This window comes from Streptomyces javensis (assembly GCF_039525925.1).
Lineage (GTDB): Bacteria > Actinomycetota > Actinomycetes > Streptomycetales > Streptomycetaceae > Streptomyces > Streptomyces asiaticus.
Map to the genome: position 1 here is coordinate 1 of NZ_BAAAIF010000001.1, position 115343 is coordinate 115343.

Annotated in this window: 85 protein-coding genes, 1 pseudogene and 1 riboswitch (1 of these 87 running past the window's edge); of the genes and pseudogenes, 49 read left to right on the top strand and 37 right to left on the bottom strand. The window is 71.2% G+C overall.

Features of this window, described 5'->3' with window-relative positions; all coding sequences use genetic code 11:
- The 4 genes from ABD329_RS00005 to ABD329_RS00020 form a co-directional block, all read left to right on the top strand.
- Nucleotides 1–8431: amino acid adenylation domain-containing protein (locus ABD329_RS00005; RefSeq protein ID WP_425574266.1), on the top strand; the 8431-nt coding region annotated here is incomplete at its 5' end.
- Complete coding sequence (locus tag ABD329_RS00010; RefSeq protein WP_198275394.1) at nt 8431–15669, top strand: amino acid adenylation domain-containing protein; 7239 nt, start codon at nt 8431–8433, stop codon at nt 15667–15669. The genes ABD329_RS00005 and ABD329_RS00010, both read left to right, overlap by 1 nt.
- A 54-nt stretch (nt 15670–15723) precedes the next feature.
- Complete coding sequence (locus ABD329_RS00015; RefSeq protein ID WP_198275393.1) at nt 15724–15948, top strand: MbtH family protein; 225 nt, start codon at nt 15724–15726, stop codon at nt 15946–15948.
- Nucleotides 15949–16080: 132 nt separating this feature from the next.
- On the top strand, nt 16081–16893 hold the full coding sequence (locus ABD329_RS00020; RefSeq protein ID WP_198275392.1) for an alpha/beta fold hydrolase: 813 nt from the start codon (nt 16081–16083) through the stop codon (nt 16891–16893).
- Between the two features lie 104 nt (nt 16894–16997).
- Here the strand turns inward: ABD329_RS00020 and ABD329_RS00025 are convergent, their stop codons facing one another.
- Nucleotides 16998–19265 carry an MMPL family transporter gene (locus ABD329_RS00025; protein WP_198275391.1) on the bottom strand — a complete coding sequence of 756 codons (2268 nt, stop codon included), beginning with the start codon at nt 19263–19265 and terminating at the stop codon, nt 16998–17000.
- A 305-nt stretch (nt 19266–19570) separates the two neighbouring features.
- On the opposite strand from ABD329_RS00025, the gene ABD329_RS00030 reads away from it, so the two are divergent.
- Nucleotides 19571–20599, top strand: coding sequence for an ornithine cyclodeaminase family protein (locus ABD329_RS00030; protein WP_198275390.1), 1029 nt, complete (start codon nt 19571–19573; stop codon nt 20597–20599).
- A gap of 139 nt (nt 20600–20738) precedes the next feature.
- Here ABD329_RS00030 and ABD329_RS00035 read toward each other — a convergent pair whose 3' ends face one another.
- From ABD329_RS00035 to ABD329_RS00050, 4 genes are all read right to left on the bottom strand, one after another.
- Nucleotides 20739–21383, bottom strand: coding sequence for a response regulator (locus ABD329_RS00035; RefSeq protein ID WP_164422414.1), 645 nt, complete (start codon nt 21381–21383; stop codon nt 20739–20741).
- Nucleotides 21374–22456: a sensor histidine kinase gene (locus ABD329_RS00040; protein WP_246618186.1), complete on the bottom strand. Its 1083-nt coding sequence runs from the start codon at nt 22454–22456 to the stop codon at nt 21374–21376. The genes ABD329_RS00035 and ABD329_RS00040 overlap by 10 nt, the downstream gene beginning before the upstream one ends.
- A 227-nt stretch (nt 22457–22683) precedes the next feature.
- A complete protein-coding gene (locus ABD329_RS00045; RefSeq protein ID WP_198275388.1) occupies nt 22684–23340 on the bottom strand; it encodes a DedA family protein in 657 nt (218 codons plus the stop codon).
- Nucleotides 23341–23579: 239 nt separating this feature from the next.
- Nucleotides 23580–23858 carry a hypothetical protein gene (locus ABD329_RS00050; protein WP_198275387.1) on the bottom strand — a complete coding sequence of 93 codons (279 nt, stop codon included), beginning with the start codon at nt 23856–23858 and terminating at the stop codon, nt 23580–23582.
- A gap of 61 nt (nt 23859–23919) precedes the next feature.
- On the opposite strand from ABD329_RS00050, the gene ABD329_RS00055 reads away from it, so the two are divergent.
- Nucleotides 23920–24315, top strand: coding sequence for a hypothetical protein (locus ABD329_RS00055; RefSeq protein WP_198275386.1), 396 nt, complete (start codon nt 23920–23922; stop codon nt 24313–24315).
- Here the strand turns inward: ABD329_RS00055 and ABD329_RS00060 are convergent.
- Both ABD329_RS00060 and ABD329_RS00065 read right to left on the bottom strand, forming a co-directional pair.
- Entirely contained in the window at nt 24248–25582 is a 1335-nt protein-coding gene (locus tag ABD329_RS00060; protein ID WP_198275385.1) for an MFS transporter, read from the bottom strand. The two genes, ABD329_RS00055 and ABD329_RS00060, sit on opposite strands and share 68 nt — an antisense overlap.
- Before the next feature lie 72 nt (nt 25583–25654).
- On the bottom strand, nt 25655–26851 hold the full coding sequence (locus ABD329_RS00065) for a dipeptidase (RefSeq protein ID WP_198275384.1): 1197 nt from the start codon (nt 26849–26851) through the stop codon (nt 25655–25657).
- 472 nt (nt 26852–27323) lie between these two features.
- Here ABD329_RS00065 and ABD329_RS00070 point away from each other — a divergent pair, with 472 nt between their 5' ends.
- The 3 genes from ABD329_RS00070 to ABD329_RS00080 all read left to right on the top strand — a co-directional run bounded on the left by ABD329_RS00070 (nt 27324) and on the right by ABD329_RS00080 (nt 30998).
- The gene (locus ABD329_RS00070) at nt 27324–28394 is read left to right on the top strand and encodes an oxidoreductase (RefSeq protein WP_198275383.1); all 1071 of its coding nucleotides are present in this window, start codon (nt 27324–27326) and stop codon (nt 28392–28394) included.
- Nucleotides 28395–28490: 96 nt separating this feature from the next.
- Nucleotides 28491–29306: an IclR family transcriptional regulator gene (locus tag ABD329_RS00075; protein ID WP_198275382.1), complete on the top strand. Its 816-nt coding sequence runs from the start codon at nt 28491–28493 to the stop codon at nt 29304–29306.
- Between the two features lie 261 nt (nt 29307–29567).
- Nucleotides 29568–30998 carry an amidase gene (locus tag ABD329_RS00080; RefSeq protein ID WP_198275381.1) on the top strand — a complete coding sequence of 477 codons (1431 nt, stop codon included), beginning with the start codon at nt 29568–29570 and terminating at the stop codon, nt 30996–30998.
- Between the two features lie 92 nt (nt 30999–31090).
- On the opposite strand, the gene ABD329_RS00085 is transcribed toward ABD329_RS00080, so the two are convergent.
- From ABD329_RS00085 to ABD329_RS00130, 10 genes are all read right to left on the bottom strand, one after another.
- Nucleotides 31091–31825: a YqjF family protein gene (locus tag ABD329_RS00085; RefSeq protein WP_198275380.1), complete on the bottom strand. Its 735-nt coding sequence runs from the start codon at nt 31823–31825 to the stop codon at nt 31091–31093.
- A 35-nt stretch (nt 31826–31860) separates the two neighbouring features.
- Nucleotides 31861–33036, bottom strand: coding sequence for a CaiB/BaiF CoA transferase family protein (locus ABD329_RS00090; RefSeq protein ID WP_198275379.1), 1176 nt, complete (start codon nt 33034–33036; stop codon nt 31861–31863).
- Nucleotides 33037–33157: 121 nt separating this feature from the next.
- Entirely contained in the window at nt 33158–34126 is a 969-nt protein-coding gene (locus ABD329_RS00095) for an acetylxylan esterase (protein ID WP_198275378.1), read from the bottom strand.
- A 141-nt stretch (nt 34127–34267) separates the two neighbouring features.
- Entirely contained in the window at nt 34268–35311 is a 1044-nt protein-coding gene (locus ABD329_RS00100) for a LacI family DNA-binding transcriptional regulator (RefSeq protein ID WP_198281379.1), read from the bottom strand.
- 240 nt (nt 35312–35551) lie between these two features.
- Nucleotides 35552–36388, bottom strand: a complete 837-nt coding sequence (locus ABD329_RS00105) for an amino acid ABC transporter ATP-binding protein (RefSeq protein ID WP_309142927.1) — start codon at nt 36386–36388, stop codon at nt 35552–35554.
- 5 nt (nt 36389–36393) lie between these two features.
- Nucleotides 36394–37179 (bottom strand): amino acid ABC transporter permease, encoded by a 786-nt coding sequence (locus ABD329_RS00110; protein ID WP_198281378.1) that lies wholly within the window; start codon nt 37177–37179, stop codon nt 36394–36396.
- 31 nt (nt 37180–37210) lie between these two features.
- Nucleotides 37211–38017: an ABC transporter substrate-binding protein gene (locus ABD329_RS00115; RefSeq protein ID WP_198281377.1), complete on the bottom strand. Its 807-nt coding sequence runs from the start codon at nt 38015–38017 to the stop codon at nt 37211–37213.
- A 130-nt stretch (nt 38018–38147) separates the two neighbouring features.
- Nucleotides 38148–38375 carry an SGM_3592 family protein gene (locus ABD329_RS00120; RefSeq protein ID WP_086881764.1) on the bottom strand — a complete coding sequence of 76 codons (228 nt, stop codon included), beginning with the start codon at nt 38373–38375 and terminating at the stop codon, nt 38148–38150.
- Between the two features lie 145 nt (nt 38376–38520).
- Complete coding sequence (locus ABD329_RS00125) at nt 38521–40533, bottom strand: glycoside hydrolase family 127 protein (protein WP_344315758.1); 2013 nt, start codon at nt 40531–40533, stop codon at nt 38521–38523.
- Between the two features lie 134 nt (nt 40534–40667).
- Complete coding sequence (locus tag ABD329_RS00130; protein WP_198277334.1) at nt 40668–41798, bottom strand: MerR family transcriptional regulator; 1131 nt, start codon at nt 41796–41798, stop codon at nt 40668–40670.
- 359 nt (nt 41799–42157) lie between these two features.
- Here ABD329_RS00130 and ABD329_RS00135 point away from each other — a divergent pair, with 359 nt between their 5' ends.
- The 9 genes from ABD329_RS00135 to ABD329_RS00175 all read left to right on the top strand — a co-directional run bounded on the left by ABD329_RS00135 (nt 42158) and on the right by ABD329_RS00175 (nt 57050).
- Nucleotides 42158–43189 carry a DUF8189 domain-containing protein gene (locus ABD329_RS00135; protein ID WP_198277333.1) on the top strand — a complete coding sequence of 344 codons (1032 nt, stop codon included), beginning with the start codon at nt 42158–42160 and terminating at the stop codon, nt 43187–43189.
- Between the two features lie 151 nt (nt 43190–43340).
- The gene (locus ABD329_RS00140; RefSeq protein ID WP_344315759.1) at nt 43341–45185 is read left to right on the top strand and encodes a glycoside hydrolase family 43 protein; all 1845 of its coding nucleotides are present in this window, start codon (nt 43341–43343) and stop codon (nt 45183–45185) included.
- Between the two features lie 58 nt (nt 45186–45243).
- Nucleotides 45244–47157, top strand: coding sequence for a family 43 glycosylhydrolase (locus ABD329_RS00145; RefSeq protein WP_198277331.1), 1914 nt, complete (start codon nt 45244–45246; stop codon nt 47155–47157).
- Nucleotides 47157–48656, top strand: coding sequence for an RICIN domain-containing protein (locus tag ABD329_RS00150; RefSeq protein ID WP_198277330.1), 1500 nt, complete (start codon nt 47157–47159; stop codon nt 48654–48656). The genes ABD329_RS00145 and ABD329_RS00150 overlap by 1 nt, the downstream gene beginning before the upstream one ends.
- A complete protein-coding gene (locus ABD329_RS00155; protein ID WP_198277329.1) occupies nt 48653–51202 on the top strand; it encodes a glycoside hydrolase family 127 protein in 2550 nt (849 codons plus the stop codon). The genes ABD329_RS00150 and ABD329_RS00155 overlap by 4 nt, the downstream gene beginning before the upstream one ends.
- Nucleotides 51203–51275: 73 nt before the next feature.
- Nucleotides 51276–52283: an aldo/keto reductase gene (locus ABD329_RS00160; RefSeq protein WP_198277328.1), complete on the top strand. Its 1008-nt coding sequence runs from the start codon at nt 51276–51278 to the stop codon at nt 52281–52283.
- A gap of 106 nt (nt 52284–52389) precedes the next feature.
- Nucleotides 52390–53475, top strand: coding sequence for a CobW family GTP-binding protein (locus ABD329_RS00165; RefSeq protein ID WP_198277327.1), 1086 nt, complete (start codon nt 52390–52392; stop codon nt 53473–53475).
- A 96-nt stretch (nt 53476–53571) separates the two neighbouring features.
- Nucleotides 53572–55026 (top strand): FG-GAP-like repeat-containing protein, encoded by a 1455-nt coding sequence (locus tag ABD329_RS00170; RefSeq protein ID WP_198277326.1) that lies wholly within the window; start codon nt 53572–53574, stop codon nt 55024–55026.
- 77 nt (nt 55027–55103) lie between these two features.
- Nucleotides 55104–57050 (top strand): cellulase family glycosylhydrolase, encoded by a 1947-nt coding sequence (locus ABD329_RS00175; protein ID WP_344315760.1) that lies wholly within the window; start codon nt 55104–55106, stop codon nt 57048–57050.
- 16 nt (nt 57051–57066) lie between these two features.
- On the opposite strand, the gene ABD329_RS00180 is transcribed toward ABD329_RS00175, so the two are convergent.
- Together ABD329_RS00180 and manD are read right to left on the bottom strand one after the other, a co-directional pair.
- A complete protein-coding gene (locus ABD329_RS00180) occupies nt 57067–58050 on the bottom strand; it encodes an aldo/keto reductase (RefSeq protein ID WP_198277324.1) in 984 nt (327 codons plus the stop codon).
- A 45-nt stretch (nt 58051–58095) separates the two neighbouring features.
- The gene (manD, locus tag ABD329_RS00185) at nt 58096–59337 is read right to left on the bottom strand and encodes a D-mannonate dehydratase ManD (RefSeq protein WP_344315761.1); all 1242 of its coding nucleotides are present in this window, start codon (nt 59335–59337) and stop codon (nt 58096–58098) included.
- A 224-nt stretch (nt 59338–59561) separates the two neighbouring features.
- Here manD and ABD329_RS00190 point away from each other — a divergent pair, with 224 nt between their 5' ends.
- The 3 genes from ABD329_RS00190 (at nt 59562) to ABD329_RS00200 (ending at nt 61245) form a co-directional block, all read left to right on the top strand.
- On the top strand, nt 59562–60539 hold the full coding sequence (locus ABD329_RS00190; protein ID WP_198275005.1) for a carbon-nitrogen hydrolase family protein: 978 nt from the start codon (nt 59562–59564) through the stop codon (nt 60537–60539).
- A gap of 86 nt (nt 60540–60625) precedes the next feature.
- Complete coding sequence (locus ABD329_RS00195; RefSeq protein WP_020865818.1) at nt 60626–60865, top strand: hypothetical protein; 240 nt, start codon at nt 60626–60628, stop codon at nt 60863–60865.
- A 2-nt stretch (nt 60866–60867) separates the two neighbouring features.
- The gene (locus ABD329_RS00200; RefSeq protein WP_138910419.1) at nt 60868–61245 is read left to right on the top strand and encodes a toxin Doc; all 378 of its coding nucleotides are present in this window, start codon (nt 60868–60870) and stop codon (nt 61243–61245) included.
- 125 nt (nt 61246–61370) lie between these two features.
- On the opposite strand, the gene ABD329_RS00205 is transcribed toward ABD329_RS00200, so the two are convergent.
- The 3 genes from ABD329_RS00205 to ABD329_RS00215 form a co-directional block, all read right to left on the bottom strand.
- Nucleotides 61371–62642 (bottom strand): MFS transporter, encoded by a 1272-nt coding sequence (locus ABD329_RS00205; RefSeq protein ID WP_198275006.1) that lies wholly within the window; start codon nt 62640–62642, stop codon nt 61371–61373.
- 72 nt (nt 62643–62714) lie between these two features.
- The gene (locus ABD329_RS00210) at nt 62715–63218 is read right to left on the bottom strand and encodes a MarR family transcriptional regulator (RefSeq protein WP_198275007.1); all 504 of its coding nucleotides are present in this window, start codon (nt 63216–63218) and stop codon (nt 62715–62717) included.
- A gap of 82 nt (nt 63219–63300) precedes the next feature.
- Complete coding sequence (locus ABD329_RS00215) at nt 63301–64551, bottom strand: YncE family protein (protein ID WP_198275008.1); 1251 nt, start codon at nt 64549–64551, stop codon at nt 63301–63303.
- Nucleotides 64552–64769: 218 nt separating this feature from the next.
- Between ABD329_RS00215 and ABD329_RS00220 the strand changes: the two genes are divergently transcribed.
- From ABD329_RS00220 to ABD329_RS00245, 6 genes are all read left to right on the top strand, one after another.
- On the top strand, nt 64770–65669 hold the full coding sequence (locus tag ABD329_RS00220; protein ID WP_198275009.1) for a Gfo/Idh/MocA family protein: 900 nt from the start codon (nt 64770–64772) through the stop codon (nt 65667–65669).
- A 120-nt stretch (nt 65670–65789) separates the two neighbouring features.
- The gene (locus ABD329_RS00225) at nt 65790–66533 is read left to right on the top strand and encodes an HAD family hydrolase (protein ID WP_198275010.1); all 744 of its coding nucleotides are present in this window, start codon (nt 65790–65792) and stop codon (nt 66531–66533) included.
- Nucleotides 66530–68875 carry a glycoside hydrolase family 65 protein gene (locus ABD329_RS00230; protein WP_344315762.1) on the top strand — a complete coding sequence of 782 codons (2346 nt, stop codon included), beginning with the start codon at nt 66530–66532 and terminating at the stop codon, nt 68873–68875. The genes ABD329_RS00225 and ABD329_RS00230 overlap by 4 nt, the downstream gene beginning before the upstream one ends.
- Before the next feature lie 96 nt (nt 68876–68971).
- Complete coding sequence (locus ABD329_RS00235; RefSeq protein WP_198275012.1) at nt 68972–70018, top strand: PHP domain-containing protein; 1047 nt, start codon at nt 68972–68974, stop codon at nt 70016–70018.
- Nucleotides 70019–70288: 270 nt separating this feature from the next.
- Nucleotides 70289–70573 (top strand): hypothetical protein, encoded by a 285-nt coding sequence (locus ABD329_RS00240; RefSeq protein WP_198275013.1) that lies wholly within the window; start codon nt 70289–70291, stop codon nt 70571–70573.
- 56 nt (nt 70574–70629) lie between these two features.
- A complete protein-coding gene (locus ABD329_RS00245) occupies nt 70630–70881 on the top strand; it encodes a hypothetical protein (RefSeq protein WP_198275014.1) in 252 nt (83 codons plus the stop codon).
- Between the two features lie 58 nt (nt 70882–70939).
- On the opposite strand, the gene ABD329_RS00250 is transcribed toward ABD329_RS00245, so the two are convergent.
- Nucleotides 70940–72841: a glycoside hydrolase family 97 protein gene (locus ABD329_RS00250; protein ID WP_198275015.1), complete on the bottom strand. Its 1902-nt coding sequence runs from the start codon at nt 72839–72841 to the stop codon at nt 70940–70942.
- A 192-nt stretch (nt 72842–73033) separates the two neighbouring features.
- Between ABD329_RS00250 and ABD329_RS00255 the strand changes: the two genes are divergently transcribed.
- From ABD329_RS00255 to ABD329_RS00275, 5 genes are all read left to right on the top strand, one after another.
- Entirely contained in the window at nt 73034–73210 is a 177-nt protein-coding gene (locus tag ABD329_RS00255; RefSeq protein WP_198275016.1) for a hypothetical protein, read from the top strand.
- Nucleotides 73211–73367: 157 nt separating this feature from the next.
- Nucleotides 73368–75296, top strand: coding sequence for an NAD-binding protein (locus ABD329_RS00260; protein WP_198275044.1), 1929 nt, complete (start codon nt 73368–73370; stop codon nt 75294–75296).
- Between the two features lie 49 nt (nt 75297–75345).
- A riboswitch (cobalamin riboswitch) is annotated at nt 75346–75538 on the top strand.
- Between the two features lie 40 nt (nt 75539–75578).
- Entirely contained in the window at nt 75579–75962 is a 384-nt protein-coding gene (locus ABD329_RS00265; RefSeq protein ID WP_198275017.1) for a (2Fe-2S) ferredoxin domain-containing protein, read from the top strand.
- Between the two features lie 173 nt (nt 75963–76135).
- Nucleotides 76136–77950, top strand: a complete 1815-nt coding sequence (locus ABD329_RS00270; protein ID WP_198275018.1) for an FAD-binding dehydrogenase — start codon at nt 76136–76138, stop codon at nt 77948–77950.
- Between the two features lie 223 nt (nt 77951–78173).
- Nucleotides 78174–78527 (top strand): hypothetical protein, encoded by a 354-nt coding sequence (locus ABD329_RS00275; protein ID WP_309142595.1) that lies wholly within the window; start codon nt 78174–78176, stop codon nt 78525–78527.
- Nucleotides 78528–78566: 39 nt separating this feature from the next.
- Here ABD329_RS00275 and ABD329_RS00280 read toward each other — a convergent pair whose 3' ends face one another.
- The 3 genes from ABD329_RS00280 to ABD329_RS00290 all read right to left on the bottom strand — a co-directional run bounded on the left by ABD329_RS00280 (nt 78567) and on the right by ABD329_RS00290 (nt 81414).
- Nucleotides 78567–79526, bottom strand: a complete 960-nt coding sequence (locus tag ABD329_RS00280; RefSeq protein ID WP_198275046.1) for a DMT family transporter — start codon at nt 79524–79526, stop codon at nt 78567–78569.
- A 50-nt stretch (nt 79527–79576) separates the two neighbouring features.
- Nucleotides 79577–80182 (bottom strand): TetR/AcrR family transcriptional regulator, encoded by a 606-nt coding sequence (locus ABD329_RS00285; protein ID WP_198275019.1) that lies wholly within the window; start codon nt 80180–80182, stop codon nt 79577–79579.
- An 80-nt stretch (nt 80183–80262) separates the two neighbouring features.
- Nucleotides 80263–81414: an MFS transporter gene (locus ABD329_RS00290; RefSeq protein ID WP_198275020.1), complete on the bottom strand. Its 1152-nt coding sequence runs from the start codon at nt 81412–81414 to the stop codon at nt 80263–80265.
- Nucleotides 81415–81527: 113 nt separating this feature from the next.
- Between ABD329_RS00290 and ABD329_RS00295 the strand changes: the two genes are divergently transcribed.
- Nucleotides 81528–82511, top strand: a complete 984-nt coding sequence (locus tag ABD329_RS00295) for an ArsR/SmtB family transcription factor (protein WP_198275021.1) — start codon at nt 81528–81530, stop codon at nt 82509–82511.
- 4 nt (nt 82512–82515) lie between these two features.
- On the opposite strand, the gene ABD329_RS00300 is transcribed toward ABD329_RS00295, so the two are convergent.
- Entirely contained in the window at nt 82516–83910 is a 1395-nt protein-coding gene (locus tag ABD329_RS00300) for a cytochrome P450 (protein WP_198275022.1), read from the bottom strand.
- 407 nt (nt 83911–84317) lie between these two features.
- Here ABD329_RS00300 and ABD329_RS00305 point away from each other — a divergent pair, with 407 nt between their 5' ends.
- The 11 genes from ABD329_RS00305 to ABD329_RS00355 all read left to right on the top strand — a co-directional run bounded on the left by ABD329_RS00305 (nt 84318) and on the right by ABD329_RS00355 (nt 97659).
- Entirely contained in the window at nt 84318–87077 is a 2760-nt protein-coding gene (locus tag ABD329_RS00305) for a phosphoenolpyruvate synthase (RefSeq protein ID WP_198275023.1), read from the top strand.
- A complete protein-coding gene (locus ABD329_RS00310) occupies nt 87070–88785 on the top strand; it encodes an AMP-binding protein (protein WP_198275024.1) in 1716 nt (571 codons plus the stop codon). The genes ABD329_RS00305 and ABD329_RS00310 overlap by 8 nt, the downstream gene beginning before the upstream one ends.
- On the top strand, nt 88782–90437 hold the full coding sequence (locus ABD329_RS00315; RefSeq protein WP_198275025.1) for a hypothetical protein: 1656 nt from the start codon (nt 88782–88784) through the stop codon (nt 90435–90437). The genes ABD329_RS00310 and ABD329_RS00315 overlap by 4 nt, the downstream gene beginning before the upstream one ends.
- Nucleotides 90438–90453: 16 nt before the next feature.
- Nucleotides 90454–90759: a phosphopantetheine-binding protein gene (locus tag ABD329_RS00320; RefSeq protein WP_198275026.1), complete on the top strand. Its 306-nt coding sequence runs from the start codon at nt 90454–90456 to the stop codon at nt 90757–90759.
- Entirely contained in the window at nt 90756–91910 is a 1155-nt protein-coding gene (locus tag ABD329_RS00325) for an SDR family oxidoreductase (protein ID WP_198275027.1), read from the top strand. The genes ABD329_RS00320 and ABD329_RS00325 overlap by 4 nt, the downstream gene beginning before the upstream one ends.
- Complete coding sequence (locus tag ABD329_RS00330) at nt 91907–92911, top strand: nucleoside-diphosphate kinase (RefSeq protein ID WP_198275028.1); 1005 nt, start codon at nt 91907–91909, stop codon at nt 92909–92911. The genes ABD329_RS00325 and ABD329_RS00330 overlap by 4 nt, the downstream gene beginning before the upstream one ends.
- A gap of 15 nt (nt 92912–92926) precedes the next feature.
- Nucleotides 92927–93913, top strand: coding sequence for a ScbA/BarX family gamma-butyrolactone biosynthesis protein (locus ABD329_RS00335; RefSeq protein ID WP_198275029.1), 987 nt, complete (start codon nt 92927–92929; stop codon nt 93911–93913).
- A 52-nt stretch (nt 93914–93965) separates the two neighbouring features.
- Nucleotides 93966–94874, top strand: a complete 909-nt coding sequence (locus tag ABD329_RS00340; RefSeq protein ID WP_198275030.1) for a UbiA family prenyltransferase — start codon at nt 93966–93968, stop codon at nt 94872–94874.
- 5 nt (nt 94875–94879) lie between these two features.
- Nucleotides 94880–96145 carry an amidohydrolase family protein gene (locus ABD329_RS00345; RefSeq protein WP_309142596.1) on the top strand — a complete coding sequence of 422 codons (1266 nt, stop codon included), beginning with the start codon at nt 94880–94882 and terminating at the stop codon, nt 96143–96145.
- Between the two features lie 88 nt (nt 96146–96233).
- Nucleotides 96234–97097 (top strand): SAM-dependent methyltransferase, encoded by an 864-nt coding sequence (locus ABD329_RS00350; protein WP_198275031.1) that lies wholly within the window; start codon nt 96234–96236, stop codon nt 97095–97097.
- Between the two features lie 103 nt (nt 97098–97200).
- Nucleotides 97201–97659 carry a MarR family winged helix-turn-helix transcriptional regulator gene (locus ABD329_RS00355; RefSeq protein ID WP_198275032.1) on the top strand — a complete coding sequence of 153 codons (459 nt, stop codon included), beginning with the start codon at nt 97201–97203 and terminating at the stop codon, nt 97657–97659.
- 377 nt (nt 97660–98036) lie between these two features.
- Here ABD329_RS00355 and ABD329_RS00360 read toward each other — a convergent pair whose 3' ends face one another.
- From ABD329_RS00360 to fae, 5 genes are all read right to left on the bottom strand, one after another.
- Nucleotides 98037–99206, bottom strand: a complete 1170-nt coding sequence (locus tag ABD329_RS00360; RefSeq protein WP_198275033.1) for an iron-containing alcohol dehydrogenase family protein — start codon at nt 99204–99206, stop codon at nt 98037–98039.
- Between the two features lie 46 nt (nt 99207–99252).
- Nucleotides 99253–100188: an NAD(P)-dependent oxidoreductase gene (locus ABD329_RS00365; protein ID WP_198275034.1), complete on the bottom strand. Its 936-nt coding sequence runs from the start codon at nt 100186–100188 to the stop codon at nt 99253–99255.
- 76 nt (nt 100189–100264) lie between these two features.
- Nucleotides 100265–101785 carry an aldehyde dehydrogenase gene (locus ABD329_RS00370; RefSeq protein ID WP_198275035.1) on the bottom strand — a complete coding sequence of 507 codons (1521 nt, stop codon included), beginning with the start codon at nt 101783–101785 and terminating at the stop codon, nt 100265–100267.
- Nucleotides 101782–102894, bottom strand: a complete 1113-nt coding sequence (locus tag ABD329_RS00375; protein ID WP_198275036.1) for a mandelate racemase/muconate lactonizing enzyme family protein — start codon at nt 102892–102894, stop codon at nt 101782–101784. Before ABD329_RS00375 ends, ABD329_RS00370 begins: the two co-directional genes overlap by 4 nt.
- Nucleotides 102891–103430, bottom strand: a complete 540-nt coding sequence (gene fae / locus ABD329_RS00380) for a formaldehyde-activating enzyme (protein WP_198275037.1) — start codon at nt 103428–103430, stop codon at nt 102891–102893. Before fae ends, ABD329_RS00375 begins: the two co-directional genes overlap by 4 nt.
- A 202-nt stretch (nt 103431–103632) precedes the next feature.
- On the opposite strand from fae, the gene ABD329_RS00385 reads away from it, so the two are divergent.
- The 3 genes from ABD329_RS00385 to ABD329_RS00395 all read left to right on the top strand — a co-directional run bounded on the left by ABD329_RS00385 (nt 103633) and on the right by ABD329_RS00395 (nt 107559).
- Nucleotides 103633–104514, top strand: a complete 882-nt coding sequence (locus ABD329_RS00385; RefSeq protein WP_214664488.1) for an IclR family transcriptional regulator — start codon at nt 103633–103635, stop codon at nt 104512–104514.
- Nucleotides 104515–104689: 175 nt separating this feature from the next.
- Nucleotides 104690–106168, top strand: coding sequence for an NAD-dependent succinate-semialdehyde dehydrogenase (locus ABD329_RS00390; RefSeq protein WP_198275039.1), 1479 nt, complete (start codon nt 104690–104692; stop codon nt 106166–106168).
- A 26-nt stretch (nt 106169–106194) separates the two neighbouring features.
- Entirely contained in the window at nt 106195–107559 is a 1365-nt protein-coding gene (locus tag ABD329_RS00395; RefSeq protein WP_198275040.1) for an MFS transporter, read from the top strand.
- A 78-nt stretch (nt 107560–107637) separates the two neighbouring features.
- Here ABD329_RS00395 and ABD329_RS00400 read toward each other — a convergent pair.
- The 5 genes and pseudogenes from ABD329_RS00400 to ABD329_RS00420 all read right to left on the bottom strand — a co-directional run.
- Nucleotides 107638–107829: pseudogene (locus ABD329_RS00400) on the bottom strand (TauD/TfdA dioxygenase family protein); the annotation flags it as partial.
- A 308-nt stretch (nt 107830–108137) separates the two neighbouring features.
- Entirely contained in the window at nt 108138–109094 is a 957-nt protein-coding gene (locus tag ABD329_RS00405; protein ID WP_198275041.1) for a GlxA family transcriptional regulator, read from the bottom strand.
- 59 nt (nt 109095–109153) lie between these two features.
- A complete protein-coding gene (locus ABD329_RS00410) occupies nt 109154–109801 on the bottom strand; it encodes an HD domain-containing protein (protein ID WP_198275042.1) in 648 nt (215 codons plus the stop codon).
- Between the two features lie 163 nt (nt 109802–109964).
- Nucleotides 109965–110963 carry an agmatinase gene (gene speB / locus ABD329_RS00415; RefSeq protein WP_246618121.1) on the bottom strand — a complete coding sequence of 333 codons (999 nt, stop codon included), beginning with the start codon at nt 110961–110963 and terminating at the stop codon, nt 109965–109967.
- 257 nt (nt 110964–111220) lie between these two features.
- On the bottom strand, nt 111221–112057 hold the full coding sequence (locus ABD329_RS00420) for an IclR family transcriptional regulator (RefSeq protein ID WP_198275043.1): 837 nt from the start codon (nt 112055–112057) through the stop codon (nt 111221–111223).
- 394 nt (nt 112058–112451) lie between these two features.
- Here ABD329_RS00420 and ABD329_RS00425 point away from each other — a divergent pair, with 394 nt between their 5' ends.
- Together ABD329_RS00425 and ABD329_RS00430 are read left to right on the top strand one after the other, a co-directional pair.
- Nucleotides 112452–113840, top strand: coding sequence for an MFS transporter (locus ABD329_RS00425; RefSeq protein ID WP_309142673.1), 1389 nt, complete (start codon nt 112452–112454; stop codon nt 113838–113840).
- Nucleotides 113841–114002: 162 nt separating this feature from the next.
- A protein-coding gene (locus ABD329_RS00430; protein ID WP_198276385.1) for a LamG-like jellyroll fold domain-containing protein crosses the window boundary here: on the top strand, nt 114003–115343 show its 5' portion. The gene runs 546 nt beyond the window's last position; 1341 of the gene's 1887 nt are visible here — the first part of the coding sequence; the start codon lies at nt 114003–114005; its stop codon lies beyond the right edge, outside the window.

Below are 115343 nucleotides of genomic sequence, written 5' to 3' on the forward strand. Positions count from 1 at the left end.
TGTGCTGCGTGGCCATCCCGAGGTGGCTCAGGCGGCTGTGGTCGTGCGGGAGGACCGGCCCGGGGATCAGCGCCTGGTGGCCTATGTGGTGACGGATTCCAGCGTTTCCGATGTGGTTCTGCGGGAGCATGCGGCCGGGTTGTTGCCGGACTACATGGTGCCGTCGGCGTTCGTCGCTCTCTCCGAGTTGCCGTTGACGCCGAATGGGAAGTTGGACCGGCGTGCGCTGCCCGCGCCCGACTACGGGCCCGAGACGGCTGTGGGCCGTGCCCCGCGTTCGCTGCGTGAGGAGATCCTGTGTGGTCTGTTCGCCGAGGTGCTGGGCGTGGAGTCGGTCACCATCGATGACGATTTCTTCCGTCTGGGCGGTCATTCGCTGCTGGCCACGCGGCTGGTCAGCCGGGTCCGTAGTGTCCTGGCGGCGGAGCTGCCCATCCGGCAGCTCTTCGAGACCCCGACCGTCGCGGGCATCTCCACCGCCTTGACGACCGATGCCGTTCGCCGTGGTGTGACCGTGGCCGATGCGCGTCCGGACCGCATTCCGCTCTCTTATGCCCAGCAACGGCTCTGGTTCCTCAACCAGTTCGAGGGCCCCAGCGCCACCTACAACGTTCCGATCGCGCTCAGGTTGACCGGTCCTCTGGACCGGGAGGCGCTGCGTCTGGCCCTGGGCGATGTGGTGGCCCGCCACGAGAGCCTGCGCACCGTCTTCACCGAGGACGCCGACGGGGCCTACCAGGTCATTCGTGCGCCGGGCGAGGCCGAGCCGGAGTGGACGACGGTGGAGACGGACCGGGCGAGCGTCGGACGGGAGCTGCGAGAGGCCGCGCGCCGTGGCTTCGACCTGTCGGCGGGATCGGGAGAACTGCCGCTGAGGGCGACGCTGTTCGCCCTCGAGGGCGGCGACGAACACATTCTCCTGCTGGTCCTGCACCACATCGTGAGCGACGCGTGGTCACGCGCTCCGCTGGCACGAGACCTGACGGCGGCGTACGGCGCCCGTGCCACCACCGGCCGTGCCCCCGCCTGGGAGCCGTTGCCGGTGCAGTACGCGGACTACAGCCTCTGGCAGCGCGATGTCCTCGGTGACGAGTCCGACCCCGACAGTGAGATCTCGCGTCAGCTCGGCTACTGGACCTCCGCGCTGGTGGGTCTTCCGGATCAGCTGGAGTTGCCGTACGACCGACCGCGGCCGTCCGTCGCCTCCTACCGTGGCGACCGCGTTCCGTTCGAGATCCCCGCCCCCCTCTATGACAAGGTGGTCGCGCTCGCACGGGCCACGCAGTCGAGTCCGTTCATGGTGGTCCAAGCGGGGCTCGCGGCGCTGTTGACCCGGCTCGGCGCGGGTACGGACATCCCCATCGGCACGCCGATCGCCGGCCGCACCGACTCCTCGCTCGACGATCTGGTCGGCGTCTTCATCAACACGCTGGTGCTGCGCGCCGACACGTCTGGACGTCCCACGGCCCGCGCGCTGATCGAGCGCGTCCGTACGCGGAACCTGGCCGCCTACGCCCATCAGGACCTGCCCTTCGAGCGGCTGGTCGAGGTGGTCAACCCGGAGCGCTCACTCGCCCGTCACCCGCTCTTCCAGGTGCTCCTGGCCTTCAACAACACCGACACGGCGGCCACCGACCAAGCCGTGGCCGACATCCCCGACCTCACCGTCTCACCGGTGGTGGCCGACACCGGCGTGGGCAAGTTCGACCTGTCCTTCACTTTCACCGAGCAGCCGCACCGAGCCGACGGGCTGCGAGGAGTGCTGGAGTACAGCACCGACCTGTTCGACCGGGGCACGGTCGAAACGCTGGGCAGGCGGTACCTGCGTGTGTTGCAGGGCATGGTCGATGCCCCGGACGCCCCGCTCGACCGTATCGACCTGCTGGACGAGGCCGAGGCGCGTTCGGTGGTGTGGGACTGGAATGACACGGCGTGTGAGGTGCCGGGTCGTTCGGTGGTGGAGTTGTTCGAGGAGCGGGTGGTCCGGGCGCCGGATGCGGTGGCGGTGGCTGCCGGCGGGGTGTCCCTGTCCTACGGTGAGCTGGACGCTCGGGCCGATCGTCTCGCGCGGCTGCTGGCCGATCGTGGGGTGCGGCCCGAGGCGTTCGTCGCGGTGGCGCTGCCCAGGTCGGTGGATCTGCTGGTGGCGCTGCTTGCGGTGTGGAAGGCGGGGGCGGCGTATCTTCCGCTGGACACGGAGTACCCGGCCGACCGGCTCGCCTACATGCTCCAGGACGCCACACCCCAACTCATCCTGACCACAGGAGAGTTGGCGCCCGTGCTGCCGGACGTGGCCATCCCGCACGTGCTGCTGGACGCGCCCGAGACCGCCGAGGAGCTTTCCCGGACGGCGGGGGAGCGGCGGATCGCTCCGCTTGCGCCGTCGCATGCGGCGTATGTGATCTATACGTCGGGTTCGACGGGTCGGCCGAAGGGTGTGGTGGTGCCACAGGGGGCGCTGGCGAATTTCGTGGTGGCGATGGCCGAGCGGTTCCAACTCACCGACGCGGACCGGTTGCTGGCCGTCACCACCGTCGGGTTCGACATCGCGGGCCTGGAGTTGTTCGTACCGATGCTCAGCGGTGCGGCGGTGGTGGTGGCGGAGCGGGATGTGGTGCGGGATCCGGTGACGCTGTGCGCGCTCGTCACCAATGAGCGGATCTCGGTGATGCAGGCGACCCCCAGCCTGTGGCGGGCGGTGCTGGCCGAGGACGCTTCGGTGCTGGCGGGTGTGCGGGTCCTCGTCGGTGGCGAGGCTCTGCCCGCCGATCTGGCGGTGGCATTGGCGGAGCGGGCCGAGTCGGTGACGAACATGTACGGCCCCACCGAGACCACGATCTGGTCGACGGCCTGGCCGGTCACCCCGGACACCGCGCGTGCGCCCCGTATCGGGCGGCCGATCGCCAATACCCAGGTGTACGTCCTGGACGATGGGTTGCGACCGGTCCCGGCCGGGGTGCCGGGTGAGCTGTATATCGCGGGCGAGGGTGTGGTCCGTGGCTATCACCGACGCTCGGGACTGACAGCTGAACGCTTCGTGGCCGATCCGTTCGACCGCACCGGTGGCGGTCGGATGTATCGCACGGGTGACCTGGTGCGGTGGACCGCCGTGGGGGAGCTGGAATATCTCTCCCGGGTCGATGACCAGGTCAAGCTGCGGGGCTTCCGGATCGAGCTGGGCGAGATCGAGACGGTGCTGGCCGGGCATGAGCACGTGGCGCAGGCCGCCGTTCTCGTCCGTGAGGACCGTCCCGGCGACAAGCGGCTCGTCGCCTATGTCATCCCATCCGCGGCGGGCGGAGCGGATCCCCTGGCCCTGCGTGAGCACGTGGCCGCGCGACTGCCCGGCTACATGGTGCCGTCCGCGTTCGTGACCCTGGACGCCTTCCCGCTCACCGCGAACGGCAAGCTGAACCGGCGTGCCCTGCCGGCGCCCGACTACGGCCCCGACACCGCCACTGGCCGGGCGCCGCGCTCGCCGCGCGAGGAGATCCTGTGCGGTCTGTTCGCCGAGGTCCTGGGCGTGGAGTCGGTCACCATCGATGACGACTTCTTCCATCTCGGCGGCCACTCGCTGCTGGCGACCAAGCTGGTCAGCCGGATCCGTACCGTGCTGGAGACCGAACTGGCCGTACGCCGCGTCTTCGAGGCACCCACCGTGGCCGAGCTCGCATCGGCGCTCGACGAGTCCGCCGCGGTGCGAGGCCGGGTGGTGAGCGCGAAGCGGCCCGCCCGGGTGCCGCTGTCCCACGCGCAGCAACGCCTGTGGTTCCTCCAGCACCTGGAGGGACCGAGCGACGCCTACAACATGGTCATCTCCCTCGACCTGATGGGCCCGCTCGACGAGGACGCGCTGCGCCGGGCACTGGCCGATGTGGTCGCCCGCCACGAGAGTCTGCGCACGGTCTTCGCGGACGACGCGGGTGGCGGCGCCTATCAGGTGGTCCTCGCGCCGGAACAGGCGCGGGTACCGCTGACCGTGGAGGAAGTGGCCGACGAGGCGTCCGTCGACCGGTTGTTGCGGGGCGCCGCCGGGTACGCCTTCGACCTCTCCACCGAGATGCCGATCCGTGCCTCGCTGTTCCGGCTGCCCGCCGTCGCCGGAGGCCCCGACGGTGCGGAGACCGACCGTTCGGCCCTGCTCCTGCTGACGCATCACATCGCGAGCGACGCCTGGTCGCGCGGTGTCCTGGTCCGTGACCTGACGGCGGCCTACGCGGCGCGCGCGACGACCGGCCGTGCCCCCGCCTGGGAGCCGTTGCCGGTGCAGTACGCGGACTACAGCCTCTGGCAGCGTGACCTGCTCGGCGACGAGTCCGACTCGAGCAGCGAGATCGCGCGCCAGCTCGACTACTGGACCCGGGCGCTGGAAGGGCTCCCGGAGGAGCTGGCCCTGCCCTTCGACCGGCCGCGGCCGGCCGCCGCCTCCTACCGGGGCGACCGGGTCGGCTTCGAGCTGCCGCCGGGCCTGTACGAGCGGCTGTTGGGGGTCGCCGGTGCGCATCGCGCGAGTCTGTACATGGTCCTCCAGGCGGCGCTGGCGACCCTGCTGACCCGGCTCGGGGCGGGCAGCGACATCCCCATCGGCACGCCGGTCGCGGGCCGTACCGACGACGCGCTCGACGACCTCGTCGGGTTCTTCGTCAACACACTGGTGCTGCGCACCGACACCTCCGGCAACCCCACCTTCACCGAACTGGTCGAACGGGTCCGGGCGCGGGACCTGGAGGCGTACGCGCACCAGGACCTGCCCTTCGAGCGGCTGGTCGAGGTGGTCAACCCGGAGCGCTCGCTGGCCCGGCACCCGCTCTTCCAGACCGTCCTCAACCTGAACAACGCCGCTCGGCCCCTCACCGCGCGGACGGGGCTCACCGTCACCGGGCGGCCGCTCGGGGCGCCCTCGGCGAAGTTCGACCTCTCGTTCGAGATCGCCGAGGCGGCCGGGACCACCGGGGCCGGGCTGGGCTGCGCGCTGGACTTCAGCACCGACCTGTTCGACCGGGCGACCGCGCAGAGCATCGCCGACCGCTTCGTCCGGGTGCTGGATCAGGTGGCCGCCGACCCGGCCGTCCGGATACAGGACCTCCAGATCCTCGACCCGGCCGAGCGGCGCGAGCTGACCTCGCCGCCACGGCACACCGCCGCCTCCGACGACACCTCCGAGGACACCTCCGGCGACACGATCGTGTCCAGGTTCGAGCGGCAGGCGGCGGCCACTCCGGACGCGATCGCGGTGACATACGAGACCACCTCCCTCACCTACTCCGAGGTGAACGCGCGGGCGAACCGGCTGGCCCATCTGCTCCGCGAGCGGGGAGCGGGCCCGCGGCGGTATGTGGGCTTGAGCATGCCCCGCACCGAGGAACTGGTCGTCGCGGTGCTCGGCGTGCTCAAGTCGGGCGCGGCATACGTGCCCATCGACCCCGCCTACCCGGCCGACCGCATCGCGTACGTGATCGACGACGCGCGGCCGATCCTCACGGTGACGCCCGATGTGCTCGCCGAGTCGGAGCGGTGTCCCGCGGCCGACCCGGAGGTGGCGCTCTCCCCCCTGGACTCGGCGTACGTCATCTACACCTCGGGATCCACGGGGCGGCCCAAGGGCGTCGAGGTGCCGCACGGCAACGCGATACGCCTGATGGACTCGACCGGTCACTGGTTCGGCTTCGGCCCCGACGACGTATGGACGCTGTTCCACTCCTCCGCCTTCGACTTCTCCGTCTGGGAACTGTGGGGACCGCTGCTGCACGGCGGACGCCTGGTCGTCGTCTCCTACGAGACCAGCCGGACCCCCGACCGGTTCCTGAAGCTGCTGGCGGACGAGCGGGTCACCGTACTGAACCAGACGCCGTCGGCCTTCTACCAGCTCATGGCGGCCGACCGGGACGACCCCGAGGCTTCCGCACGGCTTCGCCTGCGCCATGTCGTCTTCGGCGGCGAGGCGCTGGAGCTGGGCCGGCTGGCCGACTGGTACTCCCGGCACCCCGACGACGCCCCGTCCCTGGTGAACATGTACGGCATCACGGAGACCACCGTGCACGTCACGCATGTCGCGCTCGATAAGGCCGTCGTCGCCGCCTCGTCCGGCTCGGTGATCGGTGAACCGATCCCCGACCTCGCCGTCTACGTGCTGGACGAGCGGCTCCGGCCGGTACCCAGCGGAGTGGTCGGGGAGCTGTACGTCGTCGGAGCCGGTCTGGCCCGCGGCTATCTGGGCCGGCCCGGGCTCACCGCGCAGCGTTTCGTGGCGAACCCCTTCGGCGAGGGCCGCATGTACCGCACCGGGGACACCGGACGCCGACTGGCGGACGGGCGCCTGGAGTACCACGGCCGCGTCGACGACCAGGTCAAGCTGCGCGGCTTCCGTATTGAGCTCGGCGAGATCGAGGCCGCGCTCGAGACGCACGACTCGGTGGCCCGGGCGGCGGTGATCCTGCGCGAGGACCGGCCCGGCGACAAACGCCTCGTGGCCTATGCCGTACCGGCCGCCGGTGCCGGGTCCGCCCCCGGGCCCGACGCGCTGCGCGCCCACCTGGCCACCGCCCTGCCCGAGCACATGGTGCCGTCGGCCGTGGTCGTGCTGGACACGCTCCCGCTCACCCTGAACGGGAAGCTCGACCGGCGCGCCCTGCCCGCGCCCGTGTACGGCGGGAAGCCGGAGACGGACCGGCGGGGGCCGCGCACCGAGCGGGAGAAGACGCTGTGCGCGCTGTTCGCCGATGTGCTGGGGCTGGACGGGGTCGGGATCGACGACGGCTTCTTCGACCTCGGTGGCGACAGCATCATGTCCATCCAGCTCGTCAGCCGCGCTCGGCGGGCCGGACTCGAACTCGCGGTGCGCGACGTCTTCGAGCACCGCACGGTCGCCGCGCTCGCCGACATCGCCACGGAAACCGTCCGCGTGGCCACGGAGGAGCCGGGGGCGGACGTCGGTGACGTACCGCTGACGCCGATCGTGCGCTGGTTCCTCGAACGGGGCGGCCCGGCCGACCAGTTCAACCAGTCGCGCCTCATCCAGGTGCCCGGGGCCCTCCGCCAAGAGCATCTGCGGTCCGCCGTGCGGTCGGTGCTCGACCACCACGGCGCCCTGCGGGCCCGGCTCACCGCCGCCCCCGAACGGCGGCTGGAGATACGCCGGCCGGGCGCGGTCGACGCCGCGTCCCTGGTCCGCCACGTGGCCGCCGCCGGGCTCGACGAGCCGGCCCAGCGGGATCTCGTACGGCGGGAGACCGAAGCCGCACGGGAGCGTCTCGACCTGGACGCGGGACGGCTCGTCCAGGTGGTCTGGTTCGACCGCGGCGCGGACACACCGGGTCTGCTGCTCCTCCTCATCCACCACCTGGTGGTCGACGGGGTGTCCTGGCGGATCCTCGTACCCGACCTGGCCGAGGCGTACCGGGCCGTCAGCGCCGGGCGGGAGCCGGAGCTCCAGCCCGTGGGCACTTCGCTGCGCCGCTGGGCGCAGCGGCTGACCGAGGCGGCGGCACGGCCCGCGCGGGCGGCGGAGGCCGCCTGGTGGCAGGAGGTGCTGCGGCCGGGGGACCCGCTCCTGGGCCGACGGCCACTGAACCCGGACGGGGACACCTACGGGAGCGCGGCGCATCTGACGGTCACGCTGCCGGTCGCGGTCACCGAGAAGCTGCTCACCCGGGTGCCGTCGGTGTTCACCGCGGAGGTCAACGACGTGCTGCTGACGGCGTTCGCCCTGGCGTGGGCCCGCTGGCGCGGCGGCCGGGCCGCGGGTGGCCGGCCGGCCGGGGTGCTCCTCGACCTGGAGGGCCATGGGCGCGAGGAGGACCTGGTGGGTGCCGTGGACCTGTCCCGCACCGTGGGCTGGTTCACCAGCCTCTATCCCGTACGGATCGACCCGGGCGCCGCGGACCTCACCGACGCGTTCGCGGGGGGCCCGGCCGCGGGGGAGGCCGTCAAGCGGATCAAGGAGCAGCTGCGGGCCGTGCCCGACAAGGGCATCGGCTACGGCCTGGTCCGGCATCTCAACGCGGGCACCGCACCGGGGTTCACCGGTCTGCCCGAGCCGCAGGTGGCGTTCAACTACCTGGGACGCTTCACGGTCGCGGACGCCGGGGAGGCGGGCAGCGCCACGGTCCCGGACTGGACCGTGCTCACCAGTGCCGCCGGCATCGGCGGCGCCGACCCCCGGGTGCCGCTCGCCCACCCCCTGGAGCTCAACGCCCGCACCGACGACGGACCGCGCGGACCCGAACTGGCCGCGACCTGGACCTGGGCGGAGGGCATCCTCGACCGGGCCGAGGTCGGCACCCTCGCGGACCTGTGGTTCCAGGCCCTCACGGCCCTCACCGAGCACGCGGAACGCCCCGACGCGGGCGGGCTCACCGTCTCGGACGTTTCCCTGAGCCTGCTGAGCCAGGACGAGATCGAGTTGCTGGAAGACGACTGGAGGACCATGTGATGGCGACGCAGCCCGGATTACAGGACATCCTGCCGCTGGCCCCGCTTCAGGAAGGCCTGCTCTTCCACAGCGTCTACGACGAGGCGGCGCCGGACGTCTATGTCGTGCAGGACACCATGGATCTGGAGGGCGACCTCGACCCGGAGGCGCTGCGCGCCGCGTGCCGCACCCTGCTGCGGCGCCACGCCAATCTGCGCGCGGGTTTCCGCTACGCGGGCCTGCGGCGCCCCGTCCAGTTCATTCCGCACGAGGTGCCCCTTCCCTGGGAGGAGTTCGACCTCGCCGCGCTGTCCGAGGACGAGCGCGCCGCGGCGGCCGACCGGGTGCTGGAGGCGGACCGGCGGCGCCGTTTCGACCTCGGCAAGCCGCCGCTGATGCGGTTCACCCTGCTGCGGCTCGGCGCGGGCCGGCACCGCTTCGTCCTGACCAACCACCACATCCTGCTGGACGGGTGGTCGCGCCCGATGCTGCTGCGCGAACTGCTCGCGCTGTACGCGTCCCGGGGCGACGACGGCGGGCTGCCACGGGTCCGGCCCTTCCGGGACTATCTGCGCTGGCTCGCCGACCAGGACCGGGACGCCGCGGTGGCCGCGTGGCGCGAGGCGGTGGCCGGACTCGACGGCCCCACACTGGTCGCGCCCCGGGCCGGCGACCGGCCCGCGGTCGTGCCGGGACGGCTGGACGCCGAGCTCGAACCCGCCGTCCACGAAGCGCTCGCGGCTCTCGCCCGGGAGCGCGCGCTGACCCTCAACTCGCTGGTGCAGGGCGCTTGGGCGGTCGTACTCGGCGGGCTGACCGGCCGGGACGACGTGGTCTTCGGTGCCACCGTCTCCGGGCGGCCGCCCGAACTGGCCGGGGTCGAGACGATGGTGGGCCTGTTCATCAACACGCTGCCCGTCCGGGTGCGGCTGCGCCCCGACGAGCCGCTGGTGGACATGGTGCGCCGGGTTCAGGACGAGCAGACCCGGCTCCAGGCCCACCAGCAGATCGACCTCGCCGAGGTGCGGCGGCTCGCCGGAGCCGGTGAACTCTTCGACACCACGATGGTGTTCGAGAACTACCCCGTGGACCTCACGGCAGGGAACGACGAGTCCGGCGGGGCGAGCGGCCTGACCGTCGTCGGCGCCCGCAACCGCGACGCCGCCCACTATCCGCTGGCGCTCGTCGCGGTCGGCCGCGGCGGCACGCTGCGGCTGCGCCTGGACCACCAGCCCGACCTCGTCCCCGAGGCGTCGGCCCGCGCCGTCCTGGACCGGGTGGTGCGCGTCCTCACCGCGGTCGCCACCGACCCGCTGCGGCCCGTCGGCCGGCTCGAACTGCTCTCCCGGGACGAGCGCCGGGCCGTGGCCGCGTTCGGCCGTGGCACGGACACCGACGTCCCGGACCTCAGCCTGCCGGAGGCGTTCCGTGCCCAGGCCGCCCGCACCCCGCACGCCACCGCCGTCCGCACCGGCGCCGACGCACTCGACTACGCCGCGCTCGACGCCCGCTCCGAAGCGCTGGCGCGCCGCCTGACCGGGCTCGGAGTGGCTTCGGAGACCCCGGTGGCGCTGCTCATGGAGCGCTCGGCGAACGTCGTCGTGTCCGCGCTGGGCGTCCTCAAGGCGGGCGGCGCGTATGTGCCGCTGCGCGAGCGCGACCCGGCCGACCGGCTGCGTCTGCTCACCGGCCTCGCCGGTGTCTCCCTGGTGCTGACCGACCGGGCGAACGCCGGGCGCGCGGCGGACCTGGGACTCCCCTCGGTCGTCGTGGACGACGGCGCCGTGGAGCCCCATCCCGCGCCGGGGGAGCCCCATCCCGCGCCGGGGGAGCCGCTGCCGCGCCTCCACGCCGACCAGATCGCCTACATCTGCCACACCTCCGGCTCCACCGGAACCCCCAAGGGCGTCGCCGCCACCCACCGCCATGTGCTCGAACTCGCCCATGACCGCTCGTTCACCGGCGGCGCCCACACCCGGGTCCTGGTCCACTCGCCGCACGCCTTCGACGCCTCCACCTACGAGATGTGGGTGCCGCTGCTGTCCGGCGGCACCGCCGTCGTCGCCCCGCCCGGCGACCTCGACGCCGACCTGCTCGGCGAGCTGCTCGTCGAGCACGAGATCACCGGGCTGTTCCTGACCACCGGTCTCTTCCAACTCGTCGCCGACGAGGCACCCGAACACTTCGCGGGCCTCCACGAGGTGTGGACCGGGGGAGAGGCGGTCCCCGCCGCGTCCGTCCGCCGGGTGATGGGCGCCTGCCCCGACACGACCGTCGTCGACGTGTACGGGCCCACCGAGACGACCACGTTCGCGGTGCGGCACCGGCTTCCCCGGGGGCAGGAGGTCCCCGCCTCCGTCCCCATCGGCGGCCCCCTGGACAACACCCGGCTGATGGTCCTGGACACGGGGCTGCGCCCGGTGCCGCCCGGCACGGCGGGCGAGCTGCACATCGCCGGAGCGGGCCTGGCGCGCGGCTACTGGCGGCGGCCCGGGATCACCGCGGAACGCTTCGTCGCCGACCCGTACGGCCCGACCGGCACCCGCATGTACCGCACCGGCGACCTGGTGCGCTGGAACCACGAGGGCGCCCTCGAATACCTCGGGCGCGCGGACGAACAGGTGAAGCTGCGCGGCTTCCGCATCGAGCTCGGTGAGATCGAGGCGCGGCTGGGCAGCCACCCCGACGTCGCCCAGACCGTCGTCACCGTGCGGGAGCCACGCCCCGGCGACAAACGCCTCGTGGCCCACCTCGTCGCCGAGCGCGGCACCGCCCCCTCCCCGGAGGACCTGCGGGCGCACCTCGCCGCCGAACTCCCCGACTACATGGTGCCCGCCGCGTTCGTCGTCCTCGACGCGCTGCCGCTGACCGCCAACGGCAAAGTGGACCGCAAGGCCCTGCCCGCGCCCGACACCGGTCCGGCCGCCGCCACCGGAGCGCGCCGTGCCCCGCGCGGTCCCCGGGAGGAGATCCTGTGCGGCCTCTTCGCGGAGGTCCTCGGCCTGCCGTCGGTCGGCATCGACGACGACTTCTTCGACGCCGGAGGACACTCGCTGCTCGCCACCCGGCTCGTCGGGCGCGTCCGTTCGGTCTTCGGTGCCGAGCTGGCGGTGCGGCAGCTGTTCGACACGCCGACCGTGGCCGGGCTCGCCCGCGCCCTCGACACGGCCGGATCCGCCCGGCCGGCGCTGGTGCCCGCCGAGCCGCGCCCCGACCGCGTCCCGGCCTCCTTCGCCCAGCGCCGGCTGTGGTTCCTGCACCGCTTCGAGGGCCCCTCCCCGACGTACAACATCCCCTTCGCGCTGAGGCTCACCGGCGATCTGGACCGTACGGCGCTGCGGGATGCCCTCATGGACGTCGCGGAGCGCCATGAGTCGCTGCGCACGGTCTTCGCCGAGGACGCCGAGGGTCCGTACCAGGTCGTGCTGCGCGGCCCGGAGGCCAGGCCCGCGCTGACCGTCGTCCCCGACGTGGCGCCGGACCGCCTGGAGCGGGAGATCACCGCCGCCGTGGGGTACGCCTTCGAGCTGACCGAAGAACTCCCGCTGCGGGTCTGGCTGTTCGAGACCGGTGAGCGTGAACACGTACTGCTGCTCATGGTCCACCACATCGCGGGCGACGGCTGGTCGGTGCCGCTGCTCGCCCGCGACATCGTCTCCGCCTACGCCGCGCGGCGCGACGGCATCGCCCCCGGCTGGCGGCCGCTGCCCGTGAGCTACGCCGACTACAGCCTGTGGCAGCACGAGGTGCTCGGCTCCGAGGACGACGAGGACAGCCTGATCTCGCGTCAGCTCGCCTACTGGAAGCAGACCCTGGCCGGACTGCCGGACGAACTCGCGCTGCCCGCCGACCGGCCGCGCCCCGCCGCCTCCGCCCATCGCGGCGAACGCATCCCGTACCAGGTGCCAGGACCGCTGTACGAGCGGATCCGCTCCCTGGCGGGCGCCACCAAGGCCAGCCCCTTCATGGTGGTCCAGGCCGCGGTCGCCGCGCTGCTCACGCGGCTCGGGGCGGGCACCGACATCCCGCTGGGCACCCCGGTGGCCGGCCGCACCGACGACGCCCTGGACGATCTCGTCGGCTTCTTCGTCAACACGCTGGTGCTGCGCACCGACACCTCGGGCAACCCCACCTTCCGTGAGCTGATCGCCCGCGTCCGGGACACGGACCTGGCGGCATACGCCCACCAGGACCTGCCGTTCGAGCGGCTCGTGGAGGCGCTCAACCCCAAGCGCTCACAGTCCCGGCACCCGGTGTTCCAGACCATGCTCACCTTCAACAACACCGGGCAGCGGCAGGCGGCGGACGCGGCGGCCCCCGAGGACGGTGTGGGGGCGCCGGGCCTCGCCGTCGAGCAACTCGACTCGGACACCGGTACCGCCAAATTCGATCTGCTGCTGTCCTTCGCCGAGCGGCACGCCCCCGACGGCGGTGTGGACGGGCTGAACGCGGGCCTCGAATTCAGCACCGATCTCTTCGAACGCGACACGGCGGAGCGGATCGTCGAGCGGCTCCTGCGGCTGCTGACGGCCATGACCGCCAACCCGCAGGCGAGGCTCGGCGAGGTGCCGCTCCTCGACGAGGACGAACGGGCCACGGTGCTGAGCGGCGGGCACGGCGCGGTCCGCGCCGCGCCGGACGCCTCGCTGCCCGACCGGTTCGAGGCGGCCGTCTCCCGCGCCCCGCACGGCGTGGCGGTGGAAACCGCGGCCGGCGCGGTCGGTTACACGGAGCTGAACACGCGCGCCAACCGCCTCGCACGGCTGCTCATCGACCGCGGGGTGGGCCCCGAGGACCTCGTCGCGGTCGCCATGCCCCGGTCGGCCGACCTGGTCACCGCCCTCACCGCGGTTCTCAAGGCCGGCGCCGGCTATCTGCCCGTCGACCCCGAGTACCCGGCCGGCCGGATCGCGTTCATGCTCGAGGACGCCCGCCCCGCCCTCGTGCTGACCACCCGCGAATTGGCCGCGGCACTTCCGGAGGCGCTCACCGGCCGTACGCTCGTGATCGACGACCGGCACGCCGCCGAAGCGCTCGCCGCGTACCCCGCGACCGATGTCACCGACGATGAGCGCGCCAGGCCGCTCGACCCCGCGCACCCGGCGTACGTCATCTACACCTCGGGCTCGACCGGGCGCCCCAAGGGCGTGGTGATGTCCGCGGGCGCCCTCGCCAACCTCCTTTACTGGCACCAGGCGCAGCTGCCGGGCGGGCCGGGCACCCGGGTGGCCCAGTTCACCGCGGTCAGCTTCGACGTCTCCGTTCAGGAGATCCTCTCCGCCCTGCTGCACGGCAAGACCCTCGTGGTCTGCCCCGAGGACGTCCGCCGCGACCCGGCCCGCCTGGCGCGGTGGCTGCACGACACCGGAGTCCAGGAGCTGTACGCGCCCAACCTGGTCATCGACGCGGTATGCGAGGCCGCCACCGCCCAGGGGCTTCAACTGCCGCGCCTCACCGACCTGGTACAGGCCGGTGAGGCGCTCACCCCGCACGGCGCCATCCGCGCGTTCTGCGCCGACCGCCCGGGCGTGCGGCTGCACAACCACTACGGGCCCGCCGAGACCCATGTGGTGACGGCCTGCCCGCTTCCGGCGGACACCGACGCGTGGACGCCAGGCCCCGCCCCCATCGGGCGGCCCGTCGACAACACCGCCGTGCGGCTGCTCGACCCCTGGCTGAACCCGGTGCCGCCAGGCGTCCCCGGAGAGCTGTACATCACCGGCGCCGCCCTGGCCCGCGGCTACGTCGCCCGCCCCGACCGCACCGCGGAGCGGTTCGTCGCCGATCCCTACGGCCCGCCGGGCGCCCGGATGTACCGCACCGGCGACCTCGCCCGCCTCACCCGCGCCGGACAGCTCACCTACCTGGGGCGCACCGACACCCAGGTCAAGGTCCGCGGGTTCCGCATCGAACCGGGTGAGATCGAGGCGGTCCTCACCGCCGCACCGGAGGTGGCGCGGGCGGCCGTGGTCGTGCGGGAGGACCGGCCGGGGGACCGGCGGCTGGTCGGTTACGTGGTCGCGGCGCACGGCGGGGAGCCCGAGGCGGGCCGGTTGCGCGAACACGCCGCCCGGCACCTGCCCGACCATATGGTGCCCGCCGCGTTCGTCACCCTGGACGCGCTGCCCCTGACGCCCAACGGCAAGCTCGACCGGGCCGCTCTGCCGGCGCCCGAGTACCGGACCGGTACCGCCCCCGGCGTGCCGAGGACGCCCGAGGAGCGCGCGCTGTGCGCGCTGTTCGCCGAGGTCCTGGGCGTGGAGAAGGTCGGAACCGAGGACGAGTTCTTCGACCTCGGCGGGCATTCCTTCCTCGCCGCCCGGCTGGTCGGCCGGATCCGCGACGAGATGGGCGGCGACCTGCCGGTACGCGCGGTCTTCGACGCGCCCTCACCGGCCGCGCTCGCCCGCCTGCTGACGGGCGAGGCGGTCGTGGAGGGGGCCGCCGACCGCGGCTCGACGGGGACGCTGCTGCCCCTGCGCGCCCGCGGTACGGCCGCACCGCTGTTCTTCCTGCACCCGGGAGGCGGCTTCAGCTGGTGCTACTCGGGACTGGTCCGCCACCTCGGCGCCGATGTGCCGGTCTACGGGGTCCAGGCCCGCGGCCTCGACGGCGCCGGACCGCTCCCGGCGTCCATGGACGAGATGGTCGAGGACTATTGCGCCCGGATCCGCTCCGTGCAGCCGCACGGTCCCTACCGGCTCGCCGGCTGGTCCTTCGGCGGGCTGACCGCGCAGGCGCTGGCCGTCCGGCTGCGGGCGGAGGGCGAGGAGGTGGGGATGCTCGCGGTGCTCGACTCCTACCCGCCGGGGGAGCACAGTGACCACTCCGAGCCGGTGGAGCACGAAGTGGTCGCGAACAATCTGCGGGCCATGGGGTTCACCTTCGACATGGACGAGCTCATAGCAGACCAGGAGCGGGTTCTGCTGCGCTTCCGGGAGTTCCTGCAAGGGGGAAATCACCCCATGGCTCACCTCGACCACCTCGAGGCCCAGGACGTGCTGGCCCTCAAGGACGTCTACGTGAACAATGTCCGGATCATGCGGTCTTATGTGCCCCAGTTCTTCGACGGGGACATGCTTTTCGTGTCCGCGGACCGGAAACCCGCGGACCGGGAAACCCTGCTGAATGTCAACTTGTGGCAACCCCTGATAGGCGGGTCGATCGAGATCTGCCCCGTAGACTCGAATCACGGAGATCTGATGACCGATGCCCGTAATGCGGCCCGTATCGGACGTTTTCTCGCCGACCGGCTGTGAGCCGTGAAGGTACGTCAAGCGCAAGAGAAGAATTCTTCGAGAAGGAGCGATCTCATGAGCACCAACCCCTTCGAGGACCCCGAGGGCACCTATCTCGTGCTCGTCAACGATGAGGGGCAGCATTCTTTGTGGCCGGCGTTCGTCGAGGTTCCTCAGGGCTGGCGCACGGTCCTGGCCGACGCCACGCGGGACGCGGCGCTTGAATACGTGAACACCAACTGGACCGATATGCGCCCCAAGAGCCTGATCGCGGCCATGGAAGGCGCCGGCGCGGCCTGAGCCGCGGCGCCGCCGCACCCGCTGACCGCCGTGTGGCCCGCCCCGCCGGGACGCCTCCGACGCGTCGCATCCGACGGGCGGGCCACACCCATGCCCGCGTATCCGGAAGACCAAGGAGAAGGGAGGAGCGAGATGCCGGTCATGCGTGTCAACGGAATACAGCTCCACTACGAGGAAGCCGGCGAGGGCGAGCCGGTCGTGATGATCCAGGGGACCGGCGCCGGCCGCACCGTGTGGCAACTGCACCAGGTGCCGGCCCTCACCGCCGTCGGATTCCGCGTGATCACCTTCGACAACCGGGGCATACCGCCGACCTCGGGGTGGACCGCGGGGTTCACCCTCCAGGACATGGTCGGCGATGTGGCGGGGCTCATCGAGCACCTCGGGATCGGTCCCTGCCGGGTCGTCGGCACGTCCCTGGGCGCCTTCGTCACCCAGGAGCTCGCGCTGTCCCGGCCCGATCTCGTGCGCCAGGCCGTCCTCATCGCCACCCGGGGCCGCACCGACGCGCTGCGGGCCGCCATCACGCGTGGCGAGATCGAACTGTATGACGCGGAGGTGGAACTCCCGGTCCGGTACGCCGCCGTGGTACGAGCCCTGAAGTCGCTGTCGCCGCGCACCCTCGACAACGGGGCGGCCATGGCCGACTGGCTCGACCTGTTCGAGCTCTCGCCCGCGGGCGGTCCCGGGCATCGGGCCCAGATGGAGTTGAGCACGCTGGACCATCGGCTCGAGGCGTACCGGGGCATTCAAGTCCCCTGTCAGGTCATCGCCTTCGCGGACGACCTGATCACCCCTCCGCACCTGGCGCGCGAGGTCGCCGACGCCATCCCGGGAGCCGAGTACGAACTCATCGAGGGCTGCGGGCACTACGGCTATCTGGAAGACCCCACGACGGTGAACAAGGCGATGGTGGAGTTCCTCACCGGGACGGCCGCCAACTGACGGCCATGGGATGCCGAGCGGCGCGGGAAGGAGAAGAGGGGGGAGGCTCCCGACCGGGGGTATCGGGACGGCCCTCCCCCCTCGTCAGAGGGGCAGTTCGGCCACTACCGCCGAGGGTGGCCGGGCGACGCGCTGGGCGCCCCGTCCCTGCCCGTCTCCGGCCCGGGGGACTGCGGGCACGAGGCCGTCGGCGCATCGGCACCCCCTCCGGTCGGAGCCGATACGGAGGAGAGCCGCCGACCGGTCCTGGACGTGCCGCCGGGCCACCAGTTCCACGGGCCGAGTGCCGTCATCAGCGCCGGCAGCACGAAGATCCGGATGACCACGGCGTCCAGCGTGATCGCCGCCGCGAGTCCCACGCCCAGCTGTTTGAACTCGACCGCGTTGAGCGTGCCGAAGATCGAGAACACGGCGACCATGACGATCGCGGCACTGGTCACGACGCCCGCCGAGCGAACGATGCCCTCCCGTACCGAGTCCTTCACGGACGAGCCGGCCAGGGCCATCTCCCGGATCCGGCTGACCACGAACACGTGATAGTCCATGGACAGCCCGAAGAGCACCACGAACAGGAACAGCGGAAGCCAGGACACCACCGTGCCCGAGCTGTCGAAGTCGAGCAGCCCCTCCGCCCATGTGTGCTGGAAGACCGCCACCAGGACACCGAACGAGGCCGCCGCGGAGAGCAGGTTCAACAGCACCGCGGACAGCGCCACGGCCAGAGAGCGAAAGATCACCGCCATGGTGCCGAAGGTCAGCAGCAGCACGAAGCCCACCACCCAGGGCATGCGCTCCTCCAGATGGACCGTGAAGTCGGCGCCCTGGGCCACCGCGCCGCCGACCGCGCTCTCGGCGTCCGGGACCTCCTCCAGCGCCTGGGGCACCCATCCGCGCAGCACCTTCATCGACTCGGTGGCCTTGGGGTTCTTCGGCGGGTACGGCGTGCCCACATCGACGGTGTGCACCCGGTGGTCCCCGGACTCGCGGATCACCGGCGTCTGGTCGTGGGCGAACAGGCTGTTCCCCTCGGCGCGGGCGATCAGTCCCCGCAGGGCCGCCTCGACCTGGCCGGCCTCGTCGGCGGGAGCCCGTACCGCCACCGTGTGCACGGTTCCCTCGCTCGGGAAGGCATCGGTGAGCCGGTCCGTCGCCCGCACGATCGGGATGTCCCGTGACAGGTCGTCCTGGCCGGGCTGCTTGAGCCTCATGTCCAGGGCGGGCAGGGCGAGCAGCAGCAGCGCGCCGATGGAAACCACCAGCGTGAGAACCGGTTTGAGCAGCGCCGGGCGCAGCAGCGCCGGCCACATCCGCGACTCGCCGGAGCGCATCGTGAGCCGCCACAGGAAAGGCACCCGGGGACGGTCCACCCAGCGGCCCAGCTTGGCGAGGAGGGCGGGCAGCACGGTCACCGAGCCGAGGACCGCGACCGCCACGACGATGATGGAACCGGTGGCCAGGGAGGCGAAGGTGGCCTCCTGGGCCAGGTACAGCCCGGCCATCGCGACGATCACGGTGGTGCCGGACACCACGACCGTGTGCCCCGACGTCTCCGCCGCGATCTCGATGGCGTCGAGGTGGGACTTGCCCTTACGGCGCTCCTCCCGCTCGCGCTTGAGGTAGAAGAGGGAGTAGTCGACGCCGACGGCCATGCCCATGAGCAGGATGACATTGCTCACCGCGCTGGTCTCCGGCAGCACATGCGAGGCCAGGGACGACAGGCCCATCGCGGTGACCACACAGGACAGCGCGAGCAGCACGGGCACTCCGGCGGCGATGATCGCGCCGAAGACCACCAGCAGGATCAGCAGGGTCAGCGGAACGCTGATCAGCTCAGCCCTCCTGAAGTCCTCGCCGATGGTGTCCGACATGCCCTTCACCGTGGAACCGTCGCCCACCTGCTCGATCTTGAGCCCGTCGTGGGCGCGATCGGCCTCGGCACTCACGTCCAGCAGCGGACGGACCCGGTTCATGGCGTCGTCCTCGTCACCGGTCATGGTCACCGGTACCAGCAGGGCCTTGCCGTTCGGTGCGGGAACCGGCTCACCGACGCTCCGCACCTCGGGCAGTTCCTTCATCCGGTCGGTGATGTCCTGGGCCGCCCGCCGCGCTGCCCGCCGGTCCAGCTTCCCGCCCGTATCGGCGGTGATGAGCACGTTCTCCTCGGGCCGCTCGGTGAAATCCCCCGAAGAAACGATCTTGCCTGCCCGGCCCGACTCCCGGACCCCGGACTCCTCGGAATCGAGCTTGTCCGAACCGGTGGCGCCGCCGAGGAAGAGACACAGGGCGACGAACACGACCCACAGCCCGATCGCCGACCACGGGTGTGTGGCGCTCCATCGGGCAACCCGTAACGTCGCCGGTTTCTTTCGCACCGTCTCTATCCTCCCAATGTCGCTGAACCCTCGGGGCAGCTGACGGGTTTATGACGCTGAAAGGTTAGTTCCGTGGCCCGGACGTCGATACGGGGTAAACCGCCTCGGTAGTCATTGTTTCCCGCAACTGTCACCCTGTGGGGAACCGCAGGGTGACAGTTGCGGGAAACCGTACTCGCCCAGGCGAAAACTTGACCGGAGGAAACCGCGGCCATTAGTTTGATATCCCGGTTCGTCCTTTCCGGTGGATCAGAAAATCCATTGGCAAGTAAATGCCGCACCATTATGCGAATCAAGGGGAAACAATGGAAACCACGGTCCTCACTCGGCAGCATGTTGCCAAGATCGTCCAGGAGAAGGGTTTAGACCTTTTCATGGACCGGATGATCGACCGGCTCGATGAGGCGTTCCGTGAGGAGAGCCGGCGGGGCGTCACCCCGGCGCGGGACGGATTCCTGCGCGGTCCGGAGAACACGGCCATCCTCGAATGGATGCCCCACCACCAGCCCGGCGACTCGACCACCATCAAGACCGTGGCGTACACCCCCACGAACCCGTCCACCCATCAGCTGCCCACCATCGTGGGCACGATGGCCCGCTACGACGACGTGACCGGCAGTCTGCTGGCCATCGGCGACGGCATCCTGCCCACCGCCGTCCGCACCGGCGCCGCCTCCGCCATCGCGAGCCGCCTGCTGGCCCGCCCCGACAGCCGGGTCCTCGGCCTGGTGGGCGCCGGCGCCCAGGCGGTGACCCAGACCCACGCCCTGAGCCGGGTCTTCCCGCTGGACCGCGTCCTCGTCCACGACATCGAGCCCGCGCACGCCGAGTCCTTCGCCGAGCGCGTGGAATTCCTCGGAATCGACGTGGAGGTGGCACCGGTCACGGAGATCGAGGCGGCGTCGGACATCATCTGCACCGTCACCTCGGTCGGGGTCGGGGACGGCCCGGTCCTCCAGGGCCGGCGGCTGCGCCCGCACGTCCACATCAACGCCATAGGCGCCGATCTGATCGGCAAGTACGAGGTGCCGCGGTCCGTGCTGAAGTCCGCCTTCGTCATCCCGGACCACCGGGGGCAGGCGCTGCGCGAGGGCGAGTGCCAGCAGCTCGACGCCGGAGACCTGGGCCCCGAGCTGCCCGAGCTGTGCGCCGACCCGGCGCTCGCCGAGGCGCGGCGGGAGGGGCTGACCGTCTTCGACTCCACCGGATTCGCCCTGGAGGACCACGTCGCCTTCGACGTGCTCCTCGAACTCGCGGAGGAAGCCGGCATCGGCGACCGGGTGCAGGTGGAACACCTGCCGGAGGACGCGCTCAACCCGTACTCCTTCCAGTGACGGAACCGGGCTGTGCCCGCCCGGACATGGCCGGGCCCCGGACAGCCCGGCGGTGTGCCAGGCGCCGAGAGGTGTCCGACGGCGTGCGGGACGACGCCGTCGGACACCTCGGTACGCGTGCCGTCATCGACCGCGCGGCTCAGGACTCCAGATACCGCAGGACCGCCAGGATCCGCCGGCTGTAGCCGGCGGTGTGCGACAGCTCGAGCTTGTCGAAGATCGTGTTGAGGTTCTTCTCCACCGAGCTCAGCGAGATGTGCAGCTTCTGCGCGATGGCCGTGTTGGTGTGACCCTGCGCCAGGGTCTCCAGCACACTTCGCTCGCGCGGGGTGAGCTGGGCGAGCGGGTCACCGTGCGTGGTACGGATGACCAACTGGCGCACCACCTCCGGGTCGATGGCCGCGCCGCCCGCGTGAATTCGCTCCAGCGCGTCCAGGAACTCCTCGACCTGGGCGACGCGGTCCTTCAGCAGGTACCCGACCCGCTCCGCGTTGGCGGCCAGCAGCTGGGCCGCGTAGTTGCGCTCCACATGCTGTGACAGCACGAGCAGGCTTATCCGGGGCCAGCGCTTGCGGATCTCCAACGCGGCCCGCAACCCGTCGTCGGTGTGTGTCGGCGGCATCCGGATGTCGACGACGACCATGTCGGGCGTCTGCTCCTCGACCTCCTTCATGAGCGACACCGCGTCACCCACCGCCGCGACGACCTCATGGCCCTCCTCGACGAGCAGGCGTACCAGCCCCTCCCGTAGCAAGGTCGAGTCCTCGGCGAGGATCACGCGCATGGAAGCTCCGCGGTAATGGTCGTGGGTCCCCCGAGGGGGCTGTCGATGTGCAGCAGACCGTCGAGCGCGCCCACCCGGCTGCGCAGCCCGGTGAGGCCGCTGCCCGATGGGTCCGCCCCGCCGGTGCCATTGTCCTCCACCCGCACCAGGAGCACCGCTCCGTACGACGCGAGCCGGATGGAGATCGCCGTGGCACCGGAGTGCTTGGCGGCGTTGGTCACGCACTCCGACACCACGAAGTACGCGGCGGTCTCCACCGTCTGCGGCAGCGCACCGTCGACCTCGAAGTCCATGCGGATGGGAATGGAGCACCGCTCGGAGACCCCGCTGAGTGCTTCCTTCAGCCCCAGGCTGTCCAGGGCGGACGGATAGATCCGCCAGGTGGCCTCACGGAGTTCGGTGATGACCTCCTGGGACTCCTGGTGCGCCTGGTGCAGCAAGGCGTCCACCTGCTCGGGGTTGCGGCCACGGCTGCGGCGCGCCCGGCCGAGCAGCATGGCGAGTGCCACCAGGCGCTGCTGGATGCCGTCGTGGAGATCGCGCTCGATGCGGCGGCGCTCGGCGTCGACGGCTTGGACCACCGCGGCCCGGCTGGTGGCCAGTTCGTCGATGCGCTGCCGCAGGAACTCCTGCTCGGACGGTCCGAAGCACTCGCGGGCCAGCTTGGCGTCCAGCGCCGCCAGGGAGTAGATGCCCTGCACGTCGAGGAAGAGCAGCACTCCGCCGAGCAGCGCCTGGGTGAGGAGTTCCTGGAGGTCGAGGCGGCCTTGGACCAGCCGCAGGGCCAGTACGGCGGCGAGGATGACGCCGAACCCCAGCAGCCCCACGACGATGGTGTACAGCAGCCCCGTGTAGCTGCGGATCGCCAGATAGCGCAGGACCTTCTGGTCGGACGACTTGTAGTGCTCGGGGAAACGATCTCCGCAGAAGACGAAGCGGCGCACCCGGTCCAGCCCCGCGACCCGGCGGGCCCCGGAGGCGAGCGCGGTCAGGGCGCGGGGCCGGGTGCGCGGCCACAGCAGGAAGGCCGCCAAGGCGGTGCCGACGACCAGCAGATAGAGGAATCCGAGCATGGCCGTACAGCAGCCGAGCAGTGCTCCCGGAATCTTGCGTGGCCACGAGGGTTCCGCCGCCCCCCTGTCGTCGTGCTGACCGGGTGAGCCGAGTAGCAGGTGATGAGTGGCGGTATTCGTCGGATCCCCCTGCACGGGGGCAGAGCCTAGCCCGGCCGCACAGCCCGGGCAAGATCGCCCAAGCTGTGGCGTGAACAGAGCGGAGGGGCCGGGCCGCGCGTCATGGCTCATGAAGCGTGGTGCCGCCGGTCGCGCCCGCGGAAGCGCATGACCACATAGACCACTATGGCCACCAGAACCGCGGCCAGGACCACCTTGGAGAGCACACCGACGTAGGTCTCCACCTCGTCCCACTGATCGCCCAGCCAGTAACCGGCCATCACCAGCACCGTGTTCCAGACCAGGCTGCCCAGCGTGGTCAGCAGGGCGAAGACCGGCAGCGGCATGCGCTCGACCCCGGCCGGAATGGAGATGAGGCTACGGAAGATGGGCACCATGCGGCCGATGAACACCGCCTTGGTGCCGTGCCGCTCGAACCATTGCTCCGTACGGTCCAGATCGGACGTCTTCACCAGCGGCAGCTTCGCCCAGATGGCGTGCATGCGCTTACGGCCGACGAGCATGCCGATCCAGTACAGCACCAGCGCGCCCACCACCGAGCCGAGGGTGGTCCAGAACAGCGCGGAGGCCAGGCTGATCACACCCTGACCCGCCGCGAACCCGGTCAGGGGCAGGATCACCTCGCTGGGCAGCGGTGGGAAGAGGTTCTCCAGCGCGATGGCCAGACCGGCTCCCGGCCCGCCCATCGCGTCCACGAGGTCCGCGGCCCAGCCGGCGATGCCGTCCGAGGGCTCCTGGGGCAGAGCCAGGGTCATCAAGTGCATGCGTGGTCTCCAACATGGCGGTCCGGCGCCGTGGCGCCTCCCGCCCCGACGCCTGCCAATCTAGAAACCGCGGACCGGCGAGGACATGAGGATTGCCGCCCGACCCGGTGGTGTTCTCCGCAGCGCTGACCCTGCGGGAAACCGCAGATCAGCCAGGTTCCGGGCGGTCCAGGCACACCATGCGCGCGCGGCCCCGGGGGGACCGGCGCAGGGAATCGCCTAGACATAACGCGGAACGATCACCCCATGGCGGGGGTGCCGGGAGGCTGGGCTTCCCCGCCGTCTCCGGGCGGGCGCGCCATGCGCGCGCCATGCGTTCCGGGGACGCCGGAGGATGAGGAACCACTGAGGAAGCGTGAGCAAATGGGAATGACCAGGTCGAAGAGGAACGTCGTCGGCTGGATCGTCGGCATGTGCGTGATGGCGGCGGGGCCGGCCCTCGCGGGGTGTTCGTCGGACTCGACGAAGGCAGAGGACACGAAGGACACGAACAGCTCGACCCCGACGGCCAGGGCCACCCCATCCCCGAAGGGGCGGTCCGGTGATCAGTCCACGGTGCGGGGGGCGGTGGCCACGTGGGTGACCGCGGTCGTCGAGGACCGTCCCCAAGAGGCCTGCCTGGTCATGGCGACACCGGCCGCCAACGGGTCTCCCGCGAAGCCCGGCACCGAGGCGATGTGCGGAGGCGATGGGCCGGAGGCGCGACGGATGGAGAAGCAAATCCACCGCATGCACACCGCGTTCACGCCTGATCAGCCGAAGAATCCCCCGACGGTGAAGGTTGCCGAGGTCCCGGTCACCGGCAAGAAGGCGACAGTCGACGGTGAGCAGGTCACCGTGGACGGTCAGACATTGAAGGCCATCGTCCTGTCGCACTCCACCGGAGTGGAGGAGGGCCAGATCGGTATCAAGATCGAGGCCGGAGTCGTGGCAGGTCGCTGGTACGTGACGGACCTGGGTTTCTCCGTCGGCTGACTGTGTGCGGCCGGCGTGTGGTCGTCGTGCGGTTGCGGCTTTCGGGGAGTGCGGTGGTGGTGATGACGAGCGCGATGGCTGCGAGGATCGTGATGTAGATGCCGGGTGCCAGTTGTCCGAAGTGCTGGGTGAGGAGGGCGCCGAGGAGTGGGGCCGTGCCGCCGAATACGGCGTAGGCGGTGTTGTAGGCGAGTGCCGTGCTGGTGGTGCGGATGTGAGGTGGGACGAGTTCCACGGCCATGATGGTCGCCGGCATGCCGATGAGGGCGGCGGGGATGACGAGCAGGGCCTCCGCGGCCAGTGTGGTGAGGAGCGTTCCGCCGCCGGCGAGGACGTAGGCGGGAACGGAGCCCGTGACCGCGATGACCACTCCGGTGATCAGTAGTGGTTTGCGTCCGATGCGGTCGGTGAGAGCGCCGGTGAGGATGCACAGGCCCGTACACAGCAGGAGGGCGGTGCCGCCTGCGACGAGTACGGTGGTCTCGGTGAGGCCGCCGGTGGTCGTGAGGTAGGTGGGCAGGTAGCCCAGGAGGTTGTGGACGACGACGGCGAGGAGGGTGAAGATGGTGAACAGAATGAGGAAGAGGCGCCAGTCGCGGAAAGATTCCCTGACGGGGCTGGCCGATGTTTCGCCGTGCGCCTCCAGGTTCCGGAAAGTGCTGGTCTCCTCGAGGCTGAGACGCATGTAGAGGCCGACCAGGGCCATGAGGCCTCCGAAGAGGAAGGCGATCCGCCAGGTCCATTCCGTATAGGCGTGTGGTGACGCGGAGTGGAGGGCGAGGAGCGCGAAGGCGGCGAATGCGGAGCCGATGAAGGTGGCGCTGCCTACGGCGCTGATCCACAGTCCGCGTTTGTTCGGAGGGGCTTGTTCCATGACGTAGGACGCCGCGCTGGTGTATTCGGCTCCCATTGATATTCCTTGGGCGAGCCGGCAGCTCAGCAGCAGCAGCGGGGCGGCGATCCCGGCTGTGGTGTAACCGGGCAGCAGCGCGATCGCGGCGGTCGAGATCGCCATGATCAGGACCACAGTGGACAGCGCGGTGCGCCGGCCGAGACGGTCGCCGATGCTGCCGAAGACGGCGGCGCCGACGGGGCGTACCACGAAGGCGATGCCGTAGACGGCCAGGGTCGACAGGATCGCCAGGGTCGGGTTGCCCTCGGGGAAGAAGTGTTTGGCGATGATTGTCGCTGAGGAGCCGTAGATGACGAAGTCGTAGGACTCGACGGCGTGCCCGATCATGGCGGCGCCGAGAATTTTCTTTTGCACCACAGCTCCCTGGGAGAAGGATGGGATGTTGTGAAGATGCTTCTGGCGTGCGCTGTTGCGTGGGTCAGCGATTCACCAGATTTTCTCGAGCACCCGTAGCGCGTTGCCGCCGATGACCGCGGAGATGTCCTGGTCCGAGTACCCGTGCTTGACGAGCCAGCGGGTGATGTTGCGGAAGCATTCGCCGGGGTTTTCCAACCCGGCTACGGATTCGATGGTCTCGAATTCAGGACCGGAACGGATGGTGTCGGCGACTCCCCATTTCTGGCTCATCACGTGATGCAGGTCCAGGTGGTCTCCGAAGAAGGTGTCCGGACCGAACCCGACGTGTTCGATGCCGACCAGGTCGACGCAGTAGCGGAAGTGGTCCATGACGGACTCGATGGTGTGACGGCGGTGCCGCGGGCTGACGGTGGTGTAGGGGGCCGCTTCGATGCCGATCATGCCGCCTGCTTCGGCGCAGGCGCGGATGACCTCGTCGGGTTTCATCCGGGCGGTGTTCCATAGTCCCCGGGCACCGGCGTGTGTGATCAGTGGGGGTTTGTCGCTGGCCTCGATCACCTCGAGCGCGGTCCGGTCCCCGGCGTGCGAGAGGTCGATGGCGATGCCGAGCTGGTTCATCCGGCGGACCGCGCGCCGTCCGAGTGCGGTCAGGCCGCCGTCGGCCTCCTCTCGCAGTCCGCTGCCGAGGGAGTTCGCGTCGCTGTAGGCGATGCCGATCTGCCGGACGCCCAGTCCGTGGAGTACGTCGAGCCGGTCGATCTCGTTCTCGATCAGTGCCGCTCCCTCGAGGCCCGCGACCACGGCGAGTCGGCCATCGGCGTGCGCGCGCCGGATGTCGGCGACCGACTCGGCGCGGATGACGTAGTCCTGGTGGGCGAAGTCGCACCAGCGCATTCCCAGGTCGGTGATGACGTCATCCCACTTCCACCCGTTCCGGGACTCGCAGGCGCCCCAGCCGAGGTTGTCGAACACGGCGTCCAGTCCGGACCGGCTCAGTCCTTCGTAGCCGTAGGCGAGGCGGGCCTCGCGGTTCCACTGGAGCAGCTCCGTCTTGGCCTGCTGGGGGAGGCGCACCGGGTGGTCGTGGAGCGAAATCGCGATGCTGTCGGTCAACAGGCGCTCAGCCCGGGCCAGTTCGTCGGCGGTCAGTCCGAGGTCGTGCTCGGGCAGCCGGTCCACATCGGCCGAGGGTGTGAACTCGGTGTAGTCCTTTCCGGCTTCCAGGTATGAGAAGGACCGGTAACCGGTATAGCGCTTGGTCGCCATCGCGACTTCGCCTCCATGTGGGTGTGGGCGTACTGCTTGCGAAACAGCGTGCTGTCGGCGGGACTCGGGTGAGGGGCCCGTGCCGAAGTGAGGGCGGGGAGGCCTGTGGCGTGCCCGGGCCGGCGGCACCGAAGCCCCGGAGCGACGCGCCTCGGCGTTGCTGTGACCACGGTGGCGGTGACGGTGGCCCCGGGCGTGCGCGGTGCAACTCCTGTTGTTCAAAAATACGGAACGCGTGTGCTGCATCCCGGAACGAATCTGAGGGGAGTGTGGTGGTTCTGTCAACCGTCGCGCGGGACTCTTCGCCGGCCGGAGCCCTGCTGGTCGGCACCCCGTCAGGGCCGGTGACCGTCGATTGACGGGTGCGTGACGCCGACCTATCGTTCCGTATCCCGGTACGCTGTTCAATATGGCGGCACAAAGAGTCGCGTGCTCATGCCGGGCAATCGGAAGAAGTGGAGAGGTAGAGCCGATGACGACGGCATCCATGGCCTGGACCCCGATTCGCCTCAGGGAACTGTCGGTACCCAATCGGGTGTGGCTCTCACCGATGTGCCAGTACTCCGCGAACGGGTTCGGCGCCCCGACCGACTGGCACATCGCCCACTACGGGGCCCGGGCGGCAGGGGGTGTGGGCATGGTCATGGTCGAATGCACCGCCGTCGCTCCCGATATGCGCACCACGGCACAGGATCTCGGCCTGTACACCGAGGGCCAGGTGATCGGCCATCGGCGATTGGCGGACGCCATCACCTCCATCGGGTCGGTGGCGGCTGTACAGCTGGGGGTCGCGGGTCGCAAGAGCTCGCACGGCGTGCCGTGGGCGAACGACGGGACCCGGAACTCGATACCACCGGACGACGGCGGCTGGCAGCCGCTCGCGCCCTCCCCGGTCGCGTTCGCCGGTCTGGCCGTTCCGGCCGAGATGACCACGAAGGACGGAACGCGGGTGTTGGAGGACATCGAGCGGGCCGCCCGCAACGCCCATCGCGCGGGTTATGGGGCCATCGAACTGCACGGGGCGAATGGATATCTGCTCCACGAGTTCCTCTCGCCGCTGGCCAATCACCGTACCGACGAGTGGGGAGGCGACCCGGAGCGGCGGATGCGGTTCCCGCTGGAGATGGTGAAGGCCGTTCGCGCGGGCTGGCCGGAGGACAAGCCGGTCCTCGTCCGTTTGCCCGCCGCGGATCTGCTGGAGGGCGGTCTCACCGCGGACGACATGGCCTTGGTCGCGACCCGCATGGGCGAGGCGGGAGTTGACATGATCGACCTCGTGACCGGCGCACTCGTTCCGGAGGCCCTCCGGGTTGCCGAGCCCTTGCACAACGCCCAGTACGGTCCGCGCTTTCGTGCGGCGGGAGTCCTCACGGCGGCATCCGGCATGATTTCGCAGGCGCGCCATCTCGATCAGGCGGTCCCGGAGCTGGTGGACGCGGTGCTGGTCGGCCGGGCGATGCTGCGCGACCCGTATTGGGCGCTGCGTGCCCTCGACGCCGAGCCGCGAGTGTCATGGCCGAAGCAATACCACCGCGCGTTCTGAACCGGTCGGCGGCCACGGCGAGCACCGTCGCGGTATCAGGTGTGACCGTACCGAAACGACGTCCGACGACCGCTGGGGTGTTACCCTGACCAGGCCATGCGCGCAGATCACTCCGCCGACGGCCCGGCCGCCCGGGGGAGCGCCGGCAGCAGCCCCCGCTCCTCGATGAACAGTGTGCTGAGCACCCTTCGCGTCTTCGAGGAAGTCGCCGTGCGCCAGCCGATCGGCGTGTCGGAACTGTCGCGAGCGATGCGCATTCCGAAGAGCTCTGCCCAGCGGTGCCTGGTGACGCTTCAGCAAGCCGGCTGGTTGAGGATCGTCGACCCGGAGCGCGTGCGGTGGGGGGTGACCACCAAGGCCCTCGTGCTCGGGTTGCGCAGCGCCGGCGAGCATGATCTGCGGGAACTGGCCGGGCCGGTCATCAAGCGCCTCGCCGCCGAGACCGACGAGACCGTCCTCCTCGGCCTGCGCGACGGTGGTGAGTACCTCCTCATCGCGCGGGAGGACAGCACACAACTCATCCGCGTGTTCCTGGAAATCGGTACGCGGGTGCCGCTCCGCGCCAGCTCGGCCGGTTGCGCGATCATGGCGCGCATGGAACCGGGCGAGGTGGACGAACTCTTGAAGCCCGAGCTGGAGGAGTTCGCGGACGCGCCGGTGCCGACTTCCGGGGAATTCCGGAAGGAGATCGCCCGGACGGTCAAGCGCGGATACGCGCTGGACATGTCGTCGTGGTACCGCCCACACGTCTCCTCCATCGGAGCGGCAGTCACGAACGCCGCTGGACGGCCGATCGCGGCGGTCACGCTGGCGATTCCGCAGATGCGTTACGTCCGCTCGCGGGAGAAGACACTCGCGCGAATGGTGGTCGCGGCCGCGGACGAGATCAGCACGTTGGTCTCGTCCGCCTGACCGGCAGGTCGGCCCTGCTCGTGACGGTGCCCGGCAGCAGCCCACCGACGTCGACGACCACTGCCCCACCCATGCCCCATGACCACGCACGTAGTCAGGCGGCCGTGCCTTCCGGGCGGGTCGGCCCGGCGCCGCCGTCGGCCCAGACGGTCTTGACATGCGGATCGACCCATTCCTAGCCTGTGCTGTATGCAGGCACACTGTGCCGCAATATGGCACGCACGTTCGGAGGTGAGAGCCTCGCCTTCCAGAACGGCGACGATGGGGGTGTTCGTGACTTCTTCAGCTGGCGCGACCGTCGGCACGTACGACCCGGTCGAGTTCGAAGGACTGCGGTTCCACACGGCGGTGGAGCGGTTCCGCAGCGGTGCTGACACGCCGCGGGATTACCTGGAGCGTTGCCTTTCGAGGATCGCCGAACTCGAGTCCACCGTGCGAGCCTGGGTCGTGATCGAGGAGTCGGGTGCGCGCGAGCAGGCTGACGCCAGTACCCGTCGCTACCGTCGAGGGGAGCCGCTCTCCCTCATCGACGGTATGCCCATCGGGATCAAGGACGTGCTCGAAACGAAGGACATGCCCACCGAGTACGGCTGCGCCGCGTACGCGGGCAACTTCCCGAAGCGGGACAACGCCGCGGTGTGGGCACTGCGGCAGGCGGGCGCCGTCCTGGTCGGGAAAACCGTCACCACGGAACTGGCCGGCCCGGAACCCGGACCGACGACCAACCCGTTCAACCCGAAGCACACGCCGGGTGGGTCGTCGTCCGGCTCGTCGGCGGCCGTCGGGGCGTCGATGGTGCCCGCGGCGATCTCCACACAGTCCGGCGGGTCGCTCATGCGGCCTGCGAGTTTCTGTGGGAACTGGGGTCTGAAGCCGTCACGCGGAGCCATCAACCGCGGTGAACGGCAGACCGCGAGCACGACGGCCCACGGCGTGGTGGCGGCGTGCCCCGAGGACATGTGGCAGGTGGCCATCGAGATCGCCCGTCGCGTGGGCGGCGATCCCGGTTGGCCGGCGTTGCGCGGGCCCTCCACACCGCCACCGGCCCGAAAGCCCCTCACCCTCGCCGTCATGGAGACCGAAGGCTGGGACCGTCTGGACGATCGGAGCCGCGAAGCGTTTGACCGGGTGACTCGACAGATCGAGGCCCGCGACGTGACTGTGCTCCGCCGGGGCGACGAACCACTGGTCGAGCGATTCGAGCGGGCGCTGGTCGGTGCTACCGAGTTGACCAGCCTGATCCTCGCACGCGAGCATCTGTGGGCCTTCCGCGACCTGGTGGAGGCGCACCCGGACCGCATCAGCGCGCGAAGCAAGCGCTTCTTCATCGAAGCCGGGGAGAGGCTGGGTGCGGCAGGCTACGAACGGGCATTGCAGGACCGCGAAGTCGTGCAGGCGGCCTTCGCGGGTCTGGGCGGCGTCGTGGACGCCGTCGTCGCGCCGACATCCACCGGCTCGGCGCCGCAGTGGCTCGGCGATGTCGCCGGAGAGCCGCCGGCGCGGTGGCCGACAGGGGACCCGGTATTCAATACCCCGAGCTCGCTCTTGGGCGCCCCGGCCGTGAACGTTCCGCTCATGGCGGTCGGCGGGTTGCCCTTCGGCCTTCAGGTGATGGGGCAACCGGGCACTGATGCCCGCGTGGCCGCCATCGCACGCTGGCTGGGTGAGGCCATTGCGCCGGTCGTCGTCTGACGCGGGCGAACGTGCGGTCCCGGAACGTGGAGGGCCGCCGTGGTGGCACGCTGATGCACGTCGTCGACGCAGTGGCCGCCCGCTTCCCGGACTCATACGCGGTGCGGGGTCCCGAAGCGGACGGCGACCCCGGGGGAGTAGAGCACGCTCACCGGCGGGCCCGTCATGGCCGGCAGACCGGCGGTGGTGATCAGGCCGTCGTCGAGGTCGAGCAGCTCGGCCCGGTGCAGCGGCCACGGTGCGTGGTCGTTCGGCAGGTGCACCGTGCGGCCGTGCCATGCCACATGCAGACCCCACCGGGCGGTCAGGAACCGCTCCAGCCGTGTGGGCTCCGTGATGGCCCCGCCTATCCTCACCACGGCCCGGCTCGTGCGGCCCCGGGCCGCCGGGCGCCGTCCCGGGCCGCAGCTGTAGGTGATCACGTCGTTCTCGCGGCGCAGGCGCATCGTGGACCAGCGATAGGGCAGCCGGACGGTGAACCGGCCCACCAGCACGGGGAGCAGCCGGGCCGCGTCGAGGGAGCGGAACACCACACCGCGCCGGCCCTGCCCGTCCACCGAGTACAGCCGTACGTTCGTCTCGCAGAATGTGCCCAGATACGGCAGGCCGGGCCCCGGCCCGAAGCCCACGCCGCGCATCAGGAACGGGACCAGCCCGACATAGGTGACACCGTCCAGGGTGTCGGGGCGCGTACCGGCGGGCAGCAGCGGGGCCACGCGCTCCGGCTCCACCGGCCAGTGCAGGAAGGTGAGTTCATCCCAGCGCTGGACGAGGGTCGGCCGTCGCACGGGCCGTGGCGTGGACAGGGTGATCGGCTCGATCTCCATGGCCGGCGTCTTAGCACAGGAGGTCGAGCCGCCCGTCAGGCGGGCCCCGGATTACCGGGGCGGGGGACCGGTTCGGAGAACTCGGCGCGCACCGCCTCGGTGTGCTCGCCGAGTGCCGGCACCGGCCGCATCGGCGCCCTGCGGCCCGCCACCTCCACCGGCGGCAGCAGCCCCCGCAGCGGCCCGACCGGGGAGCCGAACTCGCCCCAGCGGTCGCGGGCCTCGAACTGGGGGTGGGCGGCGAACTCCGCGAGGTCGCGCAGCCGGGCGTTGGCGATACCGGCCCCGTCCAGCAGCGCGATCAGCCCCTCGGCGGTGTGGCCCGCGAAGCACGCCTCCAGCTCGGCCGTCAGCTCCTCGTCATGGGAGCGGCGCAGCGGATTGTCCGCGAAGCGCGGATCGCGGATCAACTCCGGGCGACGCAGCACCCGCTCGCACAGGGCCGTCCATTCACGGTCGCTCTGCACGCTCAGGAACACCTGACCGCCGTCCCCGCAGCGGTAGGCGCCGTACGGCGAGATGGACGGATGGCGGGCGCCGCTGCGGACGACTCCGGCGCCGCCGTACGCCTGGGCGAAGAAGGGGTGGCCCATCCACTCGCCCAGCGCGTCCAGCAGGCTCACGCTCAGGTCGGTCCCCGCGCCGGTGCGCTCCCGTTCGTACAGCGCGGTGAGGATGCCGGTGTAGGCGTACATCCCGCCCGCGATATCGGCGATCGAGATCCCGGGGCGGGCCGGTGCCTCCGGGCTGCCGGTGATCGACAGCAGCCCGGCCTCGCACTGGATGAGCAGGTCGTACGCCTTCTTCTCGCGGTACGGGCCGCTGTCCCCGTAACCCGAGATCGCGCAGGTGATCAGGCGGGGGTGGGCGGCCCGCAGCGTCTCCGCACCCAGGCCCAGCCGGTCCACCGCGCCGGGCGCCAGATTGTGCACGAAGACATCGGCTCGGGCGAGCATCGCCTCCAGCAGCGCCCGGTCGGTGCCGTCCTTGACGTCGAGGACGACGCTCTCCTTGCCACGGTTGACCCAGACGAAATAGGCCGACGCGCCCTTGACCTCGCGGTCGTACTCGCGGGCGAAGTCCCCGCGCCCCGGCCGCTCCACCTTGATGACCCTGGCCCCCAGATCGGCGAGCTGACGGGTGGCGAACGGGGCGGCGACGGCCTGCTCCAGGGCGACGACGGTGATGCCTTCCAGCGGGTGCGCGGGCACGGGCGGCTCCTTCGATGCGGGTAGCCCCTGTCTACCCCGTGCCGGGGGGCGGTCTACCCGGTGCCGGGCGCGGTCTGCCCGGTGCCGGGGCGGCGGTCGGACGCCGCCCGGCACGTCCGGCTCAGCCCAGCAGCCTCCGCAGATAGGCGATCTGCTCGGCCTGCTGATGGGTGCCCCCGCCCTCGTGGCCGTTGAAGGACCACACCTTGAGGTCCTTCTCACCGGCGTAGTGGTGATAGGCGGCGAAGCCGCAGGAGGTCGGGGTGGTCTCATCGCGCAGGGCGGTCGAGAACAGCGCCGGCGCGTTGGCGCGGACCGCGAAGTTGAGCCCGTCGAAGTGGTCGAGCGTGGCGAACACCCGCTCGACCAGCTCGCGCTGCCCGGCGCAGAACCGGGCCAGCTCACCGTAGGGGTCCTTGTCGGTGATCTCGACCGCTCGCCGGATATGGGTCATGAACGGGACATCCACCAGCGCCGCCGTCAGATCCGGCACCAGCCCGGCCGCCGCCAGGGCCAGCGCACCGCCCTGACTGCCCCCGCTGACCACGATCCGCGCGGGGTCCACCAGCGGATGTTCACGGGCGGCCTCCACCGCACGCACCGCGTCCGTGTACAGCCGCCGGTAGTAGTAGTCGTCCGGGGAGAGGATGCCGTGGGTCATCTTGCCCGGTGTCTCGGGCCCGGTGCCGCCTACCGGATCGGGGGTGACACCGGGGGAGTGCTGGACCCAGCCCTGGCCCCGGCTGTCCATCACGAAGACCGCGTAGCCCACCGAAGGCCACAGCAGCCAGTTGTGCGGCAGCCCCCGGCCGCCGCTGTAGCCGAGGTACTGCACCACGCACGGCAGCGCGCCCGCCACGTCCCGCGGGGCCAGCAGCCAGCCGCGTATCCGGTGCCCGCCGAAGCCGGAGAACTCCACGTCGTAGGTGTGCACACGGGTCAGTCCGGTGTCCTCCTCGGTGAACACCGCGTTCAGCTCGCGGGTGCGGGCCTCGGCGAGGGTCCGCTGCCAGAAGGCGTCGAAGCCGTCCGGCTCGGGCAGCGGGGGCCGGTAGGTGCGCAGCTGCTCCAGGGGCAGGTCGATGAACACGGTGGGCGGACCTCCGTAGCGATCGATGCGGTGAAGGGGGGTGCGGACAGGGGTCGATTGAGGAGTCGGGTCAGGAGTGAGGGGGAGGGGGCGGGGGGATACAGGGTCGTCCGGTCATCCGTGCAGTGTTCGACCCCTCGGTCATAAAGGAGCGCGGAGCGGCGGAGCGGTGCTGGACCGGACCATGAGCCGGGTGGACAGCTCGGTCCGGATGGCCTCCGGCACCTCGCCGGTCATCAGCCGCAGCAGTGTGCGCAGCGCCGCACCCGCCATCTCCGACAGCGGCTGACGGACCGTCGTCAGCGCGGGCGTGATCCAGCGGGCCTGCGGCAGATCGTCGAAGCCCACCACGCTGATGTCCCGCGGCACCCTCAGGCCCCGTCCCCTGACCGCCTGGTACACACCGGGCACCATCTGATCGGAGCAGACGAAGACGGCCGTGGGCGGCTCGGGCAGATCCAGCAGCTCACCCATCCGGTGGCGCGCCCCGGCCTCGCTGATCTCGCCGTAGCGCACATACGCCGACGGCACCGGCAACCCGGCCGCCGCCATCGCCGAACGGTAACCGGCGGCCCGGCCGCCGTCGCGCACCGCCCGCCCCGGACCGCCGAGCACCGCGATCCGGCGGTGGCCAAGACCGATGAGGTGCTCGGTCGCGGCCATCCCGCCCTGCCAGTTGGCGGCCGCCACGGACGGCACCCCGGGCGGCGGGTCGCTCGCGGGGTCGATCAGCACAAACGGGATCCGCCGCTCGTCGAGCCAGGAGTACTGGGCGGGGGCGAGCTCGATGAGGTGGAACAGCACACCCGAGCTGCCCCGGGCGTACAGCTTCTCCGGCCAGCCGTACTCGAGCCGGCCGCCCCGACTTCGGGTGGCCGCGGCCGAGACCACCACCTCGAGGCCCGCCTCGTGCGCGGCCTCCGCCGCGCCGTGCAGCACCGCCCCCGACCAGGCGCTGTCGAGCGAGTGCACCACCAGGTCGACGATCGCGGCCGGTTTGGGCGCCTCGCAGCGCGGCCTGCGGATGTACCCCAGGCGGTCCAGGACCTCGGTGACCCGGCGGCGGGTCTCGGGGGCCACGTCCTCCCGGCCGTTGACCACCTTCGACGCGGTCGGCACCGACACACCCGCCTCACGGGCGACGACCGCCAGCGTGGGCCCCGTCGATCCCGAGGAACGAGCCATTGAGACTCCCTTCCCTAACCGCCCACGTGGAACCCCTGACCGGGCAGCAATCGGTTACCAACCCTAAGGCCGCCTCAAGTCGCCGGGAAGACCCCGGTCGTCGGGGTGGCGACCCCGCTCGTCGGGGTGGCGGGCCCGCGACTCCTTGTCGCCGCCGCCCGCGATAAGGTTGCCCGCTTTTCGCGGGGTCCCGGGAGCCGTCGGGGCGTCTCGACCACGCGGCCCCCGCCCGCACGCGGCTCAGCGGTCGATCCGCGCTCCGTGCGGGCCCGTGTCCGGCACCTCCCCGACCCGCGCCGCGGCCGGGTTGAGCACCCGGGTGAGAAAGGCCCGGGTACGGGGGTGAACCGGATCGGACACGACCTGCTCGGGTCCGCCCTCCTCCACGATCACCCCGTCGTCCATGAACACGACCCGGTCGGCGACCTCCCGCGCGAAGCTCATCTCATGGGTGACGACCAGCATCGTCATCCCCTCGTCGGCCAGGGCGCGCATCACCGCGAGCACATCGCCGACCAACTCCGGATCGAGCGCCGACGTCGGCTCGTCGAAGAGCATCAGCTCCGGGTCCATCGACAGCGCCCGCGCGATGGCCACCCGCTGCTGCTGCCCGCCCGACAACTGCGCCGGAAAGGCCGACTCCTTGTCGCTCAGGCCGACGCGCCGCAGGGTCTCCCGGCCGATCCGCGCCGCCTCCGCCTTGTCGCGGCGCAGCACCCGCCGCTGGGCGATGGTGAGGTTCTCCAGGGCCGTCAGATGCGGAAAGAGATTGAACGCCTGGAACACCATGCCGATCCGCCGCCGCACCCGGTCGATGTCCACATCCGGGTCGGTGACCTCGGTCCCCGCCACGGTGACCGAGCCCGAGGTCGGCTCCTCCAGGAGGTTCACACACCGCAGCAGCGTCGACTTGCCGGATCCGGACGGGCCGATGACACAGACCACCTCGCCCCGCCGGACGGTGAGATCGATGCCCTTGAGCACCTCCAGCTCACCGAAGGACTTGTGCAGACCCGCCACCCGGATGGCGATGCCGTCCGCCTCGCCGGTCCCCTTCGTCCCGGTCGTCTCCTTCACGCCCGTCACCTCGCCTTCGCCGCACGGGCCTCGAGCCGCCGCACCAGGTGGCCGAGCGGAACGGTGATGATCAGGTAGCACACCCCGGCGACCAGGATCGGGGTGAGGCTGCGGTGCTGATTCAGCGCGTCCCGGCCGAACTTGGACAGCTCGTACTGGTCCAGGGAGAGCCCCAGCAGATAGACCAGGGAGGAGTCCTTGGTCAGCAGCACCAGTTCATTGGTGAGCGGCGGCAGGACGATCCGGAACGCCTGCGGGATGACGATCGACGCCATCGCCCGGCTGTGGGACATGCCCAGCGAACGCGCCGCCTCCATCTGCCCCTTGGGCACCGCCTGGATGCCCGCCCGCATCGTCTCCGCGATATAGGCGGCGCCGACGAGCCCCAGCGCCAGCATGACCGTGACATACCGGTCCAGCGCCACCTGGAAGGCGAGCGGCACCCCGAAGCCCAGCGCGATGAACACCAGCAGCGCGGGCACCCCGCGGAAGAACTCGATATAGGCCACCGCCAGCCAGCGGTACGGCGGCACCTGCGAGAGCCGCATCAGCGCCAGCACCACCCCGAGGACCAGGCCGAAGCCGAAGCCGAGCAGGGTGTAGACGACGGTGTTGACCAGGGCGGTGGTGATGATGTCGGGAAACAGGGACCGGGCGACCTCGGCGTCGAAGAACGCGCGCCGCAGCTCACCCCAGTCCGCGGCCAGGACGATGGCGAGCAGCAGGGCGATCAGCACGGCGTACTGCACCGCTCGTATCGCCCGCACTCGCTGCCGGCGGGTCATTGCCATAAGTGTGCGGACTCCTCAGCTCCGATGGCCGTCAGTGGGCGTCCGTCTTGGGCGCGGTGCCGAACCACTTCTTGTAGATACGGTCGTAGGAGCCGTCCGCCCGGGCGTCCTTCAGCACCGCGTTGATCTTCTTGCGCAGTGCGTCATTGCCGGTCCGCACGGCGATGCCGTAACTCTCGCCGGTGTCGAACTCGGCCGCCACCGCGGTGTCGGGGTTGTCCTTGACGTAGTCGTAGAGCACACCGTTGTCGTTGATGCCCGCGTCGGTCTGCCCGGTCTTGACGGCGGTCAGCAGCAGCGCGAGGTCCTCGAACTGGACCAGCTTCGCGCCCTTGGCGTGCTTCTGGGCGTAAGCCTCACCGGTGGTCCCCTGCTGGACCGCGAGCTTCTTGCCCTTGAGGTCGGCGAGGGAGGTGAACGGCTTGCCCTTGGCGGTGAGCAGCGCCTGTGTGGCCTCGAAATAGGGGGCGGAGAAGTCCAGGTTCTTCTCGCGCACGTCGGTGATGGTCATCCCGGCGGCGGCCACGTCGCACTGGTTGGTGTTGAGGTCCTCGCCGGACTGGATGCCCTCGAAGGGCGTGTCCACGATCTCCTGCTTCACATGGAGCGCGGAGGCCACGAGGTCGACGATGTCCACATCGAAGCCGACGATCTTCTTGCCCTGCTTGGACTGGAAGGGTGGGTAGGGCAGATGGGTGCAGGTCGTGAGCTTCCCGGAATTCACCAGGCTGATGTCCTTGCCGCCGGACCCTGACGACTTGGTGCTGGTGCACCCGGCCAGCAGGGCGGATACGGCGGCGATGGCTATGACGGGCGGCAACGCGGAGCGAGCGAACACGGCACCTCCGGGGGCAGGGTCGGCGAATGCCCACGGATCTCATGATCAGTGAGTCGGGCCGCATCCTCCCACCGGAAGTGGCGCGGTGTCTTTACGCGTGCAATTGCGACCGGGTAACGAAGAGGCGAGGTCAGCGCCGCCGACGCCGCTTGCGGCGCTTGCTCCAGAACCAGCCGGCCGGCGGCTCGTCCGCCCGCCAGGGCTGGGGCTCGGGCGCGCCGCGCCGCCAGCGCGCGGTCAGCATCCGGGTGCGCGCGGCGGGCTCGGTGACCTCGGCGTCCCGTATGAAGTCCGCGTCGAGGACGACGTCGTCCCAGTCGTCGGCGTCGTCCCCTCGGGGTGTGGATCCGGTGCTCACGGGGCACCTCCCGTCGGCCGGTGCCGCTCGGGCACAGGATCGTGTTCCTCGAGCGATGAACGCGTGGGATGTCCGCCGAGTTCCGGCGGGTGCGGGGCGATCCAGGCCCAGGTCGGCGAGGGTCAGCCGGGCGGTGCCCGGACCGTCAGCCGGGCTGGTCCCGGACCGGGATCCACACCCGCATCGCGCCGGGCTCGCGGTTCGCCCATGCGTAGTACGGGATCGCGGTCACCGGGACCGGCTCGGGGGCCTTCGCGCCGCCCGCGGCCCCGCCGGGGCCCGTACCGCCGCTCCGGTACGGCCACCAGCCGTCGCGCGCGGGGGCGTGGGGGAGGGCCAGGGCGGTGATCACGGTCACCCGGCCCAGCAGCTCCGGCCGGTGCTCCGGGATCAGCGCGGCATCCGGGTCGAGGTCGATGTCGTCCAGCCGCAGCCCGGCGGGCTGATCGGGCTGCTCCAGGCAGTACACCAGGGGGCCGCGCTCGATCGCGGCGCAGCCGCGCACCCCGTCGATCCGCGGATCGGGCCGGGTGAGCCGGGGGTCCAGGGGCAGGCTCAGCACGACCGTCGCACCGGGCCGCCAGCGCCGCCGCAGCCGCAGCCAGCCGTTCTCGGCCCGCTCGGCCACCGGCTCCCCACCGATCGTCGCCTCGTATGTCCGCGCCCAGTGCGGGATGCGCAGCGACAGCGTCCAGTCGTCGTCCGCCGGGGCCGCGTCCACGACCACCGCGATCCGCCCCTCCCAGGGGTAGCCGGTCCCCACCCGCACCGCGCCGCCGCCCGCCTCGTACGAGCCGGAAGCGTACTGGTGCAGCTGGAGCCCCTCGGCGTCACCGCTCGCCATGTAGTGCGGCAGTGAGGCCAGCAGCCGCATGACGTTGGGCGGGCAGCAGGCACACCGGAACCACGGCGTCCGGTGTGCGCTCCGGTCGCCGAAGGCGTCCTTACGGTTCTCGTCGTCCTTACGGTTCTCGTCGTCCTTACGGTTCTCATCGTCGTGACGGACCCGCAGCGGGTTCACATAGAGCCAGCGCTCACCGTCGATCGACACCCCCGACGCGAAGCCGTTGAACAGGGTCCGCTCCACCAGATCGCTGTAGCGGGCCTCCCCGGTCAGCAGCGCCATCCGCCAGCCGAAGTGGATGGCGGCGATGGCCGCGCAGGTCTCGGCGTACGCCCGGTCCGGCGGCAGCTCGTACGCGTCCCCGAAGGACTCCAGCTCGTGCCGTGAGCCGACCCCGCCGGTCAGATAGGTCTTTGTCGCGGCCATGTCCTCCCAGAGCCGCACCAGGGCGTCCCGCAGCCCCTCGTCGCCGGTCTCCGCCGCCACATCGGCGGCCCCGGTCAGGAGGTACAGCTGGCGCACCGCGTGCCCGGCGACCGCCGTCGCCTCCCGCACCGGGACGTGGTCCTGCCAGTAGGGCGCCCCGGGGCGGGGGCCGGGCGAGCCCTCCGGCGGGCCGTCGCCGAGGCTGCCGCGCCCGCGCCGGTCCACGAAGTACCCGGCCAGCTCGAGATAGCGCCGTTCACCGGTCTCCCGGTACAGCTCGACCAGCGCGGTCTCGATCTCCGGATGTCCGCACACCGTCTCGTCCTTGCCGGGCCCGAACGTGGCGTCGATGAGATCGGCGTACCGCACCGCCACATCGAGCAGCCCGTCCCGGCCGGTGGCCCGGTGGTGGGCGACCGCGGCCTGGAGGAGATGGCCCGCGCAGTAGAGCTCGTGTCCCCAGTGCGGATCCGCCCACCGCCGGGCGCCCGGGCCGAGCTGGTAGTACGTCTGGAGATAGCCGTCCTCGGCCTGGGCGGCCGCGACCAGCCCGGCCAGCCGTTCCACCTGCCGGGACAGCTCCTCCTCGGCCGGTCCCTCGCCGCCGTCGGCCAGCTGCCAGGACGCCGCCTCCAGCCACTTGTGCACATCGGAGTCCTGGAACGGGAAGTCGCCCCGGAAGCCGGACTCCTCCGGCGCCGCTCCCGCGGCGGCCCGGAGGTTGGCGAGATTGCCCGCCCGCTCCAGCCGGTCCGGCCCCTGGGCCACGCTCACCTCGGCGTTGGCGCGGCGTCTGGCGGCCCAGAAGCCGCCGGTGATCCGCGCCGCGGTCGCCGGGCGGAGCGCGGTGCGCGCTTCCCTGGAGAGCCGGATCGGACCTGCGGACATCCGCCCACCCCTTACGCCGCGCCGCCGGCCATGCCCGTCTCCCGGTCACGCAGGAGTGGAAACCGGTTTCCGTCGCGAGCATATGGACGCGTTCTTCCGGCCGACAAGACCTTGCACGCGCCATTCATCAACGTTCAACAACCGGAACCGGCGGGCCGCGAGACGGCGGGAGCGGTGGCTTGCACCGAGGTCAGCGCCGTCTGCTCGGCCACATGGGCCACCACGCAGGTGACGTTGTCGGGCCCGCCCGCGCGGTTGGCGAGGGCGATCAGCTCCCGTACGGCCCGGCCCGGGTCGTCCTCCGAGGCGAGCACGCGCTGGATCTCCTCGGTGGGCACGACCCCCGTCAGCCCGTCCGAGCACAGCAGATAGCGGTCCTCGGCGCGGGCGTCCCGCAGGGCGAAGTCCGGTTCGAACGCCGAACCGCCGCCGACGCCCCGCAGCAGCAGCGCCCGCTGGGGGTGTGAGGCGGCCTCCTCGAGGGTGATCCGCCCCTCGTCGACCAGCGACTGGACCACGGTGTGGTCATGGGTGATCTGGAAGAGCTCACCGTCCCGCAGCAGATAGGCGCGCGAGTCGCCGATGTGGACCAGGCCGAGACGGGAGCCCGACCACACCATCGCGGTGAGCGTCGTGCCGACGTCCCGCAGCGCGGGGTCGGAGGCGGCCAGCGCGGAGACCGACTCGCGGGCCCGGTGCGCCGCCTCTTCGAGAGCGCTGAGCAACTCCCCGCCGGGGACGCCCGAGTCCAGCGGCTTCAGCGCCTCGATCGCCGCCTCGCCGGCGTGCCGTCCGCCCCCGAATCCGTCGGCCACGGCGAGCAGGCGCGGACCGGCGTAGCCCGCGTCGTCATTGCTCTCCCGGACCGAGCCGGTGTCGGAGAGCACGGCGTAGCGGATCCCCAGGGTGGTGTGGTCAGGAGACATCGTGACGTCCTTCCCGGACAGATGGTCGACGAGGAAGGCGGCCAGGTCCCTCCGGGCGGCGGTGTCGGCCTCGACCCGCGCCCAGTACGCGCGCACCTCCCGCGCCGCCGCCTCCGGTCGCAGCTCGCACACCGCCCGGATGTCGGCCAGCGGCATGCCGAGCCGCCTCAGCCACGCCACCAGACGGGCCCGCTCCAGCTGGGCCGGATCGTAGAGGCGGTAGCCGGAGTACGGATCGACGCGGGCGGGCGGCAGCAGCCCGAGCTCGTCGTACAGGCGGAGCGCCTTGGGGGACAGCCGAGAGGCCCTCGCGAACGCACCGATGGTCAGCAGCCCCATGCTCGCCCTCCTCGTCGCCGGGCACCTCGCCCGGCGACCACGATGCTCGGGCTTCCCCAAGGGGGAAGGTCAATTGACGCGGAGGCGCGGAGGCGCGGAGGCGCAGAGGTGCAGAGGCGCAGGGCCGTTGGGTGCCGCCGGGTCCGCGATCAGTATCGCTCCTCCGCGCGACGAATTCTCGAAGCAAGCGAGCGCGTCCAATCCGATAGCGACCGCTCATGGCAATGAGTCGGTCATATCCGTACATCTTGCTTTCTTCGGGTATTCGCCATGCTTGCCCCGGGAATTGACAGGGTATCCGCGACTCTCGTGGCCTCACGAGGTCTCACGAGACCTCATGAGAAGAGGGAGGTCCTCTCATGGTCGTTTCCACCACTCCCGGCACCGTCTGGGGCACCTGGATCAATCTCCAGGGCGGCATCCACTCCGAGCCCGCCCCGGTCACGTTCGCCGACGACCGGGTGCAGGTCTTCATCCGGGGCGGGTCGAACGTCCTGTGGAGCAGGGTGGAGGCCCGCGACGGCACTTGGGGGCCGTGGCAGCAATACCCGGGCCTGTCCGTCGACGGCATCCCGGCGCCGATCCGGGGCAAGGACGGAAAGGTCCGGGTCTTCTACCGCACCCCGAGCAACAATCTGGAGGTCATCACCCAGACCTCCATCAACTCCGGGTACGGGCCACCCCAGACCCTGGTCACCGGCATCGGGGACGACCCGGCGGCGGCGCTCGGCGCCGACGGCCGCATCTATGTGTTCTTCCCCGGCAACGACAGCGCCCTGTGGTACATCCGCAATCAGGATCTCCAGTACGAGACCTACAGCTCCGCGGCATCGCTCGGGGGTGCCATCTTCGCCACACCCTCGCCCATTCTCGACGGAGGAGGGCGGCTCGTGGTGGCGGTCAAGGGCGCGGGCGAGACCCTCTACACCATCCAGCAGCAGACCGAGAACTCCTCCATCTGGGAGATGTTCTCCCTCAATGCCTCCAATGTGACCAGCCGTCCGTCGGTGTGTCCGGACGCGGCGGGACGGGTGCAGATCTTCTACCGGGGTTCCGACGGGTCCGTCCGGCGGGTCGGACAGAACGATGACTACGACACGTTCGGCGCCCCCGTGAGCCTCGGCGCGCAGATCGTCTGGCGGCCCACCTGCGCCCTGGCCCAGGACGGCCGGATCAACGTGTTCATCAAGGCCACCGACAACGCCCTGTGGGTCGCCGTGCAGAACACGGAGAACGGCACGGCGTACAGCGGCTTCCAGTCCCTGGGCGGGGTCGTCGGCTCCGCGGGCGTCGGCGTCCCCATCCTCAACGAGGAGAACCTGCTCTACGTCTTCATCCAGGGCAGCGGAACCGCCAGGGACCTCTGGCTGCAACGCCAGACCTTCGTCTGACCCGGCCCCTCCCCCCACCACTTCATCGCGCGTCCTCCAGGGCCCCGCGGTTTTCGAAACTTTCGCACCCTCTCCAGGGGCTGTCGGAAGTCATCAGAACCCTTAATCTCCGAACAAATTCGATCACTTCGGAGTCGCAGGAGCCCCTCTGATGCCCCCGCATGCCACCCGACCCTGGAGAGCGCCGACAGTGCTGCTCGCACTGCTGGCCGCCCTCGCCCTCGTGGCCCCCCTCACCGCGAACCGTGTGCACGCCGCGGAGCACCACCGGAGCGACGGGAGCGGACGCGCCGCACGGCAGCCCACCACCGTCTCCCGCTATCTGTTCACCGCCTTCACGAACAGCGGCGAGAGCAATATGTACGTCTACGGGTCCGACGACGCGGAAAACTTCTGGTCGATCCAGGACAAGGCGTACACCCCGCCCTCCGGTCTCGTCCGTGACCCCAGCGTCATCCACCGCGGCGGCCGCTACTACGTCGCGTACACCACCGGATGGACCGGCACCACCTTCGGCCTCGCGGTGAGCGACGACCGCCGCACCTGGACCCATCTCGCCGACATCGACCACGGCGTGGCCGCCAACAACACCTGGGCACCGGAGTTCTTCACCGACGCGCCCGACGGCAAGGTCCGTATCGTCGTCTCGCTGTCCACCGGGCCCACCGCCTACCGGCACTTCCAGCCCTACGTCCTCACCGCCCTCGACGACACCCTCACCAAGTGGAGCAAGCCCCAGCCGCTCGAGGGCATCTCGCCGAGCGAGAGCGACTACAACGGCTACATCGACACCTTCGTGGTCCGTAAGGGCGCCACATATCACGCGTTCACCAAGAACGCCACGGGCGAACTCATCGAGCACGCCGTCGCCGACCGCGTCACCGGCCCGTACCGCTTCACCGGCAAGGGCGACTGGGCGGGATGGGGCAGCCTGCTGGAGGGCCAGACCGTCGTCGCCCTGCCCGGCGGCGGCTATCGCATGTTCATGGACGGCTACACCGTCAAGAAGTACTACTACAGCGACAGCCCCGACCTGGAGCACTGGACGCCCAAACGGGAACTGCCCGGCCTGTCGGGGGTGGTACGCCACGGCACCGTCATCCGTGAGACCGCCACCGAGCGGCCCGGCGATGCCAACCCCGCGCTGCCCGGCTACCACGCCGACCCCGATGTGCTGTACGCCGAGGGGCGGTACTGGATCTACCCCACCGAGGACGGCCACCCCGGCTGGAGCGGCACCCGCTTCAACGGCTTCTCCTCACCCGACCTGGTCCACTGGACCGACCGCGGCCCCGCCCTCGACCTCGCCGATGTCTCCTGGTGCCACGAAAACGCCTGGGCCCCCTCGGTGGTGAAGAAGGGCGACACCTACTGGATGTACTTCAGCGCCTGCCAGTCCATCGGCGTCGCCAAGTCCTCAAGCCCCCAGGGGCCGTTCACCGACGCCCTCGGCAAACCGCTGGTCGCCAAGGGGCAGTTCGGCCATCAGTCCATCGACCCGGACGCCTTCGTCGACGACGACGGCACCCCCTACCTCTACTTCGGGCAGGGCGCCCTCGAGGCGGCCCGGCTGAACGACGACATGGTCTCCTTCGCCACCCAGCCGGTGAAGATCACCCCGCCCGGCTACAACGAGGCCCCGACCGTCTTCAAGCGCGCGGGCCGCTACTACGCGATGTGGTCGGAGGACGACACCCGCAGCCCCGACTACCGCGTGGCCTACGGAGTCTCCGACTCGCCGCTCGGCCCGTTCGACAAGGCGGCGGGCAACCCGGTGCTGGCCAAGGACCCCGGCGATCAGATCCTCGGCACCGGCCACAACTCCGTCATCCAGGTCCCGGGCCGCGACGAGTGGTACATCGTCTACCACCGCTTCGCTCGCCCCGGCGGCGACGGCACCCATCGTGAGGTCGCCATCGACCGGATGCGGTTCGACCCCGACGGCACCATCCAGAAGATCCGCCCGACGCAGGCCGGTATCGACCCCGTCCGATAGCCGGCATCAAGCCCGTCCGACGTCAGGCGCATCATCCGCCAGAGCAGGAGAGAACCGTATGAGCCGCAGCGAAGAGCACCAGCCCAGCCGCAGACGCGTGGTGATGGGCGCCCTCGTCCTGGGGGCGGCCGCCGGAACACCCGGCATCGCGCGGGCCGCCACCCCCGGCGCGCCGCAAGAGGCCGCCACCCCTGCCACGCCGCGGGCGGCCGCCAAGGCCGCCGGGTACGCCAATCCGCTGGTGCGCCGGCGCGCCGATCCGCACATCCTCAGGCACACGGACGGCTACTACTACTTCACGGCCACCGTCCCGGAGTACGACCGCATCGTCCTGCGGCGCTCCAGGGCCATCGGCGGCCTGGCCACCGCCGCCGAGTCGGTGATCTGGAAGAAGCACACCAGCGGCGACATGGGCGCCCACATATGGGCCCCGGAGATCCACTTCATCGACGGCAAGTGGTACATCTACTTCGCCTCGGCGCCCGCCGACGACGTCTGGAAGATCCGGATGTGGGTGCTGGAGAACGCGAGCGCCAACCCCCTCGCCGGGACCTGGACCGAGAAGGGCCGCGTCGTCACGCCCGTCGACTCCTTCTCCCTCGACGCCTCCACCTTCACCCACCAGGGCACCCGCTATCTCGTCTGGGCCCAGAGCAACCCGGACGTCGGCAACAACTCGAGCATCTACCTCGCCCGGATGGCCAATCCGTGGACCGTCACCGGGCCCCAGGTGGAGATCTCCCGGCCGACGTACGACTGGGAGACCCGTGGCTTCAAGGTCAACGAGGGCCCCTCGGTCCTCCAGCGGAACGGCAGGGTCTTCCTCACCTACTCCGCCAGCGCCACCGACGCCAACTACTGCATGGGGCTGCTGACCGCCTCCGCGGGCAGCGATCTGCTCGCCGCGTCGTCCTGGAAGAAGAGCCCGCGGCCGGTCTTCACCAGCAATGACACCACCAAGCAGTACGGGCCGGGCCACAACTCGTTCACCGTCGCCGAGGACGGCCGCACCGACCTCCTCGTCTACCACGCCCGCCAGTACAAGGACATCACCGGCGACCCGCTGAACGACCCCAACCGGCACACCCGCGTCCAGGCGCTCGGCTGGAAGGCCGATGGCACCCCGGACTTCGGTGTGCCCGTGGCCGACGCGCCCGCGCGGGACACCACGGCCGCCACCCGCTTCACCATGACGGCGTTCACCAACAGCAGCGAGTCGAACATGTACGTCTACCAGTCGTCCGACGCGACCACGTACACGCTGCTCAAGGGGCCCGCCTACACCCCGCCGTCCGGGCTGATCCGCGACCCCAGCGTCATCAAGCACACCGACGGCTACTACTACATCGTCTACACGACCAACTGGACCGGGAACACCATCGGCTTCGCGCGCAGCCGCGACCGGGTCAACTGGACCTTCGTCCGCGATCACACCCTCCCGGTGGCCGGTCTCGAGCGCACCTGGGCGCCGGAGTTCTTCGTGGACGACGGCGGCGGGGTGCACATCGTCGTCTCGCTGGACACCACCTCCACGCCCGACTACATCTTCCGGCCGCATCTGCTCACCGCCACCAACGCCTCGCTGTCGTCCTGGACCACGCCCACACCGCTGAAGGGCCTGGACACCGCCAACTACATCGACACCTTCGTGGTCCGCCACGCCGGGCAGTACCACGCCTTCACCAAGCAGGAGACGACCAAGTACATCGAGCACGCCACGGCCAACAGTCTCGGCGGGCCGTACACCTTCCGCGGCACCGGCGACTGGGCGGGCTGGGGCAGCTGGCGCGAGGGCCCCGCGCTGGTGCGCCTGGACAACGGCGGCTGGCGGATCTACTTCGACGGCTACACCGAGCAGAAGTACTACTACAGCGACAGCCTCGACGGCTTCCGGACCTGGACCCCGATCCGGGAGCTGCCCGGACTCACCGGATTCGCCCGCCACTTCACCGTCCTGAAGGAGGCCGTGTGATGCGCGGACGTCCCGGAGCACATCCGTGGGCCCTCGTCGTGGCCGCCGTCCTCGGGCTGCTCGCCCCGCTGGCGGGAGCCGGCGCGGCGCAGGCCGCCCCCGTCACCGTCGCCAACGGCACCCAGTTCACCACCACATCGGGCGAAGTGGTGCACGCCCACGGCGGGGGAGTCATCAAGTCCGGTGGCTACTACTACTGGTTCGGCGAGGACCGCAACGCCGACAACACCTTCCGCTATGTCTCCGCCTACCGCTCCACTGACCTGAAGACCTGGGAGTTCCGCCGCCACGTCCTCACCGAGGCCACCGACCCCGAGCTGGCCTCCGCCAACATCGAACGGCCCAAGGTGCTCTACAACGAGCGGACCAGGCAGTACGTGATGTGGATGCACAAGGAGAACGGCAGCGACTACAGCGAGGCGCGCGCGGCCGTCGCCACCTCCGCCACCATCGACGGCGACTACACCTGGCGGGGCAGCTTCCGCCCGCTGGGCCAGCACATGTCCCGGGACATCACCCTCTTCCAGGACGGCGACGGCGCCGGATACATGGTCTCGGCCGCCCGGGACAACTACGACCTGCACATCTACCGGCTGACCGACGACTACACCGGGGTGGCGAGCCTGGTGGCCAACCCCTGGCCCGGCGGCCACCGCGAGGCACCGGCGCTCTTCAAGCGCGGAAACGTGTACTTCATGCTGACCTCCGGTGCCACCGGCTGGAACCCCAACCAGCAGCAGTACGCCACCGCCACCAGCCTGGCGGGCCCCTGGAGCGCGATGCGCAACGTCGGCGACGCCACCGCCTACGGCTCGCAGACCGCGTACGTCCTGCCGGTGCAGGGCAGCGGCACCACCTCGTACCTCTATCTGGGCGACCGCTGGGGGAACTCCTTCGGCGGCACCGTCAACGACTCGCGCTACGTCTGGCTGCCGCTGGCCTTCCCCAGCGCCACCACCCTCACCATGGACTGGTATCCGCAGCTCACCATCGACACGGCGGCGGGCACGGTGACCGGCTCCGGCGGTCCGTACACCACGCTCACGGCGCGGCACAGCGGCAAGTGCGCCGACATCGTCTCCGGCTCACAGACCGAGGGCGCCGGGGCCGTGCAGTACACCTGCAACGGCGGTGGCAATCAGCTGTTCTGGTCCAAGGACGTGGGCGGTGGCCAGGTCCAGCTGGTCGCCCGGCACAGCTCCCAGTGTCTGACGGTGGCGGGCGGCTCCACCGCCGACGGGGCCGCCGTGGTCCAGTCGGCCTGTGGCACGGGGGCGAACCAGCAATGGCGGGCCACCGACACCGGTGACGGCTACGTCCGGTTCACGGCCCGCTCCAGCGGCAAGTGCCTGGATGTCGCGGACGAGTCCACGGCGGACAAGGCCGCGCTCCTCCAGTGGAGCTGCACCGGCGGCGCCAACCAGCAGTGGCGGCGCGGCACGGTGCACACGGTGTCGGACATTGTTCGTAATTTCGAACCTCAGCGAGGGAAGTCATGAGCGAACCAGTCGACAGACGGCACTTCATCGCCACCACGGCCTCCGGGGCCGCGGCCGTGGCACTCACCGTCGCCGCCGGATCCACCGCCGCGGCGGCGGCCACTGGCGCCACCCCGGCCGCGACCCACCGCAAACCCAAGGCGCTGACCAGTACCCAGCCCTTTCCGCTCACCGCCGTGACCCTGCTCCCCGGCGCCTTCAAGGACAACCAGTCCCGCAACACCGCCTATCTGCGCTTCGTCGACGTCGACCGGCTGCTGCACACCTTCCGCCTCAACGTCGGCCTCCCGAGCGGCGCCCAGCCCTGCGGCGGCTGGGAGAGCCCCAGCACGGAACTGCGCGGCCACAGCACCGGCCACCTGCTGTCCGGACTGGCCCTCAGCTACGCGGCCACCGGGGACACCGCCCTGCTCGACAAGGGCCGCAAGCTGGTCTCGGCGCTCGCCGCCTGCCAGGCCAAGTCCCCGGCCGCCGGCTACGGCCAGGGCTATCTCTCGGCGTTCCCCGAGAGCTTCTTCGACCGGCTGGAGGCCGGTACCGGGGTGTGGGCGCCGTACTACACCATCCACAAGATCATGGCCGGGCTCGTCGACCAGTACCGGCTCGCGGGCAACGCCGAGGCCCTGGAGACCGTGCAGCGCCAGGCCGCCTGGGTCGACACCCGCACCGGCAGGCTCAGCTACGACCAGATGCAGCGGGTGCTTCAGACCGAGTTCGGCGGCATGAACGACGTCCTCGCCGATCTCCACGCCATCACCGGCGACAGCCGCTGGCTGAGGGTGGCCGAGCGCTTCACCCACGCCCGCGTCTTCGACCCGCTGGCCCGCAACGAGGACCAGCTCGCCGGGTTGCACGCCAACACCCAGATCCCCAAGATGGTCGGCGCCATGCGGCTGTGGGAGGAGGGGCTCGACAGCCGGTACCGCACCATCGGCGAGAACTTCTGGAAGATCGTCACCGATCACCACACCTACGTCATCGGCGGCAACAGCAACGGCGAGGCGTTCCACGAGCCCGACGCCATCGCCGCCCAGCTCTCCAACACCTGCTGCGAGAACTGCAACAGCTACAACATGCTCAAGCTCACCCGGCTGATCCACTTCCACGCCCCGGAGCGGGTGGACCTGCTCGACTACTACGAGCGCACCCTGCTCAACCAGATGCTGGGGGAGCAGGACCCGGACTCGGCCCACGGCTTCAACATCTACTACACGGGCCTCGCCCCCGGCTCCTTCAAACAGCAGCCGTCCTTCATGGGCACCGACCCCAACCAGTACTCCACCGACTACGACAACTTCTCCTGCGACCACGGCAGCGGCATGGAGACCCAGGCCAAGTTCGCGGACACCATCTACACCCACGCCGACCGCAGCCTGCTGGTGAACCTCTTCATCCCCTCCGAGCTGCGCTGGCAGGACAAGGGCATCACCTGGCGCCAGACCACCGGCTTCCCCGACCAGCAGACCACCACCCTCACCGTCACCTCCGGCGCGGCCTCCCTCGAACTGCGCGTCCGCATCCCCTCCTGGGCGGCCGGGGCCCGCGCCACGCTCAACGGCACCACCCTCGCCGACCGGCCGGCCCCCGGCAGTTGGCTGATCATCGACCGCCAGTGGAAGACCGGCGACCGGGTCGAGGTGACCCTGCCGATGAAGCTGACGTTCGACCCCACCCCCGACGACCCCGACGTCCAGGCGGTGCTCTACGGGCCCGTGGTGCTCGCCGGGGCGTACGGCGGCCGCACCGGGATGACCATGCCGCGCCTGGACACCGGATCCGTGTCCCGGACGGCCACCAGCCCCCTGCGGTTCAGCGCCACCGCCAGTGGGGAGAGCGTGACCCTGCTGCCGGTCGCCCGCGTCCACCACCAGCACTACAACGTGTACTGGCTGACCGGGCAGCCGCCCACCCCGCCGCCCGCCTTCGCCGCCTGGCACCGCTTCGACGAGTCCTCCGGTACCACCGCGGCCGACGCCACCGGCCGCGGGAAGACCGCCCGGCTCGTCGGGGGCGCCTCCTGGACGGCGGGCAGAACCGGTGGCGCGGTCGCCCTGAACGGCACGGACGGCCATGTCGTCCTCGCCGACGACCTTCTGGCCGGCGCCCGTGCCTACACCCTGGCCACCTGGGTCCGGCTGGACGGCACCCCCGCCACCTGGACCCGTATCTTCGACATCGGCACGGGTGTCACCGCCAATATGTTCCTCACCCCCGTGGCCGACTCGGGAAGGCTGCGCTTCGCCATCACCGCGGGCGGCGGCGGGGCCGAGCAGCGCATCGAGGCCGCCCCGCTGCCCACCGGCCAGTGGGTCCATGTGGCCGTCGCCTACGGCGGCGGCACCGCCGTCCTCTACGTCGGCGGGCGCGAGGTGGGGCGCAACACCGCCATCACCGTCGAGCCGGTCCACTTCGGCAACCACATCCGCGCCGGCTATCTCGGCAAGTCGCAGTACCCGGACCCGTACCTCAAGGCCGCGTTCGACGACGTCCGTGTGTACGGCAGGACACTCAGCGCTAATGAGGTCGCCACTTTGGCCCAAAGCTGACAAGCTCAGGCGGGCGGGCCGTCCCCACGGCCCGTCCGCTCCCAACCGCACCGTACGGACAAGGACGACGCGCATGGTCCACCTCGCCGCCGAGAACCGCTACGACTCCATGCAGTACCAGCGCTGCGGCCGCAGCGGTGTGCTGCTTCCGAAGGTCTCGCTCGGCCTGTGGCACAACTTCGGCGACACCCACCCCCTGGAGACCCAGCGCGCGGTGCTGCGCCGCGCCTTCGACCTGGGTGTCACCCATATCGACCTGGCCAACAACTACGGTCCGCCGCCCGGCAGCGCCGAGACCAACTTCGGCTCGATCTTCGCCCAGGACTTCCGCCCCTACCGCGATGAGCTCTTCATCGCGAGCAAGGCCGGACATCTGATGTGGCCGGGGCCGTACGGCGAGTGGGGCTCGCGCAAGTACGTCCTCGCCAGCCTCGACCAGTCGCTGTCCCGGATGGGGCTGGACTACGTCGACGTCTTCTACTCCCACCGCTTCGACCCGGACACTCCGCTGGAAGAGACGATGGGTGCGCTCGACAGCGCGGTGCGGCAGGGCAAGGCGCTCTACGCGGGGCTGTCCAACTACCCGCCGGAGGCGATCGCCGAGGCGGCCGCGATCCTGAAGGAGCTGCGCACCCCGTACCTGATCAACCAGCATCCGTACTCGATCCTCCAGCGCGGGGTCGAGGGCGGGGTGCTCCAGGCGTCCGCCGAGGCGGGCGTCGGGGTCATCGCGTTCTCGCCGCTGGCGCAGGGGCAGCTCACTGACCGCTATCTGCACGGGGTGCCCGCCGATTCACGCATGGCGCTCGGCCACTTCCTCAAGCGCGAGACGCTCACCGAGGAGCGGCTTGGACTGCTGCACGCCCTCAACAAGCTCGCGGAGGGGCGCGGTCAGACCCTTGCCCAGCTGGCGCTCGCATGGGTGCTGCGGGATTCCCGGGTGGTCTCGGTGCTGATCGGCGCGAGCAGCGTCGCCCAGCTGGAGCAGAACGTCGCGGTGCTGGACTCGCCCGACTTCAGCGACGCCGAGCTGGCCGAGATCGACCGGCTCTCGGCCGAGGCGGGGATCGAGATCCCCTGACGGGGTTCGCTGACGGTCCGCGGGCCGGGGACCGGCCCGGCCCGCGGCCGGATAGCATAAGCGGTCCGCCCGAGATCACTACGGACCGCCGCACGGAGACACAGCCTTGGCCACACAACGGATTCCGGTCATTCTCATCACGGGTTTTCTGGGCTCCGGCAAGACGACGATGCTCAACCATCTGATGCGGGACAGCGTGGACACCCGGGTCGGCGTCATCGTCAACGACTTCGGGTCGATCAACATCGACGCCCTGGCCGTCGCCGGGCAGGTCGATTCGATGATCCCGATCGAGAACGGCTGTCTGTGCTGTGCGGCGGACGCCTCCGAGATGGACGAGATGCTGGAGCGGCTCACCGATCCCGAGCTGCGCATCGATGTCGTGGTGATCGAGGCCAGCGGCCTCGCCGAGCCGCAGAGCATGATCCGCGCACTGCTGTCCAGCAGCAATGAGCGGATCGTCTACGGCGGCCTGGTGGAGGTCGTGGACGCCGCGGAGTTCCCGGACACCCGGGTCCGCCACCCCGAGCTCGACCGCCATGTCCGCGACGCGGACCTCGTCGTGCTCAACAAGACCGACCGCGTCGCCGAGCGCGAGCGGCGGGATCTCCTGGAGACCCTCCAGGAGATCGCCCCCGGCGTGCCGGCCGTAACCGCCGCGCACGGGCGGGTGGACCCCGCCCTCCTCTTCGACCACCGGCCCCGCGAGACCGCCGAGGAAGGCTTCCGGCAGCTCTCGTTCGCCGACGTATGGGCCGACGAGGGGGGCGGCGCCGACGGGTGCGGGGAAGGGTGCGGGGACGACAGCCACGGCCATGACCACGGCCAGCACCTCCACGCCGCCTACGAGAGCGTGGAGTTCTCCGCCGCCGAGCCGCTCCATCCGCGCCGGCTGATGGACTTCCTCGACAGCCGCCCGGTGGGCCTCTACCGCGCCAAGGGGTTCCTCCACTTCGCGGGCGCGGGCCGGGAGCGGAAGTTCGGGCTGCACGCGGTCGGCTCGTACCTCCGCTTCCAGCTCTCGCCCTGGGAGCGCGGCGAGCCCCGCACCACCCAGCTGGTGATGATCGGCACCGGCATCGACGCCGACGCCCTCACCAAACGCCTGGCCGAGTGCGTGGCGGCGCCCGAGGAGGAGATCGACGAGACGCACATGATGGGCGTGTTCCGCTATGTGAACGAGATGGACTAGGGAAACCGCCGGAAGCGTCCGTGCAACCCTGAGGCGGCGTCACGGGTCCTGCTGGGTGTACATGAGGTAAACGCTCATCAACGAGCAGGAGGAAGTGTGCGCCCCCGTTCCCTCACCACCGTCGTGCGCTGTGCGACGGTGGCCGCACTTGTGACCACCCCCGCCTTACTCGCCGTACCCTCCGCGGGCGCCGCCGGGGCCCGCCCCGCCGCGGCCGCCGCCCCGAAGGTCGACTTCAACAAGGACGGACGCGCCGACCTCGCAGTCTCCGCCCCCACCGGCGCGGTGGGCGGCAAGGCCAAGGCGGGCTATGTCGCAGTCGTCTACGGCTCCGCCTCCGGCGCGGACACCGCCCACCGCCAGGTCGTCAGCCAGGCGACCGAGGGCGTCCCCGGCGACCCCGTCGCGTCGGCGTACTTCGGGGCCCACACCGTCGCCCGCGACCTGGACGGCGACGGTTACACCGATCTGGCGGTCCAGACCGGCAAGTCCCCGGCCATCACCGTCCTGTGGGGCTCGCCGAACGGGTTGACCGGCGGCACCCAGCTGCCCGCCGGCAACGGCGACCACTGGGGCGACAGCGTCATCGCCGGCGGCGACTTCAACGGTGACGGCCAGGCCGACCTGGCCGACGTGGTCACCACCGGCGAGGGCCCGGACGACGAGAAGACCGGAGTGCGCGTCCGCCTCGGCCCGTTCACCCGGGACGGCGAGGACGCGGGCAGCTCCTTCTCCGACACCGGCCGGTTCGACGCGCCGACCAGTCTGACCGCGGGCGACATCACCGGCGACGGCAAGGACGACCTGGTCTCCACCCACGCCTTCGAGGAGATGTCCCAGTCCAGCCTGTTCTTCAAGGGTGACGACAAGGGCCTGTCGGAGAAGGCCGCCGACCTCACCGACGCCGCCTCCGCGACCATCGGCGACGTCGACAAGGACGGCCACGGCGATCTGGTCCTGCGCACCGTCCCCGGTGACGTCGTCGAGAACCTGCCGTACGACCACGGCACGCTCAAGGTCCTCTACGGCACCGCGTCGGGGCCGAGCACCACCCGCACCACCACCATCGACCAGAACACCGCGGGCGTCCCCGGCGTCAACGAGGACGGCGACCAGTTCGGCTACTCGCTGAGCTCCGGCGACGTCAACGGCGACGGTTACGCGGACATCGCCGTCGGCATCCCGTACGAGGACCTGGAGGCCGGTCAGGGCGAGGCGGGCAGCGTCGTCCAGCTCTACGGCGGCCGGGGCGGGCTGTCCGGCACCGGCGCCCAGGCGTTCACCCAGGACACCGCCGGTGTCCCCGGGGTCGCGGAGGCGGGCGACCACTTCGCCATGGCGACCGGGCTCGCCGACACCGACGGTGACGGCAAGGACGACCTGGCCGTGGGCGCGCCCGACGAGGACGGCGCCCAGTCCACCAGCGGTGCGGCCTGGGTGCTGCGCGGCCAGGCGGGCGGCCTGACCACGAGCGGCGTCGTCTCCTTCGGGCCGGACTCCCTCGGGGCGCCGGAAGCCGGTGCGTCCCTGGGGCACGGATTCCAGCGGTAACCACATCGCCTCGCTGCCGAACAGTTCTTCGGGCGCGAGTAGTTGACGATCCCTCAGGTTTACTGGACGGTAGGTCCATGCCGACTCATGAGACACGAGGGATACGGATCGGCCGCCCCCGACCGGGTCGCACCCGGTTGCTCGGGGTGGCCGTCCTGCTGCTGGCGGGGGCCGTGGCCCCGGGGACCCCGGCGGCCGCGGCCGAGGCGCCCTGGTTCGACGGCCGGGCGGCGGACCAGGTGACCGTGGACGGCACCCGGTTCGCCGATGGCCATGGCCGCGAGGTCGTGCTGCGCGGCTTCAACGTGTCCGGCGAGACCAAACTGGAGGAGAACGGCGGGCTCCCGTTCGCCACCACCGCCGACGCGAGGAAGTCCGCCGCCGCCATGCGCCACCTGACCGGCGCCAACGCGGTGCGGTTCCTGCTCTCCTGGGCCCATGCCGAGCCCGAGCCCGGCCAGGTGGACACCGGCTATCTGGAGCAGGCCACCGCGCAGATGAAGGCGTTCCTCGACGCCGGAATCCGGGTCTTCCCCGACTTCCACCAGGACCTCTACTCCCGCCATCTCTTCGACAAGGACAGCTGGTACAGCGGCGACGGCGCCCCGAAGTGGGTGATCGACGCGGGCGGCTACCCCAAGGAGTCCTGCGGCATCTGCTTCCACTGGGGCCAGAACATCACCCAGAACCAGGCGGTCATGAGCGCCACCCGCGACTTCTGGCGCAACCGCGCACTGACCACCGGCGCGGGCACCGTCCGTGTCCAGGACGCCTTCCTGGCCACCGCCGAGAAGACCATGACCTACCTCGCCCGGCAGCTCACCGACGACCAGTTCACCCGCGTCGTCGGCTTCGACCCGCTCAACGAGCCGTACGCGGGCGCGTATGACGACGGCCAGAACAGCCGCACCTGGGAGAAGAGCGTGCTGTGGCCCTTCTACGAGAAGTTCCGCGCCCGTATGGACGCCGCGGGCTGGCAGGACAAGCCCGCCTTCGTGGAGCCCAATATGTTCTGGAACTCCAATCTGGACTTCCAGCGCCAGGAGGGCGGACTCCTCGACGCCGGAAAGCCCGGCCCCGACTACGTCTTCAACACCCACTACTACGACCAGAAGGCCATCTCCGGGATCTTCATGCCCGGCAAGGCGGCCGACGGCCAGTACGCGGGCGACTTCGGCGCCCTGCGCGACCGCTCCACCGCACTCGGCGTGCCCGCCGTCATGAGCGAATTCGGCCATCCGCTGGCCGGCTTCACCTCCGACAAGGCCCCCACCGTCGTCAAGGGCATGTACCAGGCGCTGGACTCCCGCCTCCCCGGCGCCTCCTGGTGGACCCGGCCGGCCGCCTCCGGCGCGGTGCTCTCCTCCACCCAGTGGCAGTGGGACATCTACAACGGCCGCCACCACGAGGCCATGAACGGCAACACCGGGAAGATCCTCACCGAGGGCGACGCCTGGAACGACGAGGACCTCTCGGCCGTGCGCCTCGACGACTCCGGCACCGCCGTCCCGCGCCAGGACGCCCGGCTCCTCGACCGGATCTATCCGCGTGCCGTCGCGGGCCGCACCCTCGCCTTCACCTTCGAGGACCGTGCGCGCGACGGCTCCACCACGCTCAGCTGGGACCGCGTCCCCGGCAGCCTGCCGAACGTCGCCAAGGTCACCGGTTCCGGCCGCTACGGCATGCTGGTGTGGCGCTCCGACGGCGCCACCGACGCGCCCACCGAACTCCGGCTGCCCCGCGACTTCGACCCCGCCCGGACCACCGTCGTCTCCGATCTGGGCACCGTCACCGGCCCGCCCGCGTACACCGCACACGGCCACACCGCCGACCACCCCGTCGCCACCGCGGCCGAGCGCGGCGACAGCGACGGGAACCGGCTGATGCTCTCCGCCCCGGCCGACGAGGCCACCGGCACCCTGCACTACGCGCTGATCGCCGACGGCACCGCCGCCCCCTCGGCCGAGCAGCGCGCCGCCGCCCAGCGCGAACTCGAACGATGGGCGGCGGACGCCGGCTTCTGAGCCTCGCGTGCCACCGTTACCAGCGCTGGTGCACCTGGGCCCGGATCCGCCGGTCGTACAGCTCGCCGACGGCCTCCAGCGTGGCGCCCGGCAGCGGGGGCAGCCCCGCCGCGGCCGCGTTCGCCCGAGCCTGCTCGGGCGAACGCGCCCCCGGGATGACCGAGGTCACGCCCGGCTGCTGGACGATCCACCGCAGTGCCGTCTGCGCGGGGGTGGCTCCCCGCGGGGCCAGCCCGGCGAACTCCACCGCCGCCTCGACGCCCTCCTCGAAGCCCACGCCGGAGAACGTCTCGCCCTGGTCGAACATCTCGCCGTGCCGGTTGAAGGTGCGGTGGTCGTTCTCGGCGAAGACGGTGTCCTTGGTGTACTTCCCCGACAGCAGACCGGACGCCAGCGGCACCCGCGCGATGATCCCCACACCGGCCTCCCGCGCCGCCGGGACCACTTCCTCCAGCGGCTTGAGCCGGAACGGGTTGAGGATGATCTGCACACTCGCCGTGCCCGGACGCGCGATCGCCGCCAGCGCCTCCGCACATGTCTCGACGCTCACCCCGTACGCCGCCACCCGCTTCTCGGCCACCAGTGTGTCCAGCGCGTCGAAGACCTCGGCCGAGGAGTGCACCGAGGACGGCGGGCAGTGCAACTGCACCAGATCCAGGGTGTCCACGCCCAGATTGGCCCGCGAACGGTCGGTCCACGCACGGAAGTTGTCCAGGGTGTAGTTCTCCGCGAGCTGCGGCAGCCGCCGCCCCATCTTGGTGGCTACGAAGATCCCGGCGTCCGGGCGCTGCCGCAGATACCGCCCGATGAGCTGCTCGCTGCGCCCGTCCCCGTACACATCGGCCGTGTCGAAGAACGTCACGCCCGCCTCGACGGCCGCGTCCAGCACGGTCAGGGCGTCGTTCTCGCCGACCTCGCCCCAGTCCGCGCCCAGCTGCCAGGTGCCCAGGCCCACGACCGAGACCTCGCGGCCGAGCCGGCCGAACTCACGCTGCTCCATGCTCCCTCTTCTCACTCACGGCGACGCGGTTCACCGTACCTCCGTTCACCAGTCGTGCACCGTGCCGTCCGCCAGCCGGTTCACCGGCAGATACGCGGGCTGGTACGGGAACCGCCCGGCGGCCTCGGCGTCCAGCTCGACGCCCAGGCCCGGGGTGTCGGACGGGTGCAGGAGCCCGTCCTCGAAGCGGAAGGAGGTGCGGAAGACCTCCAGCGTGTCGGCGGTGTGCGGCATGTACTCCTGTATGCCGAAGTTGTGGACGGCCAGATCCAGGTGGAGCGCCGCGGCCATGCCCACGGGGGAGATGTCGGTCGGACCGTGCATCCCGGACTTGATCCCGTAGACCGCGGCCAGGTCCAGCAGTTTGCGCATGGCGGTGACCCCGCCGGTGTGGGTCACCGCCGAGCGCACGTAGTCGATCAGCCGCTCGCTCAGCAGGGTGGTGTAGTCGTGGACGTGGTTGAAGACCTCGCCGATGGCCAGGGGAGTGGTGGTGTGCTGCCGGATGAGCCGCAGCGCGGCCTGGTCCTCGCCGGGCGTCGCGTCCTCGAGCCAGAACAGGTCGTACGGCTCCAGCGCCTTGCCGAGCCGGGCCGCCTGGATCGGGGTCATCCGGTGGTGGCCGTCGTGCAGCAGCGGCAGCTCCGGGCCGAACTCCGCCCGGACGGCCTCGAACACGGTCGGCAGATGGCGCAGATAGGCCCGGGTGTCCCAGCTCTCCTCGGCGGGCAGCACCCGCGGCCCCGACCCCCGGCGCGCCGGTTCGTAGTCGTAGCGCTCCCCGCCCCCCGCGCTGGAGGAGGCCACCCCGTAGACCGAGGCCAGGCCCGGGACGCCGGTCTGGACGCGGATCGCGCGATAGCCCTGCTCCAGATGGGCGCGGACGGAGTCGAGCAGTTCGGGGACGTCCCGGCCGGAGGCGTGTCCGTAGGCCAGCGCCCCGCTGCGCGACGCCCCGCCCAGGAGTTGGTACAGCGGCATCCCGGCGGCCTTGGCCTTGATGTCCCACAGCGCGGTGTCGACGGCCGCGATGGCGGCCATGGTCACCGGCCCCCGCCGCCAGTACGCCCCGCGGTACAGATACTGCCAGGTGTCCTCGATGCGCGAGGCGTCCCGGTCGAGCAGCAGCGGCACCACGTGGTCCCGCAGATACGAGGCGACGGCCAGCTCACGGCCGTTGAGCGTGGCGTCCCCCAGACCCGTGACACCGTCCTCGGTGACGATGCGCAGAGTGGTGAAATTGCGTCCCGGACTGGTGACGACGACCTCGGCCGACTCGATCCTCACCGCGTACCCCATTTCTCGTGGCCGGTCCCTTCGGCGATCACGCCGTACGGGCAGCTCTACCCGCTTCCGGCCGCCGGGATCCGGAGGCGACGGCCCCTCGCGAACCCACTTCGCGCGCGGGTAGTGTGGCGGCGTGCTTTGACACCCGCCCCGCCCCCGGGGCCCACCGGGACACCTCCTTCGCATCGCCCGCACGCCATCAGGTACCGAAGGAGGCATCCGCCATGACCAACCTCACCGTCGCCCTGCTCCAACTCACCCCGCCGGGGCCGGATCTGGGCGTGACCCTCGCCCTGGGCGAGGCGGCCTGCCGCCGGGCCAGGGCGCTCGGCGCGGACATCGCGCTCTTCCCCGAGATGTGGAGCAACGGCTACAGCTGCGCCACCCCCGAGGGCTCCGCCGACGGCGACGTCTACCGCCATCCCTCGCTGTGGGACGGCGCCCGCACCCCGGCCGGGCCGTGGCCCGAGCCCGTCTGGCTCGGCGAGCCCATCACCCGCGACTCGCCCTTCGTCACCCGATTCCGGGAGTTGGCCGCCGAACTCGAGATGGCCATAGCGCTCACCTACCTGGAGCGTTGGGACGGGCCGCCGCGCAACACCCTCTCCCTCATCGACCGGCACGGCCGCCTGGTGCTGACCTACGCCAAGGTGCACACCTGCGCCTTCGACCTGCCCGAGGCCGGTCTGACCCCGGGGGCGGGGTTCGAGGTGTGCGCCCTGGACACGGCGGTGGGCGAGGTGATGACCGGGGCGATGATCTGTTACGACCGGGAGTTCCCGGAGAGCGCCCGCGCCCTGATGCTCGCCGGGGCGGAGATCGTCCTCACTCCGAACGCCTGCGAGCTGGAGATCAACCGGCTCTCCCAGTTCCGCTCCCGTGCCGTGGAGAACATGACCGGCATGGCCATGGCCAACTACGCCGGTCCCGGCTGGGGCCACTCGGTCGCCCACGACGGCGTCGCCTTCGTCGACGGGCGGTCGCGCGACACCCTGGTGGTCGAGGCGGGTGAGGCCGAGGGGGTATATCCGGCGGTCTTCGATCTCGACGCGCTGCGCGACAACCGGCGCCGGGAGGCCTGGGGAGACGCCTTCCGCCGCCCCGCCGCGTACCGGAGCCTGCTGGACCGGGAGGTGTGCGAGCCGTTCGTCCGGGTCGGGCACGACGGCGGTCCGGTCCCCGGCCGCAGCCGTCCCCAGTGACTGGAAAAAGATTGTCAAGTACCTACAAAAACATGATCTGAGCTGCGGCGATTGCTGACGGGGTACCTGGTGAGTAGGGTGTCCCCATGTCAGCACTCAACGTGGAATTCAGCGATCGGGAACTGGAGGACCTCCGGCAGATCGCCAAGGAGCGCGGTACCACCATGAAGGCCCTCGTCCGTGAGGCGACCGTGGCCGACATCGCGCGTCACCGCGCTCTACAGGAGGGGGCCGAGGTCTTCCGGCGGTTCTTCGCGGACAACGCCGACGCCTTCGCGGACGCGTTCCCCGACGATGAGCACCGCCAGCCCGGGCAGGCCGCCTGACCATGGCCCCGCTGCTGCAAATCGACGTCCCCTGGCTGTTGCAGCGCCATGAGGAGGTCATGCCGGAACAGCCGGCCATCTCGGACTTCTCGGGTCTGGTCGCGGCCGTCGCCCGCCACCGTGTCGACCCGCCGCGCCTGGGCGTCGATCCCGACCCCGCGTGGCGGGCCGCGGCCCTGCTGCACACCGTCGCGCTGCTCAGACCGCTTCCGGCGAGCAACGCGCGGTTCGCCGCCGCGACCGCGGTCGCCTATATGCACGCCTCCGGCGAGGGCATCGACCCGCCGTACGGGGCGCTGATCGACCTGGTCCGCGACATCCTCTCGGGGAAGTCCGATGTCTTCGACGCGGCCAGCCACATCCGCTCCTGGCGGATCTGAGGCTCCGGCGGATCTGAGGCTCTGGCGGATCTGAGGCTTCCCGGCGGAGCCGAGCTTCCCGGCGGATCCGAGAGGGCTGGCGGGGGCCATGGGAGACGGGGCCCGCGCCGGGGCCCCGTCCCGCGTCAGCCCGCCGAGCCGAGCTCCTCGGCCAGCGCCTGCTTCTCCAGCGTCTCGCGCCGCTCCTCGGCCGGGGTGTGTCCGGCCGCATCCGCCGCCTGGACGCGCTCGGCCTCGGCGAGCAGCGAGTGCCCGGTGGCCAGGACGCCGATGCCCAGCGCGACCGCCGCCGCCCCGATGTAGAAGGGCAGATGCACGCCGTTGTGCTCGGCGATCTTGCCCGCGGCGTACGGGGCCAGACCGCCGCCGATGAAGCGGACGAAGCCGTAGGAGGCGGAGGCGACGGGCCGTTCGACGGGGGCGACGGTCATCACCGCCTGGGTGGTGATGGTGTTGTTGATCCCGATGAAGGCACCGGCCACGATCACCGCCACGATCAGCGTCGCCTTGGAGTCGGTGAAGAGACCGATGACGAGGATGTCGAGGGCGAACAGCGCCAGGTTCAGATACAGCGAGCGGGCTATGCCGAGCCGCGCCTGGAGCCAGGGGGCGCCGAAGACCGAGAAGAGGGCGACGAGCACACCCCAGCCGGTGAAGACATAGCCGAGCTCGTGGGTGCCCAGGTCCATCGGGAACGGGGCGTAGCCCAGCACCGTGAAGAAGCCCCAGTTGTAGCAGAGCGCGGTCAGTCCCATGATGAGCAGTCCGCGGTGGCGCAGCGCCTTGATCGGGTCGGCGATCGAGGCCCGGCGCGCCGGGGTCGGGGTGGGCTGGACCAGCACGATGGTCGCGATCAGCGCGATGGCCATCAGGACCGCCACGCCGAAGAACGGCCCGCGCCAGCTGATCGCGCCGAGCTCGCCGCCCAGCAGCGGCCCGATCGCGATGCCGATGCCCAGCGCGGTCTCGTAGAGGATGATCGCGCCGGCGAAGCCACCGCTGGCCGAGCCCACGATGACGGCCAGTGAGGTGGCGATGAAGAGGGCGTTGCCCAGCCCCCATCCGGCGCGGAAGCCGACGATCCCGTCGATGCTGCCGGATGCCCCGGCCGCCGCGCTGAAGATCACGATGAGCACCAGACCGGCCACCAGGGTGCGCTTGGCGCCGATCCGGCTGGAGACGAACCCGGTGACCAGCATGGCGACGGCGGTGACCACCAGATAGCTGGTGAACAGCAGCGACACCTGGCTCGGCGTGGCATGCAGCTTGGCGGAGAGGGAGGGCAGGATCGGATCCACGAGGCCGATGCCCATGAAGGAGATCACACAGGCGAAGGCGACCGCCCAGACGGCCTTCGGCTGCTTGAAGGGGTTGGGGGTACTGGAATGAGCGGACAAATCATTGCTCCGTCGTTCGGGGTCCGAGCCGTGACGACATGGCGAGCCGTGGCGCGGCAGGGTGCCGGTTGATCAGGAAGCGGTGTTTCCCGGGGACTTCCGCGCCCGTGCCGCGTTCTCGACCAGCCGCTGGAAGGCGGGGGTGGCGGCGCGGACGGCGGTGGCGAGTGCCTGTTCGTCCTCGGGGGGGAGGGTGGCCAGCAGTTCGGCGAGCCGGTTCGTACGGCTGCGGCGCCGCTCGGCGAGCAGCTCCCGCCCGGCGTCGGTGATCGCCACTAGGACCACCCGCCCGTCGTGCGGATCGTCGACCCGGGTCACCAGACCCTGCCGCTCCAGCCGCTGGATGAGCTGGGTCATCGAGGGCTGGGTGACGCTCTGGTCGGCGGCCAGGGCCGTGAGCCGGGCCGGGCCCTCCCGGCTGAGCCGGCCGAGGGTCGAGGCCGCGGTGAAGCTGATGTCCCGGTTGGTCAGATGGCGCACCGCGAGGAACGCCAGCTGCTCCAGCGCCTCCGCGACCTCCTCACGGGTGGCGGGGGCGTCGGAGTCCCGGGCACCGGACTGCTGTGTGTATTCCACATCTATTTTTATATCATGCCTCTATATAGGCAGGCTATGCAGATGCTCACAGGCCCTGGCGGGCCCCCTCGGGAATACCGCCTCAGCGGAAGATTCCGGTGTGGCCGAGGGAGTAGCGGCCGGGCTGGGGGTAGACCGCGAGCCCGTGCGGGCCGCCGCCGACCGGGATCCGGGCGCGCAGCCGGCCGGTGCGGGTGTCGATCGCGTAGACCTCGGCGTTGTAGCGGCCCGAGAGCCACAGCACCTTGCCGTCGGTGGACACCCCGCCCATGTCGGGGCTGCCGCCGCCGGGGAGCCGCCACCGTCGCACCAGCTCGCCGGTCTTGAAGGACAGCACCGAGATGGTGCCCTCGCCGCGGTTGGAGATGTACATGGAGCGGGAGTCGCGGCTGACGTAGAGGCCGTGTGTGCCCTTTCCGGTGGGCAGCAGCCGGGGCTTGCCGAAGGTGTCGCCGTTGAGCACCCACAGGCCGTTGGCCACCATGTCGGCGATGTACCACGTCTTGCCGTTGGGCGAGATCTTGACGTCCTGCGGCATGGCCCCGGCGATCGGCAGCCGCTGCTTGGCGATCACCTTCTTCTTCGCCGTGTCCACCTTCAGCAGCTCACCGGAGAACTCGCACGAGACGATGAAGTAGCGCCCGTCGGGCGAGAAGTCCGCGTGGTTGACCCCGTAGCAGTCCACCGGCACCGACTTGACCACCTTCATGGTGTGCGCGTCCCGGAAGACCAGCGCCCGGTCCATGGAGGCCATCACCACGGCGTACTTCCCGTCCGGCGTGAAGTAGAGGTTGTACGGGTCGTGGACGTCCACCGGGCGGCCCACCCGGCCGTTGGCGGGGTTGATGGGGGTGAGGGTGTTCCCCAGGTCGTTGTTGACCCACAGCGTCTTCAGATCCCACGAGGGCACCACGTGCTGCGGCTGGTGGCCCACCCGGATGGTGCGGATGACCTTGAACTTCTTCGGATCGATGACGCTCACCGTGTCCGAGAGGGTGTTGGGCACATACACCCGCGACGGATAGTCCTTCACCGTCCGGGACAGCTTCCCCGCCCGGTCGGCCGCGTAGAGGTCATGCGGGTCCAGCGGGGGCGGCATCCCCGGCAGCAGCCGGGTCGGCTCCGCCTTCCGCTCCGCCTTCCTCCGCGCCGCGGCCGACGCCTGGAGCGCGCTCTGCCGCGCCGCCGCCGACGCCGCCCGGTCCGGCCGGTGGTCGCCGGAGGAGGCGCAGGCCGGAACCGCTGCCGCGCACAGCAGCAGGGCCGCCGCGGCCCGGACCGTGGCACGCCGCCGGTGTGCGCGGGCGAGGGGGCGGGACGTGCCACGGGCCACGGGTTCCTCCAGCGGTGAGGGTGGGCTTCGGCCGTCACCCGCACCGTGGCCGGCCATGGCCTCACCCTGGCACCGCCCCCGCCCACCGGCATCCGCCCGCGGCCAAGCGGGGGAGCGGCGTACCGCCCTCGGCGGAAGCGGCCCGGCCGCACCGGCGTAGGATCGCGGCCGACGCCCCGGGGAGGCCCCGGGGGGCTTCGCGCGGAGGGGGACGGACAGTGCGCTTCGGAGTGCTGGGCACCGGACACTGGGCGGCCGAGACCCACGCGGCGGCGCTCGCCGCGCACCCCGTGGCCGAACTGGCCGGGATCTGGGGGCGCGATCCGGCGAAGGCGAAGGCGCTGGCGGACCGTTGGGGCACCCGCGCCTACCCGGACGCCGACGCGCTGATCGCCGACGTGGACGCCGTGGCCATCGCCCTTCCGCCGGACATCCAGAGCGGCCTCGCCGAGCGGGCCGCGCTGGCCGGGCGCCATCTGCTGCTGGACAAGCCGCTGGCCTTCAGCACCGAGGAGGCCGACCGGATCGTGCGCGCCGTGGACGAGCGCGGGCTGGCCTCGGTCGTGTTCTTCACCAACCGCTTCGCGGCGCCCGTCGAGACCTTCCTCCGGCAGGCCGCGGCGGACGGCGGCTGGGACGGCGGCCGTGCCACCGCCTTCGCCTCGATCTTCCAGCCCGGCGGCCACTACGGCGACTCCCACTGGCGGCGGGAGCGCGGCGGACTGTGGGACGTCGGCCCCCACTCGCTGTCCGTCCTGCTGCCGGTGCTCGGCCCGGTGGCCGAGGTCACCGCCCTGGAGGGGCCGCGCGGCGCCGCGCATGTGCTGCTGCGCCACCACTCCGGCGCCATCGGCACCCTCGCGCTCACCCTGGACGCCCGGCCCGCCGCCCAGGGTTTCTCGTGCGACTTCTACGGTGAGCGGGGGATCGCCGCGGTGCCCGAGGCGGGGACCACCGCGTTGGACGCCTTCGCGGCGGCCGTCGACCGGCTGCTGACCGCTGCCCGCGACGGCGGCGCGGCCGACCCCTGCGACGTACGGTTCGGCCGCGAGGTCGTCGCCGTGCTGGAGGCCGCCGACCGCTCGGGCCGCGAGGGGCGCACCGTCGTACCGCGCTGAGCGGGCGCCGCCCGCGCTGAGCGTGCCCGCCCCGCGCCGAGTGCGCGCCCGTGCTCCGCCGAGGGGGGCAAGGCTTCCCGCTCCCCGCATACTCCGGCGTTCCCGGGGGAACCGGGGGCCATGACCAAGCTCCGCCTGCCCGATGGCATCCGAGCCTGCCTGTTCGACCTCGACGGCGTGCTGACCCGGACCGCGGTGGTGCACGCCGCGGCGTGGAAACAGATGTTCGACGAGTATCTGCGGCGGCGCGACGGCCCGTCCTACCGCCCCTTCGACTCCGGCCGTGACTACGACGAGTACGTGGACGGCCGTCCGCGCGCCGACGGGGTGCGCACCTTCCTGGCCTCCCGGGGCATCGAGCTCCCCGACGGCGAGCCGGACGACCCGCCCGACCGGGACACCGTGCACGGCCTGGGCAACCGCAAGAACATCCTCGTCCTGGAGAAGATCCGGAAGGAGGGGGTGGAGGCGTACCCGGGCTCGGTGCGCTTCGTGGCGGCCGTGCGCGCCGAGGGCCTGCGGACCGCGGTCGTCTCCTCCAGCGCCAACTGCCGCGATGTGCTGATCGCCGCCGGTATCGAGCACCTCTTCGAGGTGCGGATCGACGGTGTGGTCGCCGCCGAGCGCAAGCTGCCCGGCAAACCGCACCCCGACACCTTCCTGGAGGCCGGACGGGAGCTGGCCGTCGGGCCCGAGGCGGCCGCCGTCTTCGAGGACGCCCTGGCGGGCATGGAGGCCGGGCACTCCGGGCACTTCGGCTGTGTCGTCGGCGTGGACCGAGTGGGCCAGGCCGACGCGCTGCGCGCACACGGCGCCGACATCGTGGTCAAGGATCTCGCCGAGCTGCTGGAGGACGACTCGTGATCACCGATTCCTCGTACGCCGTCGACCCCTGGGCGCTGCGGGAGACCGACCTCCGGCTCGATCTGCTGCCCCAGAGCGAATCGGTCTTCGCACTCTCCAACGGCCATGTGGGCTGGCGTGCCAACCTCGACGAGGGCGAGCCGCACGGCCTCCCCGGCTCCTACCTCAACGGGGTGTACGAACGGCGTCCCCTGCCCTACGCCGAGGCCGGATACGGTTACCCCGAGGCCGGCCAGACCATGATCAACGTCACCAACGGCAAGATCATCCGGCTGTTGGTGGACGACGAGCCCTTCGATCTGCGCTACGGGCGGCTGCGCTCCCATGAGCGGGTGCTCGACCTGCGCGGCGGACTGCTCCACCGCACCTGCGAATGGACCTCGCCCTCCGGCATCAGCGTGCGGGTCCGCTCCACCCGGCTGGTCTCCCTCACCCAGCGGGCCATCGCCGCCGTCGCCTACGAGGTGGAGGCCGTCGACGCCCAGATCCGCGTCGTCGTCCAGTCCGAACTGGTCGCCAACGAGCAGCTCCCCGAGCGCGGCGGCGACCCCAGGGTGGCCGAGGCCCTGGAGACCCCGCTCAAGCCCGAGGAGAACGCCGCCGACGACAAGCGGCTGCGGCTGATCCACTGCACCGACGCCAGCTGTCTGCGGGTCGCGACCGCCGCCGACCACCTGATCACCGGGCCGCCGCCCACCCGCCACTCCAGCGAGAGCGCCGACGACGTGGCCCGGCTGACCGTCACCTCGGTGCTGGAGCCGGGCCAGGTGCTGCGGCTGGAGAAGCTGGTGGCCTACGGCTGGTCCGGCGCCCGCTCGCTGCCCGCCGTACGGGACCAGGTCGAGGCCGCGCTGGCCGGGGCCGCCAGCACCGGCTGGCGCGGCCTGGTGGACCAGCAGCGCGCCTGGCTGGAGGACTTCTGGTCCCGTGCCGACGTCGAGGTGGAGGGGGACGCCGAGATCCAGCAGGCCGTGCGGTTCGCGCTCTTCCACGTCCTCCAGGCCGGCGCCCGCGCCGAGGAACGGGCCATCCCCGCCAAGGGCCTCACCGGCTCCGGCTACGACGGCCACTCGTTCTGGGACACCGACACCTTCGTCCTGCCCCTGCTCACGTACACCTTCCCCGAGTCCGTGGCCGAGGCGCTGCGCTGGCGGCAGTCCATCCTGCCCGCCGCCCGGGACCGCGCCCGGCAGCTGGGCCACGAAGGCGCCGCCTTCCCCTGGCGCACCATCGACGGCTCCGAATGCTCCGCCTACTGGCCGGCCGGTACCGCGGCCTTCCACGTCAACGCCGATGTGGCGGACGCGGTGGTGCGCTACGTGGCCGCCACCGGCGACGACGAGTTCGAGCGCGAGACCGCCGTGGAACTGCTGGTGGAGACCGCCCGGCTGTGGCGCTCCCTCGGCCACCACGACCACCACGGCCGCTTCCACATCGACGGGGTGACCGGCCCGGACGAGTACAGCGCCGTCGCGGACGACAACGTGTACACCAACCTCATGGCCCAGTCGAATCTGCGGGCCGCCGCGGACATCGTCGAACGCCACCCGGAGAAGGGCACCGAACTGGGCGTCGACGACGAGGAGGCCGCCGCCTGGCGGGACGCCGCCGAGTCCATGTCCGTCCCGTACAACAAGACCCTGGGCGTGCATGAGCAGTCCGCGGACTTCACCGGCCACCAGGAGTGGGACTTCCAGGGCACCCGTTCGGACCAGTACCCGCTGATGCTCCACTTCCCGTACTTCGACATGTACCGCAAACAGGTGGTCAAACAGGCCGACCTGGTACTGGCGATGTATCTGCGCGGCGAGTGCTTCACCGACGAGCAGAAGGCACGCAACTTCGACTACTACGAGCGGCTTACGGTCCGGGACTCCTCGCTTTCCGCGTGTGCCCAGGCCGTCATGGCCGCCGAGGTCGGCCATCTGCGGCTCGCCTACGACTACCTGGGCGAGGCGGCCCTGATGGACCTGAAGGACCTGGAGCACAACACCCGCGACGGTCTGCACATCGCCTCGCTCGCCGGCACCTGGATCGCGCTGGTCGCCGGTTTCGGCGGGATGCGGCACCTCGACGGCAGGCTGGAGTTCTCGCCCAAGCTGCCGGAGAAGCTGGCCCGGCTGGCCTTCACCATGCAGGTGCTGGGCCGGAGGCTGCGCGTGGAGATCACCAACCGTTCGGTCACCTACTCCCTGGCCGAGGGCGCGCCCCTGGAGATCCGGCACTACGGCCGGCCCATCACCGTCTCCGAGAAGGCCCCCAAGACCTGCGACATCGACGAGCTGACGGCACGTCCCGAACCCCGACAGCCCCCCGGCCGCCGCCCGAACCGCCGCGCCTGAGGCACGGGCGCGCCGCTGCGTCACGACACCCCGTACGCCACGCCACCCAGCCCATCCACAGCCCACTCTCAGCCCACCCACAGCGAGGAGCGCCCGATGGACCCCCTGGAGGCCCTGGACCGGATCGCGTTTCTCCTGGAGCGCGCCCAGGCGCCGACCTACCGGGTGCGTGCCTTCCGCACGGCCCAGTCGGTCCTCGCCGACCTGGACCCCCAGGAGGTGGAGCGGCGGGCCGCGAACGGCACCCTCCGCTCGCTCAAGGGACTCGGCCCCAAGACCTCGCAGGTGGTCCAGGAGGCGCTGAAGGACCAGGTGCCCGGGTATCTGGCGAAACTGGAGACCGAGGCCGCCGAGGCCGGGCGCGAGCCCGACGAGGACGCGGCGAAGCTGTGCGCCGCGCTGCGCGGGGACTGCCATATGCACTCGGACTGGTCCGACGGCGGTTCCCCGATCGAGCTGATGGCCCGTACGGCGGCCCGGCTGGGGCACAAGTGGGCGGTGCTCACCGACCACTCCCCACGGCTGACGGTGGCCCACGGCCTCTCGGCGGACCGGTTGCGCGCCCAGCTGGACGTGGTGGCGGAGCTGCGCGCGAAACTCGCCCCGTTCCAGCTGCTCACCGGGATCGAGGTCGACATCCTCCCCGACGGCACCCTGGACCAGGACCCGGAGCTGCTGGACCAGTTGGACGTGGTGGTGGCCTCGGTCCACTCCAAGCTGCGGATGGACGCCCGCCCCATGACCCGCCGGATGGTCACCGCCGTCAGCGATCCGCGGGTCGATGTGCTGGGCCACTGCACCGGACGGCTGCTCGGCGGCAAGCGCCCCGAGTCGGCCTTCGACCATGAGGAGGTCTTCGGGGCCTGCGCGGAGGCAGGCACCGCCGTGGAGATCAACTGCCGCCCGGAGCGGCTGGATCCACCGCGCGGACTGCTGCGGGAGGCCGTGCGGGCGGGGACGTTCTTCTCCATCGACACCGACGCCCACGCGCCCGGCCAGCTCGACTGGCAGCCGAACGGATGCGCACGGGCCGTGGAGTGCGGGGTGCCGGCGGAGCGCGTCATCAACACCTGGACGGCCCGGCAGTTGGTGGACTGGACCCGCACGCGCAGGCCCCCGCGCCGTGCGCGGCACGGGAGTTGACGGCTGCCATGCGCGAAATGGGCGGAGAGTGCGCCTATTTGCCGTAAGTCCCTACATCTTCTCCTCCGGGCGGGCTGGCGTGGAAACGTCGCACACCGCGCGGGGGCGTGGCGCACGGGGGGAACCACATGACAGACATGACGGGGCTGGACGACGCCGCGATCGAGCGGATCCTGGCGATGACGGCGGCTCCGACGACGAACTCGACACCGGCAACGGCCCCGGCGACCACTCCGCCGACGCCCCGGACCCCGCGGCACCCGGCCGCCCATGACCGCCGCGTCCCCGGTCCGCCGGCTGCGCCGGGCCGAGCGGACCTGCTGGACCGTGGTCATCGGGCCGCTGTGCGCGGCGCCCGTCACCGGGGCGAGCGTGCTGACCACGGGGGATGATCCGCTGTCCGCGCCGGCCGCGGTCGGCGGCACCGCGCTGCTCGCCGTCCTCGTCCTCCTCGTGGTCTTCCTGCTGCCCCTCGTCCACGAGTGGCGGGCCGACTCCCTCAGCGGTCGTGAGGCCGATGAGCCACCGGACCCGGTCGACTGGTCGGCACCCTGACCGGCGGCCTCTACGCCAACAGCCGCGCCCGCCGCGTCCTGGTCACGCTGATGGAGATGCGGGCGGACGCCGAGGCCGTCACGGACGCGGAGTCGGCGGACCGGCTGTCCGCCTTCCTCACCACCCAGCAGAAGAAGCACCCGAAGCGGCAGAAGGCCGACCGGCTGCTGGCCCTCTCCCACGGGTGGACCGGCGGCCACCCCGCCCCCTACGCCCGTGCCGTCGCCGCCGCATGGGTCTTCGCGGCCGGTGTCTGCCTTCCGGCGATCGGCATCTGGAGGGGCGTCCTGGACGGGGTGTCCGCGTGACTGGTCCGCAGGACGGGTGTCCGCGTGACGGGCGGTCAGCGCGGGTCGTGGCGGACGGTCAGGCGCGGTCGCAGGTCGACAGACCGGGCCGCCAGCGGCAGGCGATGGCGGCGAACCCGCCATCCGCCGCGACCGGCACGGACAGGGTCTGCCCGCCGCGCACCACCGTGGGCTTGCGGACCAGGCCGTCCGGCCCGTCCAGGATCAGATCGACCAGCCAGCGGCCCGGCTCCAGCCGCAGCGGCACCTCGGCGGTGTGCGCGGGGCCGGTGAACGTACCGCCGATGAACCACCGCGAGCCGCTGGCGCGGGCGAGCACCGCGCTCTCACCCGGCCGCCCCGCCAGCAGCTGGGTGCGGTCCCAGGTGGCCGGGATCTGTTCCAGGAACCGGCGGGCGAGCGGACGTGCGTCGTAGGACTCCGGGGTGCCCGCCAGGTTCTGGATCCCGGACTCGTAGAGCACCGACAGGCCGACCTCGCCCGCGTCCGACGCCGCGTTGGGGCGCTGGGGCCGGTGGAAGGCCCCGGGGGTGAAGTCCATGGAGCCGATGACATTGCGGGTGAAGGGCAGCGTCGCCAGGTGCTGCGGGGTGTTGGTCCGCTTCTCCTCGCCGTTCACGCCCTCCATCGACATCACCTGCGGCCAGGTGCGCTGAATGCCCTTGGGGATCGTCGAGCCGTGGAAGTTGACGAGCAGATGGTGGGCCGCGGTGTCCTTGAGGATCTCGTCGTACCAGCGCAGTGTCTCCTGGGACTCGGAGCCCATGAAGTCGATCTTCACGCCCTTCACCCCCCACCGCTCCAGCGTGGGCAGCCACTGCTCGCGCTCCTCGGCGGTGTCGAGGTCACGGTGGTGGATCCAGACCTGGATGCCCACATGCCGCTCGCGGGCGTAGTCCACGAGCCGCGGGATCCAGCTGTTCCGCTGCCAGTCGGGATCGGTGACGTCCCACTGGTCGGGGTCGAAGTACCAGCCCGCGTCCACCACCACATACGGCCAGCCGCGCTGGGCCGCGTAGTCCACGTACCCCTGCTGCATCGACAGGCTCTGCCCGGCCGGTTTGCCGCCCGCGAGCCAGGTCCACAGGGCGGGGCCGGGCCGGATCCACGAGGTGTCGGCGACCCGTGACGCCGGTGCCAGATCGTCGGTGAAGGTGGACTGGGTGACGGTCGGCAGATCGCCCACGATCAGGGCGCGCCAGGGGGTGCTGAGCGGCCCGTCGGACTCGACCCGCTCGTCCCACAGGCCGATGCGGTACGTGGGCAGCCCCTGCTGGTGGATCAGCCGGGCGGCGGAGTAGCGGCCGGTGAGATCCGACTCCGCGATCAGGGCGTAGCCGCCGGCCGTCTCGAAGAGCGCCTGCGCCATGTACTCACCGGTGGGCGCGGTCGCCGCGGTGTACTCCTTGAACAGGTTCTCGTTGTCCTTGCGGTAGTCGCCCAGCCACGCGGCCGCGTCCGGCGGCAGGGTGAAGGCCGAGGTCTCGCCGAGGACATCGCCGCTGCCGGAGGGCAGGTCGTAGCGGTAGGCGACCCCGTCGTCCGAGGCCCGCACCACGAGGTCCAGCCGGGCGTTCCCGCCGCCCCGGAACCGGAAGTGGGTCTCGGTCATCCGCGCGGTGCGCGAGCGCTGCTTGCCGACCGTCGACCGGTAGCGCTCCACGACGGTGCGGTCATGGCGTCCCAGATAGCGCAGCCCGTGCGACAGATCCGCCCGCTCGGTGACGATGCCCACGGGCGAGGGCTCGACCACCGTCCGTCCGCCCCGGGACACCTGGAGCGTCAGCGCTCCCGAGGCGCCGTCGAGCCGCAGCTGCGCGAGGGGACCGGAGTGGGGCGAGGGGCCGCGCACGGTCCAGGCGGAGTCCTTCGCCTGTGCGGGCCCGGTGATGAAGAGCGTCATGGCCAGGACGCCGCAGAGCAGAAATGCCACTGCGGAGCGTCGGTAAGATCTCGGCATCGTTGCCTCCCGAGGCGGATACGTTACCGAGTCATCCGATAACTGGGGAGGGGTTGGGCGGCATTACGCCCCGTCAAGGGTTGTTGGCGCATGAGAGATCGGATCTATGGCTGGGCTGCTTCCGGGGACGACGCCAGGGGTAGAGGGTCGGTCAACGGACCCGCGCACGGTCCGGACGAGGAGGCGCACACGATGAGCGGCACGGCTCGGCCCGGCGACCCGGACCGGGAGACGGCGGACCCGGCGCCCGCCGAACCCGAGGGCGGGGACCCCGCCTGCTGGCTGGAGATGGTGTGTGCGGACTGCGGCGCGATGCAGGACACCGCCGAGTTCACCCGCTGTGCGCGGTGCGGCGCCCCGAGGGAGTGAGCGGCGGCGATACGGATCCTTCGGCGGCGGGACGGCCAACTCTCCTTGACGGCGGACCGGGTACGGTCTGATCATCACCACGGAACCAACGGGGGGCTTCGCCGTCGTGTTCTCCACCTCCACATCCACCCCGCCGTCCCCCTCGGGGCCGGTCCGCATGATCGTCTGCGGCGATGACGCGCTCGCCCACCGCCTCGCCGCCGAACTCCACGACGTCTACCGGACACAGGTGACCGTCGTCATTCCCGGCGGCGCTCCCCTGGCGGACCCCACCGGGCAGCGGATCGCGGGATGGCGGCCGGGAGGCCGTACCTCGGCGCTCTTCGGCAGGTTCAGCGCGGCCGTCGGGCGGGTCCCGCTGCCCCGGCAGACGGCGGACGACCCCGCCCCGGACGGGGGAGTGCGGGTCATGGAGGCCCCGGCGCTGGACGAGGACGTGCTGACCGAGGCGGGCGCGGATCAGGCGACGGCGCTCGCCCTGGTCCATGACGACGACGAGACCAACATCCACGCCGCACTGCGGGCCCGCCGCCTCAACCCCCGGCTGCGGCTGGTGATCCGGCTCTACAACCGCAAGCTGGGCCAGCACCTGGAGGAACTCCTCGACGAGGCGGCGCGGGTCGCCGATCCCGGCATGGACCCGGCGGAGCTGGACGCCACCACCACCGTACTGTCGGACGCCGACACCGCCGCCCCCGCGCTCGCGGCCACCGCCGTCGCGGGCACCAGCAAAGTGCTCCAGGCCGACGGGCTGCTGCTGCGCGCGGCCGAGCGCACCCCGCCCGGCACGGACGAGGTGGCCCGCCCGGGGCTGTGCACCCTCGCCCTGCTCTCGTCCACCACCAGCGACCCCGGCGGCAGCGAGGGTTCCGACAGCAGCGGGGACGAAGGGCCCAGGCTGCTGCCCGGGGACGAGGAGGTGGCCGCCGCCACCGGGCGCGACACGGTGGTGCTCGAGGCCGTCTCCGCCATCGGCACACCGCTGCCGCCGCAGCGGCTCGGCAGCCGCCGACTGCCGCTCGCCTCGCTCTTCTCCCGCCGGCTGCGCTGGTCCGTCGCCGGAATGGCGATCGCCGTGCTCGTCCTCACCATCATCTCCTGGCGGCTCACCGGAGCCGGGCTGCTCCACGCGGCCTACCTCACGGTGCTGGACGTGCTCGCGATCGACGACCCGGCGCTCGACGAGCCGACCGGACGCAAGGTCCTGCAACTGCTGTCCGGGCTGACCGGACTGCTTCTGCTGCCCGTCCTGGTGGCCGCCGCGCTGGAAGCGCTGGGCACCTTCCGCACCGCGTCCGCGCTGCGCCGCCCGCCGCGCGGCCTGTCCGGCCATGTCGTACTGCTCGGGCTCGGCAAGGTCGGCACCCGGGTCCTGGCCAGACTCCGGGAGATGGACATCCCCGTGGTGTGCGTGGAAGAGGATCCCGGGGCGCGCGGCATCCCGCTGGCCCGCAGACTGGGGGTGCCGACGGTCCTCGGTGACGTCACCCAGGAAGGCGTCCTGGAGGCCGCCAAAATCCAGCGGGCCCACGCCCTGCTCGCCCTGACCAGCGCCGACACCACCAACCTGGAGGCGACGCTGTACGCCCGCTCGGTCAAGCCCCGGCTCCGGGTGGCCCTGCGCCTGTACGACGACCGCTTCGCCACCGCCGTCTACCGCACGCTGCGCGCGGCCCATCCGCGGGCCCTCACCCGCAGCCGCAGCGTCTCCAGCCTGGCGGCTCCGGCGTTCGCCGGGGCCATGATGGGACGTCAGGTCCTCGGTGCCATACCGGTCGAGCGCAGGGTGCTGCTCTTCGCCGCCCTGAATGTCGCCGGGCATCCGCAACTGGAGGGACGTACCGTCGCCGAGGCGTTCGTACCGGGTGCCTGGCGGGTGATCGCGCTGGACGCGGCCGAGCCCGCGGACCGGCGACGCGACCTCGGGGCGGCGCCCCCTTATGACGGTGCCGTCCAGCAGGAGCCCGCCCTGGTATGGGATCTGCGCCCCGGCTATGCCCTGCGGCCCCAGGACCGCGTGGTGCTGGCGGCCACCCGCCAGGGGCTGGGGGAGATCCTGGCGGGGGCGCCGGTCCGCCGGGGCTGACGCCGGGCCGCCCGTCGCCCCGCTGGGGCCGGGGCCGCGTGGTGTGGCGGTGTCCGGGATGCGATGATGCCGGGCGACAAAGGCGACGGCGGAACGAGGAAGCCGGTGGGAATCCGGCGCGGTACCGCCACTGTGATCGGCGAGCGGATCCCGGACAGGCCACTGCCCGCATACGCGGGTGGGAAGGCCGGGACGAGCATCGACCCGAGAGCCAGGAGACTCACGCGGTCGCCTCCTCGATCGACACCGGGGCGGACTACCCCGGAGGAGGGGTGGTGCGGCGTGCCCGTAGGGCCGACCGACCCGCTGCCGTGCCGGGTGACCGTGTGCCGGGACTGCTGTTGCGGCAGCCCCAAGGTGACCGGCGTCGACCATGCCGCGCAGATCACGCGGCTCGGTGAGGAGGCGCCCGTACGCGTCTCCGAGTGTCTGGACGTCTGCGACCAGGCCAATGTGATCGTGGTGCAGCCGTCGGCCGCGGGGCGGGCCGCCGGGGGCAGGCCGGTGTGGCTCGGCCTGGTCAACGACCCGGACGCGACGGAGGACATCGTGGCCTGGGTCCGGGCGGGCGGCCCCGGGGTGGCACCGCTGCCCGACATCCTCGATCTGTACGCGTTCTCGCCACGGGGGAGCGCCTCGGCCGAGCCGTCACCCGGCGGTCGCTGAGCGACCGAAGTCCCCTACGACGCACGGGAGTTGCTGTCGTGAGCAGAACTCTGGCGGCCTCGCACCCCGTGGGCTACCGTCGGTAACACGTTGCCGGTCGGTAACACGATTCCGTCGCGGCAACCCCCTCCGTATCTCCCGCACCCTCCGAACCCCCTTCCGGAAGGCAGCTCATGGAGAACTCCACAGAGAATTCCGCGTCGTCCGCCGGGGTCGGTGGGATCAGCCGCCGCCGTGCCCTGACGGCGGCGGGCGGTGTGCTCGCCGGCGCCGCGCTCGCCCAGACGGCGGTTCCGGCCTTCGCCGCCTCCGGGGCGTCCTCGGACGCGGACGCCATCGTGGTCGGCCACGGGCTCGCCGGGTTGGTGGCCACGGCGGAACTGGCGGCCGCGGGGCGCAAGGTGCTCCTCCTCGACCAGGAGCCCGAGAGCAACCTCGGCGGCCAGGCGTTCTGGTCCTTCGGCGGCCTGTTCTTCGTCGACTCCGCGGAGCAGCGGCTGATGGGGATCAAGGATTCCCCCGAACTGGCCTGGCAGGACTGGCTCGGCACGGCGGGCTTCGACCGCGGTGTCGGCGACCCCGGTGGCCAGGACTACTGGGCCCACAAGTGGGCCGAGGCGTACGTGGACTTCGCCTCCGGGGAGAAGCGGTCCTGGCTGCACGGGCTCGGTGTGCAATGGTTCCCGATCGTCGGCTGGGCCGAGCGCGGCGGCGGTCTCGCGGACGGCCACGGCAACTCGGTGCCGCGTTTCCACGTCACCTGGGGCACCGGTCCGGCCGTGGTCGAGCCGTTCGAGAAGAAGGTGCGGGCCGCCGCGCAGGACGGCCGGGTGACCTTCACGTTCCGGCACCGGGTGGACGAGCTGATCGTCACCGGTGGCGCCGTCACCGGAGTGAGCGGCTCGATCCTGGAACCGAGCGACGCCGCCCGCGGCAAGCAGACCTCGCGCACCGTGGTGGGCGACTTCGAGCTCAGCGCCCCGGTGGTGATCGTCACCTCCGGCGGTATCGGCGCCAACCACGACCTCGTACGCCGGAACTGGCCCGACCGGCTCGGCTCACCGCCGAAGTTCATGGTCACCGGCGTCCCCGCGTATGTGGACGGCCGCATGCTGGCGATCACCGAGAAGGCGGGCGGACGGATCGTCAACCCCGACCGGATGTGGCACTACACCGAGGGCCTCAGGAACTACGACCCGATCTGGCCGGGCCACGGCATCCGCATTCTGCCGGGCCCGTCGTCGATGTGGTTCGACGCGAAGGGCAGGCGCTTCTCCAGCCCCGACATCCCGGGCTACGACACCCTGCACACCCTCGGATCGATCACCGCCACCGGCCATGACTACTCGTGGTTCGTCACCACCCAGAAGATCATCGCCAAGGAGTTCGCGCTCTCGGGCTCGGAGCAGAACCCGGACCTGACCAACAAGGACATCCTCCAGCTCCTCTCCCGCATCTGGCAGACCCCCGAGCCGATCCAGCGGTTCCGGGACAAGGGCGAGGACTTCGTGGTCGCCACCTCCCTGCCCCAACTGGTCGCGGGCATGAACAAGCTGACCGGCGACAACCTGATCGACCTGGCGGACCTCAAACGGCAGATCGAGGCCCGCGACCGCGAGATCGAGAATCCGTACACCAAGGACGTCCAGGTCATGGGCATCCGCAACGCGCTCGCCTACCCCGGGGACGCCCTCAGCCGCACCGCCTCCGCGCACCGGATCCTGGACCCGGGCGCCGGACCGCTGATCGCCGTGCGCCTCAACATCCTCACCCGCAAAACCCTCGGCGGCCTCCAGACCGACCTCTCCGGCCGCGTCCTGGACGCCTCCGGCCACCCGATCAGCGGCCTGTACGCGGCGGGTGAGGTGGCGGGCTTCGGTGGCGGAGGGGTGCACGGCTACCGCTCCCTGGAGGGCACCTTCCTCGGCGGCTGCCTCTTCTCGGGCCGCACGGCGGGCCGCGCGGCGGCGTCCGCGACGGCGACCTGACCCGGCGGACAGAACGCTCTCAGCTGCCGCGGCGGCCCGGCCGCCCGCGACACCACCGGCCCGGCCGCCCGCGACCTGACAGGCCATGACCGGCCAGTGGTCCGCCGCCGCACAGCCGACCCTCTGAAGCCAGTGCGCACCGGGCCCGTGGGAGACTCGTCCCGCACTCCGCGGCCCGACCGGGAACGCTCCCGGTCGGCCACGGGGCCGGGGCGAGGAGGACGTGTTGGGCGGGGACGATCCGCACATCCATGTCGAGTCGAAGGTCGTCCGTGGCGTGGCCGCCGTGCGCGAGATGATGGCATCCACGTTCGGCCTGGTCGGTGACCTGCCGAGCCTGGTCGATACCGGTTGCGGGCTGCGGGCGCCGTACGCGATGACCTCGCCGCGCCCGGAGAACGTCACCTGCCTCGCCTGCCGTGAGCACGCACGACAGGAGCATCTGCGCTTCGCGGACGAGGTCGAACGTCTGGGCAGGATGGCCGGATCGACCATCAGCACGGCCCAGGCCAAGCTGGCCGCCGACAAGCACCGCGAACTCGCGGAGAGGTTCTCCGGCCCGCGGAGGGCCGAATGACAGCACCGCACGCGGATGGCCCGCGGTGGCCGGACTCCGCTACGGCGCCGGGTCCGACCGGGCGACGGAGTGCTCCACCGCGGTGCGCCGTGGCGGCGTCACGCCGTCCCGTCGCTCTCGGCGCCGCCCGGAGACGTCCACCGGGGCGGTGAGGACGGCCAGGCAGGCGAGGACGAGTGCGATACCGCCCCAGCCGACGGCGGGCAGGCGTTCGCCGATGACCAGCACGGCGAGCACGGCCGCGACGGCCGGTTCCAGCAGGGAGAGCGTGGTGGCCGTGCTGGCGGGCACATGCGCCAGCCCCCAGCCGAACAGGACGTAGCCCGCGAACATGGGCACCAGCGCCATGTACACCCCGACGGCCACGTCGGACCCGGAGTCGAGGAGCGGGGCACCGGTGACCAGCAGGACGGGCACCAGGAGCAGCCCGCCCACGCCGAAGACCGCGCCCATCGCCGCGCGGGAGGTGACCCCCTGGATGATCAGCCGGTGGGCCGCCCAGGAATAGAGGGCGTAGGTCGTGGCCGCGATGAGGCCGAGCCCCACGCCGAGCACCGTGGCGGCCGTGGAGGTCCGCTCCGCGTCGCCGGGGGCCCCGGCGGCCTGGCCCGCGCACAGCAGCAGGGTGCCCAACAGGCCCAGGGCGGCGCCGAGTTTCCAGCGGCGCGTCAGCCGGCGCCGGTCCATGACCCGTTCGATCACGGCCGAGGCGAGCGGGGCCATGCCGATCGACACCACGGTGCCCACCGCCACTCCGGCCAGGCGCATCGCGCTGTAGAACGCCAGGGGGTACGCCGCCACCGCGACCGCGCCAATCAGTACGGTGCCGCGCCGCGCACGCAGCAGTGGGGCCTCGCGGGCGATGCGGGGAGCGGCGACCAGGGCCTGGAGCAGTCCGCCGAGGCCCATGGCGACGGCGCCGATGGCGAGCGGGCCGACGTCCGGGGCGAAGGTGGCCGCGGTGCCGGTGGTGCCCCACAGCACGGACGCGGCGAGCACGCACAACGATCCGGCGCCCACGGAAGAGCGGGCGCCGGGTCCGGGGGCCGTCACAGCCGGTCCAGCAGGGCCGCCGCCATCGCGCGGGCGTGCCGCAGCCGGCTGTCGTCGCCTTCCAGACCGGCCCGCGCCATCGCGCCCTCCAGCAGGAACGCCAGGTGCTCCGCCATCGTGCGGGCGTCGTCGGGGCGCTCGGGCAGCAGCTCCTCGAGGTGGCCGGAGATCAGCCGCTCGACCTCCTCCTTGTGGCGGCGTACGACGGTCCGTCCCTCGTCCCCGGCGGGCAGCTCGGCGGCCGCGTTGAGCAGACCGCAGCCGCGGAAGCCGCGCTCGTAGGCGAACGCCGCGTGATCGGCGTAGGCGTCGAAGACCGCGAGGACGCCGTCGCGGGGGCTCTCGGCCCGCTCCAGCCGTGACCGGTACAGCGCCAGCCACTCCTCGTGGCGGGCATCCAGATAGGCACTGACGAGATCGGCCTTGGAGGAGAAGTTGTTGTACAGGCTCATCTTCGCCACACCCGCTTCGGCGGTGATCGTGTCGATCCCGGTCGCCGTCACGCCGTCGGCGTAGAAGCGGCGCGCGGCGGCCGCCAGCAGACGCTCCCGCGCCGGCCGCCGCCTCCCGGGCTCCGTCGTCCTCACACCGGTCTCACTCATCGTTTGCACCCTGACAGATTAGGTAGGTAGGTCTACCTACTATAGGGGGCGCCGAGGGCGTTCCGGAAGCGGTTGAATGATTAAGGGATCCGGTGGCGGACCAGGGCGAGGACGGTGAGAAGCGCGACGAGTGCGCACACCCCCCACCAGCCGGCCCGGCCCCAGGCGCGCACCCCGAGCCAGGAACCCGCGCTGCCGCCCAGATAGGCGCAGGTCATATAGGCGGTGTTGAGCCTGGAGCGGGCGTCCGGGCGCAGGGCGTAGACGCGGGCCTGGTTGGCCACCATGCCGGACTGCATCGCCACGTCGAGCAGTAGGGTGCCGATCGTCAGGGCGGCCAGGCCCGGCGTTCCGCCCAGGGCGCCCAGGGTGAGGATCGCGGTCGAGAGGAGCACCCCGAGCAGGCAGACGAGGTTCACCGGATCGGGCCCCAGGCGGTCCACCAGACGCCCGGCGAGCGGGGTGCACAGCATGGTCACCCCGCCGACCAGGGCGAGCATGCCGACGGCCTGGGCGCCGAGCCCGTAGGCGGGACCGGTGAGGAGCAGCGCCAGGCAGGTCCAGACGGCCGAGAATCCGGCGAAGACGGTCGCCTGGTACCAGCAGGAGCGGCGCAGCTCCGGCTCGGTGCGCAGCAGGCGCAGCGGTTCGGCCAGGAGCGCGGGGTAGGACTGCCGGGATGCCGGGGCCGTGGCGGGGACCGCGAACGCCAGGACGGTGGCGAGCAGCAGGGCCAGGACCGCGGCCACGAGATACGGGGCCCGCCAGCCCAGCCACTCGCCGAGGGTGCCGCTGAAGGTGCGGGCCAGCAGCATGCCGCCGGTCGATCCGCTCAGCAGGGTGCCGGTCACCGCTCCCCGGCGGTCGGCGGCCACGAGACCGGCCGCCAGCGGGCCGACGATCTGCGCCGCCACCGTGGCCAGGCCGACGAGAGCGCTGGCGGCGACGAGGGGCGGCAGGGCCGGTGCGCAACCCGCGGCGAGCAGCGCCAGGCCGGTGAGGCCGAGCAGGACGACGAGGAACGTACGGTGCGGAATCCGGTCGCCGAGCGGCACCAGCAGGACGATCCCGGCCGTGTAGCCGACCTGGGTGGCGGTCACCACCACGGCGGCCGAGTCGGCGGACACGTGCAGCCCGTCGGCCACCAGCGGGCCGATCGCCTGCGGGAAGTAGATATTGCCCACCGCCACGGCGCAGGTGATGGCCAGGAGCAGGACCATGCGGCGGCTCATCCGGCCGTGGTCCGCACACTCAGGGGGTGTCTCACGGGATGTGTCGTGGGATGTCATGCGCCGAAGTCCATGGCACCGGCGCTCCGCTGCCAATCGATGTAGCGTATGACTTAATGATCAGCTTTGTGCTCGATGTCGAGGACCTGGCGGACACGCGGTTCGCCGTATCGCCTCTGAACGAGACGGTGTTCAGCCTGCGGGTGCTGCGCGATCCGAGCCTGTCCGCCGTGCATCTCCCGTGGCGCAGGGCCGTGCTGGGCGAACTCGGCGCCCTGGACACCGACCTGCTGATGTCCTTGGTGGCGCGGCGACGCACCCTGCCGGACTTTCTGACTCCACGGCCCGTGACCTTCGCCCCGGCCTTCGAGGACGAACTCGCCGTCGTCCGCCAGACCCCTCCCGACCTGGTCCGCCGCGATCTGCTGGCCACGCATGCGCCGGACCCGCTGCCCCCGGCGCTGCGCGATGCCACCGCCGACGACGCCTCCGTCGCCGGACTCCGCGACACCATCTGCGCCCTTCTGCGCCAGTACTGGGAGATCGCCGTCGAGCCGATGTGGCCGCGGCTGCGACTCGTGGTGGAGGCGGACATGACCTATCGCGCGCGCCAACTGGCCATGGGAGGCGCACGCCTGCTCTTCGCCGATATGCATCCCCATCTGCGCTGGCACAACGGGGTGCTGCACATCGCCAAGATGATCAGCCGGCACCGCGTGGTGGCGTCCGGCCGGGGACTGCTCCTCCTGCCCTCCGTCTTCGCGCACAAGCCCGCGCCCCCGGTGAGCCCGGAGGAACCTCCGTCGCTGGTCTACCCGAGCCGTGGCGTGGCGACGCTGTGGGCCTCGGAGCCCGCCCATGACGCGTCCGCGCTGGTGTCGCTCATCGGCGCGCCCCGGGCGAGGCTCCTCGGCCTCCTCGAGGAGCCCCTGCCCACCGTCGAGCTCGCCCGCCGCCTGAGGGTGACTCCGAGCGCGGTGTCCCAGCACCTGCGCGTCCTGCACGCCACGGGTCTGGTCACCCGGGCGCGCCACGGACGGCAGGTGCTGTACCGGCGGAGTCCCCTCGGCGACCGACTCACCGCCGCCCCGCGGGAGTGATGGCCTATTCGGACGGGGCCGGGTGCACGGGGCACCTCGGCTCCTCGTTCAACGGTGCGCGGTCCAGGGGCCGTTCGCGGGCCACGGCGACGGCGCGCTTTCCCGGGACCAGGGTGACGTGCCACATGCGCTGGGCCTCCGGTGCGGGGTCGGCGGCGGTCAGCTCCACCCTCCGCAGCACCTCCCGAATGATCACCTTCATCTCCATCATGGCGAGTTGGGCGCCGACGCAGTAGCGTCGGCCGCCGCCGAACGGCAGGAACGACTTCTGTGCCGCTTGGGCGCCCTCGCCGAGGAACCGCTCCGGCCGGAACTCCTCGGGGTCCGGATACGCCTCGCTGTCCTGGTGGATGAGCGAGAACATGGGGATGGCCACCCACCCGGCCGGGATCTCGTAGCCGTCCAGCCGCAGCGGCTTGTCCAGCAGCCGCCCCGAGCCGGTGATCACCGGGCGCAGCCGCAGCACCTCCTTGACGACCGCTTCGAGGTAGCTGTCGTCCTCGCCCCGCTCCAACTCCTCCTGAAGCCGCCGCAGTATCTCCGGGGAGCGCATCAGCCGTTCGAAGGCCCAGGAGAGGCCGGTCGCCGTGGTTTCGAGCCCGGCCTCCAGCAGGGTGAGCAGCTCATCGCGGATCTCCTGGTCGCTCATCGCGCGCCCCTGGTCGTCCCGCGCCTTCAGCAGCCGCCCCAGCACATCGGTGGCGCCGCTGTCCTCCTCGTCCCTGCGCCGGGCGATCTCGGCGAAGAGGATCTCGTCCACCGCCGCGCTGGCCTTCATGGTGCGGGTCGTCGGCAGGACCGGTACGCGCATCGCCAGCGGCGACTTCTCCGCCCATGCCCGCAGCCGCGCGGGCATCAGGAACAGCAGCGGGGAGCCACTGGCCTTGGACAGGGCGAGGAGCAACGCCCGCAGCCGGGCCAGCTGTGTGACGTCGCGGATCCCGAAGACCAGCCGCAGGGTGATCTCCAGCGTGATGGCCTGCATGTGTTCCTGGAGCGCGAACGGCCTGCCGAGCGGCCAGGTCCGGATGTCCTCCGCGGCGATCTCGGCGATGAGGTCCGGGTAGCTCGCGATGGACCGGCCGTGCAGGGCCGGGCTGAGCAGCTTGCGATGCCGCCACCACGGCTCGCCGTCGTTCGTGAACAGCGAATAGTCGCCGAGCCACGGCACGTACCCTGCGCGCAGCGCCCCGGCCCGGTTGCCGTCGCCGTCCGTGCTGTAGATCTTCGCGGCGAGCTCCGCGGTGGACACCACCACCTGGGGCGGGAAGCCGATCAGCTTCATGCGGAACACCGGACCGTAGCGCCGCCGAAGTGACGCGAAGTAGTGGACCGGGTCGCGCATGCGCATGGTCTGAAGAAGGGCGGGCTGCCGGGAGCCGGGAGGAAGGAGGGACATCGGTTTTCTCCAGTTGTCCAGCGTTCACTCAGTTCTCCGGCGTCCACGAGGTGGCGGCCACTAGTGGCCACTGTGCGACCCACCAGGGATTCGCCACCGGCCGGGGAGAACAAAGGGCGTGGGGGGCAGGAAACGGGGCGCGAGCAATGGCAAGGATCCTAGCGTTACCAGCTCACTACTACCCTCGGCGAACGCCGGGCGCCAGGGGTGGCCGATCGGCAATCGCTAGGGGAATGCGTAGCAACCAGCCAAAGTGCCAGGGCGTCTTGAATCAAGACGTCATGAAGTGGCCTTGTATAAAGAGGGGGGAAGGATCGCAATCGCCAGACCCGTGGGGTACGGTGAAACTTCCTCGTGATCAAGCGGGGGTGTGTTTCGCGATGCGTGCCCGGAGGCCGAGGAAACCGATGCGAGCCATAGTCCACGACAGCCTCCCAGGTGAGGCCGCGAAGCTGGCGGGCGGGAAGGGGAAGAATCTCCATGAGCTCTCCAGGAACGGGCTCGCCGTCCCCCGGTGGGCAGTCGTCGGGCTCGATGTGTTCCAGGAATTCATCGCCGGACTCGACGAGGCGGGACGCATCGAGGATCTGCTCGCCGAGGTCACCCGGGACAATGTGGACCGAATCTCCCGACAGTTGGCCGAAATCATCGAGTCGGGGGAGTTGAGCGACGACGCCGCGTCGGTCGTCGAAGAAGCGTATGCGCATGTGGGGCGCCCCCGGGTCGCGGTGCGCTCTTCCGGTGTGGAGGAGGACGGCGCGGAGCTCTCCTTCGCCGGGCAGTTCGCCACCTTCCTCAATGTGTCCGGGCTCCCCGATGTGACGGCGCACGTCAAGAAGTGCTGGGCCTCGGCGTTCTCCGGGCGATCGCTGCACTACCGGCTGCGCCATGGGCTGCCGCTGCGTGACGCGGGTATCGCCGTCGTGGTGCAGGACATGGTGGACGCCGAGCGCAGCGGCGTCATGTTCACCGCCAACCCGGTGACCGGCGACCGGCGGCAGTATGTGGTCAGTTCCGTGTACGGACTGGGTGAGGGTCTGGTCTCGGGCGCGGTGGACGCCGACACCGTCGTCCTCGACGGCGCCACGGGCGCGGTGGAAGACACCGTGCTCGGCGACAAGCAGGAGCGCTATCACCTGGATCCGGCGGGTTCCGGATATCTGGTCGCCGAAGTGGAGCCGGCCGACCGGGAGAGGCTGTCGCTGGAGCCGAAGGACATAGCGCGGCTGCACGAGGCCGGGGCGCGCATCGCGGCGGTCTTCGACACTCCGCAGGACATAGAGTGGGCGCTCGCGGACGACGCCCTGTGGATTTTACAGGCCCGCCCGATCACCGCGCTGCCGGATGCGATCCAGCCATCGGAGGATGAGTTAGGGCGGAGCGAAGGCGAACTCCGGATCTGGGACAACGCCAACATCATCGAGAGCTTTTCCGGAATCGTTTCACCGCTGACCTACAGCTTCGCGGCCAATGTCTACGGCAGGGTCTACGAATATTACGCCCGAGGTCTCCGGGTCCCGCCCGCCGCACTGCGCGAGATCGAGGAATGGGCTCCCCAAATGCTCGGCTATTTCCATGGCCGGGTGTACTACAACCTGCTCCACTGGTACCGGATGGTACGGATCGCGCCACTGTACAAACTCAACAGGAAAGTACTGGAGGTCGCGATCGGCGTCGAGGAGCCACTCGACGACGAAATGGCCGAGACCATCTACCCGTACACCTTCTCCTCCTCCTTGCGCGGCCGGCTGTCCCGCGCGCGGACGGTGGCCGCTTTCGTACGCCGCTTCCTCACCATGAACCGCTCTGTCGAACGTTTCATGGCCTACTTCTACAAGGCGTACGAGGAGTTCGACAACGTCGACTACGACGCGATGGAGGGCCAGGAGGTCTACCGGCGATTCCGCGCCCTGGAGAAGGACCTGCTGGAGAAGTGGGGTCCGATGCAGACCCTGGACGCGACGATTCTCTGGTCCATCGGCGCGCTCGCCCTGCTGAACAGGGCCTGGCTGCCCGACGCCCCCGAATGGCTCACCTGGAGCGCCGCCAGCCCCGGCTCCCGGGTGGAGTCCATCGAACCCGCCCGTGCGCTCTCGGCCCTCGCCGCCACCGTCCGTGACGACGCCGAACTGAGCCGTCTCATCCAGGAGACCCCGGCCGCGGACACCCATCAGGCGCTGCGCGACGGCGGCCACACCGCGTTCCTCGCCTCGGTGGACGAGTACGTCGCCGCGTACGGCTATCGCAGCCTCGACGAACTCAAGCTCGAAGTGCCCGATCTGCGGGAGGACCCGTCGACCCTGTTCGCCATGGTGCGTGCCGCGCTGCCCGAGGTGGACGCCCATTCCGGCGACAAGGCCGACGCCTATCTGGACGGGCGTCTGCGCGGGCCGCGCCGGATGCTCTACAACCTCGTCCGCCGCAAGGCGCAGACCTCCCTCTACAACCGGGAGCGGCTGAGGTTCTGCCGCACCCGCGCCTTCGGCTCGGCGAAGCGGATGCTGCGCGCCATGGGCCGCGATCTCGCCAGGATGCGGGCGATCGACCACTGGAACGACGTCTTCTTCCTGCGCCTGGAGGAGTTGCGGGGCGCCTACGAGGGCACGACGGCGCACACCGATCTGCGTGGCCTCGTGGAGCTGCGCAAGCGTCAGCGGGCCGAGGACGAGCAGCTGTCCGCGCCGTCCCGGTTCACCACCCGTGGGGCCGCCTACTGGCGGGGCAATCTGGAGCGGGCCGGCTTTGTGAAGGGCGGCGTGGCGCGCACCGGCGTCCGGGAGCTGCGCGGTACCCCGTCCTGCCCCGGTGCGGTGGAGGCCCGCGCCGTCGTCACGGACACCCCGGTGGATGTGGACGGCGGAGTCCTGGTGACCTACCGCACGGATCCGGGCTGGGTCGCCGCGCTGCCGTCCGCCTCGGCGCTCATCATCGAGCGGGGCAGCCCGCTGACACATGTGGCGATCGTCGCCCGTGAGCTCGGCATTCCGACCGTCGTCCAGGTCAAGGGCGCGGTCACGGAGATCGAGACCGGGATGCGGCTGAGGGTGGACGGCGGCACGGGGGCGATCACGTTCCTGGACGACGACACCCCGGCCGAAACCGGCACCGGGGCCGGAACGGACAGCGGGGCCGAGGCCGGGAAGGCGAAGGTGGCGAAGAGTGAGTGACGCACTGCTCTCCTGGCTGACGGATCCTCCTCGGGCGGCCGGAGATCCCGGAGACCTCCACGGCCGGGGCATCCACCTCGCCGACGACCGAGGTGGCTGGGAATTCCACGGATACCCCGAACTCGCCGCCTCCGCACGGCGGGTGGCCGGATCGCTGGCGGCACGGGGGGTGCGCCCCGGCGATGTGGTGGGTGTCCTCCTGCCCACCGGTTTCCCGTGCCTGTCGTCGCTCTTCGGCGTCTGGGCCGCGGGCGCCACGGTGTGCCTCGTCCCCCCGCCCGCCTTCGCCGCCGAGGCCGAGTACGTGGAGCACACGGCCGGGATCCTGCGGCAGACCGAGGCCGCCGTCACCATCACCGCCGAGGGCCTCGCCCCCCTGGCGGCCCGGGTGCTGGCCGCCGCGGGCTCCGACCGCGAGCCGTGGATCTGGCGCGATGACGGCGATGAGCTCCAACCCCGTGAACCCGGCGAACTCGCCCTCCTCCAGTTCACATCGGGCTCCAGCAGCCGGCCCCGCGGGGTCCGGGTCACATGGGCGAACCTGGAGGCGAACCTCGCGCTGATCCGGAACACACTCGGCTGGCGCGCGGGCGACGCCGGGGCCTCCTGGCTGCCGCTCCACCACGACATGGGGCTCATCGGCTGTCTGCTCACCCCCGTGAGCGTGCGGGACGATCTGTGGCTCATGCGCCCCGAGCAGTTCATCCGCGATCCGGCCCGCTGGCTGCGGTGTTTCGCCGTCGCCGCGCACACCGCCGCCCCGCCCTTCGCGTTCGAGTACGCGGCCCGGCGGCTCGGCGACCGGCTCGCGGACCTGGACCTGTCCGCGTGGCGCAATGCCATCGTCGGCGCCGAACCCATCAACCCCCGTGCGCTGGAGCACTTCGCCAGGCTCGCCGCACCCGCCGGGTTCTCCCCCTCCGTCTACCTTCCGTCGTACGGGCTCGCCGAGGCGACGCTCGCGGTGACCGTCCGCACCTCCGGCGCCCCCGCGCCGACCGTGCGCGTGGACACCGGCACGCTGCGCTTCGGGGGCCCCGTCACCATCGACGACGAGGGCGAGTTCGCGAGCTCCGTGAACCCGCCCGCGGACGACGGCGCGGACGGCTGGCTGATCGGCTGCGGCGGCCCCGGCGACGGGGTGGGCGCCACGGTGGTCGACGACGAGGGACGGCCCCTGCCGGACGGCCACCTCGGCGAGATCGAGGTGACGGGCCCGTCGGTGACGAGCGGCTACCACGCCGGACGCACCGGCTCCACCCGGTACGTCGACGGCGGCATCAGGACCGGCGACGCCGGGTTCTTCCACCGCGGCGAGCTGTTCGTGCTCGGCCGGATGGGCGACAGCCTCAAGGCGCGCGGACGCAGCGTCTACATGGAGGACCTGGAGGCGAAGGTGGTCTCCGCGACCGGGATCGCCCGGGAGAAGTGCGCGGTCGTCGGTGTCGAGGGCACCGGCGGCACCTCGGTGGCGCTGTTCGCGGAGAAGGCCGAGGGAGCGTGGGTGGCGGACGCCACGCTCATCCTGCGCGGCGCGCTCGGCGACGACGTCGCCATCACCGTCGTCACCGGCCGCAGCGGGCTGATCGACAAGACGTCCAGCGGCAAGCCGAGACGTCGCCACATGTGGGAAGAGCTGCGAGCGGGCCGCCTCAAGGGCGCGCGCGTCCTGGAGACGGCCCATGCCACGACCGGGAGGCCCGTGTGATCCTCAGCGAGGACTATCTACAGAACCTGCTCGACAAGACCATTCCGCAGATCCACTCCGTCGCCGACTGCGCTGTGGTCCTCGAGGGTTCGATCGCCGAGGGCTTCGGCAATTCCTCGTCCGACATCGACTTCCTGCTCATCGCCGACAGCGACGCCGATCTGCCCACCATGCCTTCGCTCCTGTTCCTGGACGGGCGGCGGGTCGAGGTCAGGACCCGCTCCGTGCGGCAGCTCGCCGAGCAGTTCTCCGCGATCACGGCCGACACGCACGACCACGTGGGCGCCGTCCCGGAGGATCTGCTGAACCGCTGTCAGCGTCTGCTGCGCAGCTTCCCGCTGCGCAATCCGGACCTGGTGGCGAAGGTCAAGGGGCTGATGTCCCGCGACGACTTCCAGGACACGATGCGGGAGTGGTGGGCACACCACGCGCGCCAGTCGATCCGCTACGCGCTCGCCCTGCGGGAGCTCGGCCAGGAGGAAGAGGCCGCGGCATGGACCGAGGCCGGACTGCTCCAGGCGGTGAAGTCCTGGGCGGCGGGGCGGGGAGAGACCTATCTGGAGCCGAAGTGGCTGCCGATGCAGCTGGACCGCATCGGCGACCAGCCGCAGTGCGACCGGTACCGGACCCTCGCCTCGCTGGAGGCGTCGGGCCTCGACCCCGCCGAGTACATCACCGCGGGGGTCGGGCTCACGGCCGATCTGGGGGTGGCGGGCGCCGAACCCGACTCCGAGCGGATCACCGTGGCCAGGGCCGCCGGGGTGACCACCTGGCAGACCGGCGACCGGGTGCATGTCGTGCGCGACAAGCAGGATGTGTTCGTCCTCGGTGACCGCGCGGCACGGGCCTGGCGTTCGGTCGTCTTCGGCCGGCCCCTGGGGAGCGTAGTGGCCGCCGCGGAGGCGTCAGGAGCGCCGCAGGCGGGCCCGCAGATCGCCCAGTTCCTCCGGTTCGGCCTGGTGAAGGTGGCGTGGAAGGGCGACGGTCCGATCGTCCCCGCCATGCCACTGGCCGCCCCGTCCGGCCCTGTCACACCGCCACCGAGTGTCGCGCGGCCCATCGTCACCGTGGGCGGGGCGGCGGTCGGCGGTGCGGAGGGCATCGATCTCGTGCCCATGCCCGCCCGCCGGTTCAGCGCCGCCGCGATGACCCTGGTGTGGTCCAACGTGCTGGTGGAGAACGCCCGCGAGGACCTCACCGGCGCCCTGGACCGCGAGCAGTGGAGCGTGGCCGAACTCAGCGCCCGGCGGATACTGCGGGCCGCGCTGCGCGGCGTGCTCAGCGCCTACGGAGTCAACCCGTTGCCCCCGGACTCCGAGGTCGTCCGCAGGCTGTCCCTCCTGCCGGCGGGATCGGACACCGACGAGATCCGGGCCAAGGCCCGGCACCTCGCGACGCTCCCGATCGCGTCCGGGACCCAGGGCAGTGCGGCGCTCACCGCGCTGGACGACTTCGTGGCCCTGGTCCGGCACACGATCGGCGCGCACAGCTTTCCGTCCTCCTTCGACTCCTCGGACGGATGGCGGCAGACCCTGGAGATCGGCTACGACTGGCTGCGCCTCGGCGCCCACCTCGACGCGGACCTGCCCATCGACGAGGCGAGCGATCTGCTGTCCAGCGGTGGCGCACAGCCGCATCTCGCCACCACCTGACGCTGAGGGAGGAACGTTGACGTCAAGCACCAGCACACCATCGCTGAACGAGGACGAGACGCGGAGCAAGGTGTACGCGATCGTCGGCGCGATGGCGCCCGCGCGGGACGCGAACCTGACCGACGACACCGAGCTCTTCGCGGATCTGGCCTATGACTCGCTCCGGCTCATCGAGTTGACGCTGGCGCTGGAGGAGGGCTTCGGACTCGGGGAGCTCGCTCAGGAGCGGACCGCCACGGTCACCACACTCGGCGACATCGTCCGCCTGGTGACAGAGGTACGACGCGAGAACGAGGCACGGCAGGCGGAGGCGGGCCGATGACGGAGCGCTTGAGGATCCTGGTGACCGGAGCGGCCGGGCTGGTCGGCGCGGAGGTCACCGCCCGGCTGGTGGCGGCCGGGCACCGGGTCACCGCCCTGGTCCACAACCAGCCGGCGGTCATACGCAACGACGGCACCCCGCTGGAACCGGACGCCGTCACCTGCCTGCCGGGCGATGTGACCAAGCCCCGGCTCGGCCTGCCCGAGGCCGCGTACCAGGCGCTGGTCGCGGACGGCCTCGACCGGATCGTGCACTGCGCCGCGATCACCGACTTCGGCCTCCCCGACGAGGTCTACCAGGCGGTCAACGTCGACGGCACCGCCCACGTCCTGGAGCTGGCCCGCGCCGGCGGGGTGCCACTCGTGCACGTGGGAACCGCGTATGTGTGCGGTGAGCGTGACGGACTGATCCGCGAGACGGAGCTGGACGAGGGGCAGCGCCTCGCCAACGCCTACGAGGAGAGCAAGTTCCGGGCCGAGACCCTGGTGCACAAGGCCCAGGCGGACGGGGTGCGGGCCGCGATCGTCCGCCCCAGCATCGTGGTCGGAGACGAGCGCACCGGCGTGGTGCGCGACTACAAGAACATCTATGTCGTCCTCAAGCTGGCCACCGAGGGCAAGGTCCGCTCCATCCCCGGCCAGTACGAGGCGCGCCTCGACCTGGTGCCCGTGGACTACGTGGCGGACATCATCACCGAGGTCACCCACCGCTTCGAGGAGGCGGCGGGCCGGACCTTCCACGCGGTGGGCGCACCGCTGACGCTGCGGGACTTCTCCGATGTGATGGCCGAGTACCCGCCGTTCCACGTGCCGCGGTTCGTCCCGCCGACCAGCTTCGACGCCCAGCGGCTGCCCCGCCGGGAGCGGGCGTACTACGAGCGCGTCATGACGCTCTACGAGAGCTACTTCCGGCGCCGGATGCGCTTCGACGACTCCCACACGGCGGACCTGGCCACCCGCAGGCCCCCGGCGGACGGGCAGGACTTCCTGCGCGCGCTGATCGACCACTGCCTGGAGACGGGCTACCTGGGCGCACCGCCTGCCGACGCCACCGAGGTGCTCGCCCGGCTGAACATGACGGGCCCGGACGGGACCTCCGCGGCGAGCGGGGCCGGCCCGGCCGCGAGCGATGTGAACGGAGCCGGCCGATGACCGACGACACCACGAACGGCCGGCCCTTCGGCGACGACATATCCCCGGCCCTCAGCCGCGATCCGCGCAAGCGCGTCCTCTTCGGCTCGGACACCTACTTCCTGGAGAGCGTCGAACAGCTCGCCGCCCTCACCGCCGACGTCGACGGCTTCCTCCACCGGCACGCCGCGCTGCTGCTCAAGCCCGACGCCGTGGTCAGCAGGCAGTTGCCGACGGCCGTCGACTGGCTGGCCCGGGAGGGCTTCCGGATCGTGGCCGCGGAACGCACCCGGCTCACCCCCAACACCGTGCGGTCGCTGTGGTACTTCCAGTGGAACCTGGCCACACCGGAGCGCCGCCGTCTCGCCGATCTGTTCACCGACACCTGCGACTCGGTGGTGCTCGTGGTGCGCCGGGACGCCGACGGGGCCGAGGCCCCGCCGAGCGTACCCGCGTCGGTCGTCCTGACCGAGCGGAAGGGCCCCACCGACCCGCGGGCCCGGGTCCCCGGCCAGCTCCGCTACGCGACCGGCCGCTACAGCTATCTGCTGAACCTCGTCCACACCCCCGACGAACCCGCCGACGTGGCACGGGAGTTGGGCATCTACTTCGGCGCGGCGCTCCGACAGCGGGTCTACGCCGCCGCGCTGGCCGGCGAGGACCAGTCGGCCCGCGCTCGTGAGCTCGGCGAGCGGTTGCACACCGAGGTGCCCGAGCGGGACCTCTCCTTCGAACCGGCCGCGGAACGGCTCGAGCGGGCCGTGGCGGAGGCGGAGGAATCCCTGGCCCCCGGCGCCGTCCGGGACGAGCTGCGCGCCGCCCGGCTCGCGGCCCGGGACCAGGAGGGCCACCGACGGCTGATCGAGGCCGTCTGGCGGGCCGGGCTGCCGCTCGACGCCTGGGACATGGTGATCGTCGGCTCCCATGTCCTGCCCATGAAGCGCAAGGGGCTGGCGCCCGTGCTCGGTGGGGTCAGCGTGTCCGACTGGCAGCACCACCTGGCGCGGTCGGCGGTTCGGTAACACAGAGGGGTAAGCATGGACACGGTGGAATTCAGCCAGACGGTGCCGCGTGAGCTCGTCCATCGGCTGAGCCTGGCCGAGGTGTTCCTGACCGGCGTGCTCGCCCGGGACGAGGACACCCTCGACATCGGGGTGCAGATACCCCGCTCACACGCCTTCTACCGGGACACGGCGGGCTGCCGCCACGTCTATGACCCGATGGTCCTGGTGGAGGCCGTCCGGCAGTCGCTCCTCATGCTGGGCCACGATCTGTTCGAGAACCCGTTCGGCACGAAGTTCATCCTGCGGGACATCGCCCTGCGTGACGCGGACATCACCGCGCTCACGGTGGGCGACGTACCCACCGAGGTGGTGCTGCGCTGCCGCATCGTGCGCCGCTTCCGTGGCCGCGAGGGGCTGAAGGGGGCGCGGCTGTCCTACACCGCGCTGATCGGCGACCGCGTGGTGGCGACGCTGGAGGGCTCCATGTCCTGGCTGACGCCCGCCCAGTGGCAGGCGACGCGCGAGGAGGTGCGTGCCACGCTGGGGCTGCCCGTCCAGGCCGCGTTCACGGCGTGTGAGCCGGGGGAGCGGATCGGGAAGGCCCTGGTCGACCGCAGGGACGTGGCGAACGTCGTCATCTCCCCGCTTCAGCTCCAACTCCCGCCGGACGGCGATGGGACGGGGACCGCGCGGCTGCTCGTGGACACCAGCCACCCCGTGCTGTTCGACCACCCCCTGGACCATGTCCCCGGCATGCTGACCCTCGAGGCGTTCCGGCAACTGAGCATCGCCACCGCCGTGGAGACAGGGGCGCTGCCGTCGGCGTCGGCCGTCCTCACGGGGCTGAAGGCGCGCTTCACCGGTTTCGGCGAACTGGATCTGCCGATCACCTGCGAGAGCGTCCGGGTGGAGGACGACGGGACGAGCGCCGTTCTGCGCTGCGTCATGAGGCAGGCCGGACACACCATCGCCGACGGCGAGCTGCGCCTCAGCCCGGCACCCACGGAGCGGCCGATATGACCGCCGCTCCCGGCACGCTCGGCCGTCCCGTGCCCGGGAGACGGTGGCGGCGTTGAGCGATGTCCTGACCGCTTCCCGGGTACCGGCCCGGTTGGGCCGTTTCGTGCTGCGGATGTTCCGCCCGCAGATCTACGTCACCTACGGCGTGCTGTGGACGCTGACCCTGGAGGGCTCGGCCGAGGCACTCTCGGGACCTTCCTCGCACTGGACGCCCTCCGGGGCGACCGCGGTGCGCGCGGTGAGCGTGGTGCTGGCCCTGCTGTTCGCCCGTATGGTCGACGAGCAGAAGGACCTGGAGTACGACCGCCGGCACCATCCGGACCGTCCGCTGGTGACGGGCGCCATCACGGTGGCGGAGCTGCGCGGCGCGATGGCGCTGATCACGGTGGTCGTCGTCGTGCTCAACGCATTCGTCTCCGCCCTCTCCGTGCTGCTGATCCTGCTCGCCCTCGGATACACGCTGTTCCTGGCCGCGCTGGAGCGCTGGTCGCCGTGGATCGGCGAGGCCCTCATCGCCAATCTCCTCGTCAGCTATCCGGTGCAGCTGCTGCTCTCCGGCTACCTCTACGTCTCGCTGCTGACCGGCGACGCGATCGACGGTGACGGTCGGGCCGTCCCGCTGATGGCCATGTTCGCCTGCGCCTTCCTCCAGTTCGAGTTCGCGCGGAAGACCGAGTGGCGGCGGGACCCGGAGGCACGGCTGTACTCGGAGGTGCTCGGCCCGCGCGGCAGCGCCGCCGTGTCTCTCGCGCTCGCCGTGGGCGCGGTGGCACTGGGGCTCCTGCTGTTCGGGACGCGGGGCCTGCTGCCGGCGCTGAGCATCGTCTTCCCCGCGCTCGGCGCCTGGCGCTTCCTCGTACGCGGAAAGCCATCCGGGCTGATGCTCCCGGCGATGGGCTTTGTGCTCTTCTTCAACCTGCTGTGTTTCTACGGCTCCACAGCGATCGCGATCGGACGGTGAGAGAGGTGCGGCCGGTGATCATCGACAAGGTGCGGATCTTCGACGGGACGGCGATGCTGGGCCCCGGGGCGGTGGAGTTCGCCGACGGGGTCATCACACGCGTCCTGACGGAGCCCGCCGCGGCACCGGGGGCATCGGCGTCGGCCGATGTGATCGACGGAACGGGCCTGACGCTGCTGCCGGGGCTGATCGACGCGCATACGCATGTGTTCGGCGCCGAGAGCAATCTCGAACTGGCGCTGGCCTTCGGCGTGACGACCGAGCTGGACATGTTCATGGGCCCGCCGGAGCTCACCCAGGCCCTGTGCACGGCGGCGGGCGAGCGTGCCGACCTCGCCGATATGCGCAGCTCGGGGCTGGTGGCAAGCGCGCCCGGAGGACACCCCGGCCACGCCATGCCGCTGCTGCCGACGGTGGCCGGGCCCGATGAGGCCGACGCCTTCGTGGCCGCGCGACAGGCGGAGGGCGCGCACTTCATCAAGATCATCGTGGATGACGGCGCCAACCACGGGATGTCGCTGCCCGCCCTGGACGAGGCGACCGTGACGGCGCTCGCCGACGCCGCGCACCGCCGTGGCCTGCTCACCGTGGCCCATGTGTCCGCCGGATGGTCCGCGCGACTCGCCCTGGACAGCGGTGTGGACATGCTGACGCACCTTCCGCTGGAAGCCGCTCTGGACGACGCGTTCGTCAGCCGGACCGCGGACGGGAAGCGGGTCGCCATCCCCACCCTGGCCATGCTGGAGGCATCCGCCCCGGAGACCCCCTCCCGGCCCCGCACCGGACGGTCGCTGGCGGCCGATCCGCGCATCGTCGGCTACCTCCCGGATCACGCCCGTACCGCGATCGCGGAAGGCCGTGAGGGCCTTTGCGTGGAGAAGGAGTCCCCCGAGCACCACTTCACCCACGCCCTGGCGAGCGTGGCCCGTCTGCACCGGGCAGGAGTGCCCGTGCTGGCGGGGACCGACACCAACTACCGGCCGGACCGCGCCTGCCCGGTCGTCCACGGCGCCAGTCTCCACACCGAGCTGGCCCTCCTCGTCGAGGCCGGACTGACTCCGGCGGAGGCGCTCACGGCGGCGACCTCGGCGCCCGCCGCGCACTTCGGCCTCTCCGACCGCGGGGTGATCGCGCCGGGTCGGCGCGCGGACCTCGTCCTCGTCGAGGGCGACCCCACCAAGGACATCACTCGCACCCGGTCGATCGAGGCGATCTGGCGCGGCGGCGTCCGCTTCGACCGCGAGGCGTACCGCCGGCGCACCGCCTCATGAGCGGGCGCGACACGCGCATGAGCGGGCGCGACACGCTCCTGAGCGGGAGAGACGATATGAGAGACCACCACATGAAGCGGAGGACCACGTGACCGACGGACACGAGCGCCTGGCGGGAGTCAGCAGCACCGCGCTGTTCGTGGGCATCACCCGCGCGAACGAGAGCCGGCGCCCGGAGCGGCTGTTCGAGGACACCCTGGCCACGCGTTTCGTCGACGCGGCGGGCCCCGAGCAGCAGGCGGTCTGGACCGAGGGCCAGGGAAAGCTGTTCACCGAGGCCGTGGGCGACTACTTCGCCCTGCGCACCCGCTACTTCGACGACTACTTCATGCAGGCGTGCGCGGCCGGCTGCCGCCAGGCGGTCCTGCTCGCGGCGGGCCTGGACACCCGCGCCTTCCGTCTGCACTGGCCGGACGGGACACGCCTCTTCGAACTGGACCAGCCCGATGTGCTCGACTTCAAGGAACGCGTCCTCCAGGGCGAGGAGCCGCGCTGTGAGCGCGAGGTGATCGCGGCCGACCTGCGCGAGGACTGGCCCTCGCTGCTGGCGAAGCAGGGCTTCCGCGAGGACGTGCCGACGGCCTGGCTGGTCGAGGGGATACTCGTCTACCTGCCCGAGCGCGACGCGGACCATCTGCTCGACCGGATCACCGCGCTGTCCGCGCCGGGCAGTCATCTCGGGGTTGAGCATGTCACCCGGTCGATGGTCAACACCGACCAGGCCCAGGAGGCGGCGTCCGCCTCCCCGGAGGGCATCATGGGCATGCTGTCCTCCCTGTGGAAGAACGAGATGACGCAGCCTCCCGCCGACTGGCTCGCGGACCACGGCTGGAGCGCCGCCGAGGAAACCCTCACCGACCTGGCGGAGCGCCACGCCCGGCCCGTCCCTCCGGTGTTCGACCCGGCCCTCCCCGGCACGGGCCGCGTCCGTCTGCTGACGGCCGACCGGTGACCGACCGCCGCCCCCGGGTGATCTCCTTGACTTCAACTTAGGTTGAACTTTTACGGTCGATCCCATCGTCAACCGAGTTCACACAACGACGGAGGGACCGGCCATGGGGTACTCCCACAGCGACGCCGAACTGGTCAAGCAGCCCATCGGGTACTGGAGTTGGGCGGCCTACAAGGCAGTGGTCAGCCGCATCCAGGCCGCTCTCGCCGGGATCGGCGTCACCCAGCCACAGTGGTGGGTCATCGCACAGGTCGCACGCGCCGACACCGTCAAGACCCGCGACGAGGTGTCCGGCCTCCTCCGCAACTATCTCGACGCCGGTCCCGAGGTCATGGAGGCGGAGATCGACCGGGCCGTCGCCCTGGGCTGGATCACCGAGGACGCCGAGGGACGCCTGGACATCACGGAGGAGGGCCGGGCCCTGTACGACAAGGCCGCGGCCCTCCAGGACGAGCTGTGGGCGGAACGCCACGCGGGCATCTCCGACGAGGAGTACCTGACGACCATGAAGGTGTTGCAGCGCTTCATCCACAACACGGGCGGTCACGCCTGGCACCACTAGCGCGTTCGCGTGGTCACGGGTGTGCGGGCGGTTCGCACCGCCCGGCACACCCACCGCGGTGGCCTACCTTGCGGGCTCGGCCGGTACGTCCGCCGGGTCAGCTTCCCCGGGTTCCTCACCACGTAGATCCGGGCCACCCGCCCGTTCCGCACCTTCGCCACCTCCCGGCCCCGTGGATCGGGGCCAGGGCGGCGGCCACCACCCCGCCACCGTCAGTGATCATGACGGCGTTCCCCTTCGCTGTTCGCCGGTTCGGCATGAAGGCGCCGTCGGCTCCGCGGATGTGACAGCCATCGCGCGCGACGCGCCTGGATCGCCGGGGTCACGAACCAGGCGCGCGCGGTCGGTACGGGCTGCTGATCGGTATGCGGTGGCGATCAGTATGTGGCGGTGAGGATGTTCAGGACCTGCGTCTGATCGGGCGACAGCGGATTGTTCTTCGTCACCGCGTCCGCCACCGCCCCGGCGGCGATGGAGGGCAGCATGGCGCGGTCGGCGCCGAGCGTCCTCAGGGGGCGTTTCACCTCGACGGCGCCCGCGATCTCGCGTACTCCCTCGATGGCTGCCCGCGCCCAGTCCCCGTCGGCGGGCGGGTCGAGGCGCATGGCCCGCGCCACCTGTTCATAGGCGGCCTGTGCGGCGGGAGCGTTGAACTCCATCACCTCCTCGAGGACGGCGGCGAGGGCGACGCCGTGTGGTGTGCCGGTGTGCGCGGTCAGCACATGGCCGATGCCGTGGACGAGTCCGAGCCCGGAGAGGGTGAGCGCCTGGCCCGCGAGATGGGCTCCCAGCATCAGCTCGGCACGGGCGTCGAGGTCCGAGCCGTTCCGGTACGCGGCGGGCAGGGCGCGGCTGACCATGGCCACCGCCTGTGTGGCATAGGCGGTGGAGACCGGGTTCGCGCCGCGCGAGGCGAGCGACTCGATGCCGTGCACGAGGGCGTCGATCCCGGTGGCGGCGGTGGCGGCGGCGGGCAGCCCCAGGGTGAGCTCCGGGTCGAGCAGCGCGACACGCGGCTTCACCGAAGGGTGGCCGATGTACACCTTGCGGCACGCGGCGGTGTCCTCGATGACGCCGAAGCCGTTGGTCTCGGCGCCGGTGCCGGAGGTGGTGGGGATCGCGACGAGCGGCAGCCCGTCGCCCGCCTCCCAGAGGTCATCGGCGTCGGCGGCCGCCGCGCTCGGGTTGCCGACCAGCAGGGCGATGCCCTTCGCCGCGTCGAGTACCGAGCCACCGCCGAGGGCGACGACCGCGGCGGCGCCGAACGTACGGGCCCGTGCGGCACCCGCGTCGACGTTGGCGGTGGACGGGTTGGGCGCCACTTCGTCGTAGACGGCGTACTCCAGCCCGACGGCTTCGAGGGCCTTGAGGACCGGCTCGAGGACGCCCGCGGCGCGCAGGCCGCGGTCGGTGACGACGAAGGCGCGATCGTGGCCGGTTGCCGCGATCAGGGCGGGGAGCCGGTCGATGCGGCCGGGGCCGAACTCGATGCGGCAGGTGGGGTCGATGCTCAGCGGTGTGGGTCCGCCGGGCCCGGTAGAGGTCATGGGTGCGGCTCCTGACGTCGTGGGGCGGGGTGGCGTTCGCTCGCCGTCAGACCGCGGCGGTCGCGTCCAACGGCGCGGTGGCCTGGAGGGCCAGCCGGAACTCCTGCCCGGCGAGGGCCTCGTAGAGGCGGACGGGGCTCATCTCGCCCGCCAGGTCGCCGTGCTCGGTCCTGGAGCGGCGGAAGATCTGCTCGACCACGGCCGAAAGCTCGGTGGGCACGCCCAGGTCGCGGCCGAGGTCGATGGCCAGGCCGAGGTCCTTGCAGGCGAGGACCATGGCGAAGGAGTCGTCGTAGTCGCCGTCGGTGAGGATGCGGATGAAGTCGTGCTCCAGGAAGTAGGACGCGGCGGAGCTCTTGAGCAGGGAGTCACGCAGCAGGCCGAGGTCGACGCCCGCCTTGGCGCCCATCGCGAACACCTCCGAGGTGGCCACGAGCTTGCTGAACCACAGCAGGTTGAGCAGCAGCTTGACCGTGTAACCGGCGCCGAGCGGGCCGACGTGCAGGATGCGCCGCGGGTCGCCCATCGCCTCCAGCGCGGGCAGCGCGGCCCGGAAGTCGTCCTCGGCACCGCCGACGAAGATTTGCAGGGTGCCGGAGTCGGCGCCGTGCGACATCCCGCAGACGGGCGCGTCGAGCCGGCGCACCTGCCGGGCGTCCAGCACCTCGGCGGCGATCCGCTCGGCCGCCGCCGGGGTCGAGGTCGACATGTCGACCCACAGGGCCCCCGGCGCCAGGGCCGCGGCGGCGCCGCCCCGCAGCAGGACGTCCTCGACCACACGCGGTGTCGGCAGGCTGGTGATCAGGAGTTCCGCGCCGTCCGCGCACGCGGCGGGCGTGTCGGCCCATCCGGCGCCGAGCGCGAGATGCTCCGCGGCGGACTCGGGGCGGATGTCGTGCACGGTGACCTGGTGACCCGCCTGGATCAGGTGGCGGGCCATGTGGCGGCCCATGTTGCCCAGGCCGATGAAACCGATCCTCATCGTTGTCCTCGCTGTGGTGAGAAGAGAGAGTAAAGGGAGAGGGGCGTCGTGGAGGTGGTCGTGAACCGGGCCCGGTTCAGGCCAGGTTGACCCAGGTGGTCTTCAGCGCGGTGTACGCGTCCAAGGCGTGCAGGGACTTGTCACGGCCCGCGCCGGTGGCCTTGAAGCCGCCGAACGGGGTGATGACATCGCTGGCGTCGAAGGTGTTGATCCAGACCGTCCCGGCCCGCAGCCGCTTGGCGGCGCGGTGGGCGACGGCCACGTCACGGGTCCATACGGAGGCGACGAGCCCGTAGTCGGTCTCGTTGGCCAGCCGGATCCCCTCGTCGGTGTCGCCGTCGTAGGACACGACGGCCAGGACCGGGCCGAAGATCTCCCGCTGGGCGACGGCGGAGGTGTTCACCACCCCGTCCAGCACGGTCGGTTCGACAAAGCTGCCGCCCGACTCGGTGAGGGCGCGGCCACCACCGAACACCACGTTCGCCCCGTCCGCCACGCCACGCTCGATATGGCCGAGGACCGAGGCCAGCTGGTGCTCGTCGACCAGGGGGCCCATGACGGTGGCCGGGTCGAGCGGGTCGCCCATCCGGAAGGTGTCCGTGGTGATCCGGCGCACGGCGTCCAGCAGCCGGTCCTTGACGGAGGCGTGGACCACGACCCGGGAACCGGCGTTGCAGGTCTGCCCGGCGTTGTAGAAGATGCCCCAGGCCACGGCCGACGCGGCGGCCTCGATATCGGCGTCCGCCAGCACGAGCTGGGGCGATTTGCCACCCGCCTCGACGGCCACCTGCTTGCCGTTGGACTCGCCCGCGTACACCTGGAAGAGCCGGGCCACCTCCACCGAGCCGGTGAAGGCGATCTTGTCGACCTCGGGGTGGCGGCCCAGCGCCTGTCCGGCGACCTCGCCACGCCCGGGGACGACGTTGAACACCCCGTCCGGCAGACCCGCCTCGGAGGCGAGAGCGGCCAGCCGCAGGGCGGCCAGCGACGTCTGCTCCGCGGGCTTGAGCACCACGCTGTTGCCGGTGGCCAGGGCCGGGCCCAGCTTCCAACTGGCGATGAGCAGGGCGTAGTTCCACGGGATGACCGCGCCGACGACGCCCAGGGGCTCCCGGGTGATCAGGGCGAGCGCGTCCCCAGGTGTCGGCGCCACCTCGTCGTAGGTCTTGTCGATGGCCTCGGCGTACCAGGCGATGGTCTCGGCGGCCTTGTCCACGTCGATCCGCACCGACTCGGTGATGGGCTTGCCCATCTCCAGGGTGTCGAGGAGGGCCAGCTCCGCCGCGTGTCCGCGGATCAGGTCGGCCCAGCGCAGCAGGACGCGCTTGCGCTCCTTGGGCGGGAGGTCACGCCAGCGTCCGTCCTCGAAGGCGGCGCGCGCGCCGCGTACGGCACGGTCCACGTCCTCGGCCCCGGCCGCCTGCACCTTGGCGAGCACCGAACCGTCGCGCGGCGAGTGGCTGGTGAAGGTGTCGCCGGAGAGCGCGTCGGTGAAATGGCCGTCGATGAACGGCCTTGTCTCGAAGGTCAGTTGGTCGGCCGCGGCCAGCCACTGGTCGTGGGTACGGGAGAGCAGGGCGTCGATGCCGTGCGTCATGTGATCCTCCACCGGTCGATCGCGTCTTCGTCCAGCTCGATGCCGAGGCCCGGCCGCGCGGGCACCTCGAGGTCGCCGTCGCCGCCCACCCGCACCGGGTCGGCGAGCATGAAGTCACGGCGCTCGGGGGTCCACCCGGGCGGGTCGTAGGGGAACTCGAAGTACGGCCCGCCGCCGACTCCCGCCGCCACATGCAGATTGGCGAGCACCCCGATGCCGTTGGTCCAGCTGTGCGGGGTGAAGTGGCGGTGCTTGAGCTGTGCCAGTTCCGCCAGCGTGCGGGCGCGGTGCATGCCGATCGCGAGCACCACGTCCATCTGGTAGATGTCGAGGGCGTCCTCTTCGAGGTAGCGCAGCAGCTCGGTGGGGGAGTGGTGCATCTCGCCCGCGGCGATCCGCACCCCGGGGTTCTCGGCCCGCAGGCGCTTGAAGCCCGCCACGTCGCAGTAGGGCAGCGGCTCCTCGACCCAGAACACATCGAGTTCGGCCAGCCGTGCGATGGTCTTGCGGGTCCGGGCCAGGTCGGTGGCGCCCGCGGTGTCGCCCGCCATGCGCCACGACTGGTTCAGATCCACCATGATCTCGAAGTCCGCGCCCAGCTCCTCGCGCACCGCGCGGACCGCGGCGACGCCCTCGTCCACCTGGTTGCGGTCGATGCGGATCTTCATCGCGCGGAAGCCCGCCGCGCGGACCTTCAGCGCGGTGGCCACGCGCTCCTCGGGCGATTTCAGCTCGCCACAGGAGGCGTAGGCGGGCAGCTTCTTGGCCGCGTTCCCGAACAGCTCCGCCACCGGGCGGCCGTGGACCTTGCCGATGATGTCCCACAGCGCCGCCTCCAGCGGCCAGTAGTGGGCGCCGTGGAAGTTCGCGGTCTCGATGGCCTTGACATGCCGGGTGATGTCGAGCGGGTCCTCGCCGACGAACAGGTGCTTGTAGGTGTCGAAGCCGTCCATCAGGTCACCGGAGCCGATGCCGGTGATCCCCTCGTCGGTGTGGACGCGGACGATCGTGGCGTCGAAGTGGCGCCTCGGCTCGGGGTCCCAGGCGGCCCGGAACGGCGGGTCCAGCTCCAGCCGCAGCCGGTCCAGGGTGATATCCGTGATCTTCATCGGGCGAGCGCCTCGGAGGTGGGGACGTAGAACGGGTTGGCCGGGCCTTCCTCGGCGATCGCGAGGACATCGGCCACGGTCGGGGTGGCGTTCACCGCGGCCCGCACCGCGCCGTACGCGGCGGAGCGCTGGTTGCGGAAGGACACATCCAGGTCGTCGACCGCCGGGTTCACCCAGATCGCGGCGATGATCAGCAGGTCGTCGGCCTCTTCGGCGGGCAGCAGCCCGTCCCGGACCGCGTCCGTGACGCCCTGCGCCAGACCGGCCTGGGCGGAGCCCCACGTGGCGCGCTGGTGCAGCTCACCGTCGGCGGCGGCCTTCGTCACGAACAGCGTCAGCGGCTTCACCGGGACGGAGGGCCGCACGATCGTCAGGAACGGGACGTGTCCGGCGCTGGGCGTGGCCAGCGCCGTGGCCCAGGCCGTCTCGACGGGTCCGCCCTTGCGTCCGATCACGACGTTCGTGTGCGCGGCGTTGGCACCCTCCCCTACGAAGGACTCGCCGATCAGGGCGGTCGGGGCAAAAGGCGATGGCATGGGATCTCCTGGATCTCCGGGAGCGGGGAATCGGCGGACCGACGGGATGAACCTCGCATTCACCGCAGTTCATCCGGTCCGATGCGGCGAATCTAGAACCGCCGCCACCCCCTCGCAAGGCACCCGCTCGAATCGAAATGCCGGTTGCTCTCCCGACAACCCGGCGGCTGACCTGGGGGTTCCCAGGGGGTGCGCGCTTAGGATGGCGCGCGTGACGAACCTCCCCCCTCGCGGCACCGATGGCCCCCTGGACCCCGCCGATCCGCATGGCGCGGGCCCCCGCCCCGACTCCTCCGGCGCCGGAGACACCACCGCCCCGCGCGGCCACGGGCTGCGCCGTGACATCGACCTGCTGGAGGCGCTCGCCTCCGACGAGGCCCAGAACGCCGGCGGACTCGGCGTCGTACGCCTGGCGCAGCTGGTGGGCCGGGAGAAGACCCAGGTCTCGCGGGCCCTCAAGGCCCTGGCCGCCTCGGGCATCGTGGAGCGGGACCCCGACACCCTGGAGTACCGGCTGGGCTGGCGGCTCTTCTCGCTGGTCGCGCGGACCTCGCAGAACCGGCTGGTGCGCATGGCGGAGCCGGTGATGCACGCGCTGTCGGCGGACGTGGAGGAGACCAGCCATCTGTGCGTCCTGAGCGACCGCGAGGTGCTCACCCTGCTCTCGGTCTCCGGACACTCCTTCCGCGTCCACGGCTGGGAGGGGCGCGGAGTGCCCGCGTGGCAGACCTCGGCCGGGCGTGTGCTGCTGGCCGATGCCACACCCGATGAGCTGTACGTCCGCTTCGGCACCACCTCCACGCCGCCGATTCCCGAGCTGTGGGCGCTGATCCAGGAGGCGTCACGCCAGGGCTACGCGAGGGTCAGCGAGGAGTTCGAGGCCGGTCTGGTCGGGGTCTCGGCGCCGGTGCGCGACTTCCGGGGACGGGTCGTGGCGGCGATCAACATCTCGGCGCCCAAGTCCCGGCTCGGCGACCGCCTGGACCAGGCGGGCCGCACCACCGCCAAGGCGGCGGCACGCGTCTCCGCGCTGCTGGGCTGGGAGCCGCGGCACACCCCGTTCCCCCGGGCCCGGCTCACCTGAGGACGTCCGAACCGGTTGGCCGCCCGCCCGTCCTCCTCCCCGTCGTGTGCGGTGAGTTGCCCTGACAGCAACCACCATTGCGATCCGAGAAGCAGCCTTGTCGGCCGTATGACGCGCTCGTAAATTCACCGCGAACCGGACCAGCCCCCGTTCGGAACGGAGAAAAGAGCAGCTCATGAACCTCCCCGGCATAGAAACCCTCGTCAAGGCGCCGTTCGCCGAAGGCGATGTGTTCATCGCCGGCCGCTGGTGCGCGGCCGAGGACGGACGGACGTTTCCCGTGCATGACCCGGCCACCGCGGAACTGATCCGCGAGGTGTCCGCGGCGGGCCCGGGCGACGCCGTGGCGGCGGTCGACGCGGCCCAGGAAGCCGCCGCCGGATGGCGGGCGACGCCGTCCCGCCGTCGCTCGGAGGTGCTGCACACCGCCTTCGCCCTGATGCGCGAGCACACCGACACCCTCGCCCGCCTGATCGTCCTGGAAAACGGCAAGGCGTACCGGGACGCGGTGGCCGAGGTCGGTTACGCGGCGGAGTTCTTCCGCTGGTTCGCCGAGGAGGCGGTGCGGATCGGCTCCTCGTTCGGCGACGCGCCCGGTGGCGGCTTCCGCCACGTCGTACGCAGGCACCCGGTGGGCGTCACCGCCTTCGTCACCCCCTGGAACTTCCCGGCCGCGATGGCCACCCGGAAGATCGCCCCGGCGCTCGCCGCCGGCTGCCCGGTGCTCCTCAAACCGGCCCCGGACACCCCGTTCACCGCCCTCGCGATCGCCGCCCTGCTGAGCGAGGCGGGCCTGCCCGACGGGCTGCTGAACGTGCTGCCCACCGACCGCGCACCCGAGGTGGTCTCGGTCTGGCTCCGTGACGAGCGGGTCCGCAAGTTCTCCTTCACCGGCTCCACCGCCACCGGCCGGAAGCTCCTGGAGCAGGCGGCGGCGAACGTCGTCAACGTGACCATGGAACTGGGCGGCAACGCCCCCTTCATCGTCCTTGAGGACGCCGACGTCGACGCCGCGGTGCGCGGTGCGATGGACGCCAAGATGCGGGGCGGCGGCGAGGTCTGCATCGCCGCCAACCGGTTCTACGTCCATCAGTCGGTCGCCGCCGAGTTCACCGGGAAGTTCGCGGCGGCCATGATCGCGGTACGCGCCGGGGCGGGACTGGAGGAGGACGTCACCCTCGGCCCGATGATCAACCGGACCGCCGTGGAGTCCATCCGCTCCCTGGTCGACGACGCGGTCGGGCGTGGCGCGAGGGTCGCCGCGCGGGGCGGCGTACCCGAGGGCCCCGGCTGCTACTATCCGGCGACCGTCCTGGTGGACGTCCCCGAGGACGCCCGGATCATGAACGAGGAGGTCTTCGGGCCGGTCGCGCCCCTCGCCACCTTCGCCGACGAGGACGAGCTGGTGGCCCGCGCCAACGCGACGGTGCACGGTCTCGCCTCGTACATCTACTCCCGCGACGTGGCCCGGGCCCTGCGCGTCTCCGAACGTCTGGAGAGCGGCATGGTCGGCCTCAACCGTGGCCTGCTCTCCGACCCGGCAGCGCCCTTCGGCGGCGTCAAGCAGTCGGGTCTGGGCCGGGAGGGCGGCCGCGAGGGCATCGAGGCGTTCCTGGAAACGCAGTACATCGCCCTCGACTGGCCGACCGGCTGACTCCCCCTCTAGGTAAGGACCCGCACATGGCAACGACGCCTGTGACCGAGCACAACGAGCCCAGCACACCGCCGGGCGCACCCGCCACCGAACGCGAACGGAAGCGGCTGCACACCAAGCTGAAGCTGGCCACCCAGATCGGCCAGGGGATCGACGGCTACATCATCGGCGGCATCGGCCTGGCGATGGGGGCGATCACCGACGACCTCCATCTGACCTCCGTGGAACAGGGGCTGGTCGGCGCCGCACCGCTGATCGGCATCTTCGTCGGAGGGCCGCTCTTCGGCCGGCTGGCCGACCGGTTCGGACGCCGGCCGGTGTTCCTCATCGACATGCTGATCTTCCTGGTCGGCTCGGTGCTCCAGTTCTTCGTCGGGGACGGCACACAGCTCTTCCTCATCCGGCTGGTGATGGGTGTGGCGATCGGCGGCGAGTACGCGATCGGCGCGCCGCTGCTGTCGGAGTACGCGGGCCGACGTGGCCGCGGGCGGCTGCTGGCGAGCCTGGAGATCAGCTGGTACCTGGGGTACGCGCTGGCCACGGTCGTGGGGGCGCTGTTCACCTCCGTCGACGGCGGCTGGCGCTGGTCCCTGGCGAGCAGTGCGGTGATCGCGCTGGTGTGTGTGACCCTGCGCGGTGGCATCCCGGAGTCCGCGCGCTGGCTGCTGAGCCAGGGCCGCCGGGACGAGGCGGAGGCGCTGATCGAGAAGTACGGCATCGAGGTGGATGTCGCCGCGGAACTCGACGAGCGCGACGAGGTGCGGCGGGACGGGTTCCGCGCGCTCTTCAGCCGGCAGCACATCCGCTCCACGGTGTTCGCCAGCGTCTTCTGGGCCGCCCTCGTGCTGCCGTACTTCGCCATCGGCACCTTCTGGACGGATGTCTTCGAGGCTCTGCACATGGGGGACAACGCGGTGGCGGCGCTGCTCGTCTACTCCTTCACCGCCGTGGCCGGTGTCACCGCGGGGTGCCTGGTCGTGGAGCGGATCGGCCGCCGCAAGCTGCTGATCCCGCCGTTCTGGATCACGGCCGGGTGTCTGGCCCTGGTGGCGGTGTGGCCGTCCTCCACCCCCGTCATCGTCGTCGGCTTCCTGTTCTTCATCTTCCTCAACGCCGCCTCCTCCGCGCTCACCGCGGTCTATCCGCTGGAGGTGTTCCCCACGTCCCTGCGCACCACGGGCGTCGGCTTCGCCACGGCCATGAGCCGGGTGGGTGCCGCGATCGGTACGTTCCTGCTGCCGATGGGGCTCGACCACTTCGGAGCGGAGTTCGTGCTCCTGGTCGGCGCCGGAGTGCTGGTGGTCGGCGCCGTCGTGTCACAGTTCCTGGCGCCGGAGACCACCGACCTGGACCTGGCCCGTGCGGCGCGCACGGCCCGCGAAGGGGCGTAGCGGCACCCGCCGGGCCCGCCCGGTGTGCGGATCGCGCACACCGGGCGGGCCCCTTCATGGTGCGGAGGACGGTGGTCCTCAGGCGGCGGCCGGGGTGTAGTGGCCGGCCTCGTCCCCTTCGAGGACATGGCTGCGCTCGCCGTCCACCCCGACCGGGGCATCGCCCGCCACGGTCACCCGGTGCAGCAGACGCGGCAGATCGCCGTAGTCGTCGGGCGCGTAGTGCTGGGTGATGCGGTTGTCGAAGACCACCACATCACCCGGGGACCAGGACGTGGGCGCCCCGCGCGAACCGGGGGGAGGTGGCCCCTCCGCCTCGGGAGGCGCTACGGCGGGGTGGTGCCGGAGGGGCACCGGCCGCTGCGGCGGACCGCGCCGGTGGGGAGTCGGATGGCAGATATATGCAATGTTTGTCGCTCGGAACGGATTCTTCCGCGCTGATTCGTGTCAGACTGAACGTAGGCCCTCGCCGCTCCCCCGTCGGTGAGGGCCCTTTACTTTCGGCCTGGGCGGCTCCTGTGGCTCCTGTGTCCCGGTGGGCCCCGTCGCCCCCGGCGCCCCCGTCGGCCGACCGTCCGTCAGCGCGTCCGGTCGCCGAGGGTGCTGCGGAAGCGGGCGCGGTAGACCGTCGGGGAGACCCCGAGGGTGTGCTGAAAGACCCGGCGCAGCGACTCCGAGGAGCCGAACCCGGCCTGCCGCGCCACCTCCTCGACCGTGCCGGTGCCATCGGCGAGCAGGGTCTGGGCGGCCTCGACGCGCACGGATTCGACGTAACGTCCGGGAGCCATGCCGACCTCGGTGCGGAACAGCCGCTCCAGGTGACGGACGCTCACACCGCCCGAGTCGGCAAGCGTGGCGAGCGTGTGGCTCCCGGCGGGGTCCGCGGTGACGCGGTCCATCACCCGGCGCACCGCCGGATGCCGGGGTCCACGCGGCGCCAGCCGCGCGCTGAACTGCGCCTGCCCTCCCGGGCGGGCCATGAAGACCACCAGCTGCCGGGCCACATCGCGTGCCACGTCCGCGCCCCAGTCCTCCTCGACCAGCGACAGCGAGAGATCGATCCCCGCGGTGATACCGGCCGATGTGGCCACGTGGCCGTCCCGGACGAAGACGGGATGGCCGTCCACCCGCACCCGCGGATAGGCGGCGGCCAGTTGTGACGCCAGTTCCCAGTGCGTGGCGGCGCGGCGGCCGTCCAGGATGCCGGCCTCGGCCAGTACGAAGGCCCCCGCGCACACGGACGCCACGCGCTTGGCCCGCGTTGACAGGCTGGCCACCAGCGCGACCAGGTCGGTGTCGGCCACCGCCGAGCGCCAGTCCCTTCTGCCGGGGACCAGCAGGGTGCCCAGGCGCCGCGGCAGCGCGCCGGGCGCGCCATCCGCGCTGATCACCAGCCCGGACGAGGTGGCCACGGCGCCACCGGCGAGGGAGACCACCCGTACGTCGTAGTCGGCACCGTAGTGATTGGCCGTGGTGAAGACCTCCACCGGACCGGTGACGTCCAGCAGCTGCACGCCGTCGAACGCGACGATCACGACGGTGCGTCCGCCACCGGATGCCCGTGATGCCCGTGAGGGTCCCGAGGCCCGCCGGGCTATTCCGTCCACGGGGAATCCAGGATCGTCCGGACGAAGTCCCCCCGCTCGAAACCGGGTACGAAGTGCTCCAGGACATCCGCCTTGACATTGCCGAACGTCGTCTCCGGCTTGGAACGGATACCGTCGGTGAACGCCCGCAGGATCCTGTTCTTGAAGTCGGGGCGCGGATGCAGCGCCACCACCGCCTCCCGCTCCTCGGCGGAGAGGTCCCCATAGCCGATGCCGAGCACGTCGTACTCGACACCGGCCGTCACCAGAGCCACTTCCGGTTCCATGAACTCGGGGATTCCGGGAGTGGTGTGCAGGGCGATCGCCGTCCAGACCCGGCGGACGCTGTCCTCGGGGACGCCATGGGCCTGAAGGAACCGCTTCGCCTCGTTCGCGCTGTCCACCTCGAAACGGTGGCCGCTGGCATGGAACGCCTCGTTCAGCCCCACGTCGTGGAACATCGCCCCCAGGTACAGCAGCTCCGGGTCGAAGCTCAGATCGCGCTCGCGGCCCCGCAGACCGCCGAAGAAGTACACCCGACGTGAGTGGTGATAGATCAGCTCGCTCGTCGTGTCACGGATCAGCTCCGTCGCCTCGCGCGCCAGCGTCGTCGCCGGCACCTTCACACCCGCCGCCATATCAAGGTCAGTCGTCATGAATCCGCTCTCCGTGTCCGTAGCAGCACGCCCCCTGGGGCACTGTCCACAGCCTCGCGCGGCGGCCGGACCGCTGCCATGACGATAGCGCCCTGTATCCCACAGATCGCGACAGGAAGCGCCAATCCGGTCACCGGATGAAGCGCGACGCGGGCGAGCGGGCTTACGACGGCTTGTTCTCCTCCACCCAGCGGAAGAAGGCGATCTGCCGGGACATGAGCGTGATCAGCTCATACGCGGTGTGCGAGGCGGCCACGGAGGTGATCTCGGCGTGGTCGTACGCCGGGGCGACCTCGACCAGGTCGGCGGAGACCAGATAGCAATCGGCGAGCCCGCGCACGATCTCCAGCAGTTCCCGCGAGGTGAGGCCGCCCGCCTCGGGGGTGCCGGTGCCGGGGGCGTGTGCGGGATCCAGGACGTCGATGTCCACGGAGATGTACAGCGGCCGTTTGCCGATGCGCTCCTTGAGCTGCTGCACCACCTCGTCCACCCCGCGTCGCATCACATCGGCCGCGGTGACGATCCCGAAGCCCAGCTTGGTGTCCTCGTCCAGGTCTTCCTTGCTGTACAGCGAGCCGCGGGTGCCGACGTGGGAGAGCGCGGAGGTGTCGAGGAGGCCCTCCTCGGCCGCGCGGCGGAACGGAGTCCCATGGGTGTACTGGGCGCCGAAGTGGGAGTCCCAGGTGTCCAGGTGCGCGTCGAAGTGCAGCAGTGCCACCGGTCCGTGGCGGCGGGCCACGGAGCGCAGGAGCGGGAGCGCGATGGTGTGGTCGCCGCCCAGGGTCATCAGCTGCGCGCCCGTGGACAGCAGAGCGTCCGCGCCCGCCTCGATGCTCTCGACGGCCTTGTCGATGTTGTGCGGGTTGGCCGTGATGTCACCGGCGTCGGCGACCTGGGCGTAGTGAAACGGATACACGTCCATGGCCGGGTTGTAGGGACGCAGCTGGCGCGACGCCTCCCGGACGGCGTTCGCCCCGAAGCGGGCCCCGGGCCGGTAGGAGACACCGGCGTCGAACGGCACCCCGACCACCGCGATGTCCGCGGTGTCGACCTGGTCCAGGCGGGGGACGCGGCCGAAGGTGGCCGGGCCCGTGAAGTGCAGGGTGGCGTCGGTCTCCTGGGGTGCGACGGGCCTCGTTGCGTCGGGAGGGTTCGCGGTCATGATCGGTGCTGGATCCTTCATCTGTGGGGGGGAGTGGAGCTGTGTGGGGGAGTGGAGCTGTGGGGGAGTGCCGGCCCGTGGGAGGCCGTGGTACGTGGACGATCAATGGGGTTCCGTGCCCATGACACGTGGCACATACGCCAGGAGCCAGCCAGGCGGTCCAAGGTTTCTCGGATCCGAGAAGCCCGTTCCGTGAACGCCTTGGTCAGTGGGCCTTCATCTTTCCGCCATGTGGCGAGGGCGTCTGCGACGGCCGCTCACTGTGCGCCGTTCGTCCCGTGGGCGTGGGGCGCGTGGGGTGCGTGGCCGGACACCGCCGCCGTCAGCCGTGCCGCGCCCTGTTGCAGGATGTGCCGCACATGATCCGCTTCATGCCGGTGGTAGTGGCGCCGCCATGTGCTGCTCACGGCCGCTATCGGCCGCTCGTTGTGATCGAACGCCGGCACCCCTATCGAGCGGAGCCCCTCGGAGACCAGCTCGACCTCCTCCGACCAGCCGCGCTCACGGTCCCGCGCCAGCAGGTTCCGCAGCTCCGCCAGCGACCGGGGCCCTCTGCCGGTGCGGGTGACGAGATCTCCGGGCCGGGGGAAGACCGCCCGGAGGTGCGCCTCGCCGGAGTGGGCCAGGATCGCCCGGCCGTTGGCCGTCAGATGGGCCGGCAGCCGGACGCCGACGTCGGTGACGGGAGTGGCATCGGTGTATCCGGAATGGCCCCTCGGCGGCTGCTCCTTGAGGAGGTAGACCGTCTCGGCGCCGTAGAGGATGCCCAGGTGCACCGACTGGCCGAGCAGGCCCGACAGATTGCGCAGAATGGGGCGGGCGAGTCGCTTCAGGGGCTCGTGCCGCGAGTAGGCGGAGCCGATTTCGAAGGACGCCACGCCCAGACCGTATGCCTGCTCCTCCGGGACATAGGTGACAAAACCGCGATCAACCAGGATCGCGAGGATGTGGTACAGCGATGAGCGGGGCATCTCCAGGTCTCTGGCCAGCGCCGATGCCCGAACCGGCCCAGAGCGGCCGGCGAGGTGCAGCAGGACGTCCAGCGCCCGCCCCACGGCCGGCGAGGCACTTGATGCCGTCCGGCGTCCACTCACGTCTCACATCCTCGTGGTCCCCCGCCGCCACAGGCGGCCGCCCTTCCGCGTGGCACGACACAGTCGGCCGGGCAACTGCTGGCCCGTGCACGTACCTTGGTCGTGTCCGATCGTAGAACCGGGCCCCGAAGCCCTCCCACCCGCCCTCCGGGGACTGCTCGTGTCGGACAACGGGCCTGGTCAGGCGGGTGATCCGGGTCAGGAGCGGGGAAGTCCGGCCGCGGATTGGTTTTGGGGTAGTACGTGGCGGCGCAGCCCCGTGTGGCGGGATACGGGACCACCTCGAAGTCCCACTGTTAGTGAATGAGAATCTGCAATCAACCTATTGTTTGACTGTATGAATTCATGCATGCTGGGCCGTCCAGACGGTGAACGCTCGGTCGGGAGGCAAGGCGTGGCAGTGGACGCGGAGGCAGTGGACACGGAGGCGGCGGACGCGCGGAGGGCGGGGAAGCGGGAGGCGGCGCCCGGGTCGGGCTCCGCCTCGACCGAGCCACTCACCGGGTTCCACATCCGGGTGACCGCCACCACCTTCGGGGCGAACTTCTCCGACGGCTACGCCCTCGGTGTGATCGGCGCGGTGCTGCCCGCGCTCGGCGAGACCATGCGTCTGTCCGGCGTCTGGCAGGGACTGCTCGGCGCGTCCGCCCTGATCGGCCTGTTCTTCGGCAGCATCCTGCTGGGGCGGGTGGCGGACGTCATCGGACGCCAGAAGCTCTACCTCTACAACTTCGTGCTCATCGCGGTCGCCTCCGCCGCCCAGTTCTGGGCGCACAGCCCGCTGGTCCTCTTCCTCCTCCGGCTGGCGATCGGCTTCGGTCTGGGCGCGGACTACGCCGTCGGCCCGACCCTGCTCTCCGAGTTCGTCCCCGGCCGGCTGCGCGGTGTCCTGCTGGGCTCGCTCACCGTGCTGTGGACCGTCGGCTACGTACTGGCCAACATCCTGGGCACCTACATACCGATCAACGGCACCACCGCGTACTGGCTGCTGGCCAGCGGAGCGGTGCCCGCCCTGCTGGTGCTGCTGCTGCGGATCGGCATCCCCGAATCCCCGAGCTGGCTGGCCGCCCGGGGCCGTTCCGCCGAGGCCGCCCGGATCCGCCGCACCTACCTGGGGCAGTCCGAGGCCACCGCCGCCGCCGCGGAGGCCGCGGCCGCCGCGCAGCCGCCCGCGGCCCGCTACCGCGAGCTCTTCGCCCGTGGCCAGGCGACCAAGACCTGGTTCGGTGTCATCTTCTACAGCGCCCAGGTGCTGCCCTACTTCGCCATCTACACCTTCATGCCGCAGATCCTGGCCACCCTGAACATCTCCGGGGCCGACACCCAGAACCTGGTGCTCAACCTGGCCCTGCTGCTGGGCGGGGTGATCGGACTGTGGCCGGTGCAGCGTCTGGGCCGCAGGCCGTTCACCATCGGCACCTTCGCGATCCTCACGCTGTGTCTGGGGGCGATGGCCGTGCTCAGCGACGGCTCAAGCGGGGCGCTGATGGTCCCCTTCCTGATCTACACCTTCGTCATGGCGGGTGCCTCCACCATCACCCAGGTCTATCCGGCGGAGCTCTTCCCCACCGCGCTGCGCGGCTCCGGGGTGGGCTTCCTCAACGGCACCAGCAGGGTCGCGTCCGCCGTCGGCACCTTCGTGCTGCCGGTCAGCCTGGGCCACTTCGGCGCGGGCTGGTCGATGGGGTGGATGGCGCTGGTGCTGCTGCTCGGAACGGCCGTCAGCCTGGTCTGGGCGCCGGAGACCCGTGACACCCTCACCGCCGAGGATCTGCCCCACTGAGCCGCGTCCGCGGCGCGGTGGTCGCGGACCCTCCACACCCCCCGCACGCGGAAGCCATTCATGTGGTCTTCCCCATCCGTTGCCGGACATCTTCCTGTGGCCAAGTTCCCGGCTCCATAACGTGCGCTCCATCCCTTCCGTCCCACCGCGTGGAGCAGCGCCATGTGCAGTCCCCGTCAGATCAACGAGCCGCGGTCCGGAACCGGCCGCCGCACCTTCCTGCGCACCACCGGACTCGTCGGCGCGGGTGTGGCCATGACCGGGCTGGAGGCGGCGCCGCCCGCCACGGCCGCACCGGCCTCCGGCGCCGCGGGCGCCCCCGCCTGGCACCCCGACCCCGACAGCCTCAGATTCACCCTCGCCGTCATGCCGGACACCCAGTACCTCTTCGACGGCGAGAGCATCCACCCAGCGCCGGTGGAGGCGTCCTTCCGCTATCTGCTCAGCCACGCACGCGAGGAGAACATCGTCTTCCTGTCCCACCTCGGCGACCTCACCGAGCACGGGCAGATCTCCGAACTCGGGCCGATCGACCGGGCCTTCCGGCTCCTGGACGAGCGGGGCGGCGCCTACAGCGTGGTGGCCGGAAACCACGACCTCGACTCGTCCACCGACGACCAGCGGGGCCGCACCCCCTACCTGGACACCTTCGGACCCCGGCGGTACCGCTCCTCGCCCTCGTTCCGCGGCGCCAGCCCGGACGGCTACAACACGTACCACGCCTTCCGCGCCGCGGGCCGGGAGTGGCTGGTGCTCGCCCTGGACTGGCGCCCGTCCGCGAAGGGCATCGCCTGGGCCCGGGAGGTCATCGCGGGCCACCCCCGAACTCCGGTCATCCTCACCACACACGAGCTGGTGTACGCGGACCACGAGGGCGAGGAGGCGCGGTTCTCCGACCACGGGCAGTGGCTGTGGGACGAGCTGATCGCCGACCACGACCAGATATTCCTCACCCTCAACGGCCACTACTGGCCGCCGGCCCGTACGGTCCGCAAGAACAAGGTGGGCCACGATGTCCATCTGCACATCACCAACTACCAGAACCGCTACTACGGCGGCGCCGGGATGATCCGCCTCTACCGGTTCGACCTGGCCCGCCACACCGTCGACGTACGGACGCTCTCCCCGTGGATCCTGGACCGCGCCGATGACCACCTGAACGAGCTGGAGCGCGGCGAGATCGAACGCACCAGCTCCCAGGACTACTTCAGCGTCCCGATCGACTTCGAGGAGCGCTTCGCCGGATTCGCCCCCACCGCACCGCGCCCGGCCCGGCCCGCCTCCCGGCTGGTGATCCCCGGTACGGTGGCCTACTGGCGCTTCGACCAGGGCGGCCGGGACGGCGCGCCCGTCGAGGACTCCGTCCGCGTCACCGACCACTCCGGGCGCGGCAACCACCTCACCAAGGTCGCCGTCCCCGGCAGCCCGGCCGACGCCCTCACCTGGTCCGATGAACACCACCCGGATCAGCCGGGACACGGCAGCCTCTCCTTCCACGGCGAC

Bases quoted from the DNA above. Each gene is read 5' to 3' on its own strand.
- ABD329_RS00075 (WP_198275382.1), top strand. From the start codon at position 28,491: ATGCGCGCAGATCACTCCGCCGACGGCCCGGCCGCCCGGGGGAGCGCC.
- ABD329_RS00085 (WP_198275380.1), bottom strand. From the start codon at position 31,825: ATGGAGATCGAGCCGATCACCCTGTCCACGCCACGGCCCGTGCGACGG.
- ABD329_RS00070 (WP_198275383.1), top strand. From the start codon at position 27,324: ATGACGACGGCATCCATGGCCTGGACCCCGATTCGCCTCAGGGAACTG.
- speB (WP_246618121.1), bottom strand. From the start codon at position 110,963: ATGACCGCGAACCCTCCCGACGCAACGAGGCCCGTCGCACCCCAGGAG.
- ABD329_RS00355 (WP_198275032.1), top strand. From the start codon at position 97,201: ATGGGGTACTCCCACAGCGACGCCGAACTGGTCAAGCAGCCCATCGGG.
- ABD329_RS00390 (WP_198275039.1), top strand. From the start codon at position 104,690: ATGAACCTCCCCGGCATAGAAACCCTCGTCAAGGCGCCGTTCGCCGAA.
- ABD329_RS00045 (WP_198275388.1), bottom strand. From the start codon at position 23,340: ATGCACTTGATGACCCTGGCTCTGCCCCAGGAGCCCTCGGACGGCATC.
- ABD329_RS00010 (WP_198275394.1), top strand. From the start codon at position 8,431: ATGGCGACGCAGCCCGGATTACAGGACATCCTGCCGCTGGCCCCGCTT.
- ABD329_RS00100 (WP_198281379.1), bottom strand. From the start codon at position 35,311: ATGGCTCGTTCCTCGGGATCGACGGGGCCCACGCTGGCGGTCGTCGCC.
- ABD329_RS00125 (WP_344315758.1), bottom strand. From the start codon at position 40,533: ATGTCCGCAGGTCCGATCCGGCTCTCCAGGGAAGCGCGCACCGCGCTC.
- ABD329_RS00140 (WP_344315759.1), top strand. From the start codon at position 43,341: ATGCCCCCGCATGCCACCCGACCCTGGAGAGCGCCGACAGTGCTGCTC.
- ABD329_RS00040 (WP_246618186.1), bottom strand. From the start codon at position 22,456: ATGCTCGGATTCCTCTATCTGCTGGTCGTCGGCACCGCCTTGGCGGCC.
- ABD329_RS00325 (WP_198275027.1), top strand. From the start codon at position 90,756: ATGACGGAGCGCTTGAGGATCCTGGTGACCGGAGCGGCCGGGCTGGTC.
- ABD329_RS00330 (WP_198275028.1), top strand. From the start codon at position 91,907: ATGACCGACGACACCACGAACGGCCGGCCCTTCGGCGACGACATATCC.
- ABD329_RS00375 (WP_198275036.1), bottom strand. From the start codon at position 102,894: ATGAAGATCACGGATATCACCCTGGACCGGCTGCGGCTGGAGCTGGAC.
- ABD329_RS00235 (WP_198275012.1), top strand. From the start codon at position 68,972: ATGGACCCCCTGGAGGCCCTGGACCGGATCGCGTTTCTCCTGGAGCGC.
- ABD329_RS00385 (WP_214664488.1), top strand. From the start codon at position 103,633: ATGGCGCGCGTGACGAACCTCCCCCCTCGCGGCACCGATGGCCCCCTG.
- ABD329_RS00285 (WP_198275019.1), bottom strand. From the start codon at position 80,182: ATGAGTGAGACCGGTGTGAGGACGACGGAGCCCGGGAGGCGGCGGCCG.
- ABD329_RS00245 (WP_198275014.1), top strand. From the start codon at position 70,630: ATGCGGGCGGACGCCGAGGCCGTCACGGACGCGGAGTCGGCGGACCGG.
- ABD329_RS00030 (WP_198275390.1), top strand. From the start codon at position 19,571: ATGGAAACCACGGTCCTCACTCGGCAGCATGTTGCCAAGATCGTCCAG.
- ABD329_RS00395 (WP_198275040.1), top strand. From the start codon at position 106,195: ATGGCAACGACGCCTGTGACCGAGCACAACGAGCCCAGCACACCGCCG.
- ABD329_RS00175 (WP_344315760.1), top strand. From the start codon at position 55,104: ATGCCGACTCATGAGACACGAGGGATACGGATCGGCCGCCCCCGACCG.
- ABD329_RS00190 (WP_198275005.1), top strand. From the start codon at position 59,562: ATGACCAACCTCACCGTCGCCCTGCTCCAACTCACCCCGCCGGGGCCG.
- ABD329_RS00155 (WP_198277329.1), top strand. From the start codon at position 48,653: ATGAGCGAACCAGTCGACAGACGGCACTTCATCGCCACCACGGCCTCC.
- ABD329_RS00360 (WP_198275033.1), bottom strand. From the start codon at position 99,206: ATGACCTCTACCGGGCCCGGCGGACCCACACCGCTGAGCATCGACCCC.
- ABD329_RS00065 (WP_198275384.1), bottom strand. From the start codon at position 26,851: ATGGCGACCAAGCGCTATACCGGTTACCGGTCCTTCTCATACCTGGAA.
- ABD329_RS00195 (WP_020865818.1), top strand. From the start codon at position 60,626: ATGTCAGCACTCAACGTGGAATTCAGCGATCGGGAACTGGAGGACCTC.
- fae (WP_198275037.1), bottom strand. From the start codon at position 103,430: ATGCCATCGCCTTTTGCCCCGACCGCCCTGATCGGCGAGTCCTTCGTA.
- ABD329_RS00250 (WP_198275015.1), bottom strand. From the start codon at position 72,841: ATGCCGAGATCTTACCGACGCTCCGCAGTGGCATTTCTGCTCTGCGGC.
- ABD329_RS00365 (WP_198275034.1), bottom strand. From the start codon at position 100,188: ATGAGGATCGGTTTCATCGGCCTGGGCAACATGGGCCGCCACATGGCC.
- ABD329_RS00240 (WP_198275013.1), top strand. From the start codon at position 70,289: ATGACCGCCGCGTCCCCGGTCCGCCGGCTGCGCCGGGCCGAGCGGACC.
- ABD329_RS00260 (WP_198275044.1), top strand. From the start codon at position 73,368: ATGATCGTCTGCGGCGATGACGCGCTCGCCCACCGCCTCGCCGCCGAA.
- ABD329_RS00200 (WP_138910419.1), top strand. From the start codon at position 60,868: ATGGCCCCGCTGCTGCAAATCGACGTCCCCTGGCTGTTGCAGCGCCAT.
- ABD329_RS00110 (WP_198281378.1), bottom strand. From the start codon at position 37,179: ATGGCAATGACCCGCCGGCAGCGAGTGCGGGCGATACGAGCGGTGCAG.
- ABD329_RS00080 (WP_198275381.1), top strand. From the start codon at position 29,568: ATGGGGGTGTTCGTGACTTCTTCAGCTGGCGCGACCGTCGGCACGTAC.
- ABD329_RS00035 (WP_164422414.1), bottom strand. From the start codon at position 21,383: ATGCGCGTGATCCTCGCCGAGGACTCGACCTTGCTACGGGAGGGGCTG.
- ABD329_RS00255 (WP_198275016.1), top strand. From the start codon at position 73,034: ATGAGCGGCACGGCTCGGCCCGGCGACCCGGACCGGGAGACGGCGGAC.
- ABD329_RS00145 (WP_198277331.1), top strand. From the start codon at position 45,244: ATGAGCCGCAGCGAAGAGCACCAGCCCAGCCGCAGACGCGTGGTGATG.
- ABD329_RS00130 (WP_198277334.1), bottom strand. From the start codon at position 41,798: ATGGGGCTGCTGACCATCGGTGCGTTCGCGAGGGCCTCTCGGCTGTCC.
- ABD329_RS00015 (WP_198275393.1), top strand. From the start codon at position 15,724: ATGAGCACCAACCCCTTCGAGGACCCCGAGGGCACCTATCTCGTGCTC.
- ABD329_RS00290 (WP_198275020.1), bottom strand. From the start codon at position 81,414: ATGAGCCGCCGCATGGTCCTGCTCCTGGCCATCACCTGCGCCGTGGCG.
- ABD329_RS00160 (WP_198277328.1), top strand. From the start codon at position 51,276: ATGGTCCACCTCGCCGCCGAGAACCGCTACGACTCCATGCAGTACCAG.
- ABD329_RS00335 (WP_198275029.1), top strand. From the start codon at position 92,927: ATGGACACGGTGGAATTCAGCCAGACGGTGCCGCGTGAGCTCGTCCAT.
- ABD329_RS00180 (WP_198277324.1), bottom strand. From the start codon at position 58,050: ATGGAGCAGCGTGAGTTCGGCCGGCTCGGCCGCGAGGTCTCGGTCGTG.
- ABD329_RS00225 (WP_198275010.1), top strand. From the start codon at position 65,790: ATGACCAAGCTCCGCCTGCCCGATGGCATCCGAGCCTGCCTGTTCGAC.
- ABD329_RS00305 (WP_198275023.1), top strand. From the start codon at position 84,318: ATGCGAGCCATAGTCCACGACAGCCTCCCAGGTGAGGCCGCGAAGCTG.
- ABD329_RS00300 (WP_198275022.1), bottom strand. From the start codon at position 83,910: ATGTCCCTCCTTCCTCCCGGCTCCCGGCAGCCCGCCCTTCTTCAGACC.
- ABD329_RS00370 (WP_198275035.1), bottom strand. From the start codon at position 101,785: ATGACGCACGGCATCGACGCCCTGCTCTCCCGTACCCACGACCAGTGG.
- ABD329_RS00410 (WP_198275042.1), bottom strand. From the start codon at position 109,801: ATGACGACTGACCTTGATATGGCGGCGGGTGTGAAGGTGCCGGCGACG.
- ABD329_RS00295 (WP_198275021.1), top strand. From the start codon at position 81,528: ATGATCAGCTTTGTGCTCGATGTCGAGGACCTGGCGGACACGCGGTTC.
- ABD329_RS00150 (WP_198277330.1), top strand. From the start codon at position 47,157: ATGCGCGGACGTCCCGGAGCACATCCGTGGGCCCTCGTCGTGGCCGCC.
- ABD329_RS00270 (WP_198275018.1), top strand. From the start codon at position 76,136: ATGGAGAACTCCACAGAGAATTCCGCGTCGTCCGCCGGGGTCGGTGGG.
- ABD329_RS00020 (WP_198275392.1), top strand. From the start codon at position 16,081: ATGCCGGTCATGCGTGTCAACGGAATACAGCTCCACTACGAGGAAGCC.
- ABD329_RS00135 (WP_198277333.1), top strand. From the start codon at position 42,158: ATGGTCGTTTCCACCACTCCCGGCACCGTCTGGGGCACCTGGATCAAT.